At 42.9% G+C, this 104,213-nt stretch carries 103 protein-coding genes, 5 tRNA genes and 1 pseudogene; 47 read left to right on the top strand and 62 right to left on the bottom strand.

Features of this window, described 5'->3' with window-relative positions; all coding sequences use genetic code 11:
• A partial coding sequence (locus EO132_RS14415) for an Ig-like domain-containing protein (protein ID WP_417935894.1) occupies window positions 1–2,534 on the bottom strand: 2,534 nt, incomplete at its 3' end.
• 397 nt (window positions 2,535–2,931) lie between these two features.
• On the opposite strand from EO132_RS14415, the gene EO132_RS14410 reads away from it, so the two are divergent.
• Both EO132_RS14410 and EO132_RS14405 read left to right on the top strand, forming a co-directional pair.
• On the top strand, window positions 2,932–4,521 hold the full coding sequence (locus EO132_RS14410; RefSeq protein ID WP_127138617.1) for a peptide chain release factor 3: 1,590 nt from the start codon (window positions 2,932–2,934) through the stop codon (window positions 4,519–4,521).
• 108 nt (window positions 4,522–4,629) lie between these two features.
• On the top strand, window positions 4,630–5,061 hold the full coding sequence (locus EO132_RS14405) for a hypothetical protein (protein ID WP_127138525.1): 432 nt from the start codon (window positions 4,630–4,632) through the stop codon (window positions 5,059–5,061).
• Window positions 5,062–5,096: 35 nt separating this feature from the next.
• Here EO132_RS14405 and EO132_RS14400 read toward each other — a convergent pair whose 3' ends face one another.
• The 28 genes and pseudogenes from EO132_RS14400 to EO132_RS14270 form a co-directional block, all read right to left on the bottom strand.
• Window positions 5,097–5,408: a DUF3467 domain-containing protein gene (locus tag EO132_RS14400; RefSeq protein WP_127138524.1), complete on the bottom strand. Its 312-nt coding sequence runs from the start codon at window positions 5,406–5,408 to the stop codon at window positions 5,097–5,099.
• Between the two features lie 53 nt (window positions 5,409–5,461).
• Entirely contained in the window at window positions 5,462–9,760 is a 4,299-nt protein-coding gene (gene rpoC / locus EO132_RS14395; RefSeq protein ID WP_127138523.1) for a DNA-directed RNA polymerase subunit beta', read from the bottom strand.
• 39 nt (window positions 9,761–9,799) lie between these two features.
• Window positions 9,800–13,609 carry a DNA-directed RNA polymerase subunit beta gene (gene rpoB, locus EO132_RS14390; RefSeq protein WP_127138522.1) on the bottom strand — a complete coding sequence of 1,270 codons (3,810 nt, stop codon included), beginning with the start codon at window positions 13,607–13,609 and terminating at the stop codon, window positions 9,800–9,802.
• 127 nt (window positions 13,610–13,736) lie between these two features.
• Window positions 13,737–14,120, bottom strand: coding sequence for a 50S ribosomal protein L7/L12 (rplL, locus tag EO132_RS14385; RefSeq protein WP_014033483.1), 384 nt, complete (start codon window positions 14,118–14,120; stop codon window positions 13,737–13,739).
• A gap of 55 nt (window positions 14,121–14,175) precedes the next feature.
• Window positions 14,176–14,694, bottom strand: coding sequence for a 50S ribosomal protein L10 (rplJ, locus tag EO132_RS14380; protein WP_127138521.1), 519 nt, complete (start codon window positions 14,692–14,694; stop codon window positions 14,176–14,178).
• A gap of 23 nt (window positions 14,695–14,717) precedes the next feature.
• Window positions 14,718–15,410: a 50S ribosomal protein L1 gene (gene rplA / locus EO132_RS14375; RefSeq protein WP_127138520.1), complete on the bottom strand. Its 693-nt coding sequence runs from the start codon at window positions 15,408–15,410 to the stop codon at window positions 14,718–14,720.
• A gap of 20 nt (window positions 15,411–15,430) precedes the next feature.
• Window positions 15,431–15,868, bottom strand: coding sequence for a 50S ribosomal protein L11 (rplK, locus tag EO132_RS14370; protein WP_127138519.1), 438 nt, complete (start codon window positions 15,866–15,868; stop codon window positions 15,431–15,433).
• Between the two features lie 67 nt (window positions 15,869–15,935).
• A complete protein-coding gene (nusG, locus tag EO132_RS14365; RefSeq protein WP_014033479.1) occupies window positions 15,936–16,487 on the bottom strand; it encodes a transcription termination/antitermination protein NusG in 552 nt (183 codons plus the stop codon).
• A gap of 12 nt (window positions 16,488–16,499) precedes the next feature.
• The gene (gene secE, locus EO132_RS14360) at window positions 16,500–16,688 is read right to left on the bottom strand and encodes a preprotein translocase subunit SecE (RefSeq protein ID WP_127138518.1); all 189 of its coding nucleotides are present in this window, start codon (window positions 16,686–16,688) and stop codon (window positions 16,500–16,502) included.
• A gap of 20 nt (window positions 16,689–16,708) precedes the next feature.
• Window positions 16,709–16,781 (bottom strand) — tRNA-Trp (locus EO132_RS14355).
• Window positions 16,782–16,853: 72 nt separating this feature from the next.
• Complete coding sequence (gene tuf / locus EO132_RS14350; RefSeq protein WP_127138517.1) at window positions 16,854–18,041, bottom strand: elongation factor Tu; 1,188 nt, start codon at window positions 18,039–18,041, stop codon at window positions 16,854–16,856.
• 47 nt (window positions 18,042–18,088) lie between these two features.
• Window positions 18,089–18,160, bottom strand: a tRNA-Thr gene (locus EO132_RS14345).
• 87 nt (window positions 18,161–18,247) lie between these two features.
• Window positions 18,248–18,323: transfer RNA gene (locus EO132_RS14340), tRNA-Gly, on the bottom strand.
• A gap of 79 nt (window positions 18,324–18,402) precedes the next feature.
• Window positions 18,403–18,485, bottom strand: a tRNA-Tyr gene (locus tag EO132_RS14335).
• Between the two features lie 23 nt (window positions 18,486–18,508).
• Window positions 18,509–18,582 (bottom strand) — tRNA-Thr (locus EO132_RS14330).
• 103 nt (window positions 18,583–18,685) lie between these two features.
• The gene (gene hpf / locus EO132_RS14325; RefSeq protein WP_127138516.1) at window positions 18,686–18,988 is read right to left on the bottom strand and encodes a ribosome hibernation-promoting factor, HPF/YfiA family; all 303 of its coding nucleotides are present in this window, start codon (window positions 18,986–18,988) and stop codon (window positions 18,686–18,688) included.
• A gap of 54 nt (window positions 18,989–19,042) precedes the next feature.
• Window positions 19,043–19,933 (bottom strand): tyrosine-type recombinase/integrase, encoded by an 891-nt coding sequence (locus EO132_RS14320; protein ID WP_127138515.1) that lies wholly within the window; start codon window positions 19,931–19,933, stop codon window positions 19,043–19,045.
• Window positions 19,934–20,030: 97 nt separating this feature from the next.
• Complete coding sequence (gene rpsU / locus EO132_RS14315) at window positions 20,031–20,225, bottom strand: 30S ribosomal protein S21 (RefSeq protein ID WP_090299076.1); 195 nt, start codon at window positions 20,223–20,225, stop codon at window positions 20,031–20,033.
• 92 nt (window positions 20,226–20,317) lie between these two features.
• Window positions 20,318–21,487 carry an acyl-CoA dehydrogenase family protein gene (locus EO132_RS14310; protein WP_127138514.1) on the bottom strand — a complete coding sequence of 390 codons (1,170 nt, stop codon included), beginning with the start codon at window positions 21,485–21,487 and terminating at the stop codon, window positions 20,318–20,320.
• Between the two features lie 10 nt (window positions 21,488–21,497).
• The gene (locus tag EO132_RS19605; RefSeq protein WP_235856471.1) at window positions 21,498–21,992 is read right to left on the bottom strand and encodes a ComEA family DNA-binding protein; all 495 of its coding nucleotides are present in this window, start codon (window positions 21,990–21,992) and stop codon (window positions 21,498–21,500) included.
• 12 nt (window positions 21,993–22,004) lie between these two features.
• Window positions 22,005–22,352 carry a hypothetical protein gene (locus tag EO132_RS19600; RefSeq protein ID WP_235856470.1) on the bottom strand — a complete coding sequence of 116 codons (348 nt, stop codon included), beginning with the start codon at window positions 22,350–22,352 and terminating at the stop codon, window positions 22,005–22,007.
• Between the two features lie 14 nt (window positions 22,353–22,366).
• A complete protein-coding gene (locus tag EO132_RS14300; RefSeq protein ID WP_127138513.1) occupies window positions 22,367–23,983 on the bottom strand; it encodes an alanine/glycine:cation symporter family protein in 1,617 nt (538 codons plus the stop codon).
• A gap of 84 nt (window positions 23,984–24,067) precedes the next feature.
• Window positions 24,068–25,075, bottom strand: a complete 1,008-nt coding sequence (locus tag EO132_RS14295) for a potassium channel family protein (protein WP_127138512.1) — start codon at window positions 25,073–25,075, stop codon at window positions 24,068–24,070.
• Between the two features lie 2 nt (window positions 25,076–25,077).
• Complete coding sequence (locus EO132_RS14290) at window positions 25,078–25,305, bottom strand: PspC domain-containing protein (RefSeq protein WP_100817497.1); 228 nt, start codon at window positions 25,303–25,305, stop codon at window positions 25,078–25,080.
• Between the two features lie 8 nt (window positions 25,306–25,313).
• Window positions 25,314–26,536 (bottom strand): annotated as a pseudogene (locus tag EO132_RS14285) (DUF2851 family protein).
• Window positions 26,537–26,614: 78 nt separating this feature from the next.
• Window positions 26,615–26,926 (bottom strand): rhodanese-like domain-containing protein, encoded by a 312-nt coding sequence (locus EO132_RS14280; protein ID WP_127138511.1) that lies wholly within the window; start codon window positions 26,924–26,926, stop codon window positions 26,615–26,617.
• 80 nt (window positions 26,927–27,006) lie between these two features.
• Window positions 27,007–27,639: a thioredoxin family protein gene (locus EO132_RS14275; RefSeq protein WP_127138510.1), complete on the bottom strand. Its 633-nt coding sequence runs from the start codon at window positions 27,637–27,639 to the stop codon at window positions 27,007–27,009.
• Window positions 27,640–27,646: 7 nt separating this feature from the next.
• Window positions 27,647–28,201, bottom strand: a complete 555-nt coding sequence (locus EO132_RS14270; protein ID WP_127138509.1) for a TlpA family protein disulfide reductase — start codon at window positions 28,199–28,201, stop codon at window positions 27,647–27,649.
• 134 nt (window positions 28,202–28,335) lie between these two features.
• On the opposite strand from EO132_RS14270, the gene EO132_RS14265 reads away from it, so the two are divergent.
• From EO132_RS14265 to EO132_RS14215, 11 genes are all read left to right on the top strand, one after another.
• Window positions 28,336–28,782, top strand: a complete 447-nt coding sequence (locus tag EO132_RS14265; protein WP_127138508.1) for a MarR family winged helix-turn-helix transcriptional regulator — start codon at window positions 28,336–28,338, stop codon at window positions 28,780–28,782.
• A 7-nt stretch (window positions 28,783–28,789) separates the two neighbouring features.
• Window positions 28,790–29,446, top strand: coding sequence for an NAD(P)H-dependent oxidoreductase (locus EO132_RS14260; RefSeq protein WP_127138507.1), 657 nt, complete (start codon window positions 28,790–28,792; stop codon window positions 29,444–29,446).
• Between the two features lie 43 nt (window positions 29,447–29,489).
• Complete coding sequence (locus EO132_RS14255) at window positions 29,490–30,062, top strand: YceI family protein (protein WP_205780372.1); 573 nt, start codon at window positions 29,490–29,492, stop codon at window positions 30,060–30,062.
• A gap of 239 nt (window positions 30,063–30,301) precedes the next feature.
• On the top strand, window positions 30,302–31,699 hold the full coding sequence (locus EO132_RS14250) for an anthranilate synthase component I family protein (RefSeq protein ID WP_127138505.1): 1,398 nt from the start codon (window positions 30,302–30,304) through the stop codon (window positions 31,697–31,699).
• Between the two features lie 2 nt (window positions 31,700–31,701).
• Window positions 31,702–32,271, top strand: a complete 570-nt coding sequence (locus EO132_RS14245) for an anthranilate synthase component II (RefSeq protein ID WP_127138504.1) — start codon at window positions 31,702–31,704, stop codon at window positions 32,269–32,271.
• Window positions 32,272–32,374: 103 nt separating this feature from the next.
• Window positions 32,375–33,370, top strand: coding sequence for an anthranilate phosphoribosyltransferase (gene trpD, locus EO132_RS14240; RefSeq protein WP_127138503.1), 996 nt, complete (start codon window positions 32,375–32,377; stop codon window positions 33,368–33,370).
• Window positions 33,371–33,480: 110 nt separating this feature from the next.
• A complete protein-coding gene (gene trpC, locus EO132_RS14235) occupies window positions 33,481–34,266 on the top strand; it encodes an indole-3-glycerol phosphate synthase TrpC (protein ID WP_127138502.1) in 786 nt (261 codons plus the stop codon).
• A gap of 8 nt (window positions 34,267–34,274) precedes the next feature.
• Window positions 34,275–34,925, top strand: a complete 651-nt coding sequence (locus EO132_RS14230; RefSeq protein ID WP_127138501.1) for a phosphoribosylanthranilate isomerase — start codon at window positions 34,275–34,277, stop codon at window positions 34,923–34,925.
• A gap of 12 nt (window positions 34,926–34,937) precedes the next feature.
• Window positions 34,938–36,122, top strand: a complete 1,185-nt coding sequence (gene trpB / locus EO132_RS14225; RefSeq protein ID WP_127138500.1) for a tryptophan synthase subunit beta — start codon at window positions 34,938–34,940, stop codon at window positions 36,120–36,122.
• Window positions 36,119–36,880 (top strand): tryptophan synthase subunit alpha, encoded by a 762-nt coding sequence (trpA, locus tag EO132_RS14220; protein ID WP_127138499.1) that lies wholly within the window; start codon window positions 36,119–36,121, stop codon window positions 36,878–36,880. The genes trpB and trpA overlap by 4 nt, the downstream gene beginning before the upstream one ends.
• 31 nt (window positions 36,881–36,911) lie before the next feature.
• Complete coding sequence (locus EO132_RS14215) at window positions 36,912–38,408, top strand: M20/M25/M40 family metallo-hydrolase (RefSeq protein ID WP_127138498.1); 1,497 nt, start codon at window positions 36,912–36,914, stop codon at window positions 38,406–38,408.
• Between the two features lie 50 nt (window positions 38,409–38,458).
• On the opposite strand, the gene EO132_RS14210 is transcribed toward EO132_RS14215, so the two are convergent.
• The 10 genes from EO132_RS14210 to EO132_RS14165 all read right to left on the bottom strand — a co-directional run bounded on the left by EO132_RS14210 (window position 38,459) and on the right by EO132_RS14165 (window position 48,608).
• Window positions 38,459–38,632, bottom strand: a complete 174-nt coding sequence (locus EO132_RS14210) for a hypothetical protein (protein ID WP_235856469.1) — start codon at window positions 38,630–38,632, stop codon at window positions 38,459–38,461.
• 161 nt (window positions 38,633–38,793) lie between these two features.
• On the bottom strand, window positions 38,794–39,765 hold the full coding sequence (locus tag EO132_RS14205; RefSeq protein WP_127138496.1) for a hypothetical protein: 972 nt from the start codon (window positions 39,763–39,765) through the stop codon (window positions 38,794–38,796).
• 79 nt (window positions 39,766–39,844) lie between these two features.
• Window positions 39,845–40,348, bottom strand: a complete 504-nt coding sequence (locus EO132_RS14200; protein WP_127138495.1) for a hypothetical protein — start codon at window positions 40,346–40,348, stop codon at window positions 39,845–39,847.
• A complete protein-coding gene (locus EO132_RS14195; RefSeq protein WP_205780371.1) occupies window positions 40,345–40,755 on the bottom strand; it encodes a thiol-disulfide oxidoreductase DCC family protein in 411 nt (136 codons plus the stop codon). Before EO132_RS14195 ends, EO132_RS14200 begins: the two co-directional genes overlap by 4 nt.
• 112 nt (window positions 40,756–40,867) lie before the next feature.
• The gene (locus EO132_RS14190) at window positions 40,868–41,578 is read right to left on the bottom strand and encodes a uracil-DNA glycosylase family protein (RefSeq protein WP_127138494.1); all 711 of its coding nucleotides are present in this window, start codon (window positions 41,576–41,578) and stop codon (window positions 40,868–40,870) included.
• A 9-nt stretch (window positions 41,579–41,587) separates the two neighbouring features.
• Window positions 41,588–43,327, bottom strand: coding sequence for a RagB/SusD family nutrient uptake outer membrane protein (locus EO132_RS14185; protein ID WP_164732351.1), 1,740 nt, complete (start codon window positions 43,325–43,327; stop codon window positions 41,588–41,590).
• Between the two features lie 86 nt (window positions 43,328–43,413).
• Window positions 43,414–45,960 (bottom strand): phosphoenolpyruvate carboxylase, encoded by a 2,547-nt coding sequence (locus tag EO132_RS14180; RefSeq protein ID WP_127138492.1) that lies wholly within the window; start codon window positions 45,958–45,960, stop codon window positions 43,414–43,416.
• 176 nt (window positions 45,961–46,136) lie between these two features.
• Complete coding sequence (gene yaaA, locus EO132_RS14175; RefSeq protein WP_127138491.1) at window positions 46,137–46,898, bottom strand: peroxide stress protein YaaA; 762 nt, start codon at window positions 46,896–46,898, stop codon at window positions 46,137–46,139.
• Window positions 46,899–46,986: 88 nt separating this feature from the next.
• Window positions 46,987–48,018, bottom strand: coding sequence for an RluA family pseudouridine synthase (locus EO132_RS14170; RefSeq protein ID WP_127138490.1), 1,032 nt, complete (start codon window positions 48,016–48,018; stop codon window positions 46,987–46,989).
• 2 nt (window positions 48,019–48,020) lie between these two features.
• Window positions 48,021–48,608 (bottom strand): PASTA domain-containing protein, encoded by a 588-nt coding sequence (locus tag EO132_RS14165; protein WP_127138489.1) that lies wholly within the window; start codon window positions 48,606–48,608, stop codon window positions 48,021–48,023.
• 79 nt (window positions 48,609–48,687) lie between these two features.
• On the opposite strand from EO132_RS14165, the gene EO132_RS14160 reads away from it, so the two are divergent.
• The 5 genes from EO132_RS14160 to EO132_RS14140 all read left to right on the top strand — a co-directional run bounded on the left by EO132_RS14160 (window position 48,688) and on the right by EO132_RS14140 (window position 54,409).
• Window positions 48,688–49,662 carry a D-alanine--D-alanine ligase gene (locus EO132_RS14160; RefSeq protein ID WP_127138488.1) on the top strand — a complete coding sequence of 325 codons (975 nt, stop codon included), beginning with the start codon at window positions 48,688–48,690 and terminating at the stop codon, window positions 49,660–49,662.
• A 33-nt stretch (window positions 49,663–49,695) separates the two neighbouring features.
• Window positions 49,696–50,151, top strand: a complete 456-nt coding sequence (gene coaD, locus EO132_RS14155) for a pantetheine-phosphate adenylyltransferase (RefSeq protein ID WP_127138487.1) — start codon at window positions 49,696–49,698, stop codon at window positions 50,149–50,151.
• Between the two features lie 189 nt (window positions 50,152–50,340).
• Window positions 50,341–52,167: a PAS domain-containing sensor histidine kinase gene (locus tag EO132_RS14150; protein ID WP_127138486.1), complete on the top strand. Its 1,827-nt coding sequence runs from the start codon at window positions 50,341–50,343 to the stop codon at window positions 52,165–52,167.
• Window positions 52,154–52,567 carry a response regulator gene (locus tag EO132_RS14145; protein WP_235856468.1) on the top strand — a complete coding sequence of 138 codons (414 nt, stop codon included), beginning with the start codon at window positions 52,154–52,156 and terminating at the stop codon, window positions 52,565–52,567. The genes EO132_RS14150 and EO132_RS14145 overlap by 14 nt, the downstream gene beginning before the upstream one ends.
• 69 nt (window positions 52,568–52,636) lie before the next feature.
• A complete protein-coding gene (locus EO132_RS14140; RefSeq protein WP_127138614.1) occupies window positions 52,637–54,409 on the top strand; it encodes a M14 family metallopeptidase in 1,773 nt (590 codons plus the stop codon).
• Here the strand turns inward: EO132_RS14140 and EO132_RS14135 are convergent.
• Entirely contained in the window at window positions 54,406–55,002 is a 597-nt protein-coding gene (locus EO132_RS14135; protein ID WP_127138485.1) for an NUDIX hydrolase, read from the bottom strand. The genes EO132_RS14140 and EO132_RS14135 overlap by 4 nt on opposite strands.
• A 7-nt stretch (window positions 55,003–55,009) precedes the next feature.
• On the opposite strand from EO132_RS14135, the gene pyrE reads away from it, so the two are divergent.
• Entirely contained in the window at window positions 55,010–55,651 is a 642-nt protein-coding gene (pyrE, locus tag EO132_RS14130; protein ID WP_127138484.1) for an orotate phosphoribosyltransferase, read from the top strand.
• A gap of 9 nt (window positions 55,652–55,660) precedes the next feature.
• Window positions 55,661–56,059 carry an SRPBCC family protein gene (locus EO132_RS14125; protein ID WP_127138483.1) on the top strand — a complete coding sequence of 133 codons (399 nt, stop codon included), beginning with the start codon at window positions 55,661–55,663 and terminating at the stop codon, window positions 56,057–56,059.
• Here the strand turns inward: EO132_RS14125 and EO132_RS14120 are convergent.
• The gene (locus EO132_RS14120; protein ID WP_127138482.1) at window positions 56,053–56,796 is read right to left on the bottom strand and encodes a biotin--[acetyl-CoA-carboxylase] ligase; all 744 of its coding nucleotides are present in this window, start codon (window positions 56,794–56,796) and stop codon (window positions 56,053–56,055) included. The genes EO132_RS14125 and EO132_RS14120 overlap by 7 nt on opposite strands.
• 83 nt (window positions 56,797–56,879) lie before the next feature.
• Here EO132_RS14120 and rsfS point away from each other — a divergent pair, with 83 nt between their 5' ends.
• The 6 genes from rsfS (at window position 56,880) to EO132_RS14090 (ending at window position 61,607) form a co-directional block, all read left to right on the top strand.
• The gene (gene rsfS, locus EO132_RS14115; RefSeq protein ID WP_100817468.1) at window positions 56,880–57,257 is read left to right on the top strand and encodes a ribosome silencing factor; all 378 of its coding nucleotides are present in this window, start codon (window positions 56,880–56,882) and stop codon (window positions 57,255–57,257) included.
• A gap of 6 nt (window positions 57,258–57,263) precedes the next feature.
• Window positions 57,264–59,213 carry an ATP-dependent zinc metalloprotease FtsH gene (gene ftsH / locus EO132_RS14110; RefSeq protein ID WP_127138481.1) on the top strand — a complete coding sequence of 650 codons (1,950 nt, stop codon included), beginning with the start codon at window positions 57,264–57,266 and terminating at the stop codon, window positions 59,211–59,213.
• Between the two features lie 66 nt (window positions 59,214–59,279).
• A complete protein-coding gene (locus EO132_RS14105) occupies window positions 59,280–59,888 on the top strand; it encodes an LUD domain-containing protein (protein WP_127138480.1) in 609 nt (202 codons plus the stop codon).
• 4 nt (window positions 59,889–59,892) lie between these two features.
• Window positions 59,893–60,696, top strand: coding sequence for a phosphatidate cytidylyltransferase (locus EO132_RS14100; RefSeq protein WP_127138479.1), 804 nt, complete (start codon window positions 59,893–59,895; stop codon window positions 60,694–60,696).
• The gene (locus EO132_RS14095; RefSeq protein ID WP_127138478.1) at window positions 60,686–61,351 is read left to right on the top strand and encodes a phosphatidylserine decarboxylase family protein; all 666 of its coding nucleotides are present in this window, start codon (window positions 60,686–60,688) and stop codon (window positions 61,349–61,351) included. The genes EO132_RS14100 and EO132_RS14095 overlap by 11 nt, the downstream gene beginning before the upstream one ends.
• On the top strand, window positions 61,344–61,607 hold the full coding sequence (locus EO132_RS14090) for an acyl-CoA-binding protein (protein WP_127138477.1): 264 nt from the start codon (window positions 61,344–61,346) through the stop codon (window positions 61,605–61,607). The genes EO132_RS14095 and EO132_RS14090 overlap by 8 nt, the downstream gene beginning before the upstream one ends.
• Here EO132_RS14090 and EO132_RS14085 read toward each other — a convergent pair.
• The 5 genes from EO132_RS14085 to EO132_RS14065 all read right to left on the bottom strand — a co-directional run bounded on the left by EO132_RS14085 (window position 61,604) and on the right by EO132_RS14065 (window position 68,944).
• The gene (locus EO132_RS14085) at window positions 61,604–62,872 is read right to left on the bottom strand and encodes a sterol desaturase family protein (protein WP_127138476.1); all 1,269 of its coding nucleotides are present in this window, start codon (window positions 62,870–62,872) and stop codon (window positions 61,604–61,606) included. The two genes, EO132_RS14090 and EO132_RS14085, sit on opposite strands and share 4 nt — an antisense overlap.
• 52 nt (window positions 62,873–62,924) lie before the next feature.
• Window positions 62,925–63,758: a sugar phosphate nucleotidyltransferase gene (locus EO132_RS14080; RefSeq protein WP_235856467.1), complete on the bottom strand. Its 834-nt coding sequence runs from the start codon at window positions 63,756–63,758 to the stop codon at window positions 62,925–62,927.
• A 5-nt stretch (window positions 63,759–63,763) separates the two neighbouring features.
• Window positions 63,764–64,816, bottom strand: a complete 1,053-nt coding sequence (locus EO132_RS14075) for a GHMP family kinase ATP-binding protein (protein ID WP_127138475.1) — start codon at window positions 64,814–64,816, stop codon at window positions 63,764–63,766.
• Window positions 64,817–64,824: 8 nt separating this feature from the next.
• Complete coding sequence (locus EO132_RS14070; RefSeq protein WP_127138474.1) at window positions 64,825–66,213, bottom strand: Gfo/Idh/MocA family protein; 1,389 nt, start codon at window positions 66,211–66,213, stop codon at window positions 64,825–64,827.
• Window positions 66,214–66,319: 106 nt separating this feature from the next.
• Window positions 66,320–68,944, bottom strand: a complete 2,625-nt coding sequence (locus tag EO132_RS14065; RefSeq protein WP_127138473.1) for a valine--tRNA ligase — start codon at window positions 68,942–68,944, stop codon at window positions 66,320–66,322.
• Window positions 68,945–69,141: 197 nt separating this feature from the next.
• On the opposite strand from EO132_RS14065, the gene EO132_RS14060 reads away from it, so the two are divergent.
• A complete protein-coding gene (locus tag EO132_RS14060; RefSeq protein WP_127138472.1) occupies window positions 69,142–69,528 on the top strand; it encodes a DUF1573 domain-containing protein in 387 nt (128 codons plus the stop codon).
• A gap of 65 nt (window positions 69,529–69,593) precedes the next feature.
• On the opposite strand, the gene EO132_RS14055 is transcribed toward EO132_RS14060, so the two are convergent.
• Window positions 69,594–70,886 carry an aspartyl protease family protein gene (locus EO132_RS14055; RefSeq protein ID WP_235856466.1) on the bottom strand — a complete coding sequence of 431 codons (1,293 nt, stop codon included), beginning with the start codon at window positions 70,884–70,886 and terminating at the stop codon, window positions 69,594–69,596.
• Window positions 70,887–71,084: 198 nt separating this feature from the next.
• Here EO132_RS14055 and EO132_RS14050 point away from each other — a divergent pair, with 198 nt between their 5' ends.
• The 9 genes from EO132_RS14050 to EO132_RS14010 all read left to right on the top strand — a co-directional run bounded on the left by EO132_RS14050 (window position 71,085) and on the right by EO132_RS14010 (window position 79,878).
• Window positions 71,085–72,278 carry a pyridoxal phosphate-dependent aminotransferase gene (locus EO132_RS14050; protein ID WP_127138470.1) on the top strand — a complete coding sequence of 398 codons (1,194 nt, stop codon included), beginning with the start codon at window positions 71,085–71,087 and terminating at the stop codon, window positions 72,276–72,278.
• Window positions 72,275–73,291, top strand: a complete 1,017-nt coding sequence (gene murB / locus EO132_RS14045) for a UDP-N-acetylmuramate dehydrogenase (protein WP_127138469.1) — start codon at window positions 72,275–72,277, stop codon at window positions 73,289–73,291. Before EO132_RS14050 ends, murB begins: the two co-directional genes overlap by 4 nt.
• A gap of 203 nt (window positions 73,292–73,494) precedes the next feature.
• A complete protein-coding gene (locus EO132_RS14040; protein ID WP_127138468.1) occupies window positions 73,495–74,061 on the top strand; it encodes an RNA polymerase sigma factor in 567 nt (188 codons plus the stop codon).
• On the top strand, window positions 74,058–74,816 hold the full coding sequence (locus EO132_RS14035; protein ID WP_127138467.1) for an anti-sigma factor: 759 nt from the start codon (window positions 74,058–74,060) through the stop codon (window positions 74,814–74,816). Before EO132_RS14040 ends, EO132_RS14035 begins: the two co-directional genes overlap by 4 nt.
• Window positions 74,817–74,890: 74 nt before the next feature.
• The gene (locus tag EO132_RS14030) at window positions 74,891–75,100 is read left to right on the top strand and encodes a membrane or secreted protein (protein WP_127138466.1); all 210 of its coding nucleotides are present in this window, start codon (window positions 74,891–74,893) and stop codon (window positions 75,098–75,100) included.
• 28 nt (window positions 75,101–75,128) lie between these two features.
• Window positions 75,129–75,689 carry an RNA polymerase sigma factor gene (locus EO132_RS14025; protein ID WP_127138465.1) on the top strand — a complete coding sequence of 187 codons (561 nt, stop codon included), beginning with the start codon at window positions 75,129–75,131 and terminating at the stop codon, window positions 75,687–75,689.
• A 62-nt stretch (window positions 75,690–75,751) separates the two neighbouring features.
• A complete protein-coding gene (lipA, locus tag EO132_RS14020; RefSeq protein ID WP_127138464.1) occupies window positions 75,752–76,627 on the top strand; it encodes a lipoyl synthase in 876 nt (291 codons plus the stop codon).
• Between the two features lie 21 nt (window positions 76,628–76,648).
• Window positions 76,649–77,659 carry a type I glyceraldehyde-3-phosphate dehydrogenase gene (gene gap, locus EO132_RS14015; RefSeq protein WP_127138463.1) on the top strand — a complete coding sequence of 337 codons (1,011 nt, stop codon included), beginning with the start codon at window positions 76,649–76,651 and terminating at the stop codon, window positions 77,657–77,659.
• 53 nt (window positions 77,660–77,712) lie between these two features.
• The gene (locus EO132_RS14010; RefSeq protein WP_164732349.1) at window positions 77,713–79,878 is read left to right on the top strand and encodes an ATP-binding protein; all 2,166 of its coding nucleotides are present in this window, start codon (window positions 77,713–77,715) and stop codon (window positions 79,876–79,878) included.
• Here EO132_RS14010 and lpxK read toward each other — a convergent pair.
• Window positions 79,875–80,873 (bottom strand): tetraacyldisaccharide 4'-kinase, encoded by a 999-nt coding sequence (lpxK, locus tag EO132_RS14005; protein ID WP_127138461.1) that lies wholly within the window; start codon window positions 80,871–80,873, stop codon window positions 79,875–79,877. The genes EO132_RS14010 and lpxK overlap by 4 nt on opposite strands.
• A gap of 48 nt (window positions 80,874–80,921) precedes the next feature.
• On the opposite strand from lpxK, the gene EO132_RS14000 reads away from it, so the two are divergent.
• Both EO132_RS14000 and EO132_RS13995 read left to right on the top strand, forming a co-directional pair.
• Window positions 80,922–82,016, top strand: a complete 1,095-nt coding sequence (locus EO132_RS14000) for a Nif3-like dinuclear metal center hexameric protein (protein ID WP_127138460.1) — start codon at window positions 80,922–80,924, stop codon at window positions 82,014–82,016.
• A gap of 5 nt (window positions 82,017–82,021) precedes the next feature.
• Window positions 82,022–82,801: a zinc ribbon domain-containing protein gene (locus EO132_RS13995; protein WP_127138459.1), complete on the top strand. Its 780-nt coding sequence runs from the start codon at window positions 82,022–82,024 to the stop codon at window positions 82,799–82,801.
• Window positions 82,802–82,943: 142 nt separating this feature from the next.
• Here EO132_RS13995 and EO132_RS13990 read toward each other — a convergent pair whose 3' ends face one another.
• On the bottom strand, window positions 82,944–84,287 hold the full coding sequence (locus EO132_RS13990) for an FAD-dependent oxidoreductase (protein WP_127138458.1): 1,344 nt from the start codon (window positions 84,285–84,287) through the stop codon (window positions 82,944–82,946).
• A 141-nt stretch (window positions 84,288–84,428) separates the two neighbouring features.
• Here EO132_RS13990 and EO132_RS13985 point away from each other — a divergent pair, with 141 nt between their 5' ends.
• Genes EO132_RS13985 through EO132_RS19475 form a run of 3 tightly spaced genes read left to right on the top strand, consistent with a single transcriptional unit; the run spans window position 84,429 to window position 87,402 of the window.
• A complete protein-coding gene (locus EO132_RS13985; protein WP_127138457.1) occupies window positions 84,429–84,578 on the top strand; it encodes a DUF2256 domain-containing protein in 150 nt (49 codons plus the stop codon).
• Window positions 84,568–85,866 carry a DASH family cryptochrome gene (locus EO132_RS19480; RefSeq protein ID WP_205780370.1) on the top strand — a complete coding sequence of 433 codons (1,299 nt, stop codon included), beginning with the start codon at window positions 84,568–84,570 and terminating at the stop codon, window positions 85,864–85,866. Before EO132_RS13985 ends, EO132_RS19480 begins: the two co-directional genes overlap by 11 nt.
• A 3-nt stretch (window positions 85,867–85,869) precedes the next feature.
• The gene (locus EO132_RS19475; protein ID WP_205780369.1) at window positions 85,870–87,402 is read left to right on the top strand and encodes a cryptochrome/photolyase family protein; all 1,533 of its coding nucleotides are present in this window, start codon (window positions 85,870–85,872) and stop codon (window positions 87,400–87,402) included.
• 135 nt (window positions 87,403–87,537) lie between these two features.
• On the opposite strand, the gene EO132_RS13975 is transcribed toward EO132_RS19475, so the two are convergent.
• The 4 genes from EO132_RS13975 to EO132_RS13960 all read right to left on the bottom strand — a co-directional run bounded on the left by EO132_RS13975 (window position 87,538) and on the right by EO132_RS13960 (window position 89,819).
• Window positions 87,538–88,086 carry a ClpP family protease gene (locus tag EO132_RS13975; RefSeq protein ID WP_127138456.1) on the bottom strand — a complete coding sequence of 183 codons (549 nt, stop codon included), beginning with the start codon at window positions 88,084–88,086 and terminating at the stop codon, window positions 87,538–87,540.
• Between the two features lie 76 nt (window positions 88,087–88,162).
• Window positions 88,163–88,990, bottom strand: a complete 828-nt coding sequence (locus EO132_RS13970; RefSeq protein ID WP_127138455.1) for a mechanosensitive ion channel family protein — start codon at window positions 88,988–88,990, stop codon at window positions 88,163–88,165.
• Between the two features lie 34 nt (window positions 88,991–89,024).
• Window positions 89,025–89,216: a hypothetical protein gene (locus tag EO132_RS13965; RefSeq protein ID WP_127138454.1), complete on the bottom strand. Its 192-nt coding sequence runs from the start codon at window positions 89,214–89,216 to the stop codon at window positions 89,025–89,027.
• Window positions 89,217–89,819: an RNA polymerase sigma factor gene (locus EO132_RS13960; protein WP_235856481.1), complete on the bottom strand. Its 603-nt coding sequence runs from the start codon at window positions 89,817–89,819 to the stop codon at window positions 89,217–89,219.
• 113 nt (window positions 89,820–89,932) lie between these two features.
• Between EO132_RS13960 and EO132_RS13955 the strand changes: the two genes are divergently transcribed.
• The 4 genes from EO132_RS13955 (at window position 89,933) to EO132_RS13940 (ending at window position 93,651) form a co-directional block, all read left to right on the top strand.
• Window positions 89,933–90,622: a hypothetical protein gene (locus EO132_RS13955; RefSeq protein ID WP_127138453.1), complete on the top strand. Its 690-nt coding sequence runs from the start codon at window positions 89,933–89,935 to the stop codon at window positions 90,620–90,622.
• A gap of 163 nt (window positions 90,623–90,785) precedes the next feature.
• Window positions 90,786–91,181: a VOC family protein gene (locus EO132_RS13950; RefSeq protein WP_127138452.1), complete on the top strand. Its 396-nt coding sequence runs from the start codon at window positions 90,786–90,788 to the stop codon at window positions 91,179–91,181.
• A 41-nt stretch (window positions 91,182–91,222) separates the two neighbouring features.
• Window positions 91,223–91,987 (top strand): DUF6090 family protein, encoded by a 765-nt coding sequence (locus EO132_RS13945; RefSeq protein ID WP_127138451.1) that lies wholly within the window; start codon window positions 91,223–91,225, stop codon window positions 91,985–91,987.
• Between the two features lie 119 nt (window positions 91,988–92,106).
• Window positions 92,107–93,651 carry a TlpA family protein disulfide reductase gene (locus EO132_RS13940; RefSeq protein ID WP_127138450.1) on the top strand — a complete coding sequence of 515 codons (1,545 nt, stop codon included), beginning with the start codon at window positions 92,107–92,109 and terminating at the stop codon, window positions 93,649–93,651.
• Window positions 93,652–93,681: 30 nt separating this feature from the next.
• Here the strand turns inward: EO132_RS13940 and EO132_RS13935 are convergent, their stop codons facing one another.
• From EO132_RS13935 to EO132_RS13925, 3 genes are read right to left on the bottom strand one after another with little or no spacing between them, the layout of a single operon-like run.
• Complete coding sequence (locus EO132_RS13935; RefSeq protein ID WP_127138449.1) at window positions 93,682–94,833, bottom strand: MFS transporter; 1,152 nt, start codon at window positions 94,831–94,833, stop codon at window positions 93,682–93,684.
• 37 nt (window positions 94,834–94,870) lie between these two features.
• Complete coding sequence (gene kynU, locus EO132_RS13930) at window positions 94,871–96,139, bottom strand: kynureninase (protein WP_127138448.1); 1,269 nt, start codon at window positions 96,137–96,139, stop codon at window positions 94,871–94,873.
• Between the two features lie 57 nt (window positions 96,140–96,196).
• Window positions 96,197–96,661, bottom strand: coding sequence for a GNAT family N-acetyltransferase (locus tag EO132_RS13925; protein ID WP_127138447.1), 465 nt, complete (start codon window positions 96,659–96,661; stop codon window positions 96,197–96,199).
• 65 nt (window positions 96,662–96,726) lie between these two features.
• Between EO132_RS13925 and EO132_RS13920 the strand changes: the two genes are divergently transcribed.
• Complete coding sequence (locus EO132_RS13920; protein WP_127138446.1) at window positions 96,727–97,368, top strand: O-methyltransferase; 642 nt, start codon at window positions 96,727–96,729, stop codon at window positions 97,366–97,368.
• Here the strand turns inward: EO132_RS13920 and EO132_RS13915 are convergent.
• From EO132_RS13915 to EO132_RS13890, 6 genes are all read right to left on the bottom strand, one after another.
• A complete protein-coding gene (locus EO132_RS13915) occupies window positions 97,334–97,906 on the bottom strand; it encodes a phosphatase PAP2 family protein (RefSeq protein WP_127138445.1) in 573 nt (190 codons plus the stop codon). The two genes, EO132_RS13920 and EO132_RS13915, sit on opposite strands and share 35 nt — an antisense overlap.
• An 8-nt stretch (window positions 97,907–97,914) precedes the next feature.
• Window positions 97,915–98,187: a Sec-independent protein translocase subunit TatA/TatB gene (locus EO132_RS13910; RefSeq protein WP_127138444.1), complete on the bottom strand. Its 273-nt coding sequence runs from the start codon at window positions 98,185–98,187 to the stop codon at window positions 97,915–97,917.
• An 80-nt stretch (window positions 98,188–98,267) separates the two neighbouring features.
• On the bottom strand, window positions 98,268–100,586 hold the full coding sequence (locus EO132_RS13905) for a M1 family metallopeptidase (RefSeq protein WP_127138443.1): 2,319 nt from the start codon (window positions 100,584–100,586) through the stop codon (window positions 98,268–98,270).
• A 60-nt stretch (window positions 100,587–100,646) separates the two neighbouring features.
• Window positions 100,647–101,165 carry a DUF6702 family protein gene (locus tag EO132_RS13900; protein WP_127138442.1) on the bottom strand — a complete coding sequence of 173 codons (519 nt, stop codon included), beginning with the start codon at window positions 101,163–101,165 and terminating at the stop codon, window positions 100,647–100,649.
• 112 nt (window positions 101,166–101,277) lie between these two features.
• On the bottom strand, window positions 101,278–102,087 hold the full coding sequence (locus tag EO132_RS13895) for a carboxypeptidase-like regulatory domain-containing protein (protein WP_127138441.1): 810 nt from the start codon (window positions 102,085–102,087) through the stop codon (window positions 101,278–101,280).
• Entirely contained in the window at window positions 102,084–102,824 is a 741-nt protein-coding gene (locus EO132_RS13890; protein ID WP_127138440.1) for a carboxypeptidase-like regulatory domain-containing protein, read from the bottom strand. The genes EO132_RS13895 and EO132_RS13890 overlap by 4 nt, the downstream gene beginning before the upstream one ends.
• A 213-nt stretch (window positions 102,825–103,037) precedes the next feature.
• Between EO132_RS13890 and EO132_RS13885 the strand changes: the two genes are divergently transcribed.
• A partial coding sequence (locus EO132_RS13885; protein WP_205780368.1) for a hypothetical protein occupies window positions 103,038–104,213 on the top strand: 1,176 nt, incomplete at its 3' end.

Raw genomic sequence — 104,213 nt, 5'->3', positions numbered from 1 at the left:
TCAATCACATTGGTAGGTCCCTGCAATACCTCAACGGTAACCGTAGCGGTATCACAATTTCCTGAATCACCAGCGTCGCAAATGGTATACTGTATGGTGTAGGTGCCCGCTTCTGTTCCAGGAACAACGCTTACACTTCCATTTTCATTGATCACAAGCGCATCGGTTGACGTGGATGTCAAAACCACTTGGTCAAGTGTCGCGGTTCCATCATTGTACGTATCATTGGAAAGTACATTGCTGTCAGGGATCATTCCTCCATCCCCGGTTTCTACCGTATAATTGTCATCTACTGCATCAATCACATTGGTAGGTCCCTGCAATACCTCAACGGTAACCGTAGCGGTATCACAATTTCCTAAATCACCAGCGTCGCAAATGGTATACTGTATGGTATAGGTGCCCGCTTCTGTTCCAGGAACAACGCTTACACTTCCATCTTCACTGATCACAAGGGCATCAGTTGACGTGGATGTCAAAACTACTTGGTCAAGCGTCGCGGTTCCATCATTGTACGTATCATTGGAAAGTACATTGCTGTCAGGAATCATTCCTCCATCCCCGGTTTCGGCTGTATAGCTGTCATCTACTGCATCTAGAGTATTTGCACCCACTTCAATATAAATTGTAGCCGATGCGCATACACTAGGATCGATAAGAACGTTACAAACCTGATAAACAATAGTAACTGTTGAATTGGACTCTGACAAGACAGGGATATAATTCACAAAACCCGTATCGGAATCAAAGGTAACCGTACCTGTTGCATCCCCTCCAATCCTTGATAAGTTGGTCACGCCCACGTTATTGTCATCATTATTTGGAAGAAAATCATCATTTTCCAAAATGTTGATTGCCACTTCAGTCGATGCAGGTGTTGTACCAAAGTCATCACTGGCATTGGCCATCAATGGATCTGGATCTGTTTCATTAGGATTTCCATCACCATCACAGTCAAGTGCTTCCCAATCTGCAGATTGAGGCAAGGTCACACTATCGGGATTATAATCACATGGATCCAATGGATCGGTGCCATCCTCTTTCTCATCTTCGTTGGTTACCCCATCACCATCGCAGTCAGAGGTGTTCCATGTGGATGAAGGGTCAACCGTTTGACTGTCCAAAACAAAATCACATGCATCCTGTGGGTCGGTACCATCTTCCTTCTCATCGCCATTGGTCACGCCATCACCATCGCAATCCGCCTCAAGATAATCTCCCGTTTGCGGTAAAGTAACACTTTCTGGGTTATAATCACAGGGATCCAATGGATCGGTGCCATCCTCTTTCTCATCTTCATTGGTCACACCATCGCCATCACAGTCAGAGGTGTTCCATGTGGATGAAGGATCAACCGTTTGACTGTCCAAAACAAAATCACATGCATCCTGTGGGTCAGTGCCATCTTCCTTCTCATCGCCATTGGTCACACCATCGCCATCACAATCCGCCTCAAGATAATCTCCTGTTTGCGGCAAAGTAACACTATCGGGGTTATAATCACATGGGTCCAATGGATCGGTGCCATCCTCTTTCTCATCTTCGTTGGTCACGCCATCTCCATCACAATCCTCTTTTTTCCACTCTTCTGATGGGGAACAGTCTTGGTGCTCCAACACAAAATCACAAGGATCCAAGGGGTCCGTACCATCTTCTTTCTCCTGACCATTGCTCACGCCATCGCCATCACAATCCTCCTTTTTCCACTCTTCAGATGGGGAACAGTCTTGGTGTTCCAACACAAAATCACATGGATCCAGGGGATTTGTACCATCCTCTTTCTCCTGACCATTGCTCACACCATCTCCATCACAATCCTCCTTTTTCCACTCTTCAGATGGGGAACAGTCTTGGTGCTCCAACACAAAATCACAAGGATCCAAGGGGTCCGTACCATCTTCTTTCTCCTGACCATTGCTCACGCCATCGCCATCACAATCCTCCTTTTTCCACTCTTCAGATGGGGAACAGTCTTGGTGTTCCAGCACAAAATCACATGGGTCCAAGGGATCCGTACCATCTTCTTTCTCCTGACCATTGCTCACGCCATCGCCATCACAGTCATCCTTTTTCCAGGCATCCGTAATGGTACAATCTTGGTGTTCCAGCACAAAATCACAGGGGTCCAAGGGGTCCGTTCCATCCTCTTTCTCCTGACCATTGCTCACGCCATCGCCATCACAATCGCTTTTTTTCCATGCCTCTGATGGAGTACAATCTTGGTGTTCTGGGATAAAATCACACGGGTCATTTGGGTCCGTTCCATCCTTTCCTTCTTGCACGCAGGTAACACCGTCCCCATCGCAGTCGTCACTTGCCAATGTCATCGCCAATGGATTCCATAGGTCTGTGGACTGCCAAGAAGCAGTTTCAGAATCTATGTTGGTTGTCCCATCATGGTTCAACGTATAAGAATGATTATGAAAAGAGGCGAAACCAAAGGATGAGGTAAGTCCAAAAACCAAAACCCACAGTTTAGCAGTGGATTTCAGGACTAGAAACTTCTTTAGTCTCACAAAAGTAATGTTCTCCATAAATGATAAGTTTTGGTCAACTAATCACCATGGCGTAAAGTGGTTCTCGTAATTGTAAGAAAATTGGGGTTTTCTTAGTTGTTTGAATATCTCTGGTCCTTTCGACACACATCTATACAAATTGGTCACATAATTAACCCATTTGACATTTACCTCCTATTTTAATCGATAAAAGGCAGTTTCCTTATCATTAGCTACATCATCCGTTTGTTTTGTAAATGGATAATATATCAGTGAAATGGCCAGTGATTTTAAAACGGCCGAAAAATACCCTTCTTTTTTGGTTTAGGCGAGTCTTCTTCCTTTATTTTTTTCCATTTATATCAACAATTCCGAATCATCCTAAAAATGAGTGACAAAAGATTTAAATCCCCTATTTTTGCCGAAATTTTTGTTGATGGATTTTGAAAAGGAAATAGCGAAACGAAGAACTTTTGGTATCATCTCCCACCCTGATGCGGGTAAAACAACCTTGACCGAAAAATTATTGTTGTTCGGTGGCGCCATCCAAGAAGCGGGTGCCGTAAAGAGCAATAAAATCAAAAAGTCGGCAACCAGTGACTTTATGGAGATTGAGCGTCAAAGGGGTATCTCCGTAGCTACTTCCGTTTTGGCCTTTATCTACAAGGACAAAAAAATCAATATTCTGGATACTCCGGGTCACAAGGATTTTGCCGAGGATACCTTTCGCACCTTGACGGCTGTGGACAGTGTCATCGTTGTCATCGATGTGGCCAAAGGTGTGGAGGAACAAACGGAAAAATTGGTGGAGGTCTGCCGAATGCGCAACATTCCCATGATCGTGTTCATCAACAAATTGGACCGTGAGGGGAAAGATGCCTTTGACCTTTTGGACGAGGTGGAACAAAAATTGGGACTTTCCGTAACCCCTTTGAGCTTTCCCATTGGGATGGGATACGATTTTAAGGGTATCTATAATATCTACGAGAAAAACATCAACCTGTTTAGCGGAAACAGTAAAAAGAACATCGAAGAGACCATTGCCTTCGACAATTTGGACAATCCCGAACTCGAAAAATTAATCGGTACGGATGCTGCGGATGAACTCCGTGGCAATCTCGAACTCGTAGAGGGGGTTTACCCCGATTTCGACCGAGAAGCCTATTTAAAAGGAGAGTTACAACCCGTGTTCTTTGGCTCCGCACTGAACAATTTCGGTGTCCGGGAGCTATTGGATTGCTTTGTGAACATCGCTCCTTCCCCACGACCCAAAAAAGCCGAAGAGCGTTTGGTTAAGGCAGATGAAAAGGATTTTTCCGGTTTTGTATTTAAGATACACGCCAACATGGACCCCAAGCACCGAGATCGTTTGGCGTTTATCAAAATCGTGTCTGGAACCTTTGAAAGAAATACGCCCTATCTACACGTAAGACAAGGGAAAAAGCTGAAATTCTCTAGCCCTAATGCATTTTTTGCCGAGAAAAAGGAGATTGTCGATATCTCATACCCTGGAGATATTGTTGGCCTCCACGATACCGGGAATTTTAAAATCGGGGATACATTGACCAGTGGGGAGGAATTACACTATAAGGGTATTCCCAGTTTTTCCCCCGAGCATTTCAGGTACATCAACAATGCTGACCCCATGAAGGCCAAGCAATTGTACAAAGGTATCGACCAGCTAATGGACGAAGGGGTTGCCCAGTTGTTCACGTTGGAAATGAACGGAAGAAAAGTGATTGGTACCGTAGGGGCATTACAGTATGAAGTGATCCAGTATCGATTGGAACATGAGTATGGTGCGAAATGTACCTACGAGAACTTCCCAGTGCACAAAGCGTGTTGGGTGGAACCTGAAGATGAGAAAAACGAGGAGTTCCAAGAATTCAAACGGGTGAAGCAAAAATTCTTGGCAACAGATAAAAAAGGTCAGCTGGTGTTTTTGGCGGATTCCCCATTTTCACTCCAAATGACACAGCAAAAGTATCCTTCGGTAAAGCTGCACTACACCTCTGAGTTTGAGTAGAACCCGACATAATACAGCCCACATACACTACTGAATATGAATTGGTTGCAACATTCATATCTCTTTTTTTCGTACATTGATTAGCGTAACCAATTAAATAATCAAATTATGACGACTTCAGTTAAGCCGCCTACTTGGTTTTGGGTGGTAAGTGTTATCGCTCTTCTATGGAATTTAATAGGGGTAATGAACTACCTCAATCAAGCCTTTAACCAAGTGGCTCTTTTGGAAAGCATGGATCAGGCCCAGCGTGAAGCCTTTGAGGGAATCCCTGCTTGGGCAACCGCCGCTTTTGCCATTGCCGTTTTTTCGGGGACTCTGGCCTCCATTGGTCTTTTGGTCCGGAAAAAATGGGCCCGACCACTTTTTATCATCTCCCTGATCGCCGCGCTGGCACAGTTTATCCATTGGCTGTTCATCTCCAATGCCGTGGAAGCCTTTGGACCATCCTCCTACGCCATGCCTGTGGTAATCATCATTATAGGTATTTACCTGATTTTCTTTTCGAAAAAGGGAATTGAGAAAGGTTGGTTGAAGTGAAAAAATAAAAAAGCCCCAAAAATCGGGGCTTTTATTCATGCTTCTCCAGTGGGTCCGAAATTCAACGGAATCGCCGGTTGTTCGTAATCCTGTATTGTTCCGTGTGCCTGCTCAAATCTATTCACATTATCATTCAGTGCCTTTAACAGCTTCTTGGCATGCTGAGGCGTTAAAATGATTCTGCTCTTCACTTTTGCCTTGGGTGCACCCGGCATCAAACTAATGAAGTCCACGACAAACTCGGATACGGAATGGTTGATGATGGCCAGATTGGAATACGTTCCCTCCGCCGTTTTTTCATCCAACTCTATATTTATTTGTTTCTGTTTTTTCTTTTCTTCAGCCATATGATTTTGTCTTAAAAGAAAAACCCCGGCCTAAAGACCAGGGTTTGTTTTATTTAGAATTTGAATTCCTCTTTTCGGGCCATGATCTCATCGTATTCCTCTTTGGAACCTACAATGATACTGTCATAATCCCTCATACCTGTACCGGCCGGAATCTTATGTCCTACAATTACATTTTCCTTCAATCCTTCCAAGGTATCCACTTTACCGCTTACCGCAGCTTCGTTCAATACTTTGGTGGTTTCCTGGAACGATGCAGCCGAGATAAATGACTTGGTCTGCAACGATGCTCTTGTGATACCCTGCAAGATTGGCGTAGCAGTCGCTGCCACAGCATCTCTTGCAGTTACCAAGGTCTTGTCCTCTCTTCTAAGAATAGAGTTCTCATCCCTTAGCTCACGTACCGTCAAAATCTGTCCTGGTTTCAACCTTTCCGAATCACCGGCGTCCTCCACAACTTTTTTACCGAAAATCTCATCGTTCTCGTTTATAAAGTCGTCTTTGTGCGCCAATTGGTTCTCTAGGAAGATGGTATCTCCTGGATCTTGGATTTTCACTTTACGCATCATTTGTCTCACAACAACCTCAAAGTGCTTATCGTTGATTTTCACACCCTGTAAACGGTACACTTCCTGCACTTCGTTCACCAAGTACTGCTGTACTGCGGATGGTCCTTTGATGGCCAAGATGTCTTCTGGTGTAATGGAACCATCGGACAATGGCATTCCCGCACGTACGTAGTCGTTCTCCTGAACCAAAATCTGGTTGGACAATTTGACCAAGTACTTTTTGATATCGCCTGTCTTGGACTCAATGATGATCTCACGGTTACCACGCTTGATCTTACCGAAGGATACCACACCGTCAATCTCTGAAACAACTGCCGGGTTGGATGGGTTACGTGCTTCAAACAGCTCGGTCACCCTTGGAAGACCACCGGTAATATCCCCTGCCTTGGCAGATTTACGTGGGATTTTCACCAAAGTCTTACCTTCTTTTACCTTCTCTTCATCATCTACCATCAAGTGGGAACCAACTGGTAAGTTGTATGAACGCAAGGTTTCACCTTTACCGTCCTTGATCAACAAGGTTGGAATCAACTTTTTGTTTCTGGTCTCGGAAATCACTTTCTCTTGGAAACCGGTCTGTTCATCGATTTCAACTTGATAAGTCACCCCTTGTTCAAGATTCTCGTATGCAATCTGACCGGAGAACTCGGATACGATCACACCGTTATATGGGTCCCATTCACAAATCACGGTTCCTTTGGTAATCTTCTCGCCATTCTTGATGAACAACTGGGAACCATAAGGAATGTTGTTTGTACTTAGGGTAATTCCTGTTTTCGGATCGGTTATCTTAACCTCTGATGTTCTGGAAATAACAATATTGGTTTTACCACCTTCACTGTTCTCTCCAGTTACAAGCCTTAAATCTTCAATCTCCGCAACACCATCAAACTTGGACTCCAACTTGTTGTCCTCGGAAATGTTACCTGCAATACCACCCACGTGGAAGGTACGCAATGTCAACTGTGTACCAGGCTCTCCAATGGATTGTGCGGCAACTACACCTACAGCTTCTCCTCGTTGTACCATTTTGTTGGTCGCAAGGTTTCTACCGTAGCACTTGGCACAGATTCCCTGTGGAGCCTCACATGTCAATGGAGACCTTACTTCTATCTTCTCGATTGGAGCTGCTTCCACCCTTCTCACATCGGCTTCGTTGATTTCTTGGCCTGCTTCAAGGATAAGTTCTTCGGTCAATGGGTTGTACACATCGTGCAATGATACCCTACCCAAGATTCTTTCTCCCAAGGTTTCAACAATCTCCTCATTTTTCTTCAATGGTTCCACCTCGATACCTCTCAAGGTTTCACAATCCTCGCTGTTCACGATCACATCTTGTGAAACGTCCACCAAACGTCGAGTCAAGTAACCCGCATCCGCTGTTTTCAAAGCGGTATCCGCAAGACCTTTACGCGCACCGTGGGTAGAGATAAAGTATTCCAAAATCGACAATCCTTCCTTAAAGTTCGAAAGAATCGGGTTTTCGATGATCTCCCCACCACCTGCTGTGGATTTTTTAGGCTTGGCCATCAAACCACGCATACCGGTCAACTGACGAATCTGTTCCTTGGAACCCCTTGCTCCGGAATCCAACATCATATACACAGAGTTGAATCCTTGCTTGTCCTCACGGATTCGCTTCATCGCCAATTCGGTCAACATGGCATTGGTGGATGTCCAAACATCAATTACCTGATTGTAACGCTCGTTGTTGGTAATAAGACCCATGTTATAGTTCATCATAATACCATCGACCTGCTCGTTGGCATCGCCGATCATATCCTGCTTTTCTGCAGGGATGATAATATCGCCCAAACTAAAGGATAGACCACCTTTAAAGGCGAAATCGTATCCCATGGCCTTGATCTTATCCAAGAACTCAGCGGTTGTAGGTACATCGGTCACTGCAAGAATGTCCCCGATAATATTCCTAAGGGCCTTCTTGTTCAGTACTTGGTTGATGAACCCTGCTTGCTCCGGCACTTCAGTGTTGAACAATACACGACCAACCGTAGTTTCGATGATTTGATATACCAACTCACCATCTTCGTTAAAGTCCTTCGCCCTTACCTTGATTCCGGCGTTAAGCGAAACTTTTTTCTCGTTGAAAGCGATTTCCACCTCTTCAGAAGAATAGAAGGTCAATCCTTCACCCAATACAGGCTCCTCTGGAGTTGATTTTTTATGCTTGGTCATATAGTACAATCCCAAAACCATATCCTGGGATGGTACGGTAATCGGAGAACCGTTCGCAGGGTTAAGGATGTTCTGTGAAGCCAACATCAAAAGTTGGGCTTCCAAAATGGCCTCTGGCCCCAATGGCAAGTGAACTGCCATCTGATCCCCATCGAAATCCGCGTTGAATGCGGTACATGCCAATGGGTGCAAACGAATCGCCTTACCTTCGATAAGCTTTGGCTGGAACGCTTGGATACCCAATCTGTGCAATGTGGGGGCACGGTTCAACAATACGGGGTGTCCTTTAAGGACGTTTTCAAGAATATCCCATACTACGGGCTCTTTCTTATCTATGATCTTTTTAGCGGATTTAACGGTTTTCACAATACCCCTTTCAATCAACTTACGGATGATAAAGGGTTTGTAAAGTTCGGCCGCCATATCTTTAGGAAGACCACATTCGTACAATTTCAATTCCGGTCCAACGACGATTACGGAACGAGCGGAGTAATCCACACGTTTACCCAAAAGGTTTTGACGGAAACGACCTTGCTTACCTTTCAAGGAATCGGAAAGGGATTTCAATGGTCTGTTCGATTCTGTTTTTACCGCGGATGCCTTTCTTGTGTTATCGAAAAGGGAATCCACCGCTTCTTGAAGCATACGTTTTTCGTTCCTCAAGATCACCTCTGGTGCCTTGATTTCCATCAAACGCTTCAAACGGTTGTTACGGATGATTACCCTACGGTACAAATCGTTCAAATCGGAAGTCGCAAAACGACCACCATCCAACGGTACCAATGGACGCAATTCCGGTGGAATCACAGGGATCACTTTCATGATCATCCACTCCGGGTTGTTTTCCCTGTTTCCTTGTGACTCACGCAATGCTTCCACTACCTGAAGACGTTTCAGGGCTTCAGTCTTACGTTGCTTGGAAGTTTCTGTGTTCGCCTTGTGACGAAGTTCGTAGGACAATTGTTCCAAATCGATTCTGGACAATATCTCAATCAAACACTCGGCACCCATCTTGGCGATGAACTTATTGGGATCGGTATCCTCCAAGTATTGGTTCTCGGTAGGAATGGATTCCAAAATGTTCAAGTATTCCTCTTCGGTCAAGAAATCCATTTTGTTGATTTCCTCACCTTCTGGACCTTTGGCAATACCAGGCTGGATGACCACATACCTTTCATAGTATATGATCATATCCAACTTTTTGGAAGGCAATCCCAAAAGGTATCCTATCTTGTTCGGCAGCGAACGGAAGTACCAGATGTGTGCCACGGGAACCACAAGGTTAATGTGCCCCACACGGTCTCTACGTACCTTTTTCTCCGTCACTTCAACACCACAACGGTCACAAACGATTCCACGGTAACGGATTCTCTTGTATTTACCACAGGCACACTCATAATCCTTTACCGGACCAAAAATACGCTCGCAGAACAATCCATCACGCTCTGGTTTGTGCGTTCTATAGTTAATGGTTTCAGGCTTCAACACCTCGCCACGGGACTCGGCCAAGATAGACTCCGGAGAGGCCAATCCAATGGAAATTTTGTTGAACCTTTTTTGTGCGTTATTATCTTTTATTCTAGCCATAACAATATGGTGATGATATAATTAATGTAATATAGTATTCTACTCTTCCAAACGGATATCCAAGCCCAAACCTTTAAGTTCGTGCATCAATACGTTGAAAGATTCTGGCAATCCAGGTTCTGGCATGGTCTCACCTTTAACGATGGTCTCATAGGTCTTGGCCCTTCCGATAACATCATCCGATTTAACGGTCAATATCTCTCTTAGGGTAGATGATGCGCCATAGGCCTCGAGTGCCCAAACTTCCATCTCTCCAAAACGCTGACCACCAAACTGAGCCTTACCACCCAATGGTTGCTGTGTGATCAATGAGTATGGTCCAATAGATCTTGCGTGCATCTTGTCTTCCACCATGTGTCCTAATTTCAACATGTAGATGACACCAACGGTCGCACGTTGGTCGAAACGCTGACCTGTTCCACCGTCATATAGGTAGGTGTGTCCAAATCTTGGCACGCCTGCTTCATCGGTAAGTTTGTTGATCTCATCCAATGAGGCACCGTCGAAAATCGGGGTCGCATATTTCTGACCCAATTTTTGTCCGGCCCATCCCAATACGGTTTCATAAATCTGACCAATGTTCATCCTTGAAGGTACACCAAGTGGGTTCAATACAATGTCCACTGGGGTTCCATCTTCCAAGAATGGCATATCCTCTTGACGAACGATACGCGCAACAATACCTTTGTTACCGTGACGACCTGCCATCTTATCCCCAACTTTAAGCTTACGCTTTTTGGCGATGTAGACTTTGGCCAATTTCATGATACCCGCAGGAAGCTCATCCCCTACGGAGATGGTAAATTTGTCCCTTCTCAGGTTACCTTGAATATCGTTCAACATGATTTTATAGTTGTGCAACAAGTCTGCAACCAATGCATTGACCTTGTCATCCGTTGTCCAGCTTCCACCAACCAAATGGGCGAAATCGTCAACGGCGTTTAACATCTTAATAGTGTATTTCTTTCCTTTTGGAAGTACTTCCTCACCCAAATCGTTGATGACTCCTTGTGATGTTTTTCCACTGATCAAACTGAACAATTTCTCGATCAATTCATCTTTCAGTTGTTGGAACTTCACTTCATAGTCCATTTCCAATCTGGCAATGGCTTCTTTATCCTCGGAACGTTTTCTCTTGTCCTTGATGGAACGAGAGAACAATTTCTTATCGATGACCACACCTCTCAATGATGGAGAAGCTTTCAATGAAGCATCCTTAACGTCACCTGCTTTATCACCAAAGATGGCACGCAACAATTTTTCTTCAGGGGTTGGGTCTGATTCTCCTTTTGGAGTGATCTTACCGATCAAAATATCCCCTGGTTTCACTTCGGCACCGATACGGATCATACCATATTCGTCCAAATCCTTTGTTGCTTCTTCGGATACGTTTGGAATATCGTTTGTCAATTCCTCCGCTCCCAATTTGGTATCCCTTACTTCCAAGGAATACTCATCAACATGGATAGAGGTAAAGATATCCTCGCGAACAACCTTCTCGGAAATCACGATCGCATCCTCAAAGTTGTATCCTTTCCAAGGCATGAAGGCAACCTTCATGTTTCTACCCAAGGCCAATTCACCCTTTTCAGTAGCGTAACCCTCACAAAGCACTTGACCTTTCTTCACTTTGTCGCCCTTTCTTACGATGGGCTTCAAATTGATGCTGGTCCCTTGGTTTGTTTTTCTGAACTTCACCAATTGGTAAGTTTTTGAATCATCGTCAAAGCTTACCAAACGCTCTTCGTCGGTCCTTGTATATTTTATTGTGATTTTCTGTGAATCCACATATTCCACTACCCCATCTCCCTCGGCATTGATCAATACTCGGGAATCCGTAGCTACTTGTCTTTCCAAACCTGTACCCACGATTGGTGAATCTGGTCTCAACAATGGAACGGCCTGGCGCATCATGTTCGACCCCATCAAGGCACGGTTCGCATCATCGTGCTCCAAGAAAGGTATCAAGGATGCAGAAATGGATGCAATCTGGTTCGGTGCAACGTCGGTGTACTTCACTTCTGTTGGATCCACTACCGGGAAATCACCCTCTTCACGGGCAATTACCTTTTCGCGTTCGATGGTACCGTCTTCCGCCAATGGAATGTTGGCCTGGGCGATCTTCATTCCTTCCTCTTCCTCTGCACTTAGGTACATGTGGTTTTTGGTATCCACTTTACCATCTTCTACTTTTCGGTAAGGGGTTTCCAAGAAGCCCATATTGTTTACCTTGGCAAATACGGACAGAGAAGAGATCAAACCAATGTTCGGTCCTTCAGGTGTCTCAATCGGACACAATCTTCCGTAGTGGGTATAGTGAACGTCACGCACCTCGAAACCAGCTCTTTCACGGGAAAGACCACCTGGTCCCAATGCGGACAATCTTCTTTTGTGTGTAATCTCTGCCAACGGGTTGGTCTGGTCCATGAACTGGGACAACTGGTTGGTCCCGAAGAAGGAGTTGATCACGGATGACAATGTCTTCGCGTTGATCAAATCAATCGGGGTAAACACCTCGTTGTCACGAACGTTCATTCGCTCACGGATGGTACGAGCCATACGTGCCAAACCTACTCCGAACTGAGAGGACAATTGCTCACCCACGGTTCTTACACGACGGTTGGACAAGTGATCGATATCATCAATCTCCGCTTTGGAGTTGATCAATTCGATCAAATACTTGATGATGGTAATGATATCTTCCTTGGTCAACACTTGTTTGTCCATTCCGATATCCAAGCCCAATTTCTTGTTCATCCTGTAACGACCTACTTCACCCAAGTTGTAACGTTGGTCGGAGAAGAACAATTTGTCGATAATACCACGAGCGGTCTCTTCATCTGGCGGCTCGGCATTACGCAATTGTCTATAGATGTGCTCTACCGCTTCTTTTTCGGAGTTGGTAGGGTCCTTTTGCAAAGTGTTGTGGATAATGGCGTAATCGGACTGTGCATTGTTCTCCTTGTGAAGCAAAATGGTCTTCACGTCGGCATCAATGATTTCATCGATATGCTCTTTTTCCAAAACGGTATCACGATCAAGTACAATTTCGTTTCTTTCGATGGAAACCACTTCTCCTGTATCCTCATCCACGAAATCCTCATGCCATGTGTTCAACACCCTGGCGGCCAATTTACGGCCCAGTACTTTTTTAAGTCCGGTCTTGGAAACCTTTACTTCTTCCGAAAGGTCGAAGATTTCCAAAATGTCCTTGTCCCTTTCAAAACCAATGGCACGGAACAAAGTGGTTACCGGTAATTTTTTCTTCCTATCGATATAGGCATACATCACCGAGTTGATATCGGTGGCGAATTCAATCCAAGATCCTTTGAAAGGAATTACCCTGGCTGAATACAATTTTGTTCCATTTGCATGGAAAGATTGTCCAAAGAAAACCCCTGGAGATCTGTGCAACTGGGAAACTACAACTCTTTCTGCGCCGTTGATCACAAAGGTTCCACTAGGAGTCATATAAGGGATTGTTCCCAAATACACATCCTGTACGATAGTTTCGAAATCTTCATGCTCTGGATCGGTACAGTACAGTTTCAAACGTGCCTTTAACGGTACGCTATAGGTAAGTCCACGCTCTATACATTCTTGGATGGAATATCTTGGTGGATCAATGAAATAATCCAAAAACTCAAGTACAAACTGGTTTCTGGTATCTGTGATTGGAAAATTCTCCATGAAGGTGTTGTAGAGACCTTCGTTTCCTCTTTCGTCAGATTTAGTTTCAAGCTGGAAAAAGTCTTGGAACGATTTTATCTGAATGTCCAAGAAATCCGGGTATTCCGGTATGTTCTTAGCGGATGCGAAATTAACTCTTTCAATAGTGTTTGTGAACATCTATGGACAAATTTTGATCGTGAATACTATGTGGGTTGGTGTACGGCTTTATACACTCCTTATATAAATAGGCTAAGGTCTAACCAAAAATGGAAAGACCTTAACCAAGTTCTAATGGGAAAAGCGATTATTTAAGCTCAACTTCTGCTCCTGCTTCTTCCAATGATTTTTTGATACCTTCTGCTTCATCTTTAGCAACACCTTCTTTAACAGCTTTTGGTGCGCTATCAACGATTTCTTTGGCGTCTTTTAGTCCAAGACCGGTCAATTCCTTAACCAATTTCACGACTGCCAATTTAGAACCACCGGCAGCTGTAAGGATTACATCAAATTCTGATTTTTCCTCAGCAGCTTCACCTTCACCTCCACCAGCGGCAGCACCACCAGCAACGGCTACTGCAGCAGCAGCAGGCTCGATACCATATTCTTCTTTTAAAATGTCGGCCAACTCATTTACCTCTTTTACTGTAAGGTTTACCAACTGTTCTGCAAAATCTTTTAAATCTGCCATTTTTCTATCGTTTAATAAAAATGTTTAAAAATATACTTAGTTTATTGTGCGCGAATTATTCTTTCTCAGAAAGGGTTTTAAGGATACCTGCCAATTTACCGCCACCGGACTTAAGTCCAGAAATAACGTTTTTGGCCGGCGATTGCAACAATCCGATGATATCCCCGATAACTTCCTCTTTGGACTTGATGTTAACAAGTGCGTCAAGGTTGTTGTCCCCGATGTAAACTGCCTCTTCGATGAAGGCACCTTTCAATACGGGTCTTTCTGATTTTTTTCTAAAGTTCTTGATAAGTTTCGCAGGTGCGTTCCCTGTCTCGGACAACATCAATGATGTATTGCCTTTCAACACTTCGGGAAGTTCACCGAATTCCTTATCAGAAGCTTCCATCGCTTTTGCAAGCAAGGTGTTCTTAACGACCGCAAGCTTAATGTTAGCCTTGAAACACGCTCTTCTCAAGTTGGAGGTGTCCACGGCATTCAATCCTGATATATCCGCCAAATAAATGTTTGGATTATCAGCCAACTGTGCAGTCAAGTCTTTTATTACTGTTGCTTTTTCTTCTCTTGTCATAGTTAAAAAAATTGAACTACCAGTTATTGAACTGCTTTTGGATCTAATTGAATACTAGGACTCATGGTGCTGGACAGGTAAATACTTCTCATGTACACACCTTTTGCAGCGGAAGGCTTCATTTTAACAAGGGTATCAATTAATTCCCTAGCGTTTCCTGCGATTTTGTCCGCAGAGAAAGAAGCTTTTCCAATTGCAGCGTGTACAATACCTGTTTTGTCCACCTTAAAGTCTATCTTACCAGCTTTCACATCGGATACCGCTTTAGCGACATCCATGGTTACTGTACCGGTCTTTGGATTGGGCATCAAGCCTCTAGGTCCCAAAATTCTACCTAGTGGTCCAAGTTTACCCATGACGCTTGGCATAGTGATGATCACATCAACATCGGTCCAACCGTTTTTGATTTTCTCCAAATATTCGTCCAATCCTACAAAGTCAGCACCAGCTTCTTTTGCTTCTGCTTCTTTGTCTGGAGTCACCAATGCTAAAACTTTCACGTCTTTACCAGTTCCGTGAGGAAGGGTAACAACGCCACGCACCATTTGGTTGGCCTTTCTTGGATCTACACCCAAACGAACTGCCAAATCAATGGAAGCGTCAAATTTTACATTGGTTATTTCTTTTACTAAAGCCGATGCCTCTTCCAAAGAATAGAGCTTGTTCCTGTCTATCTTGGACTGGGCTTCTTTTTGCTTTTTAGTCAATCTTGCCATTTCTTAATTGCTTTCAGATTTTAAAAAGGTCTTGGTCCTGCTATTTTCAGACCCATTGATCTCGCAGTACCCGCAACCATACTCATTGCAGATTCCACAGTAAAAGCATTGAGGTCCGCCATTTTGTCTTCGGCGATTGCTTTTACTTGATCCCAGGTCACTGAACCATTCTTAACCCTGTTAGGTTCTCCCGATCCTTTTTTAATCTTAGCCGCTTCCATCAATTGAACTGCCGCAGGTGGTGTTTTTACAACGAAATCGAAAGATTTGTCCTTGTAAACGGTGATAACAACAGGTAATACCTTACCTGGTTTGTCCTGTGTACGAGCATTAAACTGCTTACAGAACTCCATGATGTTAACACCAGCAGCACCTAAGGCGGGTCCAACCGGTGGCGATGGGTTCGCAGCACCTCCCCTAACTTGTAATTTAACTACCTTATCTACTTCTTTTGCCATTGTTTCTAATTAAATTTAAAGTGTGTCAATTGGAAGCAACACAGCTTTATATATGTAACAGCTCTTGTTATACTTTTTCTACTTGCATATAGCTGAGTTCCAATGGCGTCTTTCTTCCGAAAATCTTTACCATCACTTCCAGCTTACGCTTTTCTTCATTGATTTTTTCAACGGTTCCATTGAATCCATTGAAAGGTCCATCAATCACCTTAACCGTTTCACCCAACACGAATGGAATAGCAACATTGTCTGTATTGACAGCCAACTCGTCCACTTTCCCCAACATACGGTTCACTTCGGATTTTCTCAACGGAATGGGATCACCTCCTTTTACTTCGCCCAAGAAACCAATCACATTGGTAATGGAACGAATGATGTGCACCATTTCTCCGCCTAGATTGGCCTTTATCATGATATATCCTGGAAAGTAAACACGCTCTTTGTTGATTTTCTTTCCGTTCCTGATCTGAACAACTTTTTCGGTAGGCACTAGAACTTCTTCAAGATAGTCGCCAAATCCGGCTCGTTCCACCTCGCTTTCAATATAGCCTTTGATCTTGTTCTCTTGACCACTGACCGCTCTTACTACATACCATTTTTTCTCCAGAACCTCAGACATATCGACCGATCTTTATCCTATTAATTTTTCAAAATACAATGTGATCAAATTACTGAACAAGGAATCCACACCCCATGTTGCCAAAGCAAACAAGATGGAAAACACAGCAACGATTACCATAAGATTGGAGGCTTTGCTTCTTTCCAACCAAGTAACATTGTTCTTTAGCTCTTCGAATGATTCCTTTATGTAAGTGACCATATTTTTTTGTATTTAACTTGCACGGGAGGAGAGACTCGAACTCCCGACACCTGGTTTTGGAGACCAGTGCTCTACCAACTGAGCTACACCCGTTTATAATTACACTGAAAGGTATCCCGAGAAAATCGGGACACCCTTGAGTGCAATTTTATAATAATTTGAATCTTAATCTAGAATCTCAGTAACCTGACCGGCACCTACTGTTCTACCACCCTCACGGATAGCGAAACGTAGACCTACGCTACAAGCTACAGGCTGAATCAAATCCACGGTAATTGTCAAGTTATCACCTGGCATTACCATTTCAACACCGTCAGGCAAGTTAATGTTACCAGTAACGTCAGTTGTTCTCAAGTAGAACTGAGGACGGTAGTTGTTGTGGAATGGAGTGTGACGTCCACCTTCTTCTTTTTTCAAGATATAAACCTCAGCTTTGAATTTAGCGTGTGGCTTAACAGAACCTGGCTTACAGATAACCATACCTCTTTTGATATCGGATTTTTCGATACCTCTCAAAAGAAGACCTACGTTATCTCCAGCTTCACCTCTATCCAAAATCTTACGGAACATCTCAACACCAGTGATAGTGGAAGTCAATTTCTCAGCACCCATACCAATGATATCTACAGGATCACCCGTATTGGCAACACCAGTTTCGATACGTCCAGTAGCAACAGTACCACGACCAGTAATGGTAAATACATCTTCGATAGGCATAAGGAAATCCTTATCAACTTCACGTTGTGGCTCCTCAATCCAGGAATCAACAGCTTCCATCAACTCCATAACAGTGTCAACCCATTTTTGCTCACCGTTCAAGGCACCAAGTGCAGAACCAGCGATTACAGGACCGTTGTCACCATCGTACTCGTAGAAAGAAAGCAATTCCCTTACCTCCATCTCAACAAGCTCCAATAGCTCCTCATCATCCACCATGTCAACTTTGTTCAAGAAAACAACAATACGTGGAATACCTACCTGACGTCCCAAAAGGATGTGCTCACGAGTTTGTGGCATTGGACCATCTGTCGCAGCAACAACCAAGATAGCACCGTCCATCTGAGCAGCACCAGTAACCATGTTCTTTACGTAATCCGCGTGACCAGGACAGTCAACGTGTGCGTAGTGACGGTTTGCTGTTTGGTACTCAACGTGTGAAGTGTTGATTGTAATACCTCTTTCTTTTTCTTCAGGAGCGTTGTCAATAGAATCAAAGCTTCTTGTTTCAGACAAACCAGCGTTGGCCAATACAGTGGTAATAGCAGCGGTCAATGTAGTTTTCCCGTGATCCACGTGTCCAATGGTACCAATATTTAAGTGCGGTTTGGAACGATCAAAAGTTTCCTTTGCCATTTTAAATAATTTTAATCTTAGTTTATATTAGTGTACAAATCGTTTTGAGCCAATGACGGGATTTGAACCCGTGACCTCTTCCTTACCAAGGAAACGCTCTACCCCTGAGCTACACCGGCCTATGGGTTATCAGGTTTAGAGTTTAAAAGTTACAAGTCTAGCTCGTCAAAACTTCAACCTTTTTCTTGAAACCGAAGTTTCAAGTTTGGAGCGGGAGACCGGGTTCGAACCGGCGACATTCAGCTTGGAAGGCTGACGCTCTACCAACTGAGCTACTCCCGCATTTTTTCTGGATTTATATCCAAAGATTCCATTATTTCAAAAAACCTTCTTTCCCAGTTGTTCCGCTGAACAACCTTTGTGGGGGGAGCAGGATTCGAACCTGCGAAGGTAAAAACCAACAGATTTACAGTCTGTCCTCGTTGGCCGCTTGAGTATCCCCCCGCCTTATTTTTCAGTAATTTACGAGCCGATAGAGGGACTCGAACCCACGACCTGCTGATTACAAATCAGCTGCTCTAGCCAGCTGAGCTATATCGGCATTTCACCGCTTTTTACTCACTAAAAAAGCCCGCTATTTCTAACGGACTGCAAATGTATAGATATTTATTTTTTTAATCAAAACAAATTTCAAAAAATTTTCATCAAGCTTTCGCCCTTAATTTTTCCTTCTTTTTTACCAATTGTCTCTCCAAGGAACTACAGGCCGAATCCACAGCCTCTTCAAATGACTTACATTGTTTTTTTACCATGAATTTATCCCGGGGAACAAACACCATGATTTCCACAATCTTATTTTCTTTAGCACTTGTGTTTTCCACTTTCAAATATACATCCGATTCGATGACCTTGTCATAGAACAATTCCATCTTGTCCATTCGTTTTTGGACAAAGTCGAGGAGTTTACCATCAGCTGCAAAATTTACCGATTGTGCGTTTACTTTCATAAGACGAAGTTTTAGTACTGTCTGCGACAGTGAAGTTAAACAATACAAGAATCTTTATTTCTTGTTTCTTGGATGGGCCTTTTGATGTACTTTTTTAAGTTCGGCGATACTATTATGCGTGTACACTTGTGTGGATGCCAAACTCGAATGACCCAATAATTCCTTTACGGAATTCAAATCAGCGCCCCTATTCAGCAAGTGGGTTGCAAAGGTATGTCTGAGTATGTGTGGACTCTTTTTTACCTTAGGGGACACCAAACTAAAATACTTATTTATAGTTCGATAAACAAGTGTTTCATAAATTTTAAGACCTTCTTTTGTTAATAACAAATAGGATGAATCAACCTGATTATCCAGCTGGGAACGTCTCTTCAAATAGCCTTTTATCTGCTCTACGGTGGTTGACAACAAGGGTAGGATTCGCTCCTTGTTCCTTTTGCCCAGCACTTTCAGTACTTGCCCCGACAAATCAATATCCGACACTTTTAAATTGACCAGTTCCGTGCGGCGCATTCCGGTAGTGTACAAAAGCTCTATGATCAGCTTATCCCTTTCGCCCTCAAAATCATCATCAAAAGGAATCTCCGATAAGATGGCATCCATTTCCATCTCGGAAAAAGGCACTTCCACCTTCTTTTGGGTCTTGAGCGCCCTATGTTTTACCAAAGGCGAAATGGTAATGTCCCCAACCTTCAATAAAAACCTGTAATACGCTTGAAGCGATGATATTTTCCTGTTGATGGTCCTGTTGGACAAACCAACATCGGACAGAGCCACTATCCAATTCCTGATCAAGGGATAGGAAATATCTACAATGTCATCCTCACCATGATATTCCTGACAGAAGCCGACAAAGGCTTTAATGTCCTTCTCATAGGCCTTTACCGTATGTTCGGAGTAATTTTTCTCCAACCTTAAATAGGATATGAAAGCTGATACGGACATATATCAAAGGTAACGATTAGGATGCGTATAGGTATAAAACGAAAAATCCCGTTCCAATATTGGAACGGGATTACTATATTTTGTAAAAGCGATAGCCCTATACTTCTTCTTGGTCCCTAAGGCCTTGAATGTATTGTGCTTTTTGAATTTGCGCTCTACGCTCTACTGAAGGTTTGGTAAACTGCTGTCTTGATCTCAATTGACGCATGGTACCTGTTCTGTCGAACTTACGTTTGAAACGCTTCAAAGCTCTATCGATGTTTTCTCCTTCTTTTACTGGTATAATTAACATGGGCTACAACCTCCTTTCTTTAAAATTTTGGTGTGCAAATATACAAATGATATTCAATGGGTAAAGAAATATTTTATTTTTTTGATGAAAGGCTACACAGAGTGCTTTTTGTACTCCTTTTTGTCCACGATGATCTTGGCCAAGATTTCCTTTAAAATCTCTGAAGTACCCCCACCAATGGGCCCCAATCTACTATCCCTGCTTAAACGCGCCATGGGGTAATCTTCAATATACCCGTAGCCGCCCAAAAACTGCAGACAGTTATAAATGACCTCATCGGCCATTTTTGTGGATTTCAATTTGGAAATGGTCGCTTCTTTGACCACATAGACACCTTTTTCCATTTGGGCCACCGTGGAATAATTGAACTGTTTGCACAGCAACATATCTGAATATAAATCCACCAATCGGTGTCGCAAGGCCTGAAACTGATCTATACTTTTGCCAAACGCCTCTCGTTCGGACATATATTGCAACGCATAGTCCAATGCAAACTCAGCTCTTGCATGGGCATTGACCCCCATCACCAAACGCTCCAAAGAAAAGGCTTCCATGATATAGGCAAATCCTGCATTTTCCTCTCCCAAGAGGTTAGCTGCGGGAACCTCCACATTGTCAAAAGCCAATTCGGCCGTATCGGAGGCACGCCAGCCCAACTTATTCAACTTACTTGCAGAAACACCCTTGGCATTCCTGTCCATGATAAACATACTGATTCCTTTGTGACCTGCATCTTTATCCGTTTTGGCAGCAAGGATGATATAGTCTCCGTAAACACCATTGGTAATGAATGTTTTGGAACCATTTACAACATAGACATCACCTTTCTTTTCGGCAGTGGTGCGCATGGCTGCCACATCACTTCCCCCAAAGGGTTCCGAAACTCCCAAGCAACCAATTTTGTTCCCCAGCACACTTGGTTCCAAGTAGGCCTTTTTCTGGTCATCGTTGGCCAATTTGTTCAAATAGGTCATGGCCAAATACTGGTGGGCCCACATGGCCGCGGCAAAACCGCCGGAATTTATTTTCTGCAATTCCTCAAGAAAAACAACGGTATAAAAAAGGTCAAGATCTAAACCAGAATACGCCTCTGGGGTCATCAGGCCAAAAAAGCCCATTTCCCCGAACTTGGTCCAAATAGCTTTGTTTATCTTACCGGATTCTTCCCATTCCTCAATATGGGGAACAACTTCTTTCTGTAAAAAATCCTTCAAACTTTCGCGGAATAAGTTATGCTCTTCCGTGAAGTACATATCGTTCATAGCACCTATTTTATAAAGACAAATATAAAGCTATTCTGTCTAGTTTTTTTGTAGGAAATTGATCTACCTGACTCAGCTCCTGTAACGATGCAAATAAACCATTTTTATCTCTATATTCAATAATATTGAAGGCCAGTGACTTGTTTTTGTAGATTAATCTGGACAGCTCTTCCACTCCCGCTTTGTTGATGTTGATTTCATTTACCCATGGCGGCTTTAAGACTTGAAATTTGAGCAAAGCCCTTTCCACAACCTCTGGTTTAAGCCCACAGACGTCATACAACTGGCCATCAACCAGAAAACCTCCTAGTCTATCCCTGAATTTGACCATTCTTTCCGATAAGGTCCCCACAATACCACAAACGGATTTCAATTCTTCCGCCGTGGCCGAGTTAAGGTCTTTTACTGCAGATGCTTTCTTGAACCTTGATTCTTTCTTCGCTGCAATTTGAGTGTTCTTTACCCAATCTGGAAACTTAAAATACGGAGAGATTTCATTCAGCAACGAGTCTGAGATTTATGTGACGTTTTGAAAATCTTTGGCCGAATTCACAAACTTGTCTTGCTTTCTAAAAGCAAATAACCTGTCCAGTTGCGATGCAGATAATCCCAAAGTGTACCCTTTGCAATCAGTAATATAATTAGGGTTGAAGGGATAAATTTTTCGGGTTGCTTCAGGCTGGTGGATTTTAAGACTATCAATCTTGGCTTGCTCTAAAGCATTGAGGGCAAAGGCAGTCTCCTTTGATGACGGATTGGCCTTAACATAATAATACCCACCTTGCAGCACAACCACAATCAACAGCAAAAAGAAAATCCCACTTCGTTCTTGTTTATTGAACCTAAAGTGGGATTTGAATTTCATCTTAGCTATGTCTTTTACATTTTGTCCACTAAATCTTCTGCACCGTCTTCCAATGCATCTTCTTTCTTGTTGATGGCGTTCATGTATTTTCTCAATTCTTTTCGAACTACCGGTGTCAATAAGATCACACCTATAATGTTGGGCACCACCATGGCAAAAATCATGGCATCCGAGAAGTCAATTACGGAACCTAGACTAATGGAAGCTCCAACAATCACAAAAATCAAGAATAAGATTTTATAAGCTAGGTCACTTGTTTTGCTTTTTCCAAAAAGGTACATCCATCCTTGCATTCCGTAGTAAGACCAAGAAATCATGGTGGAGAATGCAAACAATATTACCGCAATGGTCAATACCACTGAGAAATGAGGAATCACGGTATCAAAAGCAGTCGCCGTAATCTCAACACCTTCGGTAATCTCGGTACCGTACTGCAAGAAACCTGCCTCGTAGTTGGTAATGATAATCACCAAAGCGGTCATGGTACAAATTACAACGGTATCCACAAAAGGCTCCAAAAGTGCCACAATACCCTCGCTCGCAGGATACTTGGTACGTACCGCGGAGTGGGCAATGGCTGCCGAACCTACACCAGCTTCGTTGGAGAACGCCCCCCTACGAATACCTTGGATCATAACACCAATAAGTCCACCTGCGATTCCAAGTCCAGAGAATGCTCCTTCAAAAATCAATCCGAAGGCATCATCAATGGAAGAGAAATTAGCACCCAAAATAATCAAAGCCGCCAATACATATATACCGGCCATAAAGGGTACGATTTTCTCCGTTACGGATGCAATCCTTTTGATACCACCGATAATCACAATCGCCACCAAAACAGCCATCACGATTCCGAAGTACAATCCTGCATTGTCATTTTCAATACCTGACAACTCCACAAACTGGGCAGCCGCTTGGTTGGCCTGGAACATGTTTCCACCACCAAAAGAACCACCGATAACAAATATGGCGAACAATACGGCAAGTACTTTTCCCAAACCTTTGGCGTTTTTTTCCTTAAGACCTTTGGTCAAATAGTACATGGGACCACCATAAACGGTTCCATCCTCACCTACATCCCTATACTTTACACCCAAGGTACATTCAGCGAATTTTGAGGCCATACCCAAAAGTCCGGCCAACATCATCCAAAAGGTTGCACCGGGACCACCAATGGACAAAGCCACGGCCACACCGGCAATGTTACCCAATCCCACTGTAGCGGAAAGTGCGGCAGTTAGTGCCTGAAAGTGGGAAACCTCACCATGGGCGGCATCATCACGAATGGTATCGGGTTGATCGTGCTCATCTGCGGAATCTCCATACAAATGGTCTACACCATGTTTTTCTATATCCTCATACTTCCCTTGAACCACTTTAATCGCAGTCCAAAATCCGGTAAAGTTGATGAGCTTAAAATAAATGGTAAAATACAATGCACCCCCTACCAATACGATAAGTACCCAAGGAATCTGAAACTGTTCCGAAAAAGGTATCTCGTAGAAGATGGCATCAACAAACCAGCTGGTATATTTGGAAAAAACCGCATCAATTTTTTCCGATGTACTTTCCTGAGCAAAAGTCAGCGCTGGTAACATGAAACTTAAAAATGAAAGAAGTCTGTACTTCATAATAAGGTTTTGGTTATGTTAGTTTTTTGTAAAGGCCCCAATATCCTAAAAAAAATCCTCGCAAAAAAATTAAAGGGTGTTAAACTAGCCTATCTGAAACATTTGGTTCAGCTTACGAATTTGCTCTGGGCGACCCAAAACGATGACCTTACTATTGGGCTGCAACACCATATCAGCCTCTGGATTGATAATGTATTTCCCGTTTGGGTCTATGTAACCTATAATGGTACACCCTGTTTTTCTGCGTAAATCCAAATCACGAAGAGAGTGGCAATCCATCTGATTCGTAAAATCCTCAATGCTCACTTCTTCCAAATTGGTCGTATGCTCTCCTTCGACTGACAACTGATCCAAAAAGGTGATCAAATCGGGCATGACCACCAAAGATGCCATGTGATCGCCACCTATTTTATCGGGCATGATTACTTTGTTCGCCCCTGCGAATTGCAGCTTTTTTATCGAGGTTACCTGAGACGCCCTACTTATAATGAAGAGGTTTTTGTTGAGTTGCCTTGCCGAAAGTACAATAAAGAGGTTGGCAGCGTCATCCGGGACAGCCGTAATCAAATATTGGGCTCGATCAATTCCCGCTTGGAGCAGGACCTCGTCCTCGTTGGCATCACCTTCCACAAACAAAACCTCTTCCTCATGCCTTTCAATGATTTCCTTGTCCTTTTCTATGACCACGAAGGGTTTTTTATAGGCGATCAACTTTTCGGCGGCCTGCATTCCATTTCTACCAAACCCACAAACCACGACATGGTTGGAAAGACTATCTATCTGTTTCTTCACTTTTTTCTTTTTTAGCAGTTCCAATGAGTTTCTGCCTAGAATGTACTCGGTAACCACAGAAATGGCAAAACCGAAGATAAACACACTGGTAACGATTAAAAATACGGTAAAAATCTTTGCGTTGGCATCCAACGGCCTTACCTCCGAAAAACCTACTGTGGTTACCGTGATAATGGTCATATAAACGGCCTCTATCCAAGTAAAATCCGACAGCATTTTGTAACCAACCACACCAAACAAAAGCACAATGACCATCAAGGAAAGGGCCAATACTATTTTGGAGCGCATCAGTCTAATCATAGTTACAGGTCAAATACAGAGGTTCTTTTGGTGTAGATCAAGTCTTTGATTCGGAGCCAAAATGCTATAAAGAGGTACAGTGCAAACCCAAAACCCAGGGTAACAAAGGTCAAATAAATAAAACTGGTACGCACCACACGGGCCCTGATGCCAAGGCGTTCCGCTATGCGGCCACAGACCTCAAAGCCTCTTTTTTGAAAATAATAAAGGGTATTATAGAACAAAGACATGGTTAAAATTATGTATTTCTATTCAATAATTGCGTACCAATGGCGCATTGCATGCATTTATTTTGGGAACAATAATTAGTGAAAAGTTCCAACTTCGCCTGACTTTCCAATGCATTTTTGGTTTTCAAACCGATTTTATCAAAATTTTTGATAATGGAATTGTCTTCCTTTCCCAATTCTGACATCAACTTGATCAATTCTTCATTCCAGTCTGTGCCCAAATGCTTTGCATAGCAGAATTTAAGTGGCACCAATGTATTGATAATGACCAAATCAATAAATTTTTTTGAGAACTTCTTCATTCTTTTTTTGGAGACCTTACCAAACGTATAGTGGTCTTCCCAATATGGGTCGACAGTAATTTCAAAGGCTTGATAGATATCATCCAACGTTTTTAAAACCATTGATTTTGAAAAGATATTGTGACTGCCCACATATAAATTGACCAATTGCGAAATTCGTATAGTTGGGAAATTCATCGGTCGTTATCCAAAGAACCCAGGTTTTGATGACGGTTTGTCCAAATCAAATTTACCCTGCGGATAATCGTATTCCTTTTTAAGCTGCACATAGTATGAACCGGTACAGTCATCCACTTGCAATAGTCCGAAGTGACCGAAAAGTAAAGCTTCCAGTTGTAAGGGCTCATTGGTCGTTTTCCTCACAATGGAAAAATCCAATTCTTGTGCCCGCTCCAAAAAGTGAGGACCATTGACTTTAGACCCAAAATTCTTGCCCAAAAGCATAAAAAGTAGAGCTTCCCAATCATTCTTGGAGGCATCCAAAAGCTTCCACATCAATTTGGATTTGTGCTCCAGACGCTCAATGTACAATCGATGCAACCATTTTCCTTCGAAAAGGAATCCACTTGGTCTACATCTTTCTCACAGTTGATAGAACTTGTCCGTGATTCGTTCATCAGGTTCCGATAGCCATTCAAAAGTGACTTGGAAACATAGTTTTTCACTTCCAAAATGGGTATCTGTGAGCCATCCTTCCTAAAAACAGCAATGTCATCCTCCCAAACCACGTGGAAAATGACATTGTCATAGTTTTCATCTGTTTCGTGATGATGCACATACCGATCGGAAGATTTGAGGTGCATCTCAACATAGCCTGCCCAGAGCTGCCCATCGATTTCAACTTTGGCGTTGAAAAAATCGGGGCCCGCCAACCTATTTTGGGTTCCTGGGGCCTTTATTACAAAAGGTTCCCCATTTCCCGAACGCAGGTTTTCCGTTGGAAGCCTGTTATGCCTCCAAATAAAATAAAGCAGGTCTTCTCGGATTGATTTGGGGTAAATGGAGATCTACTCTGCTACTTCGCCGTCCCAGTTCATAAAACCACCTTCCAGGTTATAAGCATTTTCGATTCCAATACTGTTCATAATGGCACAGGCCTGTCCGCTGCGGTTTCCCGATCGACAGTAAACGTAGTAGTTTTTGGACTTGTCCAACTTTTCCAATTCGTCCACAAACTCCTGTCCCAAATAAATATCGATGTTCGTTGATCCGGGAATATATCCTTCCTCCACCTCTTCGGGGGTACGTACATCCAAAATAAAGGCGTTGTCATCATTTTGCAGTTGCTCCGCCCATTCTTCTTGTGATAGATCTGACATTTTTTTCAATTTAGATTGCTACAAAAATAAAAATCCGAAGCGTTACTCCGGATTTCTTATGGTTTTATTTTGTTAGCGGCTTATTTTATGCCACAACCAATGGCTTTTGTCGTTTTCGGATTGATTTCATTTCCTGCCAACATCGCATCCACGGCATTTTCCACAAAAGTTTCATCCACCCGTGATGCATCCTGGTAGTTATCGTCAATGGCACCTATATATTTTACCATGTTTCCTGATGCTGTTTTTTCCAATAAGAAAACATGCGGTGTACGAGTGGCTCCATATTGCGGATAAATTTTTTGGCCCTCATCGAACAAATATGGAAAGGTAAAACCCTTTTCCACTGCACGCTCCTTCATTTTCGTGAAACTGTCCCCCGGTTTGGCACTGGGGTCATTCGGGTTGATGGCAATCACTGGGACACCTTGCGGTTTGTATTTCGCATCCAAAGCAATGATCCGATTCTCATAAGCTTGGGCGTATGGACAGGTATTGCAGGTAAATATGACCAAAAAGCCTTTGGCTTTGTCAAAATCAGACAGTGACACCATGGTACCATCAACATTCTTTAAGGAGAAATCGGCTGCCCTATCACCAACTTGGTATCCCTTGTCCAAATTATGCTCGGTCGCCACCTTGAATCCCATGGCAAATGCTGCCACAAAGATCATTAACAATGTAGACCACCCTAAAATGTTCTTCTTTTTCATAGTCGATTTAGTTTATGAATTTATGTAACTCATTGTTCAGTTCTTCGTACGTGAAACCATGCTCGTAAAAAGTTCGTTTGTCCTTATTATATATTAAGGTAGCCGGAATACCTCCGCCCCACTCTTCAGACACCTTTGGTATCCAATCGTTTTGTTTGGGGTCGTCCAGTATGACCACTCTGGATTGTATGTCTTTTTTCTCCACAAAAGGCTCCAATTGTTTCTTCCACATGTGAGGCATATCCAAACTGACCAATATCACTTCCACACCATTGTCCTTTTGCTCGGCATTGATTCGTTCAAAATGGGGCATTTCAGCAATACAAGGTTTACACCAAGTGGCCCAAAAGTTGACCACATAGGTTTTTTCATCACCTTTATGGAGCATGGGCTCAAAACCATCAAAATCGTAGATGGGAAAGGCTACATCTGCGCTTGCTTCGTCTTTTTGTGAAACCATTTCATTCCTAGCGGTTTCAACCTCTTCCTTTTTTTCATCCTTCTTTTCGACGCAGCCCACAAAAATGGAAACCATCAAACCCAAAATAAATAACTTATTCATTATCTGTATTTTACACCCTTAAAAATACATAAGGGAAGTTCCCTTTCCCACTCTTTAACAAAAATTTATCGATCAAAAGTTTGGATAACGGTCAAAAATAAACATACATTTGTATATACAAATATTGTTTGTACATGAATGTTGAAGAGATAATAAAAACCACTAAAAAGATTCCTTTGGAGCCCAGAACGGCCATCCACATGGAGTTGGTCAATAATAAGGTCAACGAAATAATGACAGCTGCCCTAAAGCCTTTTGAGGTTTCCATGCAGCAGTTCAATGTACTACGCATTTTAAGGGGCCAACAAGGCAAGCCCGCCAACCTTTCCACTTTGAATGAACGCATGGTAACGAAAATGAGCAATACCACGCGATTGGTGGACAAGCTTTTGGCAAAGGGTTTTGTGAACAGAACCGTATGTCCGTCCAACAGACGTAAGGTGGAAATAATTATTACGGAAACAGGATTAAAGGCCTTAGATCAGATGGATAAGGCATTGTCCGAAGCCCACAAGGTCATTTTTAAAAACTTCGACAACAAAGAACTAGAACAATTAAACACCTTATTGGATAAATTTTAGATACCATATGAGCACAGCAACTGAAAATAGCACAAGCAGCGTAATCGACAACAGGACATGGCGCTATGCGACCAAAAAGTTCGATGCGACAAAGAAAATTTCCGAGAAAGACCTGGAAACCCTTTTGGATGCCATCAGATTAAGCGCTTCTTCTTACGGATTGCAACCTTATGAAGTATTGGTTATTTCCGACCAAAAAGTAAAAGAGCGGTTAAGACCCGCTTCTTGGGATCAATCCCAAATTGAGGATGCCTCACAAGTCATCGTTTTTGCCAATAAAACCAACTACGGAGAAGAATTGGTGGATGAATTTGTAACCAATGTAAGCAAGACTAGGGACATTCCAATGGATGGACTTAAAGGATATTCCGACTTTATGAAGTCCAAACTTATCGACCTTCCTTTGGAAGCCAAAAGCAATTGGACCGCAAGACAAGCATATATCGCTTTGGGAAATACATTGCAAGCAGCAGCAGAGCTAAAGATAGACACCTGCCCCATGGAAGGCTTTGAATCGGACAAATACAATGAAATTCTTGGGCTTAAAGATAAAGACCTGAACGCAGCCGTTGTTTTGGCCGTAGGTTACCGTTCCGAGGAAGATGCGACCCAGCACCTGCCCAAAGTCAGAAAATCGAAAGAAGAATTATTCACTCTTATATAATTATTGAACCCTTAACAATTTAAAAACAGAAATTAAAACAATCATGAAAAAGACAATTTTAAGTTTAACATTGGTTACCCTTTTTGGCGCCTCTGCAATTGCCAATCCCATTGAAAAAGAAACCAAGGAAGTAAAAACTTCTGAAAGCACCGTAACCTGGAAAGGTTACAAAGTTGGAGGTTCCCATACAGGAACCATCAGCCTAGAATCAGGAGCTTTGGAGTTTGATGGTGAGAAATTGATCGGTGGCGAGTTTGTTGTGGATATGACAAGCATCAATACAACTGATTTGGAAGGTGATTACAAAGGGAAATTGGATGGCCACTTGAAGTCTGATGACTTTTTTGGTACGGCAAATCATCCTACAGCCAAATTGGTTTTCACTACAGTGAAATCAACCGGAAAAAACTCTTATGACGTAACTGGAGACCTTACCATTAAAGGCACCACTGAGCCCGTAACTTTCGAGGTTTCCGTTTATGGGGACAAAGCAACTGCCACATTGAAAGTTGACAGAACCAAGTACGACGTGAAATACGGATCTGGAATCATTGGTACCGCCAAGGACAAATTGATCTACGACGAGTTTGATTTGGTAGTTGATCTACAGATGTAATCAACTCCTATTTAGTGTGTGGAAATCCCGTCCGAGCAATTCTTGGACGGGATTTTTTATTTTAAACAAAACATTGTTGTCCCGTTAAAAATTCCTCCCTATATTTGGAGCAATGATTAACGGAATAGCAAATAACTGGTGGTGGATAAACTTACGTCAAACGTCGTGAGCTAAGTCCCCATTATAACCATATAAAAGGCTTGTCATCACGACAGGCCTTTTTCTTTTTTAAGACCAATATGAAGTATACCTTAAAGACACATTACAAAAAAATCCTTGCGGACACCATTACCCCCGTGAGCGTTTACCTGAAGATCAGGGACAAGTTTCCGAACAGTATTCTTTTGGAAAGTAGCGACTACCATGCGAACGATAATAGTTTTTCGTACATCTGCTGCAACCCCATTGCATCCATTAAAGTAGAGAACGAAACCATTACACAACGTTATCCAGATGGTTCAAAAGAAATTACCGAAATTACTGCTGATACGGACGTTACCGAAATAATCCACAATTTTGGACAACAGTTCAAAACCACACAAAATGGATTCAAGTTCATTTATAACGGATTGTTCGGGTATATGGCCTACGATGCCGTTCGTTATTTCGAGGACGTGGAGATTTCCAAAAAGGAAGATTCCGCTAATATTCCAGACATTTATTATGCAGTCTATAAGAATATTATTGCCATCAATCACTTTAAGAATGAAGCCTATTTGTTCGCACATTGTTATGACTCCGAAAGCAATGTGGAGGAAATGGAACAACTTTTCAATGTCCGTACCTTTTCCTCTTACAATTTCAACAAAGAAGGAGAACCAGAATCCAACCTGAAAGATGACGATTACAAGGAACAAGTTGCCTTGGCAAAAAAGCATTGTCAGCGAGGCGATGTGTTCCAACTGGTACTTTCCAGAAGGTTCAAACAAAAATTCAAGGGAGACGAGTTCAATGTATACCGAGCACTTCGCTCCATCAACCCCTCCCCTTACCTGTTCTATTTTGATTATGGGGATTTTAAAATATTCGGAAGCTCGCCAGAGGCCCAACTGATCGTGAAGGACGGCAAAGCGGAAATCCATCCCATCGCCGGAACCTACAAACGTACCGGAAATGATGAAAAAGATGCCGAACTGGCCAAAAAACTGGCCCAGGACGAAAAAGAGAACAGCGAGCACGTGATGCTCGTGGACCTTGCGCGAAACGATTTGAGCCGCAACGGAAATACCGTGAATGTGGAAACCTATCGCGAAGTGCAGTATTTCTCTCACGTTATCCACTTGGTGTCCAAAGTAACGGGACAAAAGAAAAAGGACAGTACTACCATGAAAGTGGTCGCCGATACCTTTCCAGCGGGAACGTTGAGCGGGGCACCCAAGCATATGGCCATGCAGCTCATTGAGAAATATGAAAAAACGAGCCGTTCCTACTATGGTGGCGCCATCGGGTTTATGGATTTTGAAGGCAACTTTAACCATGCCATTATGATCCGAACTTTTTTGAGCAAGGATCACGAACTGTATTATCAAGCGGGGGCAGGTTTGGTAGCCGCTTCCAACCCTGATGACGAACTCCAAGAGACCTACAATAAATTGGGCGCATTGACCAAAGCGCTGGAAATCGCCGAAACAATCTAAGCATGGGAAGAAAGATTTTAATGATAGACAACTACGATAGCTTTACCTACAACTTGGTGCACTATCTGGAAGATTTGGATTGCGAAGTGACCGTAAAACGTAACGACCAACTCACTTTGGACGAAGTGGAACCGTTTGAATACATCGTCCTCTCCCCTGGACCGGGAATACCTGATGAAGCAGGTCTGTTAAAGGAAATCATCAAGACCTACGCGCCCACCAAACGTATTTTTGGAGTGTGCTTGGGGTTGCAGGCCATTGGCGAAGTATTCGGAGGGACATTGATCAATTTAGATCAAGTATACCACGGAGTGGATACCACCATAACCGTGACCAAGGACGACCCCATTTATCAAGATATGCCCAAAACGCTTCAGGTGGGCCGATACCATTCTTGGGTAGTGGACCCTGATTTGCCGGAGGTATTGGAGACCACAGCGGTGGACGAAAATGGTCAAATCATGTCCCTTCGACATAAGGAATACGATGTGACAGCAGTGCAGTTTCACCCAGAATCAGTACTGACTCCCGAAGGCAAACAAATGTTGAAAAACTGGTTGGAAAGCCAATAATATGTCATTGCTGCAGTACCCTGAGCGAAGTCGAAGGGAAGCAGGAATCCAAATAAATTGAACAAAAGATTCCGCATCAAGTGCGGAATGACAAATTAAGAAAATGAAAGAGACTTTAAATAAACTCATCAACCACGAGATCCTTCCCAAGGAAGAAGCCAAACAAATATTGGTGAACATTGCCAAGGGGGATTACAACACGTCCCAAATTGCCGCATTTTTGACGGTATACATGATGCGAAGTGTGACCATTGAAGAACTTGAAGGCTTCCGCGACGCATTATTGGAGCTTTGTTTGGCCGTTGATCTCGCCGAATACGACCCCATCGACCTTTGCGGAACAGGTGGAGATGGCAAGGATACCTTTAATATTTCTACACTGGCGTCCTTTGTGACAGCAGGAGCAGGAATCCATGTAACCAAACATGGTAACTACGGAGTGTCCTCAAAATGCGGGAGTAGCAATGTCATGGAGTTTTTGGGCATCAAATTTAGCAATGATGCCGGTTTTCTAAAGAAAACCATCGAGGAGGCAGGTATTTGTGTATTGCATGCACCCTTGTTCCACCCGGCCATGAAAAATGTGGCACCGATCCGAAGAGAGTTGGCGGTCAAAACATTTTTCAATATGTTGGGCCCCATGGTAAACCCGGCATTCCCAAAAAACCAGATGGTAGGCGTATTTAATTTGGAATTGGCCAGAATGTACGGTTATCTGTACCAGAACACGGACAAGAAATTCACCATTCTAAATGCACTGGACGGATATGATGAAATCTCCTTGACCGGCGATACCAAAACCATATCCAACCATACCGAATCCATGTTGAAACCAGCTGATTTCGGTGTGGAAAAAGTTTCACAACAGGAAATCGTGGGTGGAGAAGATGTAGCAGAGTCCGCTCAAATCTTCATGGATATTTTGCAAGGCAAAGGTACCGATGCCCAGAACAATGTAGTATGTGCCAATGCAGGTGTCGCCATTGCCACGGTAGAGGGCACCACGCCAAAAGAAGGTTTTGAGAAAGCAAAAGAATCCCTGTTCAGCGGCAAAGGTTTGAACGCTTTAAGAAAATTGCAGGAATTGAGTAGGAATTAAATTTAGTACGGTGTCATTCCTACGGAACCCTGAGAGGAGTCGAAGGGAAAGAGGGAATCCATCATGAATAAAAATAGATTCCGCATCAAGTGCGGAATGACAAAAACAAAATGAACATACTAGATAAAATAGTAGCAGATAAACGCAAAGAGGTCGGTTTAAAAAAAACGCTCATTACCCTACCACAGTTGGAGGCTTCGGTGATGATGGAACGTACCTCGGTCTCATTGGCGGAAGTGTTGCGCAAAAGCAACTCGGGCATTATTGCTGAACATAAGCGACGCTCCCCGTCCAAATCCGTAATCAACCAAAGCTTGAGCGTACAAGATGTGGCCAAGGGGTATACCGATGCGGGAGCCTCTGGCATGTCCGTGTTGACCGATGGCAAATATTTTGGAGGCTCTTTGGATGATCTGGTTCTTGCAAGGGCTTCTACCAATATTCCAGTTTTACGAAAGGAGTTCATCATAGATGAATATCAAATTGTAGAGGCAAAAGCTTATGGTGCCGATGTTATTTTATTGATTGCGGCCATATTGTCCAAAGAAGAAATAAAGACCTTGTCCGAATTGGCCAAAGGTTTGGGCTTGGATGTACTTTTGGAAGTACACAACGAAGAGGAATTGGAAAAATCCCTGATGCCGAGTTTGGATATGTTGGGCGTGAACAACCGGAACCTTAAATCCTTCGAGGTCGATTTGGATATCAGCAAAACCTTATCGAAAAAGATTCCGGATGATTTTGTAAAAGTTTCAGAAAGTGGTATCAGTTCCGTGGAAGCCATTCGTGAGTTAAAGGAATTCGACTATCAAGGATTTTTGATTGGTGAAAATTTCATGAAGACCGACGAACCCGGGGAAAGTGCCAAAAAATTTATTGATCAAATAATCTCGTAATCAATACTATGAAACTAAAGATTTGTGGCATGAACCATAACCCAGAGGAAGTAGCAACATTGCAACCCGATTATTTGGGTTTTATCTTTTGGGAACCTTCTTCCCGCTATTTTTCGGGAGAAATGGCTGCAGTGCCTAGTTCCATTAAAAAAATAGGGGTTTTTGTGGATGCACCTTTGGAAGAAGTTTTGGAAAAAGTAGCCCACTATCAATTGGATGCGGTACAACTGCACGGAAAGGAAAGTGCTGATTATTGCCATGAACTAAAAGAAAGGTTTCTGTCATTTCGAGCACAGTCGAGAAATCTAGAATCCATCAAAGTATTCTCCATCAAAGATGATTTTGATTTTGATGTATTGAAAGAATATGAAGAAGTGTGCGATTATTTTCTGTTTGACACCAAAGGAAAACTCCCTGGAGGCAATGGGTATACGTTTGACTGGTCGGTGCTGGAAAAATACACATCCAATAAACCCTATTTCTTGAGCGGAGGTATTGGGTTGGATTCCACAGAAAAATTACAGGAGTTTTTAAACAGCACCGCTTCCGAAAATTGTTTTGCGATTGATGTGAACAGTAAATTTGAGACGGCCCCAGGCCTAAAAAACATAGATGACCTAAAAGTATTTATCGAATCGCTGAAGAGCGTTCGCAACTAAAAAATAAAACCAATGAAAAGCTATCATGCTGATGAACGGGGATACTACGGCGAGTTTGGGGGAGCTTTTATCCCAGAGATGCTATACCCCAATTGCGAGGAGCTTAGACAGAACTACCTCAGCATCATGGAAGAACCTTCGTTCAAGGAAGAGTTTCATCAATTATTGAAGGACTATGTTGGTAGACCCACACCGCTTTATTTTGCAAAGCGCCTATCCGAAAGGTACAACACGAAAATCTACCTGAAACGGGAAGACCTATGCCATACGGGCGCCCACAAGGTCAACAATACCATTGGCCAAATACTAATGGCCAAAAAATTGGGCAAGAACAGAATCATTGCAGAAACAGGCGCGGGTCAACATGGCGTTGCAACGGCGACCGTTTGCGCTTTGATGGGGATTCAATGCGTGGTGTACATGGGCGAAATCGATATTGCCCGCCAAGCACCGAACGTGGCCCGAATGAAAATGTTGGGAGCCGAAGTAAGACCGGCTACATCGGGCAGCAAGACCTTAAAAGATGCCACCAATGAAGCAATTCGTGACTGGATCAACAATCCAGTGGACACCCATTACATTATTGGTTCCGTTGTAGGACCACATCCCTACCCCGATATGGTGGCGCGTTTCCAATCGGTAATCTCGGAGGAAATCAAAAATCAACTCCAAGAAAAGGAAGGAAGGGAAAACCCGGATTATGTGGTAGCCTGCGTAGGTGGAGGCAGTAATGCTGCCGGGGCCTATTATCATTATTTGGATGTTCCCGAAGTAGGTATCATTGCTGTTGAGGCCGCTGGAAAAGGAATTGATTCCGGGGAGAGTGCCGCAACATCGGCCTTGGGGAAAGTAGGCATCATTCACGGGAGCAAAACCCTTTTGATGCAAACACAAGACGGACAGATAACAGAACCCTACTCCATTTCGGCAGGATTGGATTATCCTGGGGTGGGACCGATGCACGCCCACTTGTACGCTTCGGGTCGTGGAGAGTTTATTTCCATTACCGATGATGATGCCATGAAGGCAGGCTTGGAGCTATGTAAGTTGGAAGGTATCATTCCAGCTATTGAATCATCGCATGCGCTGGCCATTTTTGAGGACAGAAAGTTCGGTCCCGATGATGTTGTCGTGGTAAACCTATCCGGGCGTGGTGACAAAGATTTACAGAACTATATTGATTATTTCAAATTATGAACAGAATCAAACAAAAACTACAGGAGGACAAAAAAATCCTTTCCATATATTTCTCTGCAGGTTACCCCAATTTGGACGATACGGTAAAAATCATCCACGATTTGGAAACGAGCGGTGTAGACCTTATCGAAATAGGGTTGCCGTTCAGTGACCCATTGGCGGACGGACCCACCATTCAAGAAAGCTCTACAGCGGCCCTTAAAAATGGCATGAACACGGCACTGCTCTTTGAACAACTAAAGGATATTCGCAAAACGGTTTCCATTCCACTTATTTTGATGGGTTATTTTAATCCTGTGCTCCAATATGGGGTTGAGGAATTTTGTGCGCAATGTGAAGAAATCGGAATCGATGGTCTCATACTTCCAGATTTACCTTTAGATGTCTATAAAGAGGAATACGAGGATATTTTTAAAAAACATGGATTGATCAATGTCTTTCTGATTACTCCACAGACTAGTGATGAACGCATTAAAGCTATTGATGATGCTTCCGAAGGGTTTATTTATATGGTAAGCTCAGCGAGTACAACAGGGGCCAAACAAGGATTCGGTAGCGAGCAATCAGAGTATTTTAACCGTATCGCCAACATGGAGTTGAACAACCCTCAAATTGTTGGGTTCGGCATCAGCAATGCGGAAACTTTTGAGCAAGCCACACAAAAAGCCAAGGGGGCCATCATCGGTTCGGCTTTCATCAAACACTTAACAGCAAATGGAGTGAATGCAATTGATGACTTTGTGAAGCAAATTCGTTAAATTTCAGTTTTAAATCAAGACCATCTGTTTCATGAAAAAAATGCTGTTCCTTGGTTCCCTATTCCTTGGTTTTTCCCTTTTTGCTCAAGATGACGTAGCTATAAAATCGCAAGTGGCCGATGCTATCAATGAAATTCGGGAATTCATTGCCATTCCCAACGATGCACTGGATACGGCCGATATTGACCGTAACATTATGTGGCTCAAGCGGAAATTTAGTGACAGGGGTTTCAACACTGCCGTTTTGGATACCGAAGGGCTTCCTTTGTTTTTTGCAGCCATACCCATGGTCGATGAAAAACCCACAGTACTTATTTATATGCATTTTGATGGGCAGTCCGTAGATCCATCCAAATGGAATCAATCCAATCCCTATCAGGTGGTATTGAAAGCTCCGAAAGATGACGGATTTGAAACGATTTCCTTTGACGAAATGGACGATGACATCAATTATGATTGGCGTTTGTTCGGTCGTTCCACTTCGGATGACAAATCGCCCATCGTGATGCTCTTGAACGCCATGGACCTTTTGAAAAAGGATGGCAAGGAACTCCCGTTCAACATCAAGGTTATTTTGGACAGTGAAGAGGAAAAGGGCAGCACCCCCCTACCTGCCGCAGTAAAACAATATCGTGAGCTCTTGGAGTCCGACTTTTTGATGATTGTGGACGGACCTGTACATGCTTCGGAAAACCCCACGGTTGTTTATGGTTGCCGTGGCATCACTACGTTGACCTTAACGACGTACGGCCCTATCAAACCGCAACATAGTGGACATTATGGCAATTATGCACCAAATCCAGGTTTCCAGTTGGCACAATTGCTATCAACCATGAAGGATTCCGATGGTAAAGTGACGATTCCTGGCTATTATGATGGTGTTTCCATTGATGAGAAAACTGATTCCATTCTGAAAAGCGTACCCGATAACGACGAGGCTATTGCAGAGAGGCTTCAGTTCAAGACAGCTGAAAAAGTGGGTGGTTTTTACCAAGAGGCCCTACAATATCCCTCCCTCAATATCCGCGGGTTGGGTTCTGGGTGGATTGGAGAGAAAGCAAGAACCATTGTTCCGGAAAGTGCCACGGCAGAACTGGATTTGAGATTGGTCGTGGAAAGCGATGGCAACCGCCTGAAACAATTGGTCAAAGATCATATTACCAAGCAGGGATACAAAGTATTGGACCATGTGCCATCCAAAGAGGAGCGTATGCAATTTGACAAAATCGTAACCGTGGAAGAAGGCAGTGTTATCGATGCTTTCCGAACCGACTTGGATAATGCGTACGGTAAGTTTATCGTGAAAACCTTAAATCAGAGCTTTGGGAAAGAAGTAATTCAAATCCGTACCATGGGCGGCACCGTACCTATTTCCCCTTTTATCAACGAATTGAAAATTCCAGCCTTTATCGTTCCCGTGGTAAATCCGGACAACAACCAGCATAGCCCCAACGAAAATGTAAAAATCGGTCAGTTGGCTTATGGGATAAAAGCTTTTTATGGGATCCTATCTTCTGAAATGAATTAAAAAAGCCTCGAAAATCGGGGCTTTTTTTTTGGAGTTATGCTGAGCAACAATCAGTTTTTATTGCCATTTTTCTTTTGTTGTCCAGGTGCGTAGGCTTTGGCACTTTTATCACCTGTGATCTTTTTTACTTGCCCAGGAGCTGTAGCACTGTTACCAGCACTTCTATGTACGGAACACGACCCGAACATTAGAACAGCAAATACAACTCCCACAATTTTACTCATCAATCCCATAATTCAAAATTTTTCATTTATCAATCTATTTATATACGCAGCTAGTGCAGAAATAGATTAAATAATATTCCGTTAATAGACTGTAATTGTTTGAATTTAACGTTCTGAAAAAAATGAATGGAATTATGAAAGGTGCCTACAATTACCACCGACTACCGATTTTGTGTTCTATACAGCAACTTTACCTTGCGCTGTTTAAGTCCTTGATAAATTGAGGCACCGTCTGAAAATACAGATCGCCAATCAATCAAAAGAACACATATAACCCTATAATAAGAAAAACTCAACCCCATTGTGAAGCCAATTACACTATGCATTGCTATTACCGATATGAGGTAGATATTTCTTAATCTGGGATTAATAAACACAATAAAACCGCATAATTCCAATAAAACTGTAAGAATTGAAATTATACTCATCAGGTATTCATTTGTCCCTAACCAAGTATTGAAAACCCTATGCGCTGGAGAAGTTCGGTAATTTCCATAGGTATGGGAATATAATCCAAACGGACCTTTCCACTCAAAATCCTCTTCCCCTATACTTCTACCCAATAAAATTTGCTTTTTACCCTCTTCATAATCCAACATTTTGTCTTGAATGTAAAAACTCAAAGTTGAACCATCCAACCATTCGACCCCACCATACCTCAACTTGGATACTCCAGCAGTAAAATAAGTAAACACCAAAACTAGCAAAATAAGGTTAGTGCTCATTTTTATAATCTTTTGGTCGGTACCTCCAAAATATCTCTTTTTAAATATTCTGTTTAAAATCAGCCCATCGATGGAATAAGACATTGTACCTGGTAAAAATGCAAGCATAAAAAACACTTGACTTGGCAATGAAAGGTTATGGTCAAATATCCCTACACCTTCCACCATACCATTAATCATAATCCCTGTAAGTGCCAATATGAATATGCTCAATCGCCCAAAAAGACCTATAACAGCTGTAACGGTACATATAATTATGAGATAATGGTAAAACTCAAAATTACTTTGACTTACCAACATTTCTTTGGGCAAAACACTATTTATCCAAGTTAAGGAGAGCTCATACGCTTCATTGTTCTTTACTCCGACCAAGAAGTTTAGTCGTTCCAAAGAATTTTTGGAAATCAATAAGGTTAAAAATATCCGCAGGGTAAATAAAGGGTTGCTCAAAAACTTAAGCCCCTGATTTAAAATTGCCTTCATAATCTTAATCCATTATTACTTTATATTCTTCGGTGTTACAATTATAAATCCCAAACGGCCTAAAATCACCAATTAAATTTCTTTCTCCATCAACCTGGGCAATTTTAACCTCAATGCTATCGAATCGAAGCTGATATTCTTCCCACAGAAATTTTTCAAAACTCTCGAAAAATAAATTGAGCCTTTCATTAAACCTTTCCTCATCCTCAATGACTCTACCTGAAAAAGGAGTAAAATACTCGGAAGAACCGTAGACTTTACTAAAAAAGTGCCTAATAAACCTCAACTCGGATTTACCGTAATAATCAACCAAATCGATTGTTTGTCCATCCTTATGACCCTCAAATTTTAAAAGGTACAATTTGGTTTCGGAATCGATATAATGCCCGAACATTGGAGCTTGTGTGTAAGGAAAACTCTCAATACCCAATGCCATAACAAAAAGGTTCGGAAGTAAAAATATGGCAGCTATGAAGAACATATAATTCTTCTTTGTAAAAATTTTCATCCTATAGAATCTATGAATCGGTTAGACATACTCTTCGATGGCAACCAGCAACTATTCTTCTTGCCCATCACTTTATAGCGGTTCTTTGCAATCAAATCATAAATGGCATTATTGAATTTTAGAGGCAGAAATGTGAATATCCTCAAAAAAGGCCATGGTGCTTTTAAATGCTGTACTATCTTAAAAAAAGCTTCACTTTTAATGAAAGCCCTATCATCTTTGATAAATACGATAGAATCAACTGTAGTCGAATCCACACCATACTTTTTTAGCAGTCCTTGGCCTTCTTCAGACTGCAGGGAAGCAAAGGAAATAGTGCTATCTCTCTCCCTTTTTATCACAAATTGCACAAATCCACTGCACAAATTGCAAACACCGTCAAATAACACAATGTTGTTAATGGTCAAAATTGAAATTTTCGGAAAAAGTAAGCTTATAAATAAATCGCTGATCAAATAATTCGTCCAATTACTTAAAAGTTAGCTAAGTCGTAGACGTTATCTTACACCAATAATTACCCTAAAACAAATCAGATGTAAAAAACTCCCTATACTGCATCACTCTAAAATCCAATGTATTGAATTCAGGGTTTTTACTTTTTAAGTCTTTATAAGCCTGAAGGCTTCCTACTGCTCGATTGGCAGCTCCCGAAGGGGCGGTCAGGGAAACGGTCTTTACCGTTCTCGACTGTTCTCGAATTGATATGTCGGAATCAAGTGGCAGTTCAAGATGATGGATTCGGGGAACCTCATCAGAAACAACTTTCAATTTCAAGGCGTGTTCCTTCAATTGTCTCCGGAAGAAATATTCCGGGCCATTTTTACTATTTCCCCCAGTGAACAACAATGTCTTGATATTCGGGTATTTTTTCAAGTAACCCACCAAATCGCGAAGGACTACATTTTGCATACCCAAATCGGAGGCATCCACTTTTTCCCGTTCGGCGCTTTCAACAATATCGCAGACCCCGATTTTATGTGCCATCAAAAAACGCTTGCGTTGCTCAACTGCCTCTTCCGTAGTCTCATATTTTAAACCCAAATCAAAGATTCTGTCAAGAATGGGCCAAAGCTGACCGTTGCAGCTCCCATAGCAGAAATCCACGTCTTGCGGCTTTAACTCACCAGTGGTAAATCGTGGTGGAGGCAAGGTTCCAACTATCAACTTAGTGGCCTTGGGCAATAAAAAAGGTTCGTAAGGATGCGTATGCTTGAATGGTTGTTTGCTCAAAACTCCAATTTAGTATCCTTCATTTTGAACCGCATCCGGGTTCAGGCTCATTTCTGATTGTGGTATGGGCCAAATGTATTCATGACTTTGGAAATCCCTTGCCAACTCCGGGTAATTTTGATTGTAGTTCAACATCTCGGTTTCCAGAGCAATCATTCTAATGAGATCATCTTTAAATTGTCCTTCAAAACAAAACTCCAAACGTCTTTCCTTTAAAATAAGATTGGAAAACTCTTCTTGGGTCAACCCACTTTGAACATCATGCTCGAAATCGCCAAAAGCCCTTCTTCTTATCAGGTTCAACGCATTATAAGCTTTAGTTGTGGGACCGTTCAACTCATTTTCGGCCTCAGCTATCATTAGATGTACATCGGCTATTCGCAAGTAAGGATAATCAAAAGATTCTTGATTCATGACACTGGGTTCCTCCATTTCTTTACCAAACTTGTAAGGACGCCAATTCTCCGTTAGGCTTTCATCTGTCAAACCTCCATTTTCATATGAAAATGTGGCTATATTTTGTTGAAATCTTGAATCATTGTTTTGCACAGGAAAAATTACAGGGTCGGAGGGTTCCATTCCTTCCTCAAAAAAGGAGTTTATAAAGTTGGGAACCAACAACAAACGGTCATTAAAAGAAATACCCCTAGGCCCCCATGGGACACTATAATTACCCGAGTCATCAAAGTCAATATTGAAAATAACCTCAGAATTCGAACTTTCATTCTCAATGGAAAAGACATCTGAGTAGTTTTCCTCTAAAGTAAAACTTCCAACTACCTTCTCCAATTCTTTTAAAGCAAGACCATATTTATCCGTTTGACGCATGGGAAAACCAGCCATGGTAAGGTAAACTTTACCGAGCAACGCTGTTGCCGCTTCTTTGGATGCCCGTTCTTTTGGTAAACCAGATGATAAATTCTGCTGTGCGAATATCAGGTCCTCTACTATTTGATCGAATACAAGTTCCCTTCCTTGTTCAAATGATGGCGGGTCATCAAAATTGACTTCGGCTGTAGTAACCAAAACAGGGTTCCCATAAAGTTTAACTAAGTTAAAGTACAATAGTGCTCGCAGGAAACGAAACTCGGATTCAAAGCGATCAAAATCCACTTCCCCTTCCGATGTTGAATCCATGTCCATTAACTCGCCCAAACCTATATTAGTAAGTCTAATTACCCTGTAATGCTCCGCCCATACTTCGTTGATCACATAATTACCAGACTGAAAATAGTAATTATCCAAATCGCCAAACCTACCCATCGAATCGGGGTTTATTCTGACCATACCTGTCCCAATATCCCCCCAATAATGGGAGTAGCCATTGGCATCAAACAAGAATTCTGTTTTCAATTGATTATATATGCTGTTCAAAAGAACATCAAAGTCGATTGGAGTTTCTGAAATAGGATCAGGCCCCATAATAGCTTCGACAACAGCTACTTGATTTTCCTGTACCCTTACGCCAACTGCTACGCTGACCTCAGAAAACGAAGGGGTCAGTATAACCTCATAATTTCCAATGGGCACATTGGTAAACACCGCTTTGCCCATCGCATCGGTCATTTTCTCATGAGTCCTAGGAATAGTGGAAACCGTAACATCAGGTATGGCCGTTCCGCTTTCGTAAACTGCCTTTACTTCCAAAGTACCCAATTGTTCTATTTCTTGTTCTTTGCTTTGATCATCGGAACAGGAAAGTGTAAACAATGTAAATACAATTGACAGATATAGCGCTATTCTCTTCACAGGAGGTATGGTTGTATTATTGGATAACCTAATAACTTGGCTTATATTGTTTCTTTGAGAACAAGTTCTAAAGAAACCTAAACCCATTACGCCGAGTTCCTACTTGCGTTGATGTTTCCGTAAAGCGAACGGGTCACAATCTTCTCATAAAGCTCTTTGTATTCAGAATTCTGTGTGATGTGGTACAGGGCGTTTTGCTGAATCACCAACAATGGCAATACAATCTTCTCCCTGATTTTGACGGATTCCCTGGACACGGCTTCGTCCTCCATCAATATTTTGAGACCCGATATCTGCAACAGCATCTTTTTGGATAACTGGAATTCATCATGTAATATGTTCCAGAAATCACCAAATTCAGGGTCATCCTTCATGTAGCTGGTCAAATCAAAATTGGATTTGGCCAAGGACATCATACTGTTCAGCATCAAAGCTTTAAAGAAAGGGACTTCCTTGTACAATTTTTTAACCTCGTTCAATCGTCCTTCCTCTTTCAACTGTTGAATGGCAGAGCCCAACCCAAAGTAACCGGGCACATTCTGTTTTAACTGGCTCCAAGAACCCACAAACGAAATCGCTCGTAGGTCGGACAAAGTCAACTGTTTCTTATTGCCCCGTTTTCCCGGCCTACTGCCTATGTTGGCTTTTGTATAATATTTTAGGGTACTCCTATTTTCCAAGTAAGGAATGAACTTCTCATGCTGTTTTAAAGCATCGTACTTTGCGAAACTAAGCTCGGAAAGTTCCTCAATCAATTTTCGCTGCGCGGACGAGATGGTCAATTCCTTCCCGAAAAGATTGTTGCTCAATCCCGCTGTAAGCATTTGCTCGGAATTATGGATAAACTGCTCCTTGGTACCATAAGTACTGGTAATGGTCTGCCCTTGAATGGTCAGTTGAATCTCGTGGTTGGCCACATCCTTGGTCTGGGCCGCATAGAATCTGTGGGTTTTACCCCCACCCCTTGCTGGCGGTCCTCCCCTACCATCGAAAAAGATGGCGGCAATCCCATTTTTCTTACAGACCTTGCTCAAGGTTTCCTTGGTCTTTAAGATTGACCAGTTGGCCTTGAGATAACCACCGTCCTTGGTACCGTCGGAGAAACCGAGCATTATGGTGTGAATATCCCTTCTTCGTTCTAGGTGCTGTCTATATTTTGGGATATCGAACAGGGTCTGCATTACTTCTTCGGAAGCATCCATACCTTTCATGGTCTCGAACAATGGAACAATATCAAAAGTGATGTCTTTCTCATCCCATCCGCACCATCTGAACAATCCGAAAACGAACAGTACAGAGAAGATATCCTCGGAGTTACTGATGATGTATCGGTTACATCCATCTTCCCCGTTCTTCTCTTGAATGGCTTTCAAGTTTTGGATATTGACAATGGTATCTTTTACTATATCATCATCAAAATCCTTTGGATTTAGTTTGAAGTTGTCCTCAAGCAACAACTTAACCAACTCTTTTTCTTTGATTTCATCCAGGCTTTCTTTGATGATTCCGTTCTTTTTCAAAACGGATTCCACTACCAAGGTATGCTTGCTGTGGTCTTGGCGGATATCCAAGGTGGCAAAATGTGTTTTGAATATGTGGACCTTATCAATGAACTGGTCCAACTCATCCAAATACAATTCGTGATAATATTCCACCAACTGTTCCCTTACGGCACTCAAATGACCTATGATTCCCTCATAGGAAATCGGCGCATTGGGGTCGAACATGGCATGGTACAGTTTGGTGCTCAACGCATTGATATCCTCCTGCATGCTCTTAAAGGTCAGTTTCTTTCGCAGGTCCTTCAATTCGTTGTAGTAGCACTTCATCAAGGTCAACCGTAACTCATCCGCGACTTGTTTGGTGATATCGGCGGTCACAAATGGGTTTCCATCACGGTCACCCCCTGGCCAGAACCCAAGTTTCATCAAGTTGTAGTTCTCAAACTTATCGTCTCGAATGTTGCTCTTTACATATTGGTACAGTTCTCCAACAGCATCATAATAGGTATTACGAAGAATATATATAATGTTCTTTGCCTCGTCCAATGGTGTCGGTTTCTTGGCATTGATCAAGGATGTCAGCCCCAATTGTTGGAGGGTCACGTCAATATCATGTATTCTATCCTCATCAATCAATGAGCGTAGCTCTGCAATGATATCCAATACCGCAGGGGTATAGAATTGCGTTGGGTGTGCCGTTAAAACAATGCGTGCACTAAAGGTGGAAAGCTTTTTGGAGACTTTGTCCCAATTTTTTGTTCGGTTTACCAGCTCAAAATAATCCTTGATAGTCAAGGAACTACTGTATTCCTGTAGCTTTGGAAATGCTGAATCCTCAACACTATCATAGAGTACCACTTGGCGCTCTACGTATTGTACTATCCTGAACATAAAGTCCAACCGTTCCCTTTCGTCTTGAATATCAACAAAGTTGGAGAAGAACACCTCCAATATCTCTTGGGGTTCCTTACCTGCCTTGAGTCCTTTCTCGCACTGGTCCAGCAAGAGGGGGATAAGAATCCCCACGTTTTCCACATTCTTATAGGGCAAGCTGAGGAAAAGGCTGTTATAGATGTTGAACTTATTGGTTACCGATTTTTTAAACTCTTCTAACCGTTTAGTTTGCTGCATGTATTTGTTTTAATGTTGGTGTTAAAAAAAAAGTCAAACACTCAAAGGTCGTGAATAATGTGTAACCTCTGGGTTAAATTTAAGCGTATCACAATTTAAGGCATGTGCACTCCTATCGTAACAACACGCCTTGTGGACTATAACTTAAAGATTACTTCGGATTTTACCAAAGTTTTTTATCGGATGAACACAGGCTCGTTTTTCTTTACCGTGTGCTCCTCGCTGAAAAGATATCCGTCGTAGTCAAAATTCTTGATATCCTCCAAGGTCTCCGCTCCGGAATCCAAGATATAACGGACCATAGATCCCCGTGCTTTTTTAGCATAAAAACTGATGACCTTCAACTTATCGTTCTTCCAGTCCTTGAAGACCGGGGCAACCACCGGGACCTTGAGATTTTTGTCGTCCACGGCGCTAAAGTATTCGTTGCTCGCCAAGTTCAAGAACAGTTCATCATCTTTTAGTTCGTTGTTCAGGGATTCTGTAATCAGGTCCTTCCAAAACCCGTACAGGTTCTTTTTACGGCCCACTTTAAGTTGCGTTCCCATTTCCAAACGATAGGGTTGCATCAGGTCCAAAGGCTTCAGTATCCCGTACAGACCCGACAAAATCCGTAAGCTATCCTGCAAGCGGTCCAATTTATCCTCTGGAATGGTATAGGCATCCAAACCTTGGTACACATCGCCGTTGAATGCGTAGATAGCCGGTCGTGCATTGTCCGAAGTAAAGGGAAGCTCAAATTTTTGGTTGCGCTCCCAATTCAGGTCCGCCAATTTATCAGAAATCGACATTAGCTCTGACAAAGCCTTGGGCTTTTTCTTTTTCAGTACGGAATTCAGTTTTTCCGCTTGGTCCAAAAATTGGGGTTGAGTATATTTTGAAGTGGGCAAAGCCGTATCATAATCGAGTGACTTTGCTGGAGATATCACAATTTTCATCTTACTTTGATTTTTGTAAAAATAACGAGGATTTTACTTTTTTGGAAGGGGATTCCAATGGTGTTTTCAATCTTAAGATTGAAGAAAACTATGATTCGTGATGCTTGGCGTATCCACGCCATTTTTCAATACCGTTTACCATATCGTCGGGCAGTTCAGAATCAAATCTCATGAACTCCCCCGTTACAGGATGTTCAAAACCAAGGGTCTTGGCATGCAGTGCCTGTCTGGGCAGCACCTTAAAGGCATTTTCCACAAATTGCTTGTACTTTGTAAAGGTGGTTCCTTTTAAGATTTTATCGCCCCCGTATCGTTCATCGTTGAACAGTGTATGCCCAATGTATTTCATGTGTACCCGAATTTGATGGGTCCTGCCTGTTTCCAGCTTGCAGGAAATCAGGGTAACATACCCAAAACGTTCCAACACCTTGTAATGGGTAACGGCCTCCTTTCCCTCACTGCCATCGGGAAACACCATCATCTGTAAACGGTTTTTGGGATTACGGGCAATATGCCCTTCAATGGTCCCCTCATCATCTTCCACATTGCCCCAAACCAAGGCCACATATTCCCGCTCACTGGTCTTATCAAAAAATTGCTGGGCCAAGTGCGTCATAGCGGTTTCCGTTTTGGCAACCACCAACAGACCCGAAGTATCCTTATCGATGCGGTGCACCAACCCCGGTCTGTCCGAACTATTGTTGGGCAAGTTTTCAAAATGATAGACCAAGGCATTGATCAATGTTCCCGAGTAATTACCATGCCCCGGATGCACCACCATGCCGGCAGGCTTGTTCACCACCAAGAGTACATCATCCTCATAAACAATATCCAACGGAATGTCCTCAGGGGTCAGTAAAAACTCGTAGGGTGGATGCTCGAACATTACCTTTACCTCATCGCCCGCCTTTACCTTATAATTTTGTTTCACAATGGAGCCATTGACCCAGATATGTCCTTTTTTGGCTGCCTGTTGGATTTTGTTCCGTGTGGCGTTCTCGATAAAGTTCATCAAGAATTTATCCACCCGCAAGGGCTCTTGGCCTTTAGAAGCCACAAAGCCATGATGCTCATAGAGATCATCTTGGGAAAGCTCGTCCTGATTGTCCGAAGTATCCATGCTTAGTTGGAATCTGCCTGTACCCGAGCACTTCCGGGGATGTTACCGTTACCACATATAAGCTCTATCTTCGAGGTCTTTGGCAATCGGTCTCCAGGTTTTATATATTTCCCTTTGTGCTTCATATTGTAGACCATGTCCTTGCCCAGCTCATCCTTGTAAGTCACACGTTCGACATCCAATCCCACGGCCCTGAGCATGGATTCCGCATTTCGGCGAGTAACCTGAATGATATCCGGCACACTTACTTTTTTGTATCCTGATGGATTGACCGTAAAATAAATTTTACGATTGGACTTGACCTTATTGCCTGCTGGGGGATTTTGCTCCAAAATGGAAAATCGGGGATATTCCGGATTATATTCTGATGAATCCAGCACCTGATACCTCAACCCTGCTTCCTCAACTGCCGACCGCATCTCCGAAACCGACATTTTGGAAAAATCGGGCACCTCAACAAACTCCCCGTGGTTGGTGGTGCTCTTGAGCCATTGTAGCGTCACGAAAACCAAAACCACAACGGCCACCGCCGCCAATCCTAGCTGGATTAAAAATGTCTTACTTTTTAAAAAATTGAAAAATTTTTTCATGCAGTTCACCTTATCGGAACAAATATAGGAAAGCCAACCCTTTTTTCTTTACTTTGGCTTTGCGATATTTTACAAGTCAATGAAAAAGAACATTGCCATCATCATGGGCGGCTATTCCAGTGAACATCATATTTCCATAAAAAGCGGAAACGTGGTGCACAAGTATTTAGATAGAAACAAGTACAATGCCTATCGCATTGTCATCACAAAGGACAGATGGTTTTATTTGGATGACAACGACCAGGAACATCCCATGGACAAATCCGATTTCAGCATAACCACCGATACTGAAAAAATTCATTTTGACTGTGTCTTCAATGCCATACACGGCACTCCCGGAGAAGATGGTTTGATGCAGGCCTACTTTGAACTTTTGGATATTCCACAAACCTCCTGTAACCATTACGAAGCAGCATTGACCTTCAACAAACGGGACTTGCTGAGCACCTTGAAACCTTACGGGGTGCCCTGCGCCACGTCTTATTATTTGAACAAAGGTCAATCCGTGGACGAGGATGCCATAGTGGACAAAGTGGGACTTCCCTGTTTTGTGAAAGCCAATAGGGCCGGCAGTAGCTACGGGGTTTCCAAGGTCCACAAAAAAGAGGATTTGGGCGATGCCATTGAAAATGCATTTTCCGAAGACAATCAAATCATCATAGAGTCCTTTTTGGATGGAACGGAAGTTTCCGTTGGCGTGATTACTTTCAACAATGAAGTGACGGTACTGCCTTCCACTGAAATTATTTCAGAAAACGATTTTTTTGATTTTGAGGCAAAATACCTGGGCAAATCACAGGAGATAACCCCAGCCAGGATATCCGAAGAGCAGGAATCCAATGTGAGGCAATCGGCCGAATTTATATATAGGACTCTTGGATTGAAGGGATATACCCGCAGTGAATTTATTTTTATCGGCGATGTTCCCCATCTCCTCGAAATCAATACGACCCCGGGACTCACTGAAGAAAGTCTTTTGCCACAACAGGCCAAAATCGCGGGAATTTCCCTCGAAGCACTTTTTGATAGTGCCATTGTTGAAGCTTTGCGATAGAAACCGTATTTTTAAGAAACTTTATTCCACAGCATGAGACGCGCATTGTTCCCCGGTTCTTTTGACCCACTCACTTTAGGACACTACGATATTATAAAAAGAGGGGTTACCCTTTTTGATGAATTGGTCATCGCCATAGGCATCAATGCTGACAAATCATATATGTTCTCTTTGGAAGACCGGGTCAAGTTCATCGAAGAAGCCTTTAAGGACGAGCCCAAAATCAAAGTGACCACTTATAAAGGTATGACTGTCGACTTTTGCAAAAAGATAGATGCCAATTTTATTTTGAGAGGATTGCGCAATCCTGCGGATTTTGAGTTTGAAAAAGCCATTGCCCACACCAATAGAAAACTATCCGAAATAGAAACGGTATTTCTGTTGACATCCTCTGGCAAGTCATACATCAGCTCATCCATTGTTCGGGATGTTATCAGAAATGGTGGTGACTATACAGGTTTGGTGCCAGAAACCGTTGTGGTCAAATAAAATACATGCGGTCAAAAACACAGTGTAGGTAATTTCTCTGAAATTGATATTTGTCAAACATAGGGTAAACTGTTAGATACAACACGAATAAGTGCTTTCACAACATAAAATCCGACAAATTGCCCAATAATTATACCTTGGTCAGAAATTTCCTAGAAGTAGAACGTTTTTAAATATTCCCCCCGAGGTTTGAAAGCAGTTGAGAGAGTTGACCAATTTTATTTACTGAAGCAGTTGCCCAAGGCAACGGCTCTTCTTTGCAAGGAAGGCGTCTTATTGGATGCCTCTTGTTCTTGGTTGGAAATCTTTGGACTGCCACCGATCAACAAGAAACAAAAGACCCAGATCTTCAGTTTGCTAACAGAGGTGGAAAACCTTTCGGAAAAACTACAGGAGGGCAAATCGTTCAACCTACAGCATAAGCTTACCCGCAACAACGAGACCCGTCATTTAAAAAGTTATTTCGCTCCTTGGTTCGATGAAAAAGAGAATGTGATTGGAACGATTGTACAGACCGATGACATTACTTCCGAGATTGAAAAAGAAGAAGAACTCAACTGGTTGAAAAATATCTTGGAAACCAAAGTAGCGGTCTCCAAAACAGGCTGGTGGGAATATGAAATCGATACCGAAAAACTCACATGGTGCAAGGAAACCAAAAGAATTCATCAAGTTCCGGATTGTTACGAACCCACAGCAATCGAGGCCATAGAATTCTTTAAGCCCGGATATAGCCAGAACAAGGTCTCCATGCTTTTCCATAAGGCCATGGCAAACCATCAATCTTACGATATCAAGTTAACCATTGTCACCCTCAATGGAGAGGAAAGATGGGTGCGCATAACCGGCAAACCTTTCATTAAGGACGGTAGGGTGGTCAAAATTTTTGGAACCATTAAGGATATCCACAATCAAGAACTTGCCGAACAAAGGGTAAAAGAGCACCAACAGCTGCTTACCACCTTGGTGGACAGTCTCCCTTTAAATGTTTACGTCAAGGATTTGGAGTCACGAAAGATATTGGTCAATAAAGGGGAGTGCACTTATCTACGTAAGAGACCCGAAGAGCTCATCGGCAAAACGGACTTTGACCTTTACGACCGAGAGGTTGCTCAAATTTCACGGGAAGAAGACATTCAGGTAATGAAACACCTGACCCCTATAATAGGAAAAGAGGCAGTAAGCAACCTAAATGGCAAAACAACCCATTTCCTAACATCAAAAATCCCATATTTTGATTTGCAAGGGAAAGTATGTGGTCTCATCGGTATGAGCTTGGACATAAGCTCGATGAAAAAAAAGCAAGAGGAGCTGTGCGGGCTGATTAAAATAACCTCCATGCAAAACCAAAAGCTCATCAGTTTTGCACATATCGTATCACATAACCTGAGATCGCATTCCGCCAATTTCTCAATGCTATTAGGGTTTTTAAATTCCGAAAAAGACCCCCAAGAAAGAAAGCGTATAATTGATATGCTCACCCAAGCTTCCGATAATTTGTTGGAAACCTTGGGGAACCTTAATCAGGTTGTTGATGTTAACACCAAAACATCAGAAACCAAAAAATCGCTTAACCTCAGAAAAAATATTACAGGCGTATTGCACAACCTTTCTGCATTTTTGGAAAACAACCATACCCAGATCATAAACAATGTGGGAGAAAATATGGAAGTGAAATGCGTCCCCGCTTACTTGGACAGTATTATTTTAAACCTTGTTTCCAATGCGGTCAAATATAAAAGTCCGGACAGACCTCCTCTAATTACCATAAATGCCATGAAATCCAAAAAAGGTATTTTGCTGAGCATTTCCGATAACGGATTGGGAATAGATTTGGACAAGTACGGCGACAAAATTTTTGGGATGTACAAGACATTCCACAACAGAGAAGATGCCAAGGGCTTTGGTCTTTACTTGATAAAAAACCAAATCGAGGCCATGGGCGGGAGTATAACAGTGCAGAGTGAAGTTGACAAAGGCACTACATTCAATGTGTATTTTAATGAAGAAAGTTAGTTGTATTTTTATTGTGGACGATGATCCCATTACAGTATTTGGTATCAAAAAAATGTTGAAATCCGTAGCAGATTGCGAGGACATACAAATTTTTCAGAATGGCAAAGAGGCTTATGACGCCCTTGCTGAAAGACAAAACTTGGGAAAACCCATTCCTGAGGTTATTTTTCTGGACATCAATATGCCCATCATGGATGGATGGGACTTTTTGGACGAAATGATCAACCTGAACATCAACGAACATGTTGTAATCAACATGATCACGTCATCCATAGATCCATTGGACTACAAAAAGTGGAGCGGGTTCAAAGACAGATGCCCATATGTCCTGAATTTTAAGAACAAACCCATTTTTAAAATCGAGCCGAACGACCTTGGCTGTATTACCGCTGCTTCATAAATTAGAATAATCCGTATTTTTGGTACTGCCAAACAAGTGTTTTGTGAACCAAAATCCCCGATTATCGTGTTGAAGTACATATCTTTTTTCGCCATCCTTTTTCTTTTTGTGTCCTGTGAATCCGAAACACAGGATGAGAAATCCTCGTACCCTACCCATTACGAATCATCCGAAGGAATGGAAACGGCAACCTATCAGCAAACCATCGATTACTATATTACCCTTGCCCGTGAATTTCCAGAGATAAACATTCACACCATAGGCAAAACGGATAGCGGCTTGCCATTGCACACCGTTACCTTTAATCCAGATGGGGACTTTAACTATGAAAATATCCGCAAGGAAAAATCGATTATCCTTATAAACAATGGCATCCATCCAGGCGAGAGCGATGGTATCGATGCCACCATGATGCTTTACAGGGATTTGGCCACCGGCAAACTGGAAATGCCCAAAAACACAGTTTTGGTTACCATTCCCATTTACAATGTAGGAGGCTCTTTGAACAGGAATTCAACAACACGGGCCAATCAAAATGGCCCGGCTGCATATGGGTTCAGGGGAAATGCGCGTAATTACGACCTGAATCGGGATTTCATCAAAATGGACACTCAAAATGCCAAGACGTTTGCACAGATATTCCATATGGTAAAACCCGACGTGTTCATGGACAACCATGTGAGCAACGGGGCGGATTACCAATACGTACTGACCCATCTTTTTACCCAACACAATAAATTGGGGGGGGAAATGGGCGAATACCTGCACGATACCTTAATGCCAAGCCTTGAGAATTCATTGGCTGAAAAAGAATGGGACATTACCCCATACGTCAATGTGTTCAATAGACCACCTGAACAGGGCTTCAGCCAGTTCATGGATTATCCCCGATACTCCACAGGATACACTACTCTTTGGAGCACCTTGGGCCTAATGGTGGAAACGCACATGCTAAAACCTTACAAACAACGGGTTGAAGGCACGTACGACCTTATGCAAAGCCTTATCAAGGTAGTGGAAACGGAACACGACAATATAAAATCCCTTCGCAAGAGAACCTTGGAAAGCAACTTGGACCTTAACGAATATTACTTCAACTGGCAGGTGGACACCACTCAAAGCTCCACCCTGAACTTCAAAGGTTTTGAAGCAGAACGCCCAGTAAGTGAGGTTACCGGTCTTCCCAGATTAAAGTACAATAGGGACAAGCCCTTCACGAAAGAAACCGTTTACAACGATTATTTTTATCCTGCTGATACTGTCGAGGTGCCCGATGCCTATATCGTAAAGAAAAGCTGGAGAGGGGTCATAGAACGTCTGGATGTCAATAAAATTCAATATTTCCCCATCGAGAAGGATACCACACTCTCCGTGGAAGCCTACAAAATAGCAAATTACGATACACGGAATTCTCCCTACGAAGGTCATTACCTCCACTCCAACACCCAAGTGGAGAAAAGCATCAAGAAAGTTCATTTTAGGGAAGGTGACCTTTTGGTTCCAACGCACCAACCAGGTATTCGATACCTTTTGGAGACACTGGAACCCCAAGGGGCCGATTCCTTTTTCAATTGGAACTTTTTTGATACCGTTCTGCAACGCAAAGAAGGGTTCTCCCCATATGTTTTTGAAGATGTGGCCTTGGAAATGCTGGAAAAAGATTCCTTATTATTACAGGAATTCGAAGCGAAGAAAGAAGCCGAGCTCAATTTTGCCAATAACTGGTACGCCCAGTTGAATTGGATTTTTGAGCGTTCCGTACATTTTGAAGAGGCCTACCTGACCTACCCTATTTATCGTGTAGCGAAAGGCAGTGATGCTTCTGGGTTGTTACCTGATTAAAATGGCCAATCCTCGAACAGAACCTTAATGTTGTGGTAAGAATTTTTTAATGCCTTCTTGGTCTTGCGGGCACCTTTCCACTTCACTTTTTTGATGCCCTCGGATTTTTCGGGGACCAATTTCCCCTTGTAATCGGTGGACATAATGAACCAGTGGGTCTGTTTCAACCGGTATTCCCCGTTCCTTTTGAAGATATGGAACGTAGTATGGAGAAATCGTTCTATTTTAAGGTTCTTTACACCTGTTTCTTCCTCTACTTCACGAATTGCTGCATTTTCTATGGATTCACCTTTATCCACCTTTCCTTTGGGCAAGTCCCATTTTCCATTTCTGTGGATAAACAGGATTTTCCCCTTCTTATTGACCACAAAACCTCCACCAGCAACCACTACGGGAATCTTGTGCATAAAAAGTTTCAGGATTTTCTTGTCATCAGGATGGTAGAGATAGGCTTTCTTCAACTTCTTTTTGGACAAAAGCTTGATAGCCTCAACAATGGAATCACCATCCAAAGAAAACAAATTACCATTGGAATCCTGGGGGCGCTCGTTTGTTAAAATCAGTGGAGCCTCATTAACAAAAACTTCATACATTTGCGCAATGGTTTTAGATAAGCAAATCGCAAAAAAAACAGCTGAGCTGTTATTACAAATTAATGCAATTAAGTTGGAACCTGAAAATCCTTTTACTTGGGCTTCGGGTTGGAAATCGCCTATTTATTGCGATAATAGGATCATGCTCTCCTATCCCCAAGTTCGGAATTTTGTCAGGGAAGAAATTGCCAAGCAGGTCGAGAACCTTTATGGCAAGCCCGATGTGATCGCCGGGGTGGCCACTGGCGCCATCGGAATCGGCATCCTTGTTGCCGAAGCATTGGGGCTTCCTTTTGTCTATGTAAGACCAAAACCTAAAGAACACGGAAGGCAAAACCAGATTGAAGGTTATTTTGAAGCTGGGCAGAGCGTAGTGGTCATCGAAGACCTGATCAGCACGGGCAACAGCAGCTTGAATGCCGTACAGGCCTTGAAAGCACAAAATGCCGACATTAAAGGCATGATTGCCATTTTCACCTACGGTTTTCCGGTATCCACGGATAATTTCGAAAAAGAAGGTGTGGAACTCCATACCCTGTCCGATTATGAAAACTTGATCGAACAAGCCTCGGAGACCAACTACATCCAACAAAATCAATTACAGACCCTATTGGAGTGGAGATCCAATCCACAAGAATGGAAGAAATAAAAGTTTACCATGCACATTGAGACCCCAAAGAAGCAAGTTGCCAAAAGTGACAAAGAAGTATTTGAATTCTTGACGGATATCAAAAACTTCGAAACCTTAATGCCGGACAACATCGACAAATTTGAAGTGTTGGATGAAAACACTTTTAAATTCGCATTGAAAGGTATGCCGGAGATCATCCTCCGATTAAAAGAACAAAACCCACATGACAAAGTGGTTTTGGGCGCTGCAAGTGACAAACTCCCCTTTACATTGACCGCTGACATAAATGCATTGGGAGAAAACGAGAGCGAAGTCGCATTGAGTTTCGAGGGAGAGTTCAATGCCATGATGGCCATGATGATAAAAGCCCCCATCACCAACTTTATGGGAACACTGTCCAACAACATGGACAAAATAGGTCAGTAAAGCAAGTTTACCTCTTTCAGGTCAAATTCCTTAAACACCCTATCCTCTAGTTCGAGCACCAATTTGCCCGACGGCGATACTTTGCGGATAAACCCCATGAACATTTTACCGTGGGCATTGGTAAAGGTGGAAGGTTTGTCCTTTCTAAAAAGTAGTTTCTCGTAAGTAGGCAACAATTGTGTGACAGTCTTCGCCTCGATGGATTCCAACTGCAACCACAAATGCCCCAATAAACTATGGAGCAGTTCTTCCAAATCAAAATTGCGGCCTGTAATTCGCTGCAGGGAGGAAGCTTTGTCCAAATTCATAAAATCGGTTTGGTTGACATTGAGGCCAATTCCGATAATGGACTGCCCTACCCTTTCGCCTTTGAGTACATTTTCGATCAGAATGCCACAAATTTTCTTGGAACCTGACATAATGTCGTTGGGCCATTTTATGGTCACATCCGGCACCAGAAGTTCTTTCAATACATCATGCACAGCTAAGGAAACGGCGATGTTCAGCACAAATTGATGCTTGACATTCAAGGCATCAAACCTTCGCAACACACTAAACGTAAGGTTTTTGCGACCTTCCGACTCCCACACAGTTCCCATTTGCCCCCTGCCCTTCAATTGTCTTTCAGCAATAACAACGGTATAATCAGATGGTTTTTCGGAACGCAACAAATCCTTCAAATATTGATTTGTGGAGTCCGTGGCATCAAGTTTGAGTAATTGAAAATGTTTTCCCAATGTGACAAGCCTTTACGATTTGTTAAAAACTAGGGCTAAGAAAACAAAAAAAACATAACTTTGTAAAAAACTAAACTTTTTGAATGCAGAAAACGAAAGCTAGCGCAGATGAATTGATTGCCTTGATCCTGGAAGGAATAGAAGACGTAAAAGGAGTTGATATAAATCTACTGGACCTTAGGGAAATCGAAAATACAGTTTGCGACTACTTTATCATCTGCAACGGTACTTCCAATACGCATGTAAACGCAATTGTATCCTCTATCCAAAAAAAGGTAAGCAAGGCCATACACGACAAGCCATGGCATGTCGAAGGCTCGGAAAATGCCGAATGGGTACTGATGGATTATGTGAACGTTGTGGTACATGTATTTCAAAAACACATTAGGGAATTTTATGACATTGAAGGACTTTGGGGAGATGCCAAGGTCACTATGGTGGAAAGTAGTTACAATTCTTAAGAAAAAATGGCAAAAGAGAACAATCCAAATAATACTCCGAAGAAACCACGTTTTAGCTCGTGGTGGATCTATGGTGTGGTCATCGCATTGATTATTGGCTTCCAATTTTTTGGTGGAAGCAATTTTTCCAGCACCGAAAAAACCACAACCTCCGAATTACAAGAATTTTTGCGCAATGGTGACATCTCCAAGATCGTCATCATTACCAATACGCGTCAAGCCAAGGTATACCTTACCGAGGAAGCCCTGAACAAGGACGTCCACAAAGGCGTGGCCGAAAAACCGCTGTTCCCTTCCACTGGTCTGGTACCGCAATATGTACTGGACTACGGGGATTTACAGATTTTCCAGAATGAGATCACGGAAATCAAGAAAGAGAACAACCTGGACACCATTGTCGAGTTTGACACGGAATCCAACGTGCTCGGCGAAATATTCCTTACCCTGTTGCCATTTGCCCTCATTATAGGTATTTGGATCTACCTGATGCGCAGAATGTCAGGCGGTGCAGGCGGCGGTGCAGGTGGACAGATTTTCAACATTGGGAAATCCAAAGCCAAATTGTTCGACGAGAAAACCGATACCCGCACATCCTTTAAAGATGTTGCAGGTCTGGAAGGAGCCAAAGAAGAAGTTCAGGAAATCGTCGAGTTCCTGAAAAACCCTGATAAATACACCTCTCTCGGGGGAAAAATACCAAAGGGAGCCCTTTTGGTAGGCCCTCCCGGTACCGGTAAGACCCTTTTGGCGAAAGCCGTGGCAGGCGAGGCGAAAGTGCCTTTCTTCTCACTATCCGGTTCTGACTTTGTTGAGATGTTCGTAGGTGTGGGGGCATCAAGGGTACGTGATTTGTTCAAACAAGCGAAGGACAAATCCCCTGCCATCATATTTATTGATGAAATCGACGCCATTGGACGTGCAAGGGGCAAAAACAACTTCACTGGTTCCAATGACGAGCGTGAAAATACATTGAACCAGTTATTGACCGAAATGGATGGTTTCGGGACCAATACCAACGTAATTGTGTTGGCGGCCACCAACCGTGCCGATGTACTGGACAAAGCATTGATGCGTGCAGGACGTTTCGACCGTCAAATCTACGTTGACCTTCCCGACCTGAACGAAAGAAAGGAAATATTCGAAGTACACCTTCGTCCCATAAAAACCGCTGAAACCTTGGATTTGGACTTCTTGGCCAAACAAACGCCAGGTTTCTCAGGTGCAGATATTGCCAATGTTTGTAACGAAGCAGCACTCATCGCTGCCAGAAAAGAGAAAAAAGCAGTGACCAAGCAAGACTTCTTGGATGCCGTGGATAGGATTGTGGGAGGTCTGGAGAAAAAGAACAAAATCATCACACCGGATGAAAAGAAAACCATCGCCTTCCACGAAGCAGGTCATGCTACCGTGAGTTGGATGTTGGAACATGCGGCACCATTGGTAAAAGTGACCATCGTACCTCGCGGACAATCCCTTGGAGCAGCATGGTACTTGCCCGAAGAGCGCTTAATCGTTCGTCCAGAGCAAATGTTGGATGAAATGTGCGCCACCATGGGAGGTAGAGCTGCAGAAAAGGTAATGTTCGGTAAAATTTCCACTGGTGCATTGAGCGATTTGGAAAAAGTAACCAAACAGGCTCGCGCCATGGTCACCATATACGGACTCAATGATGAATTGGGCAATATTACCTACTACGATTCATCAGGACAGAACGAGTATGGTTTTACCAAGCCCTACAGTGAAGAGACAGCCCAGAAAATCGATCAGGAGATATCCAAAATGATTGAAAAGCAATACGAAAGGGCCATTAAACTTTTGGAAGAAAACAAGGACAAGCTTACCGAACTTGCCGAAAGACTTTTGGACAAAGAGGTTATATTTAAGGACGATTTGGAAAAGATCTTTGGTCAAAGACCTTTCGAAAAAGAAGAGGAAAAGCTGGAGCCAGCAGAATAAATTCATTCAATAAAGTATAATCAAAGGAATTATATTGATTCGGTAGATAAGAACGCAACACCATAAATGGGGGTTTTTAAAAAACTTTTCGGAGGAGGAAAAAAGGTTTCCAAGGAAACTGCGGAAACCCGTGGTGACCACATGCCCGATTTAAAGATTCCCGTTGATGAGAAATTTACCATCTACTTCAAAAAAAATGGTGGCAAGTTTATCTACTGTGAAGATTTCGCGGAAGTTTCCGAAGCGCTCAAAAACATCATTTCGGAAAACGATTGGCAAAACCATCTTTTCTACTCCATGGACCCAAGGTTGGAAACCCGTTTTGCCTCAGAGAAGATTGACTTTACCAACAACCGCAACGAAAGTGAAATTTTCTTTACCACATGCGAGCACCTTGTCGCCCACAATGGCTCCATCTTGGTCTGCTCCAATCAGATCAAGGAAAAGAAGCTGAACGAACTACCTTCCAACTTGGTGGTTTTTGCCACCACGAGCCAGCTAGTGGATTCCATAAGCGAAGCACTCAAAATCATTAAAGAACGCTATCAAAAAGATATTCCCAATAACATTACCACATTAAAGCACTTTCAGCAAACGGCCGAAAACAAAGATGACTTTCTTTCCTACGGAAGTGCCTCAAAAAATGTATATCTTTTACTCCTAGAAGATTTCTAAATACATGAGAGAAATTTTGAGACGCTCCATAACAGGAGTGATTTATGTATTACTACTCCTAGGCGCGGTATTTCTAAGCTCTGATGCTTTCGATTTCCTGTTCATGGCATTTGGGCTTGCCTGTCTGTACGAGTTCAAAAGAATCGTAAGGCTTAAAGGTTATTACATCTTTATGGCTTATTTAGCACTTTGGTGGATTTTTATTTATCTGACCAATGACACCATGGTGGTAAATTTACTGATGTTGTTGACCATAACGGTGGACATCGCATTACTGATGTTCCTGTTTTCCAAAAAACCTAGGAATTTTACAAGCTTTCAGAAGTTTTTCATCGGACTCTTTTACATTGGGGGCGGATGCATTTTCTTAACGATGATTCCATACAAAATCGATGAATTCGCTCAGTTTTTGATCATGGGCATCTTTATTTTGATATGGGTCAACGATACGTTTGCCTACTTGGTGGGAAGAACTTTGGGGCGTACGAAACTATTTCCTGCAGTTTCACCAAAAAAAACCATTGAAGGTTCTGTAGGAGGTCTTATTTTTGCACTGATAGCCGCCTATTTTTTATCGTGGTACGAAACAAGGCTCACTTTAATGGAATGGATGGCAATGGCCTGTTTAATAGTGGTTGCAGGGAGTTTGGGAGATTTATTGGAATCAAAGTTCAAACGTATGGCCGGAGTAAAGGATAGCGGAGCTATCCTGCCCGGGCATGGTGGAATTTGGGACCGATTGGATAGCTTGGTCTTCGCTGCACCTTTTGCTTATTTGATTTTAACTATATTCTCCTATGTTTCATAAAGAGGGGCAAAAAATTATCATTACCACTTTTTTCATGGTGGTAGCCGCCGTTTTGGCCGCACAATACTTGATTGATGTGGAATGGGTTCGGCTTGTGGTTCAGATCGCTGCTTTAGTGCTCTTGATAGCCATTCTGCAGTTTTTCAGAAATCCCAAGCGATTGGTCACGCCCAATTTTGATGAAATATTGGCTCCCGTTGATGGCAAGGTTGTGGTCATCGAGGAAGTTGACGAACCCGAATACTTCAAGGAAAAAAGAAAGCAGGTATCCATATTCATGTCACCCACCAATGTACATGTGACCCGATACCCTGCAAGCGGAACGGTAACCTATTCCAAATACCATCCAGGGAAATACCTGGTGGCCTGGCACCCAAAATCCAGCACCGAGAATGAACGCACCACGATAATCCTGCATACCCCGAAATTCGGGGAAATCGGTTACAGGCAAATAGCGGGGGCCATGGCACGTAGGATCGTAAACTATGCCGAAGAAGGCGAACAAGTGACCCAAGGGGAGGATGCCGGTTTTATAAAATTTGGGTCGCGCGTGGATCTATTGTTGCCGCTTGACTGTGACATCACTGTAAAACTCAATCAAAAAGTAGTTGGGGCACGCACATGCATTGCTTCCGTAAGACCGTTGGATGATTAACGAAGAATTACATAAAAGGTTCAACGATGCCGTTAACTTTGTTAACGATTACACAGACCCCCTACCCGCAGATCTTCTGTTAAAGTTGTATGCCTATTTTAAGATTGCCAACAAAAACTTTGACAATCCCGGCAGTAGAACACCACTCATCAATGCTTTCAAGGCAAATGCCCTTTTCCAAGCCAAAAGAATCAGTGTGGAGGAAGCCATGGAAAAATATGTGGAATTGGTGGACAAAGAGCTTAAATCGCTCTAGGAAACCAAATCAGGGGTCGCGAACGACTTCTCAAAATACGTAAAGTAGATAGCCCCGAAAATCGTTACCAAAAAATATAGGGCCACCAGATAGCTTCCTATCGAAAAGTATGTATTGATTCCAAACCAATCATTGGTAAAATAAATCAATGCCAATCCTCCCACCCCTCGAATCACTTCAATCCAAACTGCATAGCTCTTGCGGTCCATAAGGGTTGTATAGCCATAAATACCGACAAATATAAAAGCACCGAAGAGCAAAAGCCCATCAAATCCAATGTCAGTATAGTTGTAGAACATAAAGAGCATCAAAACCATGGTGATAATCAATTGGAACAGTGCATAGCCCTTTAACGAATTGGAGGCTTCGGGCTGATACTTTCTGAAATTGTATACATTCTTGATGATGGCAATAGGGTATTTTTCCTTCACATCCTCGGGACGCCAACCGGTGGGCATAACCCAAATCCGCAATTTGTCCCAATAACTTTTGGTACGCCATGCATCTTGAATCAATCGCCATAAGTGCTGAAAATTAATGATGATGGGATTCCACGTATTGGCAGGTTTCAAAACACCGTATTGCGGGGGCACCTCATCCAACTCTTCCTGAAAAGTTCCGAACATCCTGTCCCAAACACAAAATATCTGTCCCAGGTTCTTATCGATGTACTCGGGATTAATGGCATGGTGCACCCGATGCTGTGACGGGGTCACGATCACGTACTCCAAAAAGCCCATTTTCCCAATATGCTGAGTGTGATACCAAAATTGAGCGAACAAATGAATAGGCGCCAATATCGCTATGACCTGGTTGGGCACTCCCAATAAGGCAGCGGGAATCAGCAACAGTGCGTAATACCCCAATAAGTTCGAAACGGGCTGACGAAGCGCACAGGCCAAATTAAACTCTTCACTGCTATGATGGATCACGTGCTGGTTCCAAAAAAAGTTGATGTGATGGCTCAACCTGTGGTTCCAATAACCCGCAAAATCCAATGCAATAAAGGCCACTACCCAAACCAGCCAAGTTGCTTTGATCTCCACCAAGGCCAAATGCTCCAATAAAAAAGGGTAGCTTACCAAAATGAGCACCAATCCCAACGAATCCTTGACCACATTGGTCAAACCAGAGCTAAGGCTGCTCACGGTGTCCATAAGGTTGTGTTTCTGATCTTTTACAAATCGGCCGTAAAGAATCTCGATCAATACCAAGCCGATAAAAAACGGTGTTGCATATAATAATGCCGTTGCATACGATTCCATTTCAAAAATTTAAAGTTTGCTCGATGCAAGTATGGGATTACATGCCTTTAAGTTACTCTAAATTTTTAAATAACTGAATATCATTTGCATCCGTTAAATCGGGAATATGCTCTGAGCGGGGTATACAAAAAACGCTTTGCGATTCTTCGGTAACCAAAACAGCAACAGCTTTGGGCAATTCCTTTTCGTCTCGAACAGGGTCAATGGGACAGTTTTTTAAATAGGGATGGATTTCTTTGCCCGAAAAACTAAAAATGTTCATGCTTACCCTTAGCTCCCCTGACTCATCCCTATACTTTGGAACATCCTCCACATTGGGTTTTTCAATAATTTGCTGTAGAAAACCATCCGAGGAAATGTCCATCACAGCAAACTTGGCTATGCGCTCCTCGGTGTAATCAAAACCTGAACTGCCGTAACTGATCAAAGCATGGGGGGCTTTTCTAGCTGACCTTAAATCTTTTAAAGCGCCAACGGAGTAAAGGTTGTCCCCATTGCAAACCGTGAAGGTGGTCTGTTTTAATTCAGGGTATTGATCCAAACATTGCTGAAGGGCATCGGCAGTGCCCAATGGTTTTGTCCTTCCCTCTGGCACGGATTGTACGGCCAATAAAACCTCCAGTCCACTTGGAAGATTGCCCTGCTCTTTCAAGTTTTGAAAGGCTTCATTTTCCGGGCTTGTGATCAAATACAGTTTTGTGTATCCCGCCTCCACCGCATTCTGAACCAAATAGTACAGGAAAGGCCTACCGTTTTTCCCTACGGGAATCAAACTTTTATGGGGAATGTTGTCCATGATCCCCTTTTGGTCCTCCCTGGTTTTTAAACTTCGCTTCATGCGTGAGGATGCACCACCTACCATAATAATCAAACTCGTATTTTCCATTCTAATCAACTTGTTAATTCCACTCTGTAAACTGCCTTGGCTCCTTGGTCCAAAAATGCCTGTTTTATGTTTTCCTCCATATCTTCCGTTACCATGGCCACCATACAGCCACCACCTCCCGAACCGATGATTTTTGTCCCGGTTGCCCCAGCATTACGTGCGGCATCCATCATTTCCACCATTTCCAAAGGCGTATTTTTGATTTCATTTTGCAAAATGATTTGATGCTGGTTCATCAAATCCCCCAAAAGTTGAATGTCGGGATTCTGCTTCAATAATTCCTTTTTTGCTTCCAGCGTGATGTGATAATTGTAAATGGTGGCATACCAATACCCCTGGAGTTCCTCGGGCACCAAATCAACATATTTTTCATAATCCGTCAAGGTGGCACGTTGCAGTTCAAGTTCTGGATGTACTTTTTTGACGGCATCCACGGCCTTCTGTGCATACACTCTGGCATTTTTCAAGACCTCCAAGGTCTTTTTGGGCACACCCGACTCCGCAACAAGTAATTTCCCCAAATTGGCATTCAGTCGAGTGCTTTCGCCATTTCGGGTATCGATATAAATCAAACCTTTTTGTGCTATGGTATACTGATCCATTAATCCCCCGGGCTGGTCAAAGAACATGACTTCGGCTTCGTATGCCCATCTCCCAATTTGATAATCACTGATTTCTTTGGATTTTCCTTGGGTTTCCACCAAAAAACGAATCCAGGCCACCACCAAAGCAGAGGAACTGGAAAGTCCAGCGTTCACGGGAATGTTTCCCGATATCTCGATATCGTAACCTTGATCAAACTGAAAACCTTGTTTTTTTAATACGGCCATTACCGACCTAAAATAATCATCGGATTGAATTTGCTTCAAATCATCGTTCAAAGCAATGGATGTCTCCGCTTCGAGGTCCAATAACCTTAACAGGTACCTATCGTCGGTATTTGGACTCGCCTTTAAATTAATATATCGATCAATGGTTCCAGCAATTACGGGCAATCCCAAATAATCTTGATGATCACCGTAAAAACAGATTCGGGCCGGTACTTTTATTTCAATCATTAACGCTCTTAGCTTATAATTTGTAACGGCTCAGTGTCCTTCCAATTGCCTCGTGTAAAATCAGGGAAAGGCTGTGGTGCCCCGTCACTGGCCACAGAACGTTCGCTCAATGGGGAAACCGCACTCCATAAACATCCTTCGTACACATTTTGATCCAAAGGAAGTCCCTTCTGCAGGCATTCCACGATTCGATATACCATGATTCCGTCCATACCACCATGGCCACTCCCTTTGGCAGCTTCGTTCAATCGTTTGTAAAGGGGATGATCATATTTTTCGTATAATTTTTCCAGCTGTTCTCCTTGCACCCAGGAATGATGGTCCTTGGTCAACCCTTCCACACCACCTTCCAAAGCTACGCGGGTCGGGAATCCGGCCAGAACACCTTTGGTTCCCTGTACCAGGTTCAATCGGGAATAGGGTCTTGGACTCGTTTCGTCCCATTGCACCATAATGGTTTTCCCAAAGTGGGTTTTGATGATGGAGGTATTCAAATCCCCTCCTTTAAAATCAAGTTGGTTCCATTTGTGGTCTTTAGGATAATTTTCCTCGGCATACAATTCCCTCCCTCTTGAAGGAGTGGAAAAAGAAACCAAACTACCGAAGGTATCCTCCTGTCTGGCCAAATTCATGTATTGGGCAACAGGGCCCAAACCGTGTGTAGGATATAAATTCCCGTTACGGTTGGCATAATGATGTGTTCGCCATGACCCAGTACCTCGCTCCTGCTCTTCCATTTGCCAACGCAATTCATGAACATAAGCTGCTTCGCCATGAAGTATTTCCCCAATCACGCCTTGCCGACACATATTGAGGAACATCAATTCATCACGGCTGTAGTTCACGTTCTCCAACATCATGCAGTGCTTTTGGGTACGCTCACTGGCATCCACGATACTCCACATATCCTGAATGGTAGTGGCTATGGGCACCTCAACAAACGCATGGGCTCCGTGCTCCATGGCGCCAATGGCCATCGGTGCATGGTTTGCCCAATTGGTAGCGATAAACACCACATCGGGCTTTACTTCTTTTAGCATGGTCCGCCACTTATCCTCATGGCCCCAATATTGCGCTATATTTTTATGACGATTTTCTCCAGCTGCTTCTTTTACCCATTGGGTCTTTTCTTTCACTAAATCCTCATAAAGATCACAGATGGCAACCACTTCGGTTCCATTTAAAGCGGCAAAGAACTTGGCATGGGTGCCTCCCCTCGCTCCAACTCCAATAAAGGCCGCACGAACCTTTTCCAATTTAGGTGCGGCAAATCCGCCCATGTAAGAGGAAGAAATAGGTCTTTCGGAATTGGCCCTTAAATAGGTCGGGGCTATGGAAACCACGGCGGCTGTCAACGAAGTTTTTTGGATAAAACTTCTTCTATCGAGGTTTTTCATTGGTTTTGAAGTCAATTGGTTATTATGCCTTCCAAAGTATGAAAAATAAAAAGAAAAGGGAAGTGAGCTTCCCTTTTCAAAATCAATCTACCATGTATTCTTGCACTTATTGCAAACTCGCCAAACTCTTTTCCAAAGTCTCAATCTTGGCCTCGGCATCAGCTGCTTTTTTGCGTTCCATCGCCACCACTTGTTCGGGGGCATTGTTCACAAAACGCTCGTTGCTCAATTTCTTTTCCACCGACTTTAAAAATCCTTTGGTATAATTGAGTTCTTCCGTAATCTTGGCGATTTCAGCTTCCACATCAATGGCTCCACTGATGGGAATGAAGTATTCGTTGCTTTTAACCCTAAAGGTAAGCGCTCCATCCAAACTGGCGTCCACAGTTTCCACTTTTGAGAGGTTTCCCAGTTTTAGGATAATGGTATCCATTTGCGGCCCCACACCTTCTGCATTCAGCATAAAGAGCTCCAACGCATCCTTTTGGGGGATGTTTTTTTCCTTTCTGATGGTTCGTACCCCGGAAATCACTTCGGAAGCAAATGCAAAATCCGCAATCAAGGTTGAGTCCACTTCTTTAGCCTCTGGCCATTGGGAAACGATCAAAGCATCCTCCGGCGTACGCTCGGCGATATGTTGCCACACTTCCTCAGTCAAGAACGGCATAAATGGATGCAACAATTTGAGGTTTTCCTCAAAAAGGCCCAATACCTCATCATATGTTTTTTGGTCGATGGGCTTTTGGTATTCTGGTTTCACAATCTCCAATAACCAGGAACAGAAATCGTCCCAAACCAATTTATAGGTAGCCATCAAGGCATCAGAAATACGATATTTGGAGAAATGGTCTTCTATCTCCACCAAAGTTTGATTGAACTTGGCCTTGTACCAGGCTATTCCTTTTTCTGCCGCTTCCGGTTGTGGGATATCTGCAACTTCCCATCCTTTTACCAAACGGAAGGCGTTCCATATCTTGTTGGCAAAGTTGGCCCCTTGTTGGCAAAGGGCTTCATCGAACATAATATCATTTCCTGCCGATGAGCTCAGCAAAAGTCCAACGCGTACGCCATCTGCCCCAAAATCCTCAATGAGTTTAAGGGCATCTGGGGAATTGCCCAATTGCTTCGACATCTTCCTACGCTGCTTATCCCTGACCAGCCCGGTAAAATAGACGTTTTCAAAAGGTCGCTCCCCCCTGTATTCGTATCCTGCCATGATCATTCTTGCCACCCAAAAGAATATGATATCCGGGGCGGTCACCAAATCGTTGGTAGGGTAATAGTAATTTACTTCTTCATTGTCCGGGTCCAAGATTCCCCCGAACACACTGATGGGCCACAACCATGAGGAAAACCATGTATCCAGAACATCACGGTCCTGTCGCAGGTCGGCTGCTTCTATCTTGGGTTTTATGGCTCTTGCAAGTTCCAAGGCTTCTTCAGGGGATTCGGCAACAACAAAATCCTCCTTACCGTCGCCATAGTAATAAGCGGGAATTTGATGGCCCCACCACAATTGACGGGAAATATTCCAGTCGCGAATACCTTCCATCCAATGGCGGTATGTATTTTCAAACTTTTTGGGGAAGAAATTAATGTCGTTTGTGTCAAAAACGCTTTCTAAGGCGGGTTTGGCAAGGTTTTCCATTTTCAGAAACCACTGATCGGACAATCTTGGCTCAATGACCACCTTTGTTCTTTCCGATGTCCCCACCTTATTGGTATGCTGTTCTGTTTTTACCAGATACCCTTTTTCTTCAAGCTCTTTTGAGATTTCCTTGCGCACCACAAATCGGTCCTTACCTTCATAATGAAGGCCATAGGAGTTCAAGGTAGCGTCATCATTGAAGATATCAACAACTTCAAGGTTGTGCTTATCCCCCAGATTTTTATCGTTTTCATCGTGTGCGGGCGTGACCTTAAGGCATCCTGTACCAAATTCCACGTCCACATATTCATCTTCAATTATGGGAATCACCCTATCGCAAATGGGCACAATGGCTTTTTTGCCGCGCAAATGACGGTATCTTTCATCATTGGGGTTGATACAGATAGCGGTATCTCCCAAAATGGTCTCTGGACGGGTGGTGGCAATCGTCACTTTTTCATCGGAACCTTCGATGGCATAGGACAGATAGTATAGATTACCTTGTCTTTCTTCATATATCACCTCCTCATCTGAAAGTGTTGTCTTGGCCTCAGGGTCCCAATTCACCATTCGGTACCCCCTGTAAATCAATCCTTTGTTATATAAATCAACAAAAACCTTGATTACCGATGCTGACATATCGTCATCCATAGTGAATTTGGTGCGGTCCCAATCGCAGGAGCAACCCAGTTTTTTCAATTGTTGAAGGATCACACCGCCATACTCGTTGGTCCAATCCCATGCATGCTTCAGAAATTCATCGCGGGACAATTTGGACTTGTCTACGCCATCGGCCTTCAATTTGGCAACCACCTTTGCTTCCGTAGCGATGGAAGCATGATCCATTCCCGGGACCCAACAGGCGTTTTTCCCCAATAGTCGTGCCCTACGGATAAGAACATCTTGTAGGGTATTGTTGAGCATATGCCCCATATGCAGGACCCCTGTAACATTTGGTGGGGGTATTACGATGGTATACGGCTCTCTTTCGTCCGGTTTGGAGCTGAAATAGTCGTTCTCCGACCAGTAGGCATACCAATGTTCTTCAACCCTTTTTGGGTCATATTTTGATGGGATTTCCATTTTTCGGTACAGTTTTTGTTCAATTGGACTGTGATTGGTTATTTGAAGGGAAAGCTAAATGTTAATTTTACGCCATTCTTCGGATTAGAGCCAATCCAGAAATACGAAACAAAAATAAGTAACGTTATTCTATAACAAAAGAATTTTGGATGCAGGTATCAAAACATCTACATTTGAAATTTACCCAAAAACCAAAAATGATGAAAAAAACTGTACTCATGCTGTTTGTAGGGCTTTTATCCTTAGGGGTATACGCTCAGGAAACTGCTAAAATCGAATTTAAGAGCGAGACCATTGATTACGGAGAAATTGACAGAGGTAGTGATGGTATTCGTGTATTTGAGTTTACCAACACTGGTAATGCCCCTTTGGTCATCAGCAATGTAAGGTCCAGCTGTGGATGTACTATCCCAAAAAAGCCAGAAGAACCGATTATGCCTGGGAAAACAGGAAAAATCGAAGTAAAATATGACACCAATAGGGTTGGCCCGATCAGAAAAGCCATCACTGTGACCTCCAATGCGGATACTCCAACGAAAGTCCTTAAAATAAAAGGTACCGTTAAGAATCCTGGAGCGAAGTAAGCAAAAAGAAAATTACACTTCAAAGAAAACCCCGAATCCAATTGGATTCGGGGTTTTTGTTTTTTTTAATCGTCGTCAAACATCTTTTTCAGGACGAAGGTAAACAGCAAATCCCTGTTGTATCGTTCAATCAGCACCTTTATCCGTTTTCCTTCCCTTTCATTTATCATTTTAAGGATTTCCTGTAGCTTATATTTATGCACCCTTTTTCCATTAACGGCCAGTATGACATCCCCTTCTCTTAAACCAGCCTCTGCAGCAGGGCTACCAGCTCTGATACCGGATACCACGATTTCGGGCACAAGGCTCAACCTTGTTTTGTTTTCCAATAAAATCTGAACATTCCCAAAAGCATCCTGTTCATCGCTCTTGACCACTCCATTGCTATTGGCAATACTTTCCGCTATATACCTAAGTCCATTGTGCTGCAAATCTATCCCAGCCAAATTGTACTGAAAGGGATCTTTGAAATTCCTGTTCTTCTTTAATGTGACCAGGCCGCGAGAATAATCGAACACCATATTAAAACGTTTCAGAAGCTCTCCCCCTACACTTCCATTACGGTCGCTCAGGCTATCCAAGCCCTTAAAGGATTCACGATAAGGAAAAGCCACTTTAGCTTCATTCAATTCAAAACCCCCTATCCGAATCCCGTTGATCTTACTGCGTTTCCCAAAAATATCCCCGCTTAGACCACGTCCCAAAAGGTCTTCATAATTTTTTTCCGGCACCTCCAGGCCTTTGGCTGGCTGATGAAACAACCACAAGGCATCGCTACTTCCCGTATCCACCAACAATTTGACAGGTATATTGGCTGTATCCTTCATTAATACAGTAGCTTGCATATATGCTTTTCTTGCTCGAACCATTAAAGGAATGGTCTGTGTTTTTCGTCGATTTCGGTAGGTATACAGTTCTGGGTTGTGCAATTTTATCCTTTTTGAAGCATAATTCACTTCAACAATAAAATCCCTGAATAGGTCGTACCCCATAATCCCATGAACGGGAATACCCAAGGAGGTGGAAAAATTGATATCCCTGTCCAAAACCACATAAAGGTCTTGGGAAAAATTCTTGGCATCCCCAAGCTCAAATATGTTTCCCTTGGAACTCAATGCCTTCATAGGTTCCCCACCACCCAAACCTTGAACGGTAACTTCGGTAACATTGTTGATAGAAATGGAATCCGACTTGGAAAGATTGAAAAGAATTGGCTTACTGACCCCCGAATCCAGAATAAAGGTCAGTTCGGTACCATTGATCTCCACCGGGATAACAATAAGGTTGTTGATGAGTTGAAACTTTATATTCTGGCGTTTCTCACCTTTGGGCAGATTGTACCCTTGCGCCAAAACCATAAAGGGCACAATTAAAAGAAATGCAAAAAAGATGGAATTTCTCCTCAACATACTAAATCTCAACTAGTCATACTTATTAAATATACAAATTAAGCTGTACTACAGGTAATACTTTAACATTTCAATAAGCACGTAATTATTCCATAAAGTTGTTGTTTTCGATAATTGGTTTTCCCATTTTTGCCAAAACTTTAGCACATGCCAAGTATCTCCAAGAAAGGGACACAAATGCCCGCATCGCCCATCCGTAAACTGGTGCCCTTCGCAGAGGTTGCCAAAAAACGCGGAACCCAGGTCATACACCTCAATATTGGACAGCCCGATATAAAAACACCAAAAGTGGCTTTGGATGCTGTTCGCAACCACAAGATTGAAGTACTTGAGTACAGCATGACCCAAGGCTCAGAGGCTTATCGCCAAAAAATTGCGGCCTACTATGCCAAACAGGATATTTTTGTTGATGCGGAAGATATCATCGTGACCACAGGAGGGTCGGAAGCACTGTCCTTCGCCATGGGAACCATCATGGACAATGGGGATGAAATTATAATCCCCGAGCCGTTTTACGCCAACTACAATGGTTTTGCCACGGCAGCGGGAGTAAATGTAAAACCTATAGCATCCTCCATAGAAAATAATTTTGCGCTTCCTCCCATTTCCAAGTTCGAGGAGCTCATCACACCAAAAACCAAGGCAATTCTGATTTGCAACCCTGGAAATCCAACGGGATACCTCTACAGCAAAGAAGAAATCCACCAATTGGCGGATTTGGTCAAAAAGCACAACCTCTTTCTTGTTGCTGATGAGGTGTATCGGGAATTTACCTATGATGGAAGGGAACATTATTCCATCCTGCAAGTTGATGGACTCGAAGAACATGCCATTGTGGTTGACTCCGTTTCCAAAAGATACAGCATGTGCGGCGCACGTATCGGTTGTTTGATTTCCAAGAACAGACAAGTGATCGATACGGCCATGAAATTTGCCCAGGCCCGATTGTCCCCTCCAACCTTTGCCCAGATCGCCAGCGAGGCGGCCTTGGAAACCCCACAAGAATATTTTGATGACGTAATCAAAGAATATGTTTCCAGAAGAAACCTCCTGATAACCGAACTGAATAAGCTCGAGGGTGTGAAAGTAGCCACCCCACAAGGTGCTTTCTACTGTGTCGCCGAACTCCCCATTGATGATGCCGATCACTTTGCCCAATGGTTGTTGGAAAGCTTTGAAGTTGATGGAAAAACCGTGATGGTAGCTCCAGCAGCAGGCTTTTACGCCACACCGGGATTGGGGAAAAATCAAATAAGAATTGCCTATGTGCTCGAAAAAGAGCAACTTGTAAAGGCCGTCCAAATTTTGGGCAAGGCCTTAACCGAGTACAACGCCCAGTGAACATACAGGAAAACATATCCTTAAAGAACTACAATACCTTTGGTATTGATGTGAAAGCAAAGTTTTTTGTTGAGATCACGGGACTGGTCCAACTTCAAAAAGCGCTGGAACTCAAAGCCTATCCCAAAAAGTTCATTATCAGCGGAGGCAGCAACATGCTGCTTACCAAGGACATTGATGCGCTGGTAATGCACATCCAATTAAAGGGCATTACTGTTGTCGAGGAAGATGAAGATAGCGTCGAAGTCAAAGTAATGGCTGGGGAAAATTGGCATGATCTGGTCATGTGGAGTTTGGAGCAAGGCTATGGCGGACTGGAAAACCTTTCACTGATTCCAGGTAATGTGGGGACGGCCCCCATTCAAAACATCGGTGCCTACGGTGTGGAACTCAAGGATCTTTTTGTGAGCTGTGCCGCCATGGATGTAAAAACCGGTGAGCTGGAAGGTTTTGACAACGAAGCCTGTGAGTTTGGCTACAGGGATTCCATTTTCAAGAACAAGGCCAAAGGAAAATACATTATCACATCCGTGGTCTTGAAGTTGACCAAAAAAAATCATGTACTCCACACGGGGTATGGCTCCATTGAAAATGAACTCAAGAACAGAGGAATCGTTCATCCCACCATTCAGGACATTTCTGATGCGGTAATCGCCATCCGAAGAAGCAAATTGCCAGACCCCGAAGAGATTGGGAACAGCGGCAGTTTTTTCAAGAATCCCATCATTTCCAAAAAGGCCTTTGACAAGTTCATCAAAAGGAATCCCAATGCCCCTTTTTATGAGGTTGATGAAAACCAGTATAAAATCCCTGCAGGCTGGCTCATAGAGCAGTGTGGGTTTAAAGGCAAGCGCTTTGGGGATGCCGGGGTACATGAAAAACAGGCCTTGGTCTTGGTAAATCACGGGAATGCATCGGGCAAGGAGATTTTGGATGTGGCCCAAAAAATTCAAGAAGAGGTACAAAAAAAATTTAAAATAAAGATTCGACCAGAGGTGAACATAATAAAATAACCCTCGCATTGAAACCAATAACGAGGGTTATACCAAACCAAACTAACCAAATTCATGTATGCTGTCAGGGTTCTTACACCCTTTATTTCTTTTCAATATCAACTAAAACAAAATGCTTTTTCTGTCTTAGCTTTGTCTTATATACGAGATAAATCCTATTTTAGATTTTTGCCCCCTAAAAAATTTTACCAAAAGCATCATAAATGAGCACATTGATCGAGAGACATATTGTTTCACTCCTTGCGGAAAAAGACGATAAGGCTATTTCCCTACTGTATGAAAATTATGGAGATACGCTCTTTGGAGTTGCTCACAAAGTGGTAAAGGATGAGGATTTGGCCCAGGATGTGCTACAGGAGAGTTTCATCAAAATTTGGAAAAAAGCGGATACTTATGATGCTTCAAAAGCCAAACTTTTTACTTGGCTGTTCCGAATTGTACGTAACACGGCCATAGATAAGTTAAGAAGTGTTAACAATAAATCGGACAAAGAGATCCAAATCGACGTTTCGGACGTATATAATGTAGGAGTAAAGAGCATTAACCCCGAACATCTGGACATCCAGGAAAACTTGGACAAGATTGAAGATAAGTACAGGATTGTTCTTGAAGCCCTGTTTTTTGAGGGAATGACGCAGCAAGAAGCGAGTGATGAATTGGATATTCCCTTGGGAACGATAAAGTCCCGATTAAAAATCGGACTTAGGGAACTTGGAAAGATTTACGGTACCACCATGTCTTTACTTCTGTTATTAAATCTGTTATCATGAAGGAAAAAGTTAAAATATTTTTAGAATCGGACATCTTGGAAAAGTATCTTTTGGGAGATACCACCAAAGAAGAGTCACAGAAAGCCGAAAGGTACATTGCCATGTACCCAGAGGTAAGGGAGACCTACGATACACTCCAGAAGAACCTGGAGACCTTTGCCAATTTGTACGCCAGAAAAACACCTGAAGGCCTCAAAGAGATCATCCTTGCCAGTGCCAGAAAGGAAACCATGGTCAGCAAAAGGTTCATGCGATACGCCGTTGCAGCGAGCATTGCCATTATGATTTTCGCCGGCTCCTCCCTTTTCTTCTGGAACCAGAACCAGACCTTGCAACAGGAAAACACCATGGTAACCAACCAAATCAAGTATTTGGAGGATAACATGAAAGACCAGTTGGCCGATATGAGAAATCAATTTATTGTTCTCAACAACCCTGCTACAAAAAAATATCAGGTAAAAGGGGAACGTGAAGCCAAGGAACTCAAGGCCATTGCCTATATCAACCCCGTGAAAAAACTTTCATACATCAATGTGAGCAATGTTCCAGAACTCCCTGAGAACAAGTGCTTCCAGATGTGGGCCGAGGTAAACGGTGAATTGGTCAACTTAGGTGTGATCAAAAACTTTGATGAAAAGGACAAGCTCCTTGCTTTGCCCTATGCCGATAATGCCGTAGGCTACATTACCATTGAACCGGAAGGCGGAAACAACACCCCTTCTGTGGACAATATCGTTGCCAACATCCAATATTAAGGCTCAGTTTAAAGAAACCTTAAACACCACATCCTTTAGCAAGGTATTTTGTACCTTTGTCCAAAAGTTGGAATATGAAGTTAGCATTAGTTACCATTGGATTGTTGGCCCTTGCATTTGCAGGTATCGCCATTAAAATCTGGGGGAAAAAGAACGGGGAATTTGCAGGAACCTGTGCAAGCCAAAGTCCATTTTTGAACAAAGACGGGGAAGCTTGTGGATTTTGCGGTAAACTCCCTGAAGAGCAAGATTGTAAAAAAGACACCGTTACAAATCCTGAATAATCCTTAATTTTCAGGAAAGAATCATTTTTTGGAAAAAACCGAAAATCCCATCAAGGAGATTATTCAAAAGGCAAAAGCAGGAAACCAAATTGCCTTCAGTACACTCTTGGACACTTTTTGGAACGATGTCTACGGTTTTCAAATACTTCGCACCAAAAATGAGAACGACGCAGAGGATATCACTATCCGAACCTTTTCAAAGGCGTTTGATAAAATCGATACCTACGACGAAAACTACGAGTTCAAAACTTGGCTCATAACCATTTCCAAAAATCTTCATGTAGATCTTCTCCGAAAACGCAAGAGAAGCCTCATGAACGAAATGGAATCGCGCGGTGATGAGGTAAAAAGGGTTTTGGATGAAACCCCCACAGTGGAAGACCGATTGATCACCGAGCAGAACCTCGCCCATCTTCTGCAGGATATCAAAAAATTGAAGCCCCATTATCAAAAGGTCCTCAACCTGCGCTATTTCCAGGAAATGAGCTATGCCGATATTGCCAAAGAGCTCAATGAGCCCGTGAACAATGTGAAGGTAAAATTGCTTCGGGCCAAAAAACTTTTGGCGGAAATCATCAAAAAAAAGTGACCCACTTCAAGGCACGAACTTTCCCTCCCAGTTTCTTATCTTTGTAAATCAAAATTTGTTGTATGAGCACAAGCGTAGCAGAAAACGTAATTCCACCCAAAGGAAAGCCAAAATGGCTAAGGGTCAAGCTCCCAACGGGTAAAAAATACACCCAACTCAGGGGCCTGGTGGACAAGTACGACCTCAATACCATTTGCACCTCCGGTAGCTGCCCCAATATGGGCGAGTGCTGGGGAGAAGGTACTGCAACATTCATGATTTTAGGAAACATCTGTACCCGCTCCTGTGGGTTTTGCGGTGTTAAAACAGGCCGTCCGGAAACCGTGGACTGGGCAGAGCCCGAAAAAGTGGCCCGCTCCATAAAGATCATGAACATCAAACATGCCGTGCTCACATCCGTAGACCGTGATGACCTTAAAGACATGGGCTCCATTATCTGGGCAGAAACGGTACAAGCCGTTAGACGAATGAACCCAGAGACCACCATGGAGACCTTGATTCCCGATTTCCAAGGAATATCCACCCATTTGGATAGAATCATAAACGTGGCTCCTGAAGTGATTTCCCATAATATGGAAACCGTGAAACGGCTCACTCGCGAAGTAAGGATTCAGGCCAAATATGAGAGAAGCCTTGAAGTACTGGACTATTTAAAGAAAAATGGGGCAAAAAGGACCAAATCAGGTATCATGCTGGGCCTTGGGGAAGAAGAGGATGAAGTGATCGCCACCATGGAAGACCTTAGAAAGGCAGATGTGGATGTGATCACTATTGGACAATATTTACAACCCTCCAAAAAACACCTTCCCGTAAAACAGTTCATTTTGCCGGAACAGTTCAAAAAATATGAGGAAGTAGGTTTGGAAATGGGCTTCAGGCACGTTGAAAGTGGAGCTTTGGTCCGCTCATCGTACAAAGCGCACAAGCATATACACTAGCACCATCCACTTCCCCCGATTATGAAAAACATCACTGTTGGTATCAATGGCTTCGGCCGTATCGGTAGAACCCTTTTCAGGCTTTTACTGAAGCATCCGAACATCAAGGTTGTGGCCATAAACGATTTGGCCAACGCTGAGACCTTGGCCCATCTGCTGAAATATGACAGTATTCACGGGGTATTGGACCACAAAATATCCCACAAAGACCATCAGATTCTGGTCGATGACAGGGAAATACCCGTTCTCAACCATGCCCATCCCAAAGAAATAGACTGGAAATCATATGATGTCGATATTGTAGTGGAATCCACCGGAAAATTCAAGTCCAGGGAAGATTTGGAACTCCATTTGGAAAACGGGGCGAAAAAAGTGATTCTTTCCGTTCCTCCCTTGGATGATTCCATCAAAATGGTGGTCCTGGGTGTCAATGAAGGAATTATAGAACCTGAGGACCAAATCATTTCCAACGCATCCTGTACCACCAACAATGCCGCTCCGATGATCAAAACGATCAATGATCTCTGCGGGATAGAACAGGCGTACATCACCACGGTGCACTCCTACACCTCCGACCAAAGTCTGCACGATAGTCCTCACCGTGACCTCAGGAGGTCCCGAGCAGCAGGTCAATCCATAATTCCAACCACAACGGGAGCGGCAAAGGCACTGACAAGTATTTTCCCTGAATTGTCCGATGTGATAGGGGGATGTGGCATTCGAGTGCCCGTTCCCAATGGTTCACTCACCGATATTACCTTCAATGTTATCCAAGAAACCTCCATTGAAGAAATAAATGCTACCTTTAAGAAGCAAGCGAACAGTGACCTTAAAAACATTTTAAGCTACACCGAAGACCCTATTGTTTCCATCGATATAAACAATAGTTCTTACTCTTGTACGTTTGATTCTTTGATGACATCCGTAATAGGTAAAATGGTGAAAATCATTGGATGGTACGATAACGAAACTGGATATTGCTCCAGAATTATTGATTTAATAGCTTTGCTGATAAAGAAAAATTACGTTTGACCTTCAACCTGACAAACAAAAGGATAGGCAAAAATTTGCTGCTACTCTTGTGCATGGCCATATGCACACAACCCACCTTTGCTCAAAACGATGGGAACTCAACCTCCACGGTCAAGGCCATTTTTGATGAATTCATGCATTATCGTCATGAAAATAAAGTGGACAAGGCCTTGGAGACCCTAAAAGAGGCAGCCAATATTGCCGAAACCAATGAAGACTCCAAACTTTTATTGGACACCTATCATCAATATGCAAGACTGTTTTTGGAGGAAGGTGATCGCGAATCCGCAACGTTTTACTGGGACAGGGCCAGTATTTTACTCAAAGATACCTCCTACTCCTATGGGGAAGCCTTCCATTTGTATTTGGATGCTGCACTCAGGTATGATGAGGGCAACAACTTCCAAGCACTGAAACAACTGGAAGAATCCAGAAAACTCAGCAACAACAGGAACCTTAGCAACAACATCCTATTGTTGGAGGCCAACATTTACAGCAATATCGAGAAATATGATGATGCGGTAAAAAACCTGCATGCACTTATTGTGAACGCAGATGACAAGGAACGTGCCTACCTAGCGACAAAGGCCAATCTGCAATTGGCCAAAATAAGTGTGACCTTGGACGATTTGGAAGAAGGCATCATACATTCCAAAGCTTCTTTGGAACTGGCACAAAAACATGGTTTTGCCAAAGAGATCAAAAACTCCTATGAGCAATTGGCCCGGATTTATGAGGCGAACGGAAATTTTGAGGAATCCTTGGGCTATGCCAAACAATTGGCCCAAATCAAAGATTCCGTTTTCAATGCGGAAAAGACCAAACTGGAAGCCGATATAGGCGCAAGGGTGCGCAACGAGCACCAAATGAACGAAATGAACAAGCTCCAAGCCCAAAATGAGGAGTTGAGCGAATCCAAAAACCGTTCAGAGATCACTGCGATATTGACATCGGCCTTTTTGACCATCATATCGTTATTGGCGGTATCCTTGTTCAGGAACAACCAGATCAAACTTAAAACAAACGATCTTCTTTATACCAAAAACAAGGAATTGGAATTGGCAAGGGACGCCGCGGTTTCTGCCATGGAGGCAAAGACCAATTTCCTTTCCACGGTAACCCACGAACTACGGACACCGCTGTATGCCGTCACGGGACTGACCCACCTTTTATTGGAGGAGAATCCATCGGAACATCAAAAGGAGCATTTGAAATCACTGAAGTTTTCGGGGGAATACCTACTAAACTTCATCAATGATATTCTTCAGATCAATAAAATCGATGCCGAAAAACTGGAGCCCCTCAGTATAGAGTTCAAACTGCACAAAGTGCTGGAAGACGTTGTGGAATCACTTCAGCAAAACGCCAATGAGAAAAAGACGGAACTGGTACTGGACTATGACCCGACCATCCCGAAGAAATTATTGGGAGATCCCATCAAGCTATCCCAAATATTCATGAACCTTGTCGGCAACGCCCTTAAATTCACCAAAAACGGTAAAGTAGAGGTCATAGCCAAGATGTTGAAAAAAGATGAAGATCAGGTAAAACTTTATTTTGAAGTAAGGGACAATGGCATCGGAATTTCAGAAGAACAACAGAAAAACATCTTCGATAGCTTTGAGCAAGGATCCATTCAAATCAACAGGGAATACGGAGGAACAGGTCTTGGATTGACCATTGTAAAAAGCCTGGTGGGCCTATTTGGCAGCACCATTCACTTGGAAAGTGAACTGGAACAGGGAAGCTCCTTCTATTTTGAAATGGATTTGGATTATGAAAGTAAGCAGGGCGAAGACATCGCCTTTGAACTCAATCCAGAAGAATTCCAGTTTAAGGGATTGCACGTTTTGATCGTGGAAGACAACAAAATCAATCAGGTGATCACCAAAAAAATGTTGACCAAAAAAGAGATTACCTGCGATATCGCCAACAATGGGAACGAAGCAATCGATCTAGCTAAAAACAACACCTACGATGCCATTCTAATGGACATCCACATGCCCGGCATCAGTGGCGAGGAAGCCACACGACAAATACGCAAGTTCGACCAGAACATCCCCATTATCGCACTTACGGCCATTTCATTGGATGATAGCTTGGACAGCTTCTACGAAGCGGGCTGTAACGATGTGGTGACCAAACCGTTCAAGCCAGAAGTGTTCTATCAAAAAATCGGGGAGAACATTTTTAGGAGCAAAATGGAAGGTTCCGTCTAGAACAATCCTTCAACAGCTTTTTTCAGAACCACTCCATCTTCATCGGAAAAGCTATGCGCAATTTCCAAAAAATATAGCCCATCCACTCTGCCTTTTAATCTCACAAAATCCTTTTCTGTGGTCAGCAGCATTTCATACCCTTGGAACTGTTGAATCTCCTTATCGGTAAAGTGATGGTGGTCCCCATATTCAAAATGCTCAAAGTCCAATCCAATGGATTTCAAGTGTTCAACCAAAGGTTCTGGAGAGGCTATTCCCGTTACCAAAGCCACTTGTTCGTTCTTCAATTGGGACAATTTCATCTCCACCCCTTCCCCATTGCTTACAACATCATGATATTGCAATGATGCAAACAACACCTTTTGATGCTTTCTGGGATTCAGTTTTGCTCTAATGGCCTTCTTTTCGTCTTCCGGCAATCCAATGGGGCATTTGGTCACAATGATCAAATCGGCACGTCTGGCCTCTTTCCTTGCATCCCGAAGGCTACCCGTGGGCAAATACCAATCATCCACATACAAATTATGATAAGTGGTAAGTAAAATTGAAAAACTCGGCTTTACTTTTCTATGCTGAAAAGCGTCGTCCAAAACAATGACATCCGGTTGAACCAAACTTTCCAGTTTCTCGATACCATTCCGTCTATCGGCATCAACGGCAACTATCACTCCAGTAAATTTTTGATGGATTTGATACGGCTCATCCCCCAATTCCAAAACAGTGCTTTCAGCATCGGCCAAGTAAAATCCTTTGGATTTACGCTTATACCCCCTACTGAGCACCGCCACTTTTCGGTCAGATAATATTCGCAGCAAATGTTCGGTCATTGGGGTCTTTCCGGTACCACCAACACTCAAGTTGCCCACACAAATCGTCGGTGTTCGGTATGATTTGGATGAAAAAACACCCACATTGAACAAGAAGTTTCGAACATGGACCACCAAGGCGTAGATCAACGAAATGGGAAACGCTATTTTCCGAAGCAATTGAAGCATTGAACGAAAATATAATATTTTATCTTTAGCCCAATTAACATTTTTAAAATGACCGTTAACGAGATAGCAAAAACGCTGGAGGAATTGGCGCCTTTGGCACATGCCGAGGATTTTGACAACGTGGGCCTGTTGGTGGGCGACCCAAACATGAAGGTAGAAGGTATTCTGGTCACTCTGGACACACTGGAAAACGTAGTGGACGAGGCCATTGCAAAAAAGTGCAATCTGATCGTGAGCTTCCATCCCATCATTTTCAAAGGCTTGAAAAAGTTGACTGGAAGCAACTACGTGGAACGCGTTGTCCTCAAGGCCATTGCCAACAACATTGCCATATATAGCATGCATACCGCATTGGACAACAGTAAAATGGGCGTCAATGCCAAAATCTGTGAGGTCTTGGGGCTCAAAAACCCCGAAATCCTGATTCCAAGGGCAAAGAGCATCAAAAAATTGACCACCTATGCTCCCTGTGCCGATGCGGAAAAGATAAAACTTGCCCTATTCAATGCCGGTGCGGGGGATATTGGAAAGTATAGCAATTGCAGCTACAGTTTGGAAGGCGTGGGAAGTTTCAAGGCGGAAAACGGTGCCAATCCCGCTGTTGGAAAAGTAGGTGAGGTTCATTTTGAAAAAGAGACCATGATCAACGTCATCTACTCCTTTGAGAAGGAAAAATCCATTTTAAAAGCGCTTTTTGATGCCCATCCTTACGAAGAAGTTGCCTATGAAGTGCTCACTCTTGAAAACACCAATCAAGATTTGGGCATGGGGATGATAGGTTACCTTGATGTGGAAATGGATGAAAAAGAGTTTCTGCTCAAGGTCAAGGAACGCATGAGCGCTTCTGTGGTAAGACATTCCCAATTACTGGGCAACAAGGTAAGCAAAGTCGCTGTTTTAGGGGGAAGCGGAGCTTTTTCCATAGGTGCCGCAAAGAAGGCGGGAGCCGATATTCTTGTTACCGCGGACCTAAAATACCACGATTTTTACCAAGCCGAAAACCAACTGGTAGTCGCCGATATTGGGCACTTTGAAACTGAGCAGTTTACAAAAGATTTATTGGTTGATTATCTTACGAAAAAAATTCCTAATTTTGCAGTCTCTTTATCGGAGAGTATAACGAATCCCATCAAGTATTTATAAAATATATGGCGAATAAGAAAGAAAGCACTGTGGAAGACAAGTTGAGAGCATTGTACGATTTACAGCTCATTGATTCCAGAGTGGATGAAATCCGCAATGTTAGAGGCGAATTGCCTTTGGAAGTAGAGGACTTGGAAGACGAAGTTCTTGGTCTTAAAACCAGAATGGACAAATTGAAAACGGATGTTGAGACCATCAACTTTGAGATCACTGCCAAAAAGAATCTCATCGATGAGTCCAAAGCGCTTATCAAAAAATACAGCGAACAACAAAAAAATGTAAGGAACAGCCGCGAGTTCAATTCCTTGAGCAAAGAAGTGGAATTCCAGGAGTTGGAGATTCAATTGGCCGAAAAGAACATCAAAGAATTCAAAGCCCAGATTGAGCAGAAAAAAGAAGTGATTGCACAAACCAAGGAAAAGCTATCCGAGCGTGAAGGTCACTTGAAGCACAAGAAAGGTGAGCTGGACGCTATTCTTGCAGAAACCGAAAAAGAGGAAAAAGCCCTTTTGAAAAAATCTGAAGAGTACGAAGACAAAATCGAAGAGCGATTGGTCAAAGCGTACAAAAGAATCCGCCACAATGTGAAAAACGGTTTGGCTGTGGTTCCTGTTGAACGTGGAGCCTCGGGTGGATCGTTCTTTACCATTCCACCACAGGTGCAGGTAGAGATTGCATCCCGAAAAAAAATCATTACCGATGAGCACAGTGGGAGAATTTTGGTAGATCCACTTTTGGCCGAAGAAGAGCAAGAAAGAATGGAAAAGCTTTTTGCCAAGCTTTAAATCCAACATCTATTAAGAAATAAAAGCCACCTCAAAAGGTGGCTTTTCTGTTTTTATGCTATGTCGTCATTCCTTAGGAATACTATTTCTATTTTAAGATGTCTCGACTACGCTCTACATAACAATAGACATTTTAATTTTACTATTCTAAAAGTGAGAGAAACCTATCTTCCACTTCCTGCGACTCCCAATTTTCTTCAATATTAGGCATTTGCATCACTTGTTGCATAATCTCTTCTTGCCTATCACCAATCGCCAATGCTTCAGAATAGGGTCTATCCGAAAAAGTAACACGGCTATACACGGGCACCCATTTTTCTGGGTGCTTCTGCGCAAAATGTTTTTCAATCTTCTTTTGCAACAGAAATTTTGGGTCAGCTGTTTTACTGCTCATTTCCACAAAGTTCCTGTAGCTCAGCTCTGCAATGGCATCGGCATTTGGTTTTCGTTCCTCTTGGTATTCGGAAAAAATAGTATCCCAATCATCCCCATGCTTTTCCATAAGTTGATTGAGCACGTAGATATCCTCAAAACCGGCGTTCATGCCCTGTCCATAAAAGGGCACTATGGCATGGGCCGAATCCCCAACTAGGGCCACCTTGTTCCAGTAGGTCCATGGATAGCACTTCATAGTCACCATGGCACTGGTAGGATTGGTAAAAAAGTCCTTGGTCAAATCCTCGATTTCCTTGCGAACGTTCGGGAAATACTTTTTGAAAAATTCCTTGGCATCATCCACAGTTTTTAGGCTCTCAAAAGAAATTTCTCCTTCGAAAGGCAAAAACAAGGTACAGGTAAAGCTGCCATCAATATTGGGCATGGCAATGAGCATAAACTCTCCGCGCGGCCATATATGGAATGAGTTTTTGTCCAACTTGTGGGTACCATCATCGTTGGCGGGAATGGTAAGCTCCTTATACCCCACATCGATAAAATTCTGTGAGTAATTGAACCTACTACGGCGTTGCATTTTATGGCGAACCCTGGAAAAAGCCCCATCACAGCCGAAAATCAAATCATATCCATATTCCTTCCACTCACTTTTTTCCGTTTCCCCCGTGTAGATTTTGGCTTCTGGCAAATTCACGTCCCAGACTTTCTCATTGAATCGGAACGTAGCTCCTTCTTCCTCTGCGAGATCAATCATCCGTTTGTTGAGGACACCTCGGGATATGGACCAAATGGCTTCCCCATCTTTTCCATATTTTTGGAAATACATGGGTTTATCATTCACATGCATGGCGCGCTTATCCAATGGAATCGCAATGTCCTTTATTTTATCCCCAATGCCAACCTCATCGAGGGAGCGCCATCCCCTATTGCTCATGGCCAAGTTAATGGACCTTCCCGAAAACTTGATGGTCCTGATGTCCGGTCTCCTATCAAAAACGGTAACGGTATGCCCAATTCTTCGAAGATATATTGCTAATAGAGAACCCACCAATCCGGAACCGATGATGGCTATGTTTTTTGGAGTCTGCGCCATAATTGCCCAATGGGCGAAATTCTGATTAAAGCTGTAAAAATAAGCATTTTGCCCGGTAAACTGTTCTGATTATTCGGTTTCACTTAACCCGATTCAATTTTTGTTTAATTTTTTATTACTTTTATTAAACAATAAATCATATTGGCGCACAAGAAACCGCATTTACCCACGAAAACATGTCCAGTTTGTGAAAGACCCTTTGCTTGGCGAAAAAAATGGGCCAAGGATTGGGAACAGGTCATTTATTGTAGTGAACGGTGCAGAAAAAACAAAAACAAGCATGAAGACTAGTCTTATTTGGTTTGGAAATAATCTCCGCGTCCATGACAACGAGGCCTTACATAAGGCTGCACAGGCCGACCGTATGATTGCCGTATATTTCTTTGATCCAAGACAATTTCAGATAAACGCTTATGGTTTCAAAAAAACGGAACGGTTTAGGGCCAAGTTTTTATTGGAGTCTGTTCATCAGCTTAAAAAGAATTTAGAAAAACTCAACGTTACCTTGCTCGTCCATCATGGGAAACCAGAAGTCAAGGTTCCCGAATTGGTGGAACGCTACAAGATTGATAGCGTCTATCTTCAAAACGAGTGGACTTCAGAGGAACATGATGTGATTCAACATGTTCAAAATCGTTTACCTAAGACCGTATCGTTCCATAAAACATTCGACCAGTTCCTTTTTCACCCCGAAGACATTCCTTTCGATTCCTATGCTCAGATTCCACAAGTATTTACGGTTTTCCGAAAAAAATGCGAAAAGCATGTTCAGGCAAGGCCGTGTTATGAAAAACCAAAGGTTTTCCCTACAGATAATCGAGTGGAGTCCCAGTCAAATACCCCTAGCTTGGAAGACCTTGGTTTTTCCCAGTTCGAAACGGACCATAGAACGGCCTTTCCATTTGAAGGAGGGGAGGACAAAGCTTTGGAACGAATGCAACATTATTTTTGGGACACCAAAAAACTGGGCTATTATAAAAAAACGAGGAATGGACTTGTAGGCATCGATTACAGCTCTAAATTCTCACCTTGGTTGGCCAATGGCAGTATTTCCGCACGTACGATTTATTGGGAAGTAAAACGTTTTGAAAAGGAGATCAAGAAAAATCAGGATACCTACTGGTTGATTTTTGAACTGATTTGGAGAGATTACTTCAAATATGTTTCCCTGAAGCATGGCAACCAAATCTTTAAAATTGATGGCATTCTTCAAAAGGAGTATGATTGGCACACGAACAAGGCGGCCAAAGAAGATTGGATTAATGGTAAAACAGCTGATGATTTTGTCAATGCCAATATGATAGAGCTTAAAAAGACAGGCTGGATGAGCAATCGCGGCCGACAGAACGTAGCAAGTTACTGGTCCAAACACCTGAAACAGGATTGGCGCATCGGGGCCTCTTATTTTGAAGCCATGCTCATTGACTACGATGTGCACAGTAATTGGGGCAATTGGATGTACAATAGCGGCGTGGGCAACGACCCAAGGAACAGGACCTTCAACACCAAGAGTCAAGCAGAGCGGTATGACCCGAACAAAAAATTCCAGAGCCTTTGGCTCCAACCCACCTTATTCTAATTCATGAAAACACTTAGACTTATTCTTGGAGATCAGCTAAATGTATCCCATAGTTGGTTAGACCAAGTAGATGATGACCATATATACCTGATGGCCGAGATGCGACAGGAAACGGACTATGTAAAACATCATATCCAAAAGGTCGTGGGATTCTTCCAATCCATGCGGAATTTCTCAAATACCCTTCAAGATGAGGGACACCATGTTGAATATTTTAAAATTGGGGACCAAAACAATCCACAAAACCTACCCGACCTTATAGAGCAAGCCATATCCAATCACAAGATTGAAAAATTTGAATACCAATTGCCCGATGAATATCGATTGGACCAACAGCTCCAAGAAATTTGCGAATCCACGTCCATCCCCTCCGAGGCTTTTGATACGGAACACTTTTACACTAACCGGGATGAGCTGGAAAATCATTTTGAGGGCAAGAAACAACTATTGATGGAAAGTTTCTATCGGATGATGCGGAAAAAGCACGATATACTGATGGAAAACGATCAACCCGAAGGTGGAAAATGGAACTTTGACCAGAGCAATCGAAAAAAATGGGACGGCTCTCCCAGCATTCCAAAGGAACTTTCATTTGATACCGATGTTACCGAACTACTGGAAGAAATCAAAAGCGCGAAAATAAATACCTTTGGAAATATTGATTCCAAAAACTTTCCTTGGCCCACCTCCCACCAAGAATGCAAGGAGCTTTTGGATTTTTTCTGCTCAAGGCTGTTAGTCTGTTTCGGCGATTATCAGGATGCTTTGCATACCCAAGAAAAATTCTTGTTCCACTCCCGTTTGTCCTTCGCCATGAACAGTAAAATGCTTTCACCCAAGGAAGTTATCGACACCGTAGTTGATTTTTATCATGAGCATAGAGACGATATCGATATTTCACAAGTGGAGGGGTTTATTCGTCAGATTTTGGGTTGGCGCGAATACATGCGTGGCGTGTATTGGAAAGAAATGCCAGACTACGCCAAATTGAACAAACTGGAGAACCACAACCCCCTGCCCGATTTCTTCTGGACGGGAAAGACGAAAATGAACTGCCTGCACCAAGCCATTTCGCAAAGTTTGGACGATGCATATGCACATCACATTCAGCGCTTGATGATCATCGGCAACTATGCCCTGCTTACCCAAGTGGACCCCGCAGAAGTGGATGCATGGTATTTGGGCGTATACATTGACGCCATAGAATGGGTGGAGATTACCAATACCAGAGGCATGAGCCAATTTGCGGATGGAGGCCTGGTAGCCACCAAACCCTATGTGAGCAGCGCCAATTACATCAATAAAATGGGAAATTATTGTAAGGAATGCTCCTATAGTCATACTGTTAGGTCGGGAGAGAACTCGTGTCCGTTCAATTCGCTGTACTGGAACTTTTTGGAGGAAAAAAAAGCACACTTCAAGAACAACCAACGGATGTCGATGATGATGAGCTTATTGGAGAAGAAAAGCAAGGAAGAGTTGAACGAAATACAAGAAAGAGCGCACAAAATCATAGAACACTCCGATGAATTTTGATTTTATGCATTCTTTGAAATCCGATAGCTGGTCTGCTCTCGTATATCTATTAGAATATTCCGCTACGGCGTCTATATATAAAAAGTCCTTCACAATACGTTGCGAAGGACTTTTCACTTTTAAAGGAGTCTTGTCTTATTTCAAGATTTCATCCACGATTCCGTATTCCACGGATTCTTCGGCGCTCATCCAGTAATCACGATCAAAATCCTTCATCACTTTGTCATAATCCTGTCCGCAATTCTCTGAAAGAATTTTGGCTCCCAATTCCTTGGTCTTGATGATTTCCCTAGCCTGGATTTCTATATTGGACGCCTGTCCCCTAGCTCCACCACTTGGTTGATGGATCATGACACGGGCGTGCGGCTGAATGAATCTTCTGCCCTTTTCCCCTACCGACAACAGAATGGACCCCATAGAAGCGGCCAAACCGGAACATACCGTGGAGACCGGGCTTTTTATCTGTTTAATGGTATCGTAAATAGCAAAACCGGAGGTTACATACCCTCCTGGGCTATTGATAATCAATTGAATCTCTTTATTGTTCAACATATCCAAATACAGCAACCTGTCGATTACGTGCTTTGCAGAATCATCGTCTACTTGGCCCCACAAAAACACTTTGCGGTCTTCTAACAGTTTTTCTTGGATCAATTCCTGAACCTTTCCTTTTTTTGAACTCATTTTTTACGTGTTGTAAGACTTCAAAAATAATCAAATTCCAAGGAAGTTACCGCACTTGTTTTTCACAATACACCCATTATGATTTTATCTGCACTTTTTGAGAGACCACATCCTTGATCGGAATCACAAATTTGCCGTCTTCGGTTTCCAGTGTAAGACTGTTGTTATCGATGGCCTTGATGGTTCCTTCATCGTTGCCAATTATGATTTTATCCCCTACCACATAGGTTTTCCGGGTATAAAACGCCCTTAGGATATCCGCGACAATTTCACGAGACCCCAAACCAACACCCAAGGCGAATGCCAAGAGGAAAGAACCTAAAATCAAGGTAATGTTGTTGGTTATGATCGTGGTATCCACTCCTGCTTGGTTCAATGCGGTAATGGACATAAAAATGACAATCACGTAGAAAAACAGGTTGCTCACAATATTGGAACCTCCAAATTCCAGCGAATCGAACAATCGCTTAACGGTCTTCTTCACAAAGTTTCCAATGTAGAACCCAAGCATCAATAGTGCCAATGCACTAAAGAATCGTGGAAGGTAATGCAAGAGGTTACCGATTTCCTTGGAAATGATCTTCCAATCCAAAATATCGGCGGCCACAATCAAAAAGACCAAAATCAAAAACCATCTAACAAAGCCCAATATCACTTTAATGACATCCACATTTAGATCGCCCTTGCCGGTCACATCCATGCCATTGATCTTATCGTTGAGCATATCCACTTTGGCCAGCTTCAGGATTTTCTTGAGGAGGAAGAGCACGATTTTGATGACGATCCAACCTAAGATTAAAATAACGATAGCCCCCAAGATTTTGGGAAAGGCCAATGCCATCTCTTTGCCCATGCCTGATAGGGACTCCAGGGTCACATTTTTCCATTCATTAATAGTCTCCATAGTTGTTGTTTATTTATAGTGTTCTGTTAGTTGATTAGTTATTGTCTCCCAGAGTTCTGAACAGCTTGCGCAAAGCACTTCCCAAATTGATCGAGAACAATGAAGCCATGTCCATGATCAACTTTGCCGCGGCAATGTCATTCATGACTTTTTGCTTCATTTCAGGTGGAGCCTCATGCAGGGAAGCCTCCAACTCTTTGAATGGGTTTTTGTGTTTCTTTGCCATCTATTCCAGGGTATTGTAGATTTCCAATAGTCTTTCTTTCGCTCTTTTGAGCCGCATTTTCACTGCACTCTCCCCTAGTTCCATTAAAGTTACAAGTTCTTTGATGCTGGCCCCATCTTGGTACTTGAGCAACAAAATGGACTTCTCTTCGGGGGATATCTGTTCCAATGCCTTTTTGAGCTTGTCCGCTTTCATCTCATACAAACTCTCATCGGGCACTTCTTCGGTAAGCTTATGTTCGGAATTCTCAACCTGAACGGACTTGTCCCGTATTTTTCGTTGTTTGTTCCGGTTTACATAATTCACACAAAAATTATAGGTAAATGAATACAGCCAAGTAGAAAACTTCGATTTCCCCTTAAAGGTCCGAAGCTTGATAAATAGTTGGAGGAACACATCCTGAGTCAAATCCTCCGCCTCGTCCTCGGATTTTGCAAATCCGTAGCATTTGTTGTACACCAATTTTGCATAACGGTCATACAACTTCCCAAAGAGCATAGGGTCGTTGTCCGCCACAATCTGTTTCACCAATTCCTCATCAGAAAGTTGTACGTATAAGTCTTCCTTTTCCAAAAACGCTTTGTCGGGGTTACTTACAAGTATTAGAAACAAGTTTTTTAAAAAAGTCACTCCAGAAACAGATTTATTTGGTCAGGCTTTTTAAAATGGGGCGCAAAATAAGAGATTTTCCTAGTATATTTGGTTAAAAACCAGACATGAAGACCAATTACCTCGTTACAATACTCGCTTTCCTATTTTTTGTCGCCTGTAAAACGGAACCAAAAAAAAACAAAGAAAGCGCCGAACCTACCGAAATTGAAAAATCCGTTCCAGAACGAATAGCGGAAGCGCACGGTTTTGACCATTGGTCAGATGTAAAGGAAATCACTTTCACCTTTAATGTGGACAGGGATTCCATGCATTTTGAGCGCAGCTGGGACTGGGAAACCAAGAGCAATACCGTTACGGCCATTTCCGGGCCCGACACCCTTACGTACAACCGAAACTCCATGGATAGCATTGCCATGAAAACCAATAGTGGTTTTATCAATGACAGATATTGGTTGATGGCCCCTTTTAATTTGATGTGGGACTCCAACAATTACACCTACGAACATACCGAAGAAGCTACGGCGCCCATTAGCGAAGAGCCCATGCAGAAACTCACTATTGTATATGCCAACGAAGGCGGTTATACCCCAGGCGATGCGTATGACTTTTATTTCAAGGATGATTACATAATCCGGGAGTGGGCTTATCGCAAATCCAACCAACAAGAGCCCAATTTGGTCTCCACTTGGGAAGATTATATAGAGATGGAAGGTTTACAACTGGCCAAGCAACACAACCGACCTGATGGCGGCACCAGTCTTTACTTTACCGGGCTTACCGTAAGCAAGGAGTAACTGCTCAATTCGAGTTGGCATCTCTTGCAAGAAGATTTACAAAATTCCCCTAAACACATAAATAAGACGATGTGATGCATCGGTAATATTTCTATTTTGAATGCAACGATGTAGAATGTGTCACCATAAATGAAGTAGGTCAGGATGTAAAAAACCACAAACTATGAAAGTAACACTCATCAGCATTCCCGTTCGAGACCAAGAAAAGGCGATGCGGTTTTACACTGAGAAATTGGGCTTTGCAAAGAAGAAAGATGAACCTTTGGGTGGTGGAAACAGATGGTTGACCTTGGTATCAAAAGATCGGGAAGATGGACCAGAGATATTATTGGAACCTGCCCCCAACCATTTTGAGCCCTCCAAGGTATATCAAGATGCACTGATGGAAGCCGGCATTCCATGGACGCAATTTGACGTTGAAGATATAGACTCCGAATACGAACGTTTGACCCAGCTCGGTGTGGAGTTCATCGTGAAACCCACGATATCGGGAAATGTAACATATGCAATCCTCAACGATACTTGTGGAAATTATATTCAATTGGTTCAGGAACTTTAAAAACACTACTACATAAATTGGCTATCATACTGCCCTAACCCATGGCAACATTCCTTAGAAAAATCAGGCGGCGGCTTATCGCCGAAAACAGAATCGGAAAGTATATTCCCTATGCGATTGGAGAGATTATTTTGGTGGTTATCGGAATTTTGATTGCGCTTCAAATCAATAATATGAATGAAGCCAGCAAAACAGACAAGCTGGAATACGAAGCCCTACAAAACTTAAAAACCGATTTTGAATCCAATAAAACGGCTTTACAGGAAATCATTCAGAAAAATACCAAAAACATAGAAAGCAGTATTAAAATCCTAGAGCATACTGGAGATAAGTACAATGGTAAATTTTTGCTGGACAGTTTATTGATTGCTGCCGTAAGTGCCCCATCCTATAATGCCCAAAACGGTTTTTTAAACGATTTGACCAACTCTGGAAGTTTGGGGATTTTGAAAAACGGCCAGTTAAGGAGCAAACTATCCTCTTGGGCGCCAACCTTGGAACGATTGGCCATTCGAGAAAAATATCAAGAGGGTAGCGAATACAACCTAATCGACTTTATTACCAAAAATGGAAGCTGGTTACATGTAGACAATTATAATTTGCCCAATTCATCATCATCCTTAGCAATTCCAAAATCAGGTTTTGAAGTATCCAACAACGATATGCTTTCCTCCTTGGAGTTTGAAAACCTTGTCGAGAACAATGTCATTTACTTCAATTCCACACTTAAAGTACAAAATCAATGTCTGAAATTAATTGATGACATCCTGACTTTAATAGATACGGAACTGGCCAAGGGTGATTGAGTTTTCATAAACCAATGATGGATGTCATCAAAATTTGGTGCAATAGTCAATTTTATTCCATTAAAAGGTAAAAGGCTGATTAAATATTACCAACCTCAAGAATTTGAAAAAGATAAAGAATGAAACCACTTAAACACATACTCCCTTTCATCATCCTCATCATTTCATTCTCCTGTAAAAATGAAGTTCCTGCACCCAAGAAATCAAAACCAAATCAGATAGTGCTGATTAGCGTAAATGCACCAAAAACGTACATGCATTTAATGAAGCAGGACAGTGTCGGTAAAATAGTAAAAGACAGTTCGGGAGTAAAGGCTTTCTACCAAAACAATGGTTTTACATACTTGGACCATATGGACAATGTACAAACTTGGCTTCCAAAACCCAATGTACACGATACATTGGCAATAGAATGCCATAACGACTATCTTGAATTATCCACTAATGATTTCTTTACACGTATCAAGAAAAGTTTTCTGGTAAAAAATGGGGACACCATCATATTTGATTTTGAGAACAATATTCCCAGAGCTAAAATCACAAACCGAAATGTTAATGATGTTGAATTAAATTACAATGGTTTTAGGCTAAAGAAGCTATTTGACAACAAATACACTAGTCACTTCTTGATCTTTGGCAACTTAACTATTTCTGGGGTAGAAAATTATGAGAAAAATTCCATTGAATACTATCTACAGGCAAACAAGGACTTCGAGAAAGAAATTGACCTTTTGGATTCTTTAAAAAACAACAACATCATTTCCCCTATAAACTACCATTATCGTATTGACGCCTTGAACATGTTAATGGAAAAACATAAAAACCTTAAAAACATAAAAAATTGGTTAGCACGTCAAAAGTCTTTGGAAAATAAGGAAACCATCGAGCAAGAACATGGGTTTGATCTATCCAAAACGGACTCTTTAATGAAGTTTTCCTTCTTCAGGGATTATTTAATCCAAATTTCAAAATATGATTTGGATATGATCGAAGAAAACAATGGGAATTCAGGAGCATTTTATATTGATTCACGAATAAGGTTCGACTCGATCTTGCTTGACAAAAGATTCAACCGTACTGCAAAGAACTATCTATTGTTTGACGCATACCATGGTATAGGCAACAATTTTAAGGTCAAGGACAAAAAACGCTATTTCCAAAAATTACAAGAGAACACCACCAATTTGGAGAAGCTGAACCAAGTGGTCAAAGCATATAAAATTGATTTCAGCAAATCGGACAAATTGGTTTTGACCACTTTGGAAAATGATACACTAACACTTTCCGAGGTTTTAAAAGACAATAAAGGGAAGTGGCTTTATATCGATTTCTGGGCCAGTTGGTGCAAACCTTGCCGTGAAACAATGCCGGAGTCCAAAATTCTGAAATCCGAACTGGAAAAGGAAAATATCGAGTTTGTGTATTTGAGTGTGAACGATAAAAAAGAGAATTGGAAAAAAGCGATAGCACACCACGAAATCTCGGATAGTCAAAACTATTTTATAGAAAACGGAAACACCTCTAAGGTTATGGAAGATTTGGGAATCAACACAATTCCACATTATTTGATTTACAATGATGAAGGAAAATTAGTCAATGGTTATGCAAATCGACCTGGTCAAGGGGCAAAAGCACAGTTGGAAGAATTAATGGCCAATCAATAAAATCGTATTCCATTAAAAAATAACCGTATCCTAACTGTTTTTTCTCCTACGTAAGAAAAACGTAATTCCAAAAACCAAGAGGGCCATGCACAACAACAAGATAAAACTATAGTTCAGCGAAGCACTCTCGGCTATAAACCCAAGGATTACAGGACCCAGTAAAAACCCCATATATCCTGCTCCCGCGATAAAGGCAACTCCTTGTGACGAATCCACTCCCTTTACATTGCCCCCTATTCGGAACAATTCGGGCACGATCACGGAAAAGCCAAGACCGTTTAGGGCAAACCCAACGATGGACCATGCTGTTTGCTGCGTCAACACGAGAACAAAACCAACGGCAGCAATCAACGCGCCAAGTCCCACTATTCGAATGGGGCCAATTTTGGCACTTATACCATCCCCTAGGAAGCGCCCCAAAGTCATGGTTGTGGAAAATGCCAAAAATCCAGCTCCGATCAACATTTCAGGGGCCATGGTCATTTCCTTTAGGAAAAGAGAACTCCAATCAACAATAGCTCCTTCGGCACCAAAGGACACAAAGCCGATAATGCCCAAAAGCAACAAGGGCTTGAACAATTTGAGGCTAAAGGGCTCCTTTTCCACAGGTGCTGCCACAACATGGACGTAATGCTTCTTCAGAAAAAAATTGATGATGAATACCAAAACCACCGTTATCCCCATGTGCAACACCGGGTTTCCAATGACGGGAATCAAGAAGCTTCCCAGTCCTACCAAAATACCGCCCAAACTAAAAAAGCCATGGGCCGCGGACATGAAGTTTTGCTTGTCCTCCTTTTCAATCTCCGTTACCAAGGTATTTATGGCAATATCGATAAAGCCATTGCTGGCGCCAAAAAGATACAAGGCCGCCATCAACAGATAGTAATTAGGCGCCATAAGCGGCAACATGGCCGTTACGGAGGCAAATATCACACCATACCAAGAGGCTCTCCCCACCCCAAGTTTATTGATGACCTTGGAGGCTATGGGAAAAATAGTGAAAACCCCTAAGGACAAACAAAAAAGGGCTATCCCCAAATCAGCCTTATTGATGTCCAGTTTTTCCTTTACGGTGGGGATATAAATCGCCCAGGTACCAAACCAAATATTGATACTGGTAAAGACCCATGCCACTCCAAAATACCTTGGATTGGACAAAATAAGCCAGAGGGATTTCATTGAATGGTCGTGTTTAGTCGGTTCATTTTAGTGGTGCCTATTTGTTCTGTATTCCCCCCTTCAAAATTTGCCCAAAGCGGTACATATCCTCGTACGAACAATATAGGGGTGCTGGGGCCAATCGGATAACGTTGGGCTCCCGCCAATCGGTAATCACACCGTTTTTCATTAAATAATCAAAGATGGCCTTGCCCTCTCCATGCAAAAACACGGACAGTTGGCACCCTCTAGCCTCGGGGGTAATGATCTCAAATGTACTGTCCACCTCCCTATCGATTTCGTGCAACACAAACTCCAAATAGGACACAATGGTCTTTTGTTTTTCGATCAGGGCATCCATACCCACCTCATCAAATATCTCCAAGGAAGCCAAATAAGGCGCAATGGACAATATGGGGGGATTGCTCAATTGCCATGCATCGGCACTTTCAATGGGGTCAAATTCAGGTTGCATTAAAAATCGGGTCTCTTTTTTAGTGCCCCACCAGCCTTCAAAACGGGGAATGTCTTCTTTCCCCAAATGTCTTTCGTGCACAAAGATGCCCGACGCATTCCCTGGGCCACTGTTCATGTATTTGTAACTGCACCAAGCGGCGAAATCAGCACCCCAATCGTGCAGGTTCAGTTTGATGTTTCCTGCACCGTGGGCCAAATCCCAACCCACAAAGGCACCAGCATCCTTACCTGCCTTGGTAATGGCTTCCATGTCCAGCACTTGTCCATTGTAATAGTTAACGCCACCCATCAGCACAAGGGCCAGCTCATCCCCTACCTCATTGATTTTTTGAATGATGTCTTCCGTGCGCCATGCATGTTCACCATCCCGTTTTTTTACCTCAACTATGGCATCTTTAGGATTCAATCCGTGATAGCGCACCTGACTTTGCAGCATATATTGATCGGACGGAAATGCTTTTTCCTCACAGAGGATCTTGAAACGCTTTTCAGTAGGTCGGTAAAAGGACACCATCAACAAATGAAGATTGACCGTTAGTGTGTTCATCACTGAAATTTCCTTGGGCTTGGCCCCTACCACTTTGCTCAATCCTTCGGCAAGTCTTTCGTGGTAGTCCCACCAGGGTTTTTCGGCATAAAAATGACCTTCTACAGCCAGTTCCCGCCAATCCTTCATGACATCGTCCACGAATTTTTGTGTCCGTTTGGGTTGAAGACCGAGGGAATTCCCCGTGAAATAGATCACATCTTTCCCATTGACCTGTGGGTAGTGGAATTCGTTTCTATAGGAGGCCAATCCATCGGAAGCATCAAGCTTTTTGGCAAATTCAAGCGTATTCTCGAACGTCATTCTATTTTGGTTTTCATCAAAAATACGATTTGTGGAAGTAATGTGATGAAAAGAAAATCATTCCAAGCGCATTTCGATGATGTGCTTCTTAAAACCCACTTTTTCATAGGCCTTGATGGCTGGAAGGTTTTCATTGTACACGGTCAATCTGATTTCTTTGTAACCTTCTTGCAGAGACCATCGTTTGAGTTCATCAACGATTTGGGCATTGATGCCCATCCCACGATAATCCTCATCGGTATACATAAAACCGAGATAGGCATACAAATCATGATTTAGATAATGTCTGGCCTTTTTGGGAATGGCATAGCCTGAAGCGACTATCTTATGGTCTGCCTCCGCGACCACCACATGGGATTTTGGGTCTTGGATCATTTCTTCAATGTCGTAATAGCTGATGGCTCCTTCTTTTATGGTGACATCAAACGGACGTTCTGCATTTATGAGTCCCTGTTCAAAATGCAGTAGCACCGGTAGGTCTTCCAGTGTTGCCGTTCGTATGTTTACCTTTGGTAATGTCATGGGCAGTTTTGGTTTGTCTACTGTTCCAATGTAGTTCTTTTCTATATTTTTGCGAAAAATATATCATGCATTTCCTATCGCCCATTTTGGAGAGTTATATTGCCAACAGTTCTGAGGATGAACCGGAACTGTTGCAGGAACTTACCCGAGAAACGCACTTAAAGGTCATTCAACCCCGAATGATCACAGGGCATTTTCAGGGCAGGGTATTGAGCATGTTGTCCAAGATCATCAACCCCAAATACATTTTGGAGATCGGCACCTACACAGGTTATTCAGCCTTGTGTTTGGCCGAAGGGCTTCAAAACGAAGGGGAACTGCATACCATTGAGGTAAACGAGGAACTCCAGGAGATGCAACGAAGGTATTTTGACAAAAGTGGGTGGGGCCCTCAAATCAAACAGCATATCGGGGATGCCCTGGATATTGTTCCAAGCCTGAACCAGACCTTCGACCTTGTTTTCATTGATGCGCAAAAGGTAAACTACGATGCTTATTTTGAAGCTGTGATCAAGAAAACCAAACCGGGCAGCATCATTCTTTCCGACAATGTTCTTTGGTCGGGAAAGGTGGTGGAACCTGTACAAAAATCCGACAAGGCTACAGCTGCACTGTTGAAATACAATCAAAAACTAAAGGAAGACCCTAGGGTGGAAACGGTGTTATTACCCATCAGGGACGGGCTAACGTTGAGTAGGGTGCTATAAAACGCTGATAGAGCCCATAGAAAAGCCATCCTGACAGCAAGCCCACCACCATACCCACAAGAATATCAATTGGGAAGTGAACCCCCACATAAATGCGGCTCAAGGCAAATAGGATGGGCCAGATGAAAAACAAAATTGCCCATTTCACTTTGTGCCTTAAGAAAAGGAACACCAACATGGTTATGGAAAACGAACTGGAAGCGTGTCCGGAGAAAAAACTATAGTCCGTTGGGGTCTTCAGGATTCGGATAAGGGTATTGATCTCCTCCGTGTTATTTGGCCTTAACCTGGCCACCGAAATTTTTGTGACATGCGTGACCAGGGTAATGAAAACCGCCAACCCCAGAACGGTCAAAAATTTATAGAGGGCCTCTTTTCTTGAAAACTTGAGGTAAAATAAAATCAGGAAGAGAATAAAAAGGGGAATCCAAGTGTTGAAATTGGTCACAGTGGACCAAAACACATCATAGTCCTCAATGCCCAGCCCATTGAGATAAACAAAGGTGTCTCTATCCCATTTGAGCAGTTTTTCCAACATAGGTGGGATTACTTATTTAGATCTCTTTTGATGGAACCTGAGACCTCGTCCACATTCTTTTTCACATCGTCGATTTCCTTACGGATATTCTTGGTAAAGTCGGTGTCGACGTCGGCGGTCTTCTGGATTTCACGTTTAATGTCATCCGTGGCGTCTTTAAGTTGACGCATTCCTTTGCCGAGCCCCCGGGCGATTCCGGGAATCTTATCCGCACCGAACACCATCACCACTATGAATAGGATGAAAAAAATCTCAGCTCCGCTAATGAATAGAAATTGCATGCCACAAATATAATCAGAACTTAGGTTCAAAATAAAAAAAGCCCCGTGAAATCACGAGGCTCTTAACATAGTTTTTTCTTTTATTGGTCTCCTTTGACATTTTCCTTGAACTTATCAAAGTCTGACTTCTCTTCTTTCTTGGGCCAAGAGTTGTTGGTGGTATCAACATCGGCAGTTTCCATTTTTGGATCTACCACGATTCCAACCAATTCCTTCTCGGTAGCCATCACTCTTTTTACCTCAGCGTCATTCTTTCTCCAAATTTCAGGAGGGTAGGTAACGCTCTCGGTGGTACCATCTGCGTAGGTGTACTCCACAATCAATGGCATTGGGATGCCTCCCGGTTTATCAAAAGTGATTTCATAGAAATACTTGGGCTCTTTAACCTGGGCTCTTTCAGCTTCGGTCATATTGTCCATCATAAACTCCTTAAGGTTTTGGGAGGTCTCGGTTGGTGCTTTCCCTTTCAACTCAGGTGAAAAGTCCTCGCTTTCTTCTTCTGCCAAATACACCAATGGTGGAAGATCATCCTCTGTAAGGTTCCTATCGGCCATGTATTTTTCCATTTGCTTGGTGGGCTTGTTGGATACATAGTATTTCTTAACACCGGAAACACCTATATCCACATAATCGGTAGTATAGAACCAACTTCTCCAGAACCAGTCCAAATCCACTGCAGATGCATCTTCCATGGTACGGAAGAAATCCTCTGGGGTTGGGTGCTTGAACATCCAACGTTGTGCATAGGTTTGGAACGCATGATCGAACAATTCCTCGCCCATTACCGTTTCCCTTAGAATGTTTAGGGCTGTTGCTGGTTTTGCATAAGCGTTTGGCCCTAGCTGGTACACGTTTTCAGGGTTTGACATGATAGGGGAAATATAACTTTGATCTCCTCCCATGTATGGAACTATTTGTGAAGGCGCCCCTCTTCTGGATGGGTAACTCTCATTTGGAGCGATCACCTCTGGGTAGTTTTTCCCGAAGTCCTGCTCTGCCAAATATTGAACAAAAGTATTGATCCCTTCGTCCATCCATCCCCACTGACGCTCATCGGAGTTCACGATCATTGGGAAGAAGTTGTGACCTACTTCGTGGATGATCACACTGATCATTCCGTACTTCACTCTATCGGAGTAAGTACCATCCTCGTTAGGACGACCGTAGTTCCAGCAAATCATTGGATACTCCATACCTTGGTTCTTCGCGTGAACGGAAATGGCCTTGTGGTATGGGTAATCAAATGTATGTCTTGAGTATGTTTCCAAGGTCTGCGCCACGGCTTTGGTGGACTGCTCTTCCCAAAGTGGGTTACCCTCTTTGGGATATAGTGATACCGCCATAACGTCTTTGCTTCCGATTTTCACGGCTTGCATGTCCCAGATGAACTTTCTGGAGGTAGCGAATGCATAATCCCTAACGTTGGTCGCCTTGAACTTCCAAGTTTTGGTATCCGTAGAGAAACCTTTTTCAGCAGCTTCCGCTTCTTCTTGTGTTACAATGATCACTGGCTTGTCATACGACTTCTTAGCCTGCTTGTAACGTTTCATCATATCTTTGGAGAATACGTCATCACGGTTCTGAAGTTCGCCTGTTGCATCCAATACGTGATCCGCAGGAACGGTAATGCTCACATCGTAGTTACCAAATGGCAATGCGAACTCACCACTTCCCCAGAACTGATGGTTTTGCCATCCTTCCACATCGCTGTAGACGGCCATTCTTGGGAAGAACTGTGCAATTACATAGGCACGGTTCCCATCTTCAGGGAAATATTCAAATCCAGAACGCGCTCTGTTGACGGTATGATCAGGAATGTTGTACCACCACTTGATCGAGAAAGAGATTTTCTCTCCACTTTTCAATGCTTCTGGGATATTGACACGCATCATGGTTTGATTGATGGTGTAGGACAATGGTTTTCCGCTATCATCCTTAACCGATTCAATGTTGAAACCACCATCAAACGGCTCTGTCATGTAAGACTCGGCAAAATTACCGGCTGTATAAGCGATATTCACACCGCTTCCATTGCGAAGTGGCGACTTGGAATCCTTGGCTCGGACATTTTGATCCAATTGTATCCAAAGGAACTCTAGATCATCCGGTGAATTGTTATGGTAAGTAATGGTTTCCTCACCATTGATTTTTGCATTTTTATCATCCAGGTGAATGTCCATTACATAGTCCGCCTGTTGCTGATAATAATCTGGACCGGGTGCTCCGGAAGCGGACCGGTATGTGTTGGGGGTGGAAAACTCTTCGTAGAGTTGTTTGAATTTACTCTGGTTGTAGTGACCAGGCTCACGTTCTTCTTTTACATCGCCCTCTTCTTGCGCCATGACAACGGCTCCAAAAAGGAACAATACAGAAGCTAAGCAATACTTGAATCTGTTCATTTTCTATCTGGTTTTATAGCTTTGAAATGTAACACATTTTAACCAATTGTTAAGAATACGTCACAAATTTAACATTCCTTTATTATTCTCCCGAATGAGGACAAAACTCCTTTTGTTATCCTCCCATTTTACATGCACCACATTCTTCTGTTCATCGAACAAATCCATGAGCACCTCGTTCTGGACGGACATGCTTTTTACTTCGGACAATTCAACGTTGGGGATTTCAAGATAACAAATGACCACGTCCTTATCGTAGCGTTTTCCCAAAAAGGTATAGGGCACTATCTCCCCATCAAGTTCGACCACAAATTTTGACCTGAAATATTTCCCGATATACTCATCGGCAATTTTGGACTCCTTCGGGGTGGCCAGGTTGGCTTCGACACCATAGCGCTCATTGAGGAGCCTATCAAGGTCATCTATAAAAATACGGCTGGTTATCTGGAATGCACTATCGTCTTCGGAGTATACGATATTGGTAACGCTAAGGTAGAATTTATGGGCGGATGAGAACGACAAAAACAACAGCATTGCCAAAGGCAAGACCAGTAGTTTGACTCTTTTTAGCTTCATCATGTAGAAATAGACTTTAATTGTGCGACAATGTTACAGTTTTAAGAAACCTTCTGCAATTTACCTGCCAAACTATTTTGGTTTTTTAGACACAGCCACTCTAACTCCTAAAAAATCAATCCAAATCGTTGTTTTCCCGATAAGCCCTGCTTTTTTGAAGCATGATATCCCATATCCTAAGCTTATCCTGCGATTCCACTGCAGCCTGAAAAGCTTCGTCCACTTCACAGAAATACATAAAGTCATCTATTTTCTGCATGGGTATTTTAAGTGTGGACACGAACAGCGAATCGGTGTAAAAACCCTGTATCTGCCGGGTTTGGGCATACGTTTTGTCGACCTCCACCCTTTTTTTCAACATTTTGGTACGTCCTGTAATGGCATTGATGATGGGATTGAGGCTCATTCCTCCACCTGCTCCGCCCAAACCTCCCCCGGCCGTAACGCTCATGGATGAGGCTTCTTGCAACTTTCGCTCGCTTTGCGTTGGGATACGCTGATGGGCATTGGGCAGGTTCAATGCCTCTGCGCTCACATCTTTTTCCAAAGTCACACGATCTATATCCCTGGTAAGGTCACCCGTTAAATTATAGGGACTCACAACAACTTCCCGTAGCTGATTCACAAATTCCTGCATGGGCACTTCCACAAAGTTGGATCGGTACAGTGCCTGGGTAACGGGGAGGGATTTCCTCAAAAAATGCACTGCGGAAAACACCAAGGTGTCCTTTACTCGAACCCGTATCGAAAAATTGCCTTCCAAATCGGTAATCACGGCATCCCTTGTGGTCGTATTCTGGACCACGACCCCTACAACGTCCTTATCCGTGCTGCTTACCCTACCTTGCAATAGTTTGCTTTCGCCCTCTTGGGCAAAAGTCCATTGGGTGGCAAAAACAACCAGTGCGAACAGGCATTTTCTCATTCCTCATCCAAAGTTGCCAAATACTCCTTGCTCTGTGTCACCAGAAAATCAATCAACTGAAATTCGTTTTCCTTTCTCAACAAGGTCTGGGAAGGTATTTTGTCATCGCAGTACAATAGAAAAGCGTCTATTTTGTCCTGCGGCAATCGTAGATCCACCACAAAAAACTCATCGTCGTACACATGTCGGAGCACTTCGCTCACTTTTAACGGGGCCCGTTGTTGCCCATTGACTTCTTGCGATTTGAACAATGCCTTGAAAATATTCACAAAGTTGACTCCATTCTTCATGCCCCGGGTAATCTGGGAATTGGCCACATTCTCCACTTCGGTACCTCTATCTATGGCGTAATCGAACTGCTTGAAATCCTCATTCTTCACTTCGAGGAACCGCTCTTGGTTTTCGGGGGTCACCACTACCTCATCCAGTTCCTGCACTTTTTCATTAACCTCCACCACCAAACGGTTGTTGGCCAATATTTCCGAGGAAACGGTAATGACCTCCAGTTGGTAGTTGATCGCGGTAAACACCAATTGATCACCTTCCTTCACTGCTATCATGAATTCCCCGTTATCGTCGGTTATGGTAGCTTGGCCGCTAGTGGAATTGATAACGTTCTCATTGGGAACATTCGAATTTCGGTAAAGCACCTTTCCCCGTAGCATCTGGCGCGAATCCTGTGCCAGGGACCAGCCCGATACCAATAAAGAGAACAATATCAAAAAAGCATTTTTCATTTCTGTGTTTTTATTACAAGTTAAAGAAAACTCTTGGAGACGGGATAAAAAATTAAGCCGTTCTAAACTTTTGTTAATTCTACTTCTACAAATATACCAAAGCGAATTCCATTCACCCGTGAATTGCGTGTTTTGACGGTATTTCTTATGAATTTTCAAACTTAAGTTTAGCTTTGCTTTTTACGTTTGGAAAATCCTCAAATACTGAACACCGTGAAAACTTCAATACTCTACTTGATCATGGGCCTACTTGTGATCAACTCGCTGAACGCACAGGTTAAAATCGGCGATAACCCGCAGAATCTGGACCCAGCCTCCCTATTGGAATTGCAAAGCAACAATCGCGTTTTGGTCATTACCCGGGTAACGGACGCCCAAATGGGCAGCATCAACCCGCTGCAGGGTGCTTTGGTGTACAATACGGATCAAGAATGTTTGCATTACTACGACGGTACGGAATGGATCAATATCTGCGAAGAGCTGGACAATTCGTTCACGGTAAGTACCCGGCCGGATTATTTCAGTACCATCAATCCAGCACAATCAAAAGACAGCACCGTTGTGATTTCACAAACCGTGAATGCCGACGGCAGTATCAATTACAATTATGAGGTAGGACTTATTAGAGGAGCCAATATCGTCAACACCACCATAAATGGGGATTCCAAACTCCAAGATGAATCGGTCACCAATCGTAAATTGGCGGATGAAGCCGTTGCGCTGGATAATCTTGAAGGTGCCAACAATGCCGGCGACCTTTTTATGTATACCGGCAGTGCATGGAACTACGTGAACCGCTCCGATCTTCTGAACACACAGCTGGACAGTATTGTGGGGAATGAGGTGGTAGGACCGTCTGATACTACATTGGAACGTTTTGGAAATGGTGTTATAGGCGACCCCTATACGTTGGATGTTTCCGAAGGTGGAATCACAGATTATGAGATTGCTACGGATGCAGTGACTACCGATGAAATATTGAACCAAACCATTCTTGAGGAAGATATTGCGGATGATGCCGTGACCAATGCAAAGATGGCCGACAACTCGGTGGGAACCGATGAGATTATTGATGACAGCGTTGGTGTCGACGAAATAAACAGCAACATTGCAGGTGACGGACTTGTACAGAACGCCAGTGGGGCACTTGATGTCGACGTTGCATCCCTCACAGGGGACGGGGACATAATATCAACGGGATTGGACGTGACAGGCGGGGCCAACTCGGCTTTCAACGATGTGACAATCGAGATAGCGGCAGGTGCTGTGGGAAGCAGTGAACTTGCCGCCGATGCGGTAACGACCGATAAAATCGCAACCGGTGCTGTGGAATCAACAGACATAGCCGCAGATGCAGTGAACGCCGCAACCATAAACCTAGATGTGGCA

Origin of the sequence: Flagellimonas oceanensis, from assembly GCF_003992595.1 — a bacterium.
Taxonomy (GTDB): domain Bacteria; phylum Bacteroidota; class Bacteroidia; order Flavobacteriales; family Flavobacteriaceae; genus Flagellimonas; species Flagellimonas oceanensis.
The sequence above is the reverse complement of the archived record's forward strand: the minus strand, read 5'-3'. Positions and strand labels throughout refer to the sequence as shown.

Excerpts from the sequence above, each read along its gene's own strand:
- secE (WP_127138518.1), bottom strand. The coding sequence starts at position 16,688 with ATGGTCACTTACATAAAGGAATCATTCGAAGAGCTAAAGAACAATGTT.
- EO132_RS14060 (WP_127138472.1), top strand. The coding sequence starts at position 69,142 with ATGATGAAAAAAACTGTACTCATGCTGTTTGTAGGGCTTTTATCCTTA.
- EO132_RS14095 (WP_127138478.1), top strand. The coding sequence starts at position 60,686 with ATGTTTCATAAAGAGGGGCAAAAAATTATCATTACCACTTTTTTCATG.
- EO132_RS14145 (WP_235856468.1), top strand. The coding sequence starts at position 52,154 with ATGAAGAAAGTTAGTTGTATTTTTATTGTGGACGATGATCCCATTACA.
- EO132_RS14040 (WP_127138468.1), top strand. The coding sequence starts at position 73,495 with ATGAGCACATTGATCGAGAGACATATTGTTTCACTCCTTGCGGAAAAA.
- EO132_RS14090 (WP_127138477.1), top strand. The coding sequence starts at position 61,344 with ATGATTAACGAAGAATTACATAAAAGGTTCAACGATGCCGTTAACTTT.
- EO132_RS14255 (WP_205780372.1), top strand. The coding sequence starts at position 29,490 with ATGAAAAAGACAATTTTAAGTTTAACATTGGTTACCCTTTTTGGCGCC.
- EO132_RS13925 (WP_127138447.1), bottom strand. The coding sequence starts at position 96,661 with ATGACATTACCAAAGGTAAACATACGAACGGCAACACTGGAAGACCTA.
- EO132_RS14035 (WP_127138467.1), top strand. The coding sequence starts at position 74,058 with ATGAAGGAAAAAGTTAAAATATTTTTAGAATCGGACATCTTGGAAAAG.
- EO132_RS13940 (WP_127138450.1), top strand. The coding sequence starts at position 92,107 with ATGAAACCACTTAAACACATACTCCCTTTCATCATCCTCATCATTTCA.
- EO132_RS14245 (WP_127138504.1), top strand. The coding sequence starts at position 31,702 with ATGGGAAGAAAGATTTTAATGATAGACAACTACGATAGCTTTACCTAC.
- EO132_RS13890 (WP_127138440.1), bottom strand. The coding sequence starts at position 102,824 with ATGAAAAATGCTTTTTTGATATTGTTCTCTTTATTGGTATCGGGCTGG.
- EO132_RS14405 (WP_127138525.1), top strand. The coding sequence starts at position 4,630 with ATGACGACTTCAGTTAAGCCGCCTACTTGGTTTTGGGTGGTAAGTGTT.
- EO132_RS13965 (WP_127138454.1), bottom strand. The coding sequence starts at position 89,216 with ATGGCAAAGAAACACAAAAACCCATTCAAAGAGTTGGAGGCTTCCCTG.
- EO132_RS14280 (WP_127138511.1), bottom strand. The coding sequence starts at position 26,926 with ATGTCAGATCTATCACAAGAAGAATGGGCGGAGCAACTGCAAAATGAT.
- EO132_RS14085 (WP_127138476.1), bottom strand. The coding sequence starts at position 62,872 with ATGGAATCGTATGCAACGGCATTATTATATGCAACACCGTTTTTTATC.
- EO132_RS14210 (WP_235856469.1), bottom strand. The coding sequence starts at position 38,632 with ATGAGTAAAATTGTGGGAGTTGTATTTGCTGTTCTAATGTTCGGGTCG.
- EO132_RS14075 (WP_127138475.1), bottom strand. The coding sequence starts at position 64,816 with ATGATTGAAATAAAAGTACCGGCCCGAATCTGTTTTTACGGTGATCAT.
- EO132_RS14055 (WP_235856466.1), bottom strand. The coding sequence starts at position 70,886 with ATGGTTTTGGCGCAAGGGTACAATCTGCCCAAAGGTGAGAAACGCCAG.
- rplK (WP_127138519.1), bottom strand. The coding sequence starts at position 15,868 with ATGGCAAAAGAAGTAGATAAGGTAGTTAAATTACAAGTTAGGGGAGGT.
- EO132_RS14100 (WP_127138479.1), top strand. The coding sequence starts at position 59,893 with ATGAGAGAAATTTTGAGACGCTCCATAACAGGAGTGATTTATGTATTA.
- EO132_RS13935 (WP_127138449.1), bottom strand. The coding sequence starts at position 94,833 with ATGAAATCCCTCTGGCTTATTTTGTCCAATCCAAGGTATTTTGGAGTG.
- EO132_RS14300 (WP_127138513.1), bottom strand. The coding sequence starts at position 23,983 with ATGAAGTACAGACTTCTTTCATTTTTAAGTTTCATGTTACCAGCGCTG.
- lpxK (WP_127138461.1), bottom strand. The coding sequence starts at position 80,873 with ATGCTTCAATTGCTTCGGAAAATAGCGTTTCCCATTTCGTTGATCTAC.
- rpsU (WP_090299076.1), bottom strand. The coding sequence starts at position 20,225 with ATGTTAATTATACCAGTAAAAGAAGGAGAAAACATCGATAGAGCTTTG.
- trpA (WP_127138499.1), top strand. The coding sequence starts at position 36,119 with ATGAACAGAATCAAACAAAAACTACAGGAGGACAAAAAAATCCTTTCC.
- EO132_RS14295 (WP_127138512.1), bottom strand. The coding sequence starts at position 25,075 with ATGATTAGACTGATGCGCTCCAAAATAGTATTGGCCCTTTCCTTGATG.
- EO132_RS14165 (WP_127138489.1), bottom strand. The coding sequence starts at position 48,608 with ATGAAAAAATTTTTCAATTTTTTAAAAAGTAAGACATTTTTAATCCAG.
- EO132_RS19480 (WP_205780370.1), top strand. The coding sequence starts at position 84,568 with ATGAAGACTAGTCTTATTTGGTTTGGAAATAATCTCCGCGTCCATGAC.
- EO132_RS14070 (WP_127138474.1), bottom strand. The coding sequence starts at position 66,213 with ATGAAAAACCTCGATAGAAGAAGTTTTATCCAAAAAACTTCGTTGACA.
- EO132_RS19475 (WP_205780369.1), top strand. The coding sequence starts at position 85,870 with ATGAAAACACTTAGACTTATTCTTGGAGATCAGCTAAATGTATCCCAT.
- EO132_RS14180 (WP_127138492.1), bottom strand. The coding sequence starts at position 45,960 with ATGCAGCAAACTAAACGGTTAGAAGAGTTTAAAAAATCGGTAACCAAT.
- EO132_RS14260 (WP_127138507.1), top strand. The coding sequence starts at position 28,790 with ATGAGCACAGCAACTGAAAATAGCACAAGCAGCGTAATCGACAACAGG.
- trpC (WP_127138502.1), top strand. The coding sequence starts at position 33,481 with ATGAACATACTAGATAAAATAGTAGCAGATAAACGCAAAGAGGTCGGT.
- EO132_RS14030 (WP_127138466.1), top strand. The coding sequence starts at position 74,891 with ATGAAGTTAGCATTAGTTACCATTGGATTGTTGGCCCTTGCATTTGCA.
- EO132_RS13950 (WP_127138452.1), top strand. The coding sequence starts at position 90,786 with ATGAAAGTAACACTCATCAGCATTCCCGTTCGAGACCAAGAAAAGGCG.
- EO132_RS14080 (WP_235856467.1), bottom strand. The coding sequence starts at position 63,758 with ATGGAAAATACGAGTTTGATTATTATGGTAGGTGGTGCATCCTCACGC.
- EO132_RS19600 (WP_235856470.1), bottom strand. The coding sequence starts at position 22,352 with ATGAAATTCAAATCCCACTTTAGGTTCAATAAACAAGAACGAAGTGGG.
- rplL (WP_014033483.1), bottom strand. The coding sequence starts at position 14,120 with ATGGCAGATTTAAAAGATTTTGCAGAACAGTTGGTAAACCTTACAGTA.
- EO132_RS13945 (WP_127138451.1), top strand. The coding sequence starts at position 91,223 with ATGGCAACATTCCTTAGAAAAATCAGGCGGCGGCTTATCGCCGAAAAC.
- EO132_RS13915 (WP_127138445.1), bottom strand. The coding sequence starts at position 97,906 with ATGTTGGAAAAACTGCTCAAATGGGATAGAGACACCTTTGTTTATCTC.
- EO132_RS14105 (WP_127138480.1), top strand. The coding sequence starts at position 59,280 with ATGGGGGTTTTTAAAAAACTTTTCGGAGGAGGAAAAAAGGTTTCCAAG.
- EO132_RS13970 (WP_127138455.1), bottom strand. The coding sequence starts at position 88,990 with ATGGAGACTATTAATGAATGGAAAAATGTGACCCTGGAGTCCCTATCA.
- EO132_RS14275 (WP_127138510.1), bottom strand. The coding sequence starts at position 27,639 with ATGAAAAAGAAGAACATTTTAGGGTGGTCTACATTGTTAATGATCTTT.
- rplJ (WP_127138521.1), bottom strand. The coding sequence starts at position 14,694 with ATGACAAGAGAAGAAAAAGCAACAGTAATAAAAGACTTGACTGCACAG.
- EO132_RS14010 (WP_164732349.1), top strand. The coding sequence starts at position 77,713 with ATGGCCATATGCACACAACCCACCTTTGCTCAAAACGATGGGAACTCA.
- EO132_RS14050 (WP_127138470.1), top strand. The coding sequence starts at position 71,085 with ATGCCAAGTATCTCCAAGAAAGGGACACAAATGCCCGCATCGCCCATC.
- EO132_RS13900 (WP_127138442.1), bottom strand. The coding sequence starts at position 101,165 with ATGATGAAGCTAAAAAGAGTCAAACTACTGGTCTTGCCTTTGGCAATG.
- EO132_RS14310 (WP_127138514.1), bottom strand. The coding sequence starts at position 21,487 with ATGAACGATATGTACTTCACGGAAGAGCATAACTTATTCCGCGAAAGT.
- EO132_RS14160 (WP_127138488.1), top strand. The coding sequence starts at position 48,688 with ATGAAAAAGAACATTGCCATCATCATGGGCGGCTATTCCAGTGAACAT.
- coaD (WP_127138487.1), top strand. The coding sequence starts at position 49,696 with ATGAGACGCGCATTGTTCCCCGGTTCTTTTGACCCACTCACTTTAGGA.
- trpD (WP_127138503.1), top strand. The coding sequence starts at position 32,375 with ATGAAAGAGACTTTAAATAAACTCATCAACCACGAGATCCTTCCCAAG.
- hpf (WP_127138516.1), bottom strand. The coding sequence starts at position 18,988 with ATGAAAGTAAACGCACAATCGGTAAATTTTGCAGCTGATGGTAAACTC.
- EO132_RS13990 (WP_127138458.1), bottom strand. The coding sequence starts at position 84,287 with ATGGCGCAGACTCCAAAAAACATAGCCATCATCGGTTCCGGATTGGTG.
- EO132_RS13995 (WP_127138459.1), top strand. The coding sequence starts at position 82,022 with ATGGCGAATAAGAAAGAAAGCACTGTGGAAGACAAGTTGAGAGCATTG.
- EO132_RS14250 (WP_127138505.1), top strand. The coding sequence starts at position 30,302 with ATGAAGTATACCTTAAAGACACATTACAAAAAAATCCTTGCGGACACC.
- rpoC (WP_127138523.1), bottom strand. The coding sequence starts at position 9,760 with ATGGCTAGAATAAAAGATAATAACGCACAAAAAAGGTTCAACAAAATT.
- EO132_RS14125 (WP_127138483.1), top strand. The coding sequence starts at position 55,661 with ATGCACATTGAGACCCCAAAGAAGCAAGTTGCCAAAAGTGACAAAGAA.
- rsfS (WP_100817468.1), top strand. The coding sequence starts at position 56,880 with ATGCAGAAAACGAAAGCTAGCGCAGATGAATTGATTGCCTTGATCCTG.
- EO132_RS13905 (WP_127138443.1), bottom strand. The coding sequence starts at position 100,586 with ATGAACAGATTCAAGTATTGCTTAGCTTCTGTATTGTTCCTTTTTGGA.
- rplA (WP_127138520.1), bottom strand. The coding sequence starts at position 15,410 with ATGGCAAGATTGACTAAAAAGCAAAAAGAAGCCCAGTCCAAGATAGAC.
- ftsH (WP_127138481.1), top strand. The coding sequence starts at position 57,264 with ATGGCAAAAGAGAACAATCCAAATAATACTCCGAAGAAACCACGTTTT.
- EO132_RS14290 (WP_100817497.1), bottom strand. The coding sequence starts at position 25,305 with ATGTCTTTGTTCTATAATACCCTTTATTATTTTCAAAAAAGAGGCTTT.
- trpB (WP_127138500.1), top strand. The coding sequence starts at position 34,938 with ATGAAAAGCTATCATGCTGATGAACGGGGATACTACGGCGAGTTTGGG.
- EO132_RS14270 (WP_127138509.1), bottom strand. The coding sequence starts at position 28,201 with ATGAATAAGTTATTTATTTTGGGTTTGATGGTTTCCATTTTTGTGGGC.
- EO132_RS14200 (WP_127138495.1), bottom strand. The coding sequence starts at position 40,348 with ATGAAAATTTTTACAAAGAAGAATTATATGTTCTTCATAGCTGCCATA.
- EO132_RS13910 (WP_127138444.1), bottom strand. The coding sequence starts at position 98,187 with ATGCAATTTCTATTCATTAGCGGAGCTGAGATTTTTTTCATCCTATTC.
- EO132_RS13975 (WP_127138456.1), bottom strand. The coding sequence starts at position 88,086 with ATGAGTTCAAAAAAAGGAAAGGTTCAGGAATTGATCCAAGAAAAACTG.
- EO132_RS14000 (WP_127138460.1), top strand. The coding sequence starts at position 80,922 with ATGACCGTTAACGAGATAGCAAAAACGCTGGAGGAATTGGCGCCTTTG.
- kynU (WP_127138448.1), bottom strand. The coding sequence starts at position 96,139 with ATGACGTTCGAGAATACGCTTGAATTTGCCAAAAAGCTTGATGCTTCC.
- EO132_RS14065 (WP_127138473.1), bottom strand. The coding sequence starts at position 68,944 with ATGGAAATCCCATCAAAATATGACCCAAAAAGGGTTGAAGAACATTGG.
- EO132_RS14265 (WP_127138508.1), top strand. The coding sequence starts at position 28,336 with ATGAATGTTGAAGAGATAATAAAAACCACTAAAAAGATTCCTTTGGAG.
- EO132_RS14230 (WP_127138501.1), top strand. The coding sequence starts at position 34,275 with ATGAAACTAAAGATTTGTGGCATGAACCATAACCCAGAGGAAGTAGCA.
- EO132_RS14135 (WP_127138485.1), bottom strand. The coding sequence starts at position 55,002 with ATGTATGAAGTTTTTGTTAATGAGGCTCCACTGATTTTAACAAACGAG.
- EO132_RS14320 (WP_127138515.1), bottom strand. The coding sequence starts at position 19,933 with ATGTCCGTATCAGCTTTCATATCCTATTTAAGGTTGGAGAAAAATTAC.
- EO132_RS14410 (WP_127138617.1), top strand. The coding sequence starts at position 2,932 with ATGGATTTTGAAAAGGAAATAGCGAAACGAAGAACTTTTGGTATCATC.
- EO132_RS13920 (WP_127138446.1), top strand. The coding sequence starts at position 96,727 with ATGCATTTCCTATCGCCCATTTTGGAGAGTTATATTGCCAACAGTTCT.
- gap (WP_127138463.1), top strand. The coding sequence starts at position 76,649 with ATGAAAAACATCACTGTTGGTATCAATGGCTTCGGCCGTATCGGTAGA.
- EO132_RS14400 (WP_127138524.1), bottom strand. The coding sequence starts at position 5,408 with ATGGCTGAAGAAAAGAAAAAACAGAAACAAATAAATATAGAGTTGGAT.
- lipA (WP_127138464.1), top strand. The coding sequence starts at position 75,752 with ATGAGCACAAGCGTAGCAGAAAACGTAATTCCACCCAAAGGAAAGCCA.
- yaaA (WP_127138491.1), bottom strand. The coding sequence starts at position 46,898 with ATGAAAATTGTGATATCTCCAGCAAAGTCACTCGATTATGATACGGCT.
- EO132_RS14170 (WP_127138490.1), bottom strand. The coding sequence starts at position 48,018 with ATGGATACTTCGGACAATCAGGACGAGCTTTCCCAAGATGATCTCTAT.
- EO132_RS14215 (WP_127138498.1), top strand. The coding sequence starts at position 36,912 with ATGAAAAAAATGCTGTTCCTTGGTTCCCTATTCCTTGGTTTTTCCCTT.
- EO132_RS13895 (WP_127138441.1), bottom strand. The coding sequence starts at position 102,087 with ATGAGAAAATGCCTGTTCGCACTGGTTGTTTTTGCCACCCAATGGACT.
- pyrE (WP_127138484.1), top strand. The coding sequence starts at position 55,010 with ATGGTTTTAGATAAGCAAATCGCAAAAAAAACAGCTGAGCTGTTATTA.
- tuf (WP_127138517.1), bottom strand. The coding sequence starts at position 18,041 with ATGGCAAAGGAAACTTTTGATCGTTCCAAACCGCACTTAAATATTGGT.
- nusG (WP_014033479.1), bottom strand. The coding sequence starts at position 16,487 with ATGTCTGAGGTTCTGGAGAAAAAATGGTATGTAGTAAGAGCGGTCAGT.
- EO132_RS13955 (WP_127138453.1), top strand. The coding sequence starts at position 89,933 with ATGAAGACCAATTACCTCGTTACAATACTCGCTTTCCTATTTTTTGTC.
- rpoB (WP_127138522.1), bottom strand. The coding sequence starts at position 13,609 with ATGTTCACAAACACTATTGAAAGAGTTAATTTCGCATCCGCTAAGAAC.